The organism is Agromyces sp. NPDC052230 (genome assembly GCF_040679595.1).
In the GTDB taxonomy this organism is placed as follows: domain Bacteria; phylum Actinomycetota; class Actinomycetes; order Actinomycetales; family Microbacteriaceae; genus Agromyces.
On the sequence record NZ_JBFAVC010000007.1, the window covers coordinates 167080 to 280836 of the forward strand.

Annotated in this window: 107 protein-coding genes and 1 pseudogene (2 of these 108 cut by a window edge); 25 read left to right on the forward strand and 83 right to left on the reverse strand. The window is 70.8% G+C overall.

The window, feature by feature from the left end; translation table 11 throughout:
* The 6 genes from AB0K73_RS16115 to AB0K73_RS16140 all read right to left on the reverse strand — a co-directional run.
* A protein-coding gene (locus AB0K73_RS16115) for an SDR family oxidoreductase (protein ID WP_360515038.1) crosses the window boundary here: on the reverse strand, window positions 1-1093 show its 5' portion. It extends 386 nt beyond the left edge of the window; only the first 1093 of its 1479 coding nucleotides appear in the window; the start codon lies at window positions 1091-1093; its stop codon lies off the left edge, out of view.
* 31 nt (window positions 1094-1124) lie between these two features.
* Complete coding sequence (locus AB0K73_RS16120; RefSeq protein WP_360515035.1) at window positions 1125-1322, reverse strand: hypothetical protein; 198 nt, start codon at window positions 1320-1322, stop codon at window positions 1125-1127.
* A 48-nt stretch (window positions 1323-1370) separates the two neighbouring features.
* Entirely contained in the window at window positions 1371-2231 is an 861-nt protein-coding gene (locus AB0K73_RS16125; RefSeq protein ID WP_360515032.1) for an aldehyde dehydrogenase family protein, read from the reverse strand.
* Window positions 2228-3796 (reverse strand): aldehyde dehydrogenase family protein, encoded by a 1569-nt coding sequence (locus AB0K73_RS16130; RefSeq protein WP_360515029.1) that lies wholly within the window; start codon window positions 3794-3796, stop codon window positions 2228-2230. The genes AB0K73_RS16125 and AB0K73_RS16130 overlap by 4 nt, the downstream gene beginning before the upstream one ends.
* 81 nt (window positions 3797-3877) lie before the next feature.
* A complete protein-coding gene (deoC, locus tag AB0K73_RS16135) occupies window positions 3878-4885 on the reverse strand; it encodes a deoxyribose-phosphate aldolase (protein WP_360515026.1) in 1008 nt (335 codons plus the stop codon).
* A 50-nt stretch (window positions 4886-4935) separates the two neighbouring features.
* Window positions 4936-5886, reverse strand: a complete 951-nt coding sequence (locus tag AB0K73_RS16140) for a sugar-binding domain-containing protein (protein WP_360515022.1) — start codon at window positions 5884-5886, stop codon at window positions 4936-4938.
* Between the two features lie 113 nt (window positions 5887-5999).
* On the opposite strand from AB0K73_RS16140, the gene AB0K73_RS16145 reads away from it, so the two are divergent.
* Window positions 6000-6932, forward strand: coding sequence for an ROK family protein (locus AB0K73_RS16145; protein WP_360515019.1), 933 nt, complete (start codon window positions 6000-6002; stop codon window positions 6930-6932).
* Between the two features lie 10 nt (window positions 6933-6942).
* On the opposite strand, the gene AB0K73_RS16150 is transcribed toward AB0K73_RS16145, so the two are convergent.
* Complete coding sequence (locus AB0K73_RS16150) at window positions 6943-8160, reverse strand: MFS transporter (RefSeq protein WP_360515016.1); 1218 nt, start codon at window positions 8158-8160, stop codon at window positions 6943-6945.
* A gap of 23 nt (window positions 8161-8183) precedes the next feature.
* On the opposite strand from AB0K73_RS16150, the gene AB0K73_RS16155 reads away from it, so the two are divergent.
* Window positions 8184-8849, forward strand: a complete 666-nt coding sequence (locus AB0K73_RS16155) for a hypothetical protein (protein WP_360515013.1) — start codon at window positions 8184-8186, stop codon at window positions 8847-8849.
* A gap of 9 nt (window positions 8850-8858) precedes the next feature.
* Here the strand turns inward: AB0K73_RS16155 and AB0K73_RS16160 are convergent, their stop codons facing one another.
* Genes AB0K73_RS16160 through truB form a run of 4 tightly spaced genes read right to left on the reverse strand, consistent with a single transcriptional unit; the run spans window position 8859 to window position 11556 of the window.
* Complete coding sequence (locus AB0K73_RS16160; RefSeq protein WP_360515010.1) at window positions 8859-9791, reverse strand: bifunctional riboflavin kinase/FAD synthetase; 933 nt, start codon at window positions 9789-9791, stop codon at window positions 8859-8861.
* Entirely contained in the window at window positions 9788-10252 is a 465-nt protein-coding gene (locus AB0K73_RS16165) for a hypothetical protein (RefSeq protein ID WP_360515007.1), read from the reverse strand. Before AB0K73_RS16165 ends, AB0K73_RS16160 begins: the two co-directional genes overlap by 4 nt.
* A gap of 24 nt (window positions 10253-10276) precedes the next feature.
* On the reverse strand, window positions 10277-10645 hold the full coding sequence (locus AB0K73_RS16170) for a hypothetical protein (RefSeq protein WP_360515004.1): 369 nt from the start codon (window positions 10643-10645) through the stop codon (window positions 10277-10279).
* Window positions 10642-11556, reverse strand: coding sequence for a tRNA pseudouridine(55) synthase TruB (gene truB / locus AB0K73_RS16175; RefSeq protein WP_360515503.1), 915 nt, complete (start codon window positions 11554-11556; stop codon window positions 10642-10644). The genes AB0K73_RS16170 and truB overlap by 4 nt, the downstream gene beginning before the upstream one ends.
* Window positions 11557-11609: 53 nt before the next feature.
* On the opposite strand from truB, the gene AB0K73_RS16180 reads away from it, so the two are divergent.
* Window positions 11610-12602 carry a 2-dehydropantoate 2-reductase gene (locus AB0K73_RS16180; protein WP_360515001.1) on the forward strand — a complete coding sequence of 331 codons (993 nt, stop codon included), beginning with the start codon at window positions 11610-11612 and terminating at the stop codon, window positions 12600-12602.
* A 19-nt stretch (window positions 12603-12621) separates the two neighbouring features.
* Here the strand turns inward: AB0K73_RS16180 and AB0K73_RS16185 are convergent, their stop codons facing one another.
* On the reverse strand, window positions 12622-13224 hold the full coding sequence (locus tag AB0K73_RS16185; RefSeq protein WP_360514998.1) for a hypothetical protein: 603 nt from the start codon (window positions 13222-13224) through the stop codon (window positions 12622-12624).
* Between the two features lie 61 nt (window positions 13225-13285).
* Between AB0K73_RS16185 and AB0K73_RS16190 the strand changes: the two genes are divergently transcribed.
* Both AB0K73_RS16190 and AB0K73_RS16195 read left to right on the forward strand, forming a co-directional pair.
* Entirely contained in the window at window positions 13286-14176 is an 891-nt protein-coding gene (locus AB0K73_RS16190; protein WP_360514995.1) for an A/G-specific adenine glycosylase, read from the forward strand.
* A 54-nt stretch (window positions 14177-14230) separates the two neighbouring features.
* Complete coding sequence (locus AB0K73_RS16195) at window positions 14231-15292, forward strand: LysR family transcriptional regulator (RefSeq protein ID WP_360514992.1); 1062 nt, start codon at window positions 14231-14233, stop codon at window positions 15290-15292.
* On the opposite strand, the gene rbfA is transcribed toward AB0K73_RS16195, so the two are convergent.
* From rbfA to nusA, 4 genes are all read right to left on the reverse strand, one after another.
* The gene (rbfA, locus tag AB0K73_RS16200; RefSeq protein WP_360514989.1) at window positions 15220-15693 is read right to left on the reverse strand and encodes a 30S ribosome-binding factor RbfA; all 474 of its coding nucleotides are present in this window, start codon (window positions 15691-15693) and stop codon (window positions 15220-15222) included. The two genes, AB0K73_RS16195 and rbfA, sit on opposite strands and share 73 nt — an antisense overlap.
* 145 nt (window positions 15694-15838) lie before the next feature.
* Complete coding sequence (gene infB, locus AB0K73_RS16205) at window positions 15839-18664, reverse strand: translation initiation factor IF-2 (protein WP_360514986.1); 2826 nt, start codon at window positions 18662-18664, stop codon at window positions 15839-15841.
* A gap of 87 nt (window positions 18665-18751) precedes the next feature.
* Entirely contained in the window at window positions 18752-18997 is a 246-nt protein-coding gene (locus tag AB0K73_RS16210; protein ID WP_360514983.1) for a YlxR family protein, read from the reverse strand.
* Window positions 18998-19041: 44 nt separating this feature from the next.
* Window positions 19042-20040 (reverse strand): transcription termination factor NusA, encoded by a 999-nt coding sequence (gene nusA, locus AB0K73_RS16215; RefSeq protein ID WP_360514979.1) that lies wholly within the window; start codon window positions 20038-20040, stop codon window positions 19042-19044.
* Between the two features lie 151 nt (window positions 20041-20191).
* Here nusA and AB0K73_RS16220 point away from each other — a divergent pair, with 151 nt between their 5' ends.
* Window positions 20192-20803, forward strand: coding sequence for a TetR/AcrR family transcriptional regulator (locus AB0K73_RS16220; protein WP_360514976.1), 612 nt, complete (start codon window positions 20192-20194; stop codon window positions 20801-20803).
* A 16-nt stretch (window positions 20804-20819) separates the two neighbouring features.
* The gene (locus tag AB0K73_RS16225) at window positions 20820-21947 is read left to right on the forward strand and encodes a nucleotide disphospho-sugar-binding domain-containing protein (RefSeq protein ID WP_360514973.1); all 1128 of its coding nucleotides are present in this window, start codon (window positions 20820-20822) and stop codon (window positions 21945-21947) included.
* 60 nt (window positions 21948-22007) lie between these two features.
* Here AB0K73_RS16225 and AB0K73_RS16230 read toward each other — a convergent pair whose 3' ends face one another.
* Complete coding sequence (locus AB0K73_RS16230) at window positions 22008-22166, reverse strand: hypothetical protein (protein WP_360514970.1); 159 nt, start codon at window positions 22164-22166, stop codon at window positions 22008-22010.
* Window positions 22167-22356: 190 nt separating this feature from the next.
* On the opposite strand from AB0K73_RS16230, the gene AB0K73_RS16235 reads away from it, so the two are divergent.
* A complete protein-coding gene (locus AB0K73_RS16235) occupies window positions 22357-23166 on the forward strand; it encodes a DUF1206 domain-containing protein (protein WP_360514967.1) in 810 nt (269 codons plus the stop codon).
* Between the two features lie 21 nt (window positions 23167-23187).
* Here AB0K73_RS16235 and AB0K73_RS16240 read toward each other — a convergent pair whose 3' ends face one another.
* Window positions 23188-24990, reverse strand: a complete 1803-nt coding sequence (locus AB0K73_RS16240; RefSeq protein ID WP_360514964.1) for a proline--tRNA ligase — start codon at window positions 24988-24990, stop codon at window positions 23188-23190.
* Window positions 24991-25029: 39 nt separating this feature from the next.
* Between AB0K73_RS16240 and AB0K73_RS16245 the strand changes: the two genes are divergently transcribed.
* A complete protein-coding gene (locus tag AB0K73_RS16245) occupies window positions 25030-26463 on the forward strand; it encodes an RNB domain-containing ribonuclease (RefSeq protein ID WP_360514961.1) in 1434 nt (477 codons plus the stop codon).
* Between the two features lie 8 nt (window positions 26464-26471).
* On the opposite strand, the gene AB0K73_RS16250 is transcribed toward AB0K73_RS16245, so the two are convergent.
* Window positions 26472-26684 (reverse strand): hypothetical protein, encoded by a 213-nt coding sequence (locus AB0K73_RS16250; RefSeq protein WP_360514958.1) that lies wholly within the window; start codon window positions 26682-26684, stop codon window positions 26472-26474.
* Window positions 26685-26849: 165 nt separating this feature from the next.
* On the opposite strand from AB0K73_RS16250, the gene AB0K73_RS16255 reads away from it, so the two are divergent.
* Window positions 26850-26999: a hypothetical protein gene (locus AB0K73_RS16255; RefSeq protein WP_360514955.1), complete on the forward strand. Its 150-nt coding sequence runs from the start codon at window positions 26850-26852 to the stop codon at window positions 26997-26999.
* A 26-nt stretch (window positions 27000-27025) separates the two neighbouring features.
* Here AB0K73_RS16255 and AB0K73_RS16260 read toward each other — a convergent pair whose 3' ends face one another.
* The 16 genes from AB0K73_RS16260 to AB0K73_RS16335 form a co-directional block, all read right to left on the reverse strand.
* Window positions 27026-28153: a nucleotide disphospho-sugar-binding domain-containing protein gene (locus AB0K73_RS16260; protein WP_360514952.1), complete on the reverse strand. Its 1128-nt coding sequence runs from the start codon at window positions 28151-28153 to the stop codon at window positions 27026-27028.
* An 11-nt stretch (window positions 28154-28164) separates the two neighbouring features.
* A complete protein-coding gene (ispG, locus tag AB0K73_RS16265; protein WP_360515500.1) occupies window positions 28165-29295 on the reverse strand; it encodes a flavodoxin-dependent (E)-4-hydroxy-3-methylbut-2-enyl-diphosphate synthase in 1131 nt (376 codons plus the stop codon).
* Between the two features lie 104 nt (window positions 29296-29399).
* Window positions 29400-30122: a hypothetical protein gene (locus AB0K73_RS16270; protein WP_360514949.1), complete on the reverse strand. Its 723-nt coding sequence runs from the start codon at window positions 30120-30122 to the stop codon at window positions 29400-29402.
* A gap of 111 nt (window positions 30123-30233) precedes the next feature.
* Window positions 30234-31361, reverse strand: a complete 1128-nt coding sequence (locus AB0K73_RS16275) for a YihY/virulence factor BrkB family protein (RefSeq protein WP_360514946.1) — start codon at window positions 31359-31361, stop codon at window positions 30234-30236.
* Window positions 31362-31486: 125 nt separating this feature from the next.
* Window positions 31487-32554: an alpha/beta hydrolase gene (locus tag AB0K73_RS16280; protein ID WP_360514943.1), complete on the reverse strand. Its 1068-nt coding sequence runs from the start codon at window positions 32552-32554 to the stop codon at window positions 31487-31489.
* Window positions 32555-32595: 41 nt separating this feature from the next.
* Window positions 32596-33237, reverse strand: coding sequence for a CoA transferase subunit B (locus AB0K73_RS16285; RefSeq protein ID WP_360514940.1), 642 nt, complete (start codon window positions 33235-33237; stop codon window positions 32596-32598).
* A 5-nt stretch (window positions 33238-33242) separates the two neighbouring features.
* The gene (locus AB0K73_RS16290; RefSeq protein WP_360514937.1) at window positions 33243-34046 is read right to left on the reverse strand and encodes a CoA transferase subunit A; all 804 of its coding nucleotides are present in this window, start codon (window positions 34044-34046) and stop codon (window positions 33243-33245) included.
* Window positions 34043-34942, reverse strand: a complete 900-nt coding sequence (locus AB0K73_RS16295; RefSeq protein ID WP_360514934.1) for an alpha/beta hydrolase — start codon at window positions 34940-34942, stop codon at window positions 34043-34045. Before AB0K73_RS16295 ends, AB0K73_RS16290 begins: the two co-directional genes overlap by 4 nt.
* Window positions 34939-35685: a 3-hydroxybutyrate dehydrogenase gene (locus tag AB0K73_RS16300; RefSeq protein WP_360514931.1), complete on the reverse strand. Its 747-nt coding sequence runs from the start codon at window positions 35683-35685 to the stop codon at window positions 34939-34941. Before AB0K73_RS16300 ends, AB0K73_RS16295 begins: the two co-directional genes overlap by 4 nt.
* On the reverse strand, window positions 35682-36365 hold the full coding sequence (locus tag AB0K73_RS16305; protein ID WP_360514928.1) for a TetR/AcrR family transcriptional regulator: 684 nt from the start codon (window positions 36363-36365) through the stop codon (window positions 35682-35684). The genes AB0K73_RS16300 and AB0K73_RS16305 overlap by 4 nt, the downstream gene beginning before the upstream one ends.
* Window positions 36362-37942, reverse strand: a complete 1581-nt coding sequence (locus tag AB0K73_RS16310; protein WP_360514925.1) for an AMP-binding protein — start codon at window positions 37940-37942, stop codon at window positions 36362-36364. The genes AB0K73_RS16305 and AB0K73_RS16310 overlap by 4 nt, the downstream gene beginning before the upstream one ends.
* Complete coding sequence (locus AB0K73_RS16315; RefSeq protein ID WP_360514922.1) at window positions 37935-39089, reverse strand: branched-chain amino acid ABC transporter permease; 1155 nt, start codon at window positions 39087-39089, stop codon at window positions 37935-37937. Before AB0K73_RS16315 ends, AB0K73_RS16310 begins: the two co-directional genes overlap by 8 nt.
* On the reverse strand, window positions 39086-39961 hold the full coding sequence (locus AB0K73_RS16320; protein ID WP_360514919.1) for a branched-chain amino acid ABC transporter permease: 876 nt from the start codon (window positions 39959-39961) through the stop codon (window positions 39086-39088). Before AB0K73_RS16320 ends, AB0K73_RS16315 begins: the two co-directional genes overlap by 4 nt.
* Window positions 39958-40695, reverse strand: a complete 738-nt coding sequence (locus AB0K73_RS16325) for an ABC transporter ATP-binding protein (RefSeq protein WP_360514916.1) — start codon at window positions 40693-40695, stop codon at window positions 39958-39960. Before AB0K73_RS16325 ends, AB0K73_RS16320 begins: the two co-directional genes overlap by 4 nt.
* On the reverse strand, window positions 40692-41447 hold the full coding sequence (locus tag AB0K73_RS16330) for an ABC transporter ATP-binding protein (protein WP_360514913.1): 756 nt from the start codon (window positions 41445-41447) through the stop codon (window positions 40692-40694). Before AB0K73_RS16330 ends, AB0K73_RS16325 begins: the two co-directional genes overlap by 4 nt.
* Before the next feature lie 80 nt (window positions 41448-41527).
* Entirely contained in the window at window positions 41528-42733 is a 1206-nt protein-coding gene (locus tag AB0K73_RS16335) for a substrate-binding domain-containing protein (RefSeq protein ID WP_360514910.1), read from the reverse strand.
* A gap of 128 nt (window positions 42734-42861) precedes the next feature.
* On the opposite strand from AB0K73_RS16335, the gene AB0K73_RS16340 reads away from it, so the two are divergent.
* Both AB0K73_RS16340 and AB0K73_RS16345 read left to right on the forward strand, forming a co-directional pair.
* Window positions 42862-44046 carry an acetyl-CoA C-acetyltransferase gene (locus AB0K73_RS16340; RefSeq protein WP_360514907.1) on the forward strand — a complete coding sequence of 395 codons (1185 nt, stop codon included), beginning with the start codon at window positions 42862-42864 and terminating at the stop codon, window positions 44044-44046.
* Window positions 44047-44222: 176 nt separating this feature from the next.
* Window positions 44223-45473, forward strand: a complete 1251-nt coding sequence (locus AB0K73_RS16345; RefSeq protein WP_360514904.1) for a low temperature requirement protein A — start codon at window positions 44223-44225, stop codon at window positions 45471-45473.
* 282 nt (window positions 45474-45755) lie between these two features.
* Here AB0K73_RS16345 and AB0K73_RS16350 read toward each other — a convergent pair whose 3' ends face one another.
* From AB0K73_RS16350 to AB0K73_RS16375, 6 genes are all read right to left on the reverse strand, one after another.
* Entirely contained in the window at window positions 45756-46064 is a 309-nt protein-coding gene (locus tag AB0K73_RS16350) for a hypothetical protein (RefSeq protein ID WP_360514901.1), read from the reverse strand.
* Between the two features lie 131 nt (window positions 46065-46195).
* A complete protein-coding gene (locus AB0K73_RS16355; protein ID WP_360514898.1) occupies window positions 46196-46873 on the reverse strand; it encodes a response regulator transcription factor in 678 nt (225 codons plus the stop codon).
* Window positions 46870-48054 carry a sensor histidine kinase gene (locus AB0K73_RS16360; protein ID WP_360514895.1) on the reverse strand — a complete coding sequence of 395 codons (1185 nt, stop codon included), beginning with the start codon at window positions 48052-48054 and terminating at the stop codon, window positions 46870-46872. Before AB0K73_RS16360 ends, AB0K73_RS16355 begins: the two co-directional genes overlap by 4 nt.
* Window positions 48055-48188: 134 nt before the next feature.
* Entirely contained in the window at window positions 48189-49514 is a 1326-nt protein-coding gene (locus AB0K73_RS16365; protein WP_360514891.1) for a site-2 protease family protein, read from the reverse strand.
* A gap of 91 nt (window positions 49515-49605) precedes the next feature.
* Window positions 49606-50703: a 1-deoxy-D-xylulose-5-phosphate reductoisomerase gene (gene dxr, locus AB0K73_RS16370; protein ID WP_360514888.1), complete on the reverse strand. Its 1098-nt coding sequence runs from the start codon at window positions 50701-50703 to the stop codon at window positions 49606-49608.
* Between the two features lie 32 nt (window positions 50704-50735).
* Window positions 50736-51374 (reverse strand): 4'-phosphopantetheinyl transferase superfamily protein, encoded by a 639-nt coding sequence (locus tag AB0K73_RS16375; protein ID WP_360514885.1) that lies wholly within the window; start codon window positions 51372-51374, stop codon window positions 50736-50738.
* A 94-nt stretch (window positions 51375-51468) separates the two neighbouring features.
* On the opposite strand from AB0K73_RS16375, the gene AB0K73_RS16380 reads away from it, so the two are divergent.
* Complete coding sequence (locus tag AB0K73_RS16380) at window positions 51469-52233, forward strand: lysophospholipid acyltransferase family protein (protein WP_360514882.1); 765 nt, start codon at window positions 51469-51471, stop codon at window positions 52231-52233.
* 46 nt (window positions 52234-52279) lie between these two features.
* Complete coding sequence (locus AB0K73_RS16385) at window positions 52280-53188, forward strand: hypothetical protein (protein WP_360514879.1); 909 nt, start codon at window positions 52280-52282, stop codon at window positions 53186-53188.
* Between the two features lie 25 nt (window positions 53189-53213).
* Here the strand turns inward: AB0K73_RS16385 and AB0K73_RS16390 are convergent, their stop codons facing one another.
* Window positions 53214-53705, reverse strand: a complete 492-nt coding sequence (locus AB0K73_RS16390; protein WP_360514876.1) for an OsmC family protein — start codon at window positions 53703-53705, stop codon at window positions 53214-53216.
* A gap of 104 nt (window positions 53706-53809) precedes the next feature.
* Between AB0K73_RS16390 and gabT the strand changes: the two genes are divergently transcribed.
* Entirely contained in the window at window positions 53810-55186 is a 1377-nt protein-coding gene (gene gabT, locus AB0K73_RS16395; protein WP_360514873.1) for a 4-aminobutyrate--2-oxoglutarate transaminase, read from the forward strand.
* A 5-nt stretch (window positions 55187-55191) separates the two neighbouring features.
* A complete protein-coding gene (locus tag AB0K73_RS16400; protein ID WP_360515497.1) occupies window positions 55192-56181 on the forward strand; it encodes an asparaginase in 990 nt (329 codons plus the stop codon).
* 120 nt (window positions 56182-56301) lie between these two features.
* Here AB0K73_RS16400 and AB0K73_RS16405 read toward each other — a convergent pair whose 3' ends face one another.
* The 14 genes and pseudogenes from AB0K73_RS16405 to AB0K73_RS16470 all read right to left on the reverse strand — a co-directional run.
* The gene (locus AB0K73_RS16405) at window positions 56302-57102 is read right to left on the reverse strand and encodes an ABC transporter permease (RefSeq protein ID WP_360515494.1); all 801 of its coding nucleotides are present in this window, start codon (window positions 57100-57102) and stop codon (window positions 56302-56304) included.
* Window positions 57103-57197: 95 nt separating this feature from the next.
* Window positions 57198-58109, reverse strand: a complete 912-nt coding sequence (locus AB0K73_RS16410; RefSeq protein ID WP_360514869.1) for an ABC transporter permease — start codon at window positions 58107-58109, stop codon at window positions 57198-57200.
* Between the two features lie 2 nt (window positions 58110-58111).
* The gene (locus AB0K73_RS16415; protein WP_360514866.1) at window positions 58112-59311 is read right to left on the reverse strand and encodes an ABC transporter ATP-binding protein; all 1200 of its coding nucleotides are present in this window, start codon (window positions 59309-59311) and stop codon (window positions 58112-58114) included.
* Window positions 59312-59313: 2 nt separating this feature from the next.
* Entirely contained in the window at window positions 59314-60498 is a 1185-nt protein-coding gene (locus AB0K73_RS16420; protein WP_360514863.1) for a spermidine/putrescine ABC transporter substrate-binding protein, read from the reverse strand.
* 161 nt (window positions 60499-60659) lie between these two features.
* On the reverse strand, window positions 60660-63578 hold the full coding sequence (locus AB0K73_RS16425; protein WP_360514861.1) for an FtsK/SpoIIIE domain-containing protein: 2919 nt from the start codon (window positions 63576-63578) through the stop codon (window positions 60660-60662).
* 108 nt (window positions 63579-63686) lie between these two features.
* Window positions 63687-64262: a hypothetical protein gene (locus AB0K73_RS16430; RefSeq protein WP_360514858.1), complete on the reverse strand. Its 576-nt coding sequence runs from the start codon at window positions 64260-64262 to the stop codon at window positions 63687-63689.
* Window positions 64259-66559 (reverse strand): transglutaminaseTgpA domain-containing protein, encoded by a 2301-nt coding sequence (locus tag AB0K73_RS16435; RefSeq protein ID WP_360514855.1) that lies wholly within the window; start codon window positions 66557-66559, stop codon window positions 64259-64261. Before AB0K73_RS16435 ends, AB0K73_RS16430 begins: the two co-directional genes overlap by 4 nt.
* The gene (locus tag AB0K73_RS16440; RefSeq protein WP_360514852.1) at window positions 66556-67878 is read right to left on the reverse strand and encodes a DUF58 domain-containing protein; all 1323 of its coding nucleotides are present in this window, start codon (window positions 67876-67878) and stop codon (window positions 66556-66558) included. Before AB0K73_RS16440 ends, AB0K73_RS16435 begins: the two co-directional genes overlap by 4 nt.
* Complete coding sequence (locus AB0K73_RS16445) at window positions 67875-68846, reverse strand: MoxR family ATPase (protein ID WP_360514849.1); 972 nt, start codon at window positions 68844-68846, stop codon at window positions 67875-67877. The genes AB0K73_RS16440 and AB0K73_RS16445 overlap by 4 nt, the downstream gene beginning before the upstream one ends.
* A gap of 13 nt (window positions 68847-68859) precedes the next feature.
* On the reverse strand, window positions 68860-74724 hold the full coding sequence (locus tag AB0K73_RS16450; protein ID WP_360514846.1) for an Ig-like domain-containing protein: 5865 nt from the start codon (window positions 74722-74724) through the stop codon (window positions 68860-68862).
* Window positions 74725-74729: 5 nt separating this feature from the next.
* The gene (locus AB0K73_RS16455; RefSeq protein WP_360514842.1) at window positions 74730-76148 is read right to left on the reverse strand and encodes a serine/threonine-protein kinase; all 1419 of its coding nucleotides are present in this window, start codon (window positions 76146-76148) and stop codon (window positions 74730-74732) included.
* Window positions 76149-76314: 166 nt separating this feature from the next.
* On the reverse strand, window positions 76315-77139 hold the full coding sequence (locus AB0K73_RS16460) for a protein phosphatase 2C domain-containing protein (RefSeq protein ID WP_360514839.1): 825 nt from the start codon (window positions 77137-77139) through the stop codon (window positions 76315-76317).
* Entirely contained in the window at window positions 77136-78302 is a 1167-nt protein-coding gene (locus AB0K73_RS16465; protein ID WP_360514836.1) for an FHA domain-containing protein, read from the reverse strand. The genes AB0K73_RS16460 and AB0K73_RS16465 overlap by 4 nt, the downstream gene beginning before the upstream one ends.
* A 32-nt stretch (window positions 78303-78334) precedes the next feature.
* Window positions 78335-79073 (reverse strand): annotated as a pseudogene (locus AB0K73_RS16470) (aldehyde dehydrogenase family protein); the annotation flags it as partial.
* 164 nt (window positions 79074-79237) lie between these two features.
* Between AB0K73_RS16470 and AB0K73_RS16475 the strand changes: the two are divergent.
* The 3 genes from AB0K73_RS16475 to AB0K73_RS16485 are packed head-to-tail and all read left to right on the forward strand — an operon-like array spanning window position 79238 to window position 82669.
* Window positions 79238-79720: an Lrp/AsnC family transcriptional regulator gene (locus AB0K73_RS16475; protein ID WP_360514833.1), complete on the forward strand. Its 483-nt coding sequence runs from the start codon at window positions 79238-79240 to the stop codon at window positions 79718-79720.
* A 25-nt stretch (window positions 79721-79745) separates the two neighbouring features.
* Window positions 79746-81218, forward strand: coding sequence for an aspartate aminotransferase family protein (locus AB0K73_RS16480; RefSeq protein WP_360514830.1), 1473 nt, complete (start codon window positions 79746-79748; stop codon window positions 81216-81218).
* 8 nt (window positions 81219-81226) lie between these two features.
* On the forward strand, window positions 81227-82669 hold the full coding sequence (locus AB0K73_RS16485; protein WP_360514827.1) for an FAD-binding oxidoreductase: 1443 nt from the start codon (window positions 81227-81229) through the stop codon (window positions 82667-82669).
* On the opposite strand, the gene AB0K73_RS16490 is transcribed toward AB0K73_RS16485, so the two are convergent.
* On the reverse strand, window positions 82656-83873 hold the full coding sequence (locus AB0K73_RS16490; RefSeq protein WP_360514824.1) for a DUF4192 family protein: 1218 nt from the start codon (window positions 83871-83873) through the stop codon (window positions 82656-82658). The genes AB0K73_RS16485 and AB0K73_RS16490 overlap by 14 nt on opposite strands.
* A gap of 91 nt (window positions 83874-83964) precedes the next feature.
* On the reverse strand, window positions 83965-84933 hold the full coding sequence (locus AB0K73_RS16495; protein WP_360514821.1) for an aldo/keto reductase: 969 nt from the start codon (window positions 84931-84933) through the stop codon (window positions 83965-83967).
* A 142-nt stretch (window positions 84934-85075) separates the two neighbouring features.
* On the opposite strand from AB0K73_RS16495, the gene AB0K73_RS16500 reads away from it, so the two are divergent.
* A complete protein-coding gene (locus AB0K73_RS16500; protein ID WP_360514818.1) occupies window positions 85076-85567 on the forward strand; it encodes a methylated-DNA--[protein]-cysteine S-methyltransferase in 492 nt (163 codons plus the stop codon).
* The gene (locus tag AB0K73_RS16505) at window positions 85564-86175 is read left to right on the forward strand and encodes a DNA-3-methyladenine glycosylase I (protein WP_360514815.1); all 612 of its coding nucleotides are present in this window, start codon (window positions 85564-85566) and stop codon (window positions 86173-86175) included. Before AB0K73_RS16500 ends, AB0K73_RS16505 begins: the two co-directional genes overlap by 4 nt.
* A 26-nt stretch (window positions 86176-86201) precedes the next feature.
* On the opposite strand, the gene AB0K73_RS16510 is transcribed toward AB0K73_RS16505, so the two are convergent.
* From AB0K73_RS16510 to AB0K73_RS16570, 13 genes are all read right to left on the reverse strand, one after another.
* Window positions 86202-86963 (reverse strand): peroxide stress protein YaaA, encoded by a 762-nt coding sequence (locus AB0K73_RS16510; RefSeq protein ID WP_360514812.1) that lies wholly within the window; start codon window positions 86961-86963, stop codon window positions 86202-86204.
* A complete protein-coding gene (locus AB0K73_RS16515) occupies window positions 86964-87536 on the reverse strand; it encodes an ATP-binding protein (protein ID WP_360514809.1) in 573 nt (190 codons plus the stop codon).
* A gap of 10 nt (window positions 87537-87546) precedes the next feature.
* Window positions 87547-87807, reverse strand: a complete 261-nt coding sequence (locus AB0K73_RS16520) for a F0F1 ATP synthase subunit epsilon (protein WP_360514806.1) — start codon at window positions 87805-87807, stop codon at window positions 87547-87549.
* A 2-nt stretch (window positions 87808-87809) separates the two neighbouring features.
* Window positions 87810-89270, reverse strand: a complete 1461-nt coding sequence (gene atpD / locus AB0K73_RS16525; RefSeq protein WP_360514803.1) for a F0F1 ATP synthase subunit beta — start codon at window positions 89268-89270, stop codon at window positions 87810-87812.
* 20 nt (window positions 89271-89290) lie between these two features.
* On the reverse strand, window positions 89291-90187 hold the full coding sequence (locus AB0K73_RS16530; protein WP_360514800.1) for a F0F1 ATP synthase subunit gamma: 897 nt from the start codon (window positions 90185-90187) through the stop codon (window positions 89291-89293).
* A 43-nt stretch (window positions 90188-90230) separates the two neighbouring features.
* Window positions 90231-91871 (reverse strand): F0F1 ATP synthase subunit alpha, encoded by a 1641-nt coding sequence (gene atpA, locus AB0K73_RS16535; protein ID WP_360514797.1) that lies wholly within the window; start codon window positions 91869-91871, stop codon window positions 90231-90233.
* A gap of 97 nt (window positions 91872-91968) precedes the next feature.
* Window positions 91969-92763 (reverse strand): F0F1 ATP synthase subunit delta, encoded by a 795-nt coding sequence (locus AB0K73_RS16540; protein WP_360514794.1) that lies wholly within the window; start codon window positions 92761-92763, stop codon window positions 91969-91971.
* Window positions 92764-92766: 3 nt separating this feature from the next.
* Complete coding sequence (locus AB0K73_RS16545; protein WP_360514791.1) at window positions 92767-93327, reverse strand: F0F1 ATP synthase subunit B; 561 nt, start codon at window positions 93325-93327, stop codon at window positions 92767-92769.
* A 28-nt stretch (window positions 93328-93355) separates the two neighbouring features.
* Window positions 93356-93592: an ATP synthase F0 subunit C gene (atpE, locus tag AB0K73_RS16550; RefSeq protein ID WP_360514788.1), complete on the reverse strand. Its 237-nt coding sequence runs from the start codon at window positions 93590-93592 to the stop codon at window positions 93356-93358.
* 45 nt (window positions 93593-93637) lie between these two features.
* Window positions 93638-94417: a F0F1 ATP synthase subunit A gene (gene atpB / locus AB0K73_RS16555; protein WP_360514785.1), complete on the reverse strand. Its 780-nt coding sequence runs from the start codon at window positions 94415-94417 to the stop codon at window positions 93638-93640.
* A 203-nt stretch (window positions 94418-94620) separates the two neighbouring features.
* Complete coding sequence (locus tag AB0K73_RS16560; protein WP_360514782.1) at window positions 94621-95097, reverse strand: hypothetical protein; 477 nt, start codon at window positions 95095-95097, stop codon at window positions 94621-94623.
* Window positions 95078-96403 carry an MraY family glycosyltransferase gene (locus tag AB0K73_RS16565; RefSeq protein ID WP_360514779.1) on the reverse strand — a complete coding sequence of 442 codons (1326 nt, stop codon included), beginning with the start codon at window positions 96401-96403 and terminating at the stop codon, window positions 95078-95080. Before AB0K73_RS16565 ends, AB0K73_RS16560 begins: the two co-directional genes overlap by 20 nt.
* A complete protein-coding gene (locus tag AB0K73_RS16570) occupies window positions 96400-97197 on the reverse strand; it encodes an L-threonylcarbamoyladenylate synthase (RefSeq protein WP_360514776.1) in 798 nt (265 codons plus the stop codon). Before AB0K73_RS16570 ends, AB0K73_RS16565 begins: the two co-directional genes overlap by 4 nt.
* Before the next feature lie 42 nt (window positions 97198-97239).
* Between AB0K73_RS16570 and AB0K73_RS16575 the strand changes: the two genes are divergently transcribed.
* Window positions 97240-97878 (forward strand): HAD-IA family hydrolase, encoded by a 639-nt coding sequence (locus AB0K73_RS16575; protein ID WP_360514773.1) that lies wholly within the window; start codon window positions 97240-97242, stop codon window positions 97876-97878.
* Between the two features lie 64 nt (window positions 97879-97942).
* Here the strand turns inward: AB0K73_RS16575 and AB0K73_RS16580 are convergent, their stop codons facing one another.
* On the reverse strand, window positions 97943-98773 hold the full coding sequence (locus tag AB0K73_RS16580; protein WP_360514770.1) for an ABC transporter permease: 831 nt from the start codon (window positions 98771-98773) through the stop codon (window positions 97943-97945).
* Between the two features lie 5 nt (window positions 98774-98778).
* Complete coding sequence (locus AB0K73_RS16585) at window positions 98779-99690, reverse strand: ATP-binding cassette domain-containing protein (protein ID WP_360514767.1); 912 nt, start codon at window positions 99688-99690, stop codon at window positions 98779-98781.
* A 118-nt stretch (window positions 99691-99808) separates the two neighbouring features.
* Here AB0K73_RS16585 and AB0K73_RS16590 point away from each other — a divergent pair, with 118 nt between their 5' ends.
* The gene (locus tag AB0K73_RS16590; RefSeq protein WP_360514764.1) at window positions 99809-100798 is read left to right on the forward strand and encodes a TetR/AcrR family transcriptional regulator C-terminal domain-containing protein; all 990 of its coding nucleotides are present in this window, start codon (window positions 99809-99811) and stop codon (window positions 100796-100798) included.
* 13 nt (window positions 100799-100811) lie between these two features.
* On the opposite strand, the gene prmC is transcribed toward AB0K73_RS16590, so the two are convergent.
* On the reverse strand, window positions 100812-101696 hold the full coding sequence (gene prmC, locus AB0K73_RS16595) for a peptide chain release factor N(5)-glutamine methyltransferase (RefSeq protein ID WP_360514761.1): 885 nt from the start codon (window positions 101694-101696) through the stop codon (window positions 100812-100814).
* Between the two features lie 104 nt (window positions 101697-101800).
* Between prmC and cysK the strand changes: the two genes are divergently transcribed.
* Both cysK and epsC read left to right on the forward strand, forming a co-directional pair.
* Window positions 101801-102736, forward strand: coding sequence for a cysteine synthase A (gene cysK / locus AB0K73_RS16600; protein ID WP_360514758.1), 936 nt, complete (start codon window positions 101801-101803; stop codon window positions 102734-102736).
* Between the two features lie 4 nt (window positions 102737-102740).
* Entirely contained in the window at window positions 102741-103319 is a 579-nt protein-coding gene (gene epsC / locus AB0K73_RS16605; protein ID WP_360514755.1) for a serine O-acetyltransferase EpsC, read from the forward strand.
* Window positions 103320-103537: 218 nt separating this feature from the next.
* On the opposite strand, the gene AB0K73_RS16610 is transcribed toward epsC, so the two are convergent.
* The 9 genes from AB0K73_RS16610 to AB0K73_RS16650 form a co-directional block, all read right to left on the reverse strand.
* Complete coding sequence (locus AB0K73_RS16610) at window positions 103538-104035, reverse strand: GNAT family N-acetyltransferase (protein ID WP_360514752.1); 498 nt, start codon at window positions 104033-104035, stop codon at window positions 103538-103540.
* Entirely contained in the window at window positions 104032-105108 is a 1077-nt protein-coding gene (gene prfA / locus AB0K73_RS16615; protein WP_360514749.1) for a peptide chain release factor 1, read from the reverse strand. The genes AB0K73_RS16610 and prfA overlap by 4 nt, the downstream gene beginning before the upstream one ends.
* Entirely contained in the window at window positions 105109-107337 is a 2229-nt protein-coding gene (rho, locus tag AB0K73_RS16620; RefSeq protein WP_360514746.1) for a transcription termination factor Rho, read from the reverse strand.
* 292 nt (window positions 107338-107629) lie between these two features.
* Complete coding sequence (thrB, locus tag AB0K73_RS16625) at window positions 107630-108592, reverse strand: homoserine kinase (protein ID WP_360514743.1); 963 nt, start codon at window positions 108590-108592, stop codon at window positions 107630-107632.
* Window positions 108589-109686 (reverse strand): threonine synthase, encoded by a 1098-nt coding sequence (thrC, locus tag AB0K73_RS16630; RefSeq protein WP_360514740.1) that lies wholly within the window; start codon window positions 109684-109686, stop codon window positions 108589-108591. Before thrC ends, thrB begins: the two co-directional genes overlap by 4 nt.
* Complete coding sequence (locus tag AB0K73_RS16635; RefSeq protein WP_360514737.1) at window positions 109683-110993, reverse strand: homoserine dehydrogenase; 1311 nt, start codon at window positions 110991-110993, stop codon at window positions 109683-109685. Before AB0K73_RS16635 ends, thrC begins: the two co-directional genes overlap by 4 nt.
* Window positions 110990-112462 (reverse strand): diaminopimelate decarboxylase, encoded by a 1473-nt coding sequence (gene lysA / locus AB0K73_RS16640; protein WP_360514734.1) that lies wholly within the window; start codon window positions 112460-112462, stop codon window positions 110990-110992. Before lysA ends, AB0K73_RS16635 begins: the two co-directional genes overlap by 4 nt.
* A gap of 201 nt (window positions 112463-112663) precedes the next feature.
* Window positions 112664-113422: a DUF2993 domain-containing protein gene (locus AB0K73_RS16645; RefSeq protein ID WP_360514731.1), complete on the reverse strand. Its 759-nt coding sequence runs from the start codon at window positions 113420-113422 to the stop codon at window positions 112664-112666.
* On the reverse strand, window positions 113422-113757 hold the 3' portion of the coding sequence (locus tag AB0K73_RS16650) for an arginine--tRNA ligase (protein WP_360514728.1). It continues 1338 nt past the right edge of the window; the window shows 336 of its 1674 coding nt (coding positions 1339-1674); its start codon lies off the right edge, out of view; the stop codon is at window positions 113422-113424. Before AB0K73_RS16650 ends, AB0K73_RS16645 begins: the two co-directional genes overlap by 1 nt.

The following is a 113757-nucleotide window of genomic DNA, read 5'->3' on the forward strand; positions in this document are numbered from 1 at the left end:
AGTACCAGCCGTTCTCGCCGCCCACGCCCTCGATGACCCGCCAGAGGGCGGCCGCTGAAGCCGCCGAGCGACGGACGCGTTCATCGACGTGGACGGTGTGGCCCGCCCACTCGGGGTCGCTCGGCAGGGGGTCGCTCGGCGCGCCGGCGACCTCGGCATTGCGCCAGCTCGTCTCGACGTCGCCCGCCCGCTCGCGATCGAGCGCGAGCCGCACGGCGGCGCGGTACGGCAGGAGCCCCCCGGCGGGCGGCGGGATGACCCCGTCGATGTCATGGTCGTGCACCACGCAGTCGAACTGCAGCGACTCGATGATGGGTACGGCGAGCCGGCGCGGGATCGGCGTGACGAGGTTCACCCACTGGCCCGCGAGCCACGGGGTGAGCACCGGCAGCGCGGCGATCGGGCGTTGCCGGAGCCCGGCCTCGACGGCGTAGCCGTTCATGAGCTGTCCGTACCGGTGCACGTCGGGCCCACCGATGTCGAAGGCGCGGTTCACCTCGGCGGGGAGGTCGGCAGCATGCACGAGGTAGTGCAGCACGTCGCGCACGGCGATCGGCTGGATGAAGTTGCGCACCCAACGCGGGGCCGGCATGTACGGAAGGACCTCGGTGAGGTGGCGGATCATCTCGAACGACGTCGAACCCGACCCGATGATGACCCCGGCCTGCAGCACGACGGTGGGCACCCCCGACGCGAGGAGGATCTCGCCGACCTTCGCCCGGGAACGCAGGTGCCGAGACAGCTGCGCACCCTCGGGGTGCAGCCCGCCGAGATACACGATGCGACGGGCGCCATGACGCCGCGCCGCCCCGGCGACGTTGCGCGCGATGGCGAGCTCCATCGACTCGAAGTCGCCGCGCCCGCCCATGGAGTGCACGAGGTAGTAGACGACCTCGATCCCCGCCATCGCGCCGTCGACGGATGCCGCGTGCGCGAGATCGCCTTCGACGATCTCGACCTCCCCCGCCCACGGCACGTCTCGCAGGCGTTCGGGCCGGCGTACCAGGACGCGCACGTCGTGGCCCGTCTCGATGAGGCGCGGAACCAGCCGCCCGCCGATGTAGCCGGTCGCACCCGTCACGAGCACCCGCACGCCGCACCCCCTCGACCGACGGCCGCCTGCGTCAGGACCGTTCGTTCCCTCGACGATAATTGCCGCTGGCGCGCGCGAGGAGGTGTTGCACCTGTGAATCGTCCGCGCGTTGCAGCGTCGCGACGAGTCTCGCCGCGGTGTGCCCGCCGATGGTCATCACCGTGCGTCCGCCGCGCGAGACGATGAGCCCGCCCTGCTTGGTGACGCGATAGTCGAACGGGTCCGACACCAATCGTCCCCGCTCGTCCGAGGCCCCGTTGCGTCCGGACATGCGGCCCTACCGCAGGCTCTTCGTGTGCCAGACCGTCTTGGTCTCGGTGAACGCGCCGATGCGGTCGAGTGTCGGTGCTGCGGCATCCGGTCCCTGCTCGGGCCGGAGCACCCGCTTCAGGGTGTCGGCCGCATCGACCTCGAGCGAGATCCAGTCGAGGTCGCCGGCGCCCACGAGATCGAGCGCGTTCACGTCGGCGTGACTCGCGAGCCACGGCGCGATCTCGGCGGGCGAGCCCGTGAGCACGTTGACCACGCCCTTGGGAACGTCGCTCGTGGCGAGCACCTCGGCGAGGCTGATGGCCGAGAGCGGGAAGCGCTCGCTCGCGACTGCGACCACCGCGTTGCCTGCGACGAGCGCCGGAGCGACCGCCGAGACGAAGCCCAGGAGCGACGAGTCCTGCGGCACGATGACGGCGACGACGCCCGTGGGCTCGGGCACCGAGATGTTGAAGTACGGACCGGCGACGGGGTTGGCGTTGCCGGCGACCTGCGCGAACTTGTCGGCCCAGCCCGCATACCAGACCCAGCGGTCGATCGCCTCGTCGACCTGGGCGGTCGCGACGGCGCGGGTGACGCCCTCGGCTTCCTCGATCTCGGCGATGAACTGCGCCCGACGCCCCTCGAGGAGCTCGGCGATGCGGTAGAGCACCTGGCCGCGGTTGTAGGCGGTCGCGCCGCCCCAGCCCGCGACGGCCGCGCGCGCGGCCACCACGGCGTCGCGGGCATCCTTGCGCGACGCCTTCGCGGCGTTCGCGAGGAACGCTCCTGACGCCGAGACGACCTCGTAGGTACGTCCGGACTCGCTGCGCGGGAAGGCCCCGCCGATGTAGAGCTTGTACGTCTTCGGTACGACGAGGCGGCTCACTTCGCGGCTCCCTTCCTCTTGATGCGCGGTGATCGAGCCGGCCGCTTCGCGGGCGCCTCGGCATCGGTGGATGCACCGGCCGCACCGGCCTCGAGACGACGTTGCGTCACTCCCCGACCGGCGACGGCGGTCGCCGGCTTCAGGTAGGCGGCCAGCCCGTGTCGGCCGCCCTCGCGGCCGTAGCCCGACTCCTTGTAGCCGCCGAACGGGCTCGACGGGTCGAAGCGGTTGAACGTGTTGGCCCAGACGACGCCCGCGCGCAACTGGTCGGCGACGGCGAGGATGCGGCTGCCCTTGTCGGTCCAGATGCCGGCCGAGAGGCCGTACGGCGTGTTGTTCGCCTTCGCGATCGCCTCGGCCGGAGTGCGGAAGGTCAGCACCGAGAGCACGGGGCCGAAGATCTCGTCGCGCGCGATGCGGCTCGAGGTCTGCACGTTGGTGAAGATCGTCGGCGCGTACCAGAACCCGTTCTCGGGGATCTCGCACGGCGCGCTCCAGCGGTCGGCCCCCTCGGCCACGCCGATCTCGGAGAGCTCGTGGATGCGCTCGAGCTGCTCCTTCGAGTTGATCGCACCGATGTCGGTGTTCTTGTCGAGCGGGTCACCGAGTCGCAGGGTCGAGAGACGTAGCTTCAGGCGCTCGACGACCTCGTCATGGATGTTCTCCTGAACGAGCAGGCGCGAGCCCGCGCAGCACACGTGCCCCTGGTTGAAGAAGATGCCGTTGACGATGCCCTCGATCGCCTGGTCGATGGGTGCGTCGTCGAACACGATGTTCGCGGCCTTGCCACCGAGTTCGAGCGTGACCTTCTTGTTCGTGCCGGCCACCTGCCTGGCGATCGCCCGCCCCACGGCGGTGGATCCCGTGAAGGCCACCTTGTCGACACCCTCATGGGCGACGAGCGCGGCCCCGGTGTCGCCGGCGCCCGTGATGATGTTCACGACGCCCGGGGGCAGGTCGGCCTGCTGCAGGATCTCGGCGAAGATGAGCGCGCTGAGCGGGGTCGTCTCGGCCGGCTTCAGCACCACGGTGTTGCCGGCGGCGAGTGCCGGTGCGATCTTCCAGGCGAGCATGAGCAGCGGGAAGTTCCACGGGATCACCTGGGCCGCGACGCCGAGCGCCCGCGGGTCGGCGCCGAGGCCCGCGTGGTCGAGCTTGTCGGCCCAGCCCGCGTAGTAGAAGAACCAGGCCGCCACGAGCGGCACGTCGACGTCGCGCGACTCCTTGATGGGCTTGCCGTTGTCGAGCGACTCGGCCACCGCGAGCTCGCGGGCGCGCTCCTGCACGAGCCGGGCGATGCGGAAGAGGTACTTGCCGCGGTCGCGGCCCGGCATCCGGGACCACACATTGGCGTAGGCCCGGCGTGCGGCGGCGACCGCGTCATCGACGTCGGCGGCGTTCGCGTTCGCGATGGTCGCGAGGTGCTCCTCGGTCGCGGGTGAGATGGTCTGGAACGGCGTGCCCCGGCCGTCGACGAACTCGCCGTCGATGAAGAGTCCGTAGTGGTCTCGCAGCGACAGGATCGCCCGCGACTCGGGGGCCGGTGCGTATTCGAGGAAGCTCATGATGCCTGGAACCTTTCGGTTCGATGTTCGATTGGATGCGTGTGGTTCGGTGATCGAGTAGGCCGAAGGCCGTACCGAGATTCAGTCGATCGTCACGTAGTCGGCGCCGGAGTAATGCCCCGACGTGAGCTTCTGGCGTTGCAGCAGCACGTCGTTGAGCAGGCTCGACGCGCCGAACCGGAACAGGTGCGGCTGGAGCCATTCCTCGCCGGCCGTCTCGGCGACGGTGACGAGGTACTTGATGGCGTCCTTCGAGGCGCGGATGCCGCCAGCGGGCTTCACGCCGATGCGCTGGCCGGTCAACAGGTGCCAGTCGCGCACGACCTCGAGCATGAGGAGCGTCACGGGAAGCGTGGCCGCGGGCTGCACCTTGCCGGTGGAGGTCTTGATGAAGTCGCCGCCCGCGAGGATCGAGAGCCACGACGCCCGCCGCACGTTGTCGTACGTCACGAGCTCGCCGGTCTCGAGGATCACCTTGAGCGACGCGCTCGTGCCGTCCGACCGGCGGCAGGCCTCCTTCACGGCGGCGATCTGGTCGAACACCAGGCCGTACCGCCCGGCCAGGAAGGCGCCACGGTCGATGACCATGTCGATCTCGTCGGCCCCCGCCGCAACGGCCTCGGCCGTGTCGGCGAGCTTGATGTCGAGTGACGCCCGCCCCGACGGGAACGCCGTGGCGACCGCCGCCACCGCGATGCCGCCGTCGTCGGGGTCGCCGTGCGCGGCTCCCAGCGCGTCGATGGCCGAGGGCACCATGTCGCCGTACACGCAGACGGCCGCGACGCGCGGCGTCGTGGCATCCGCCGGATCGGGATTCAGGGCCTTCGCGACGAGCGACCGCACCTTGCCCGGCGTATCGGCGCCCTCGAGCGTCGTGAGGTCGATGAGCGAGATGATGCGGTCGAGCGCCCACTGCTTCGAGGTCGTCTTGATCGAGCGGGTGCCGAGCGCGGCGGCTCGCTGCTCGAGCCCCACGGCGTCGACGCCGGCGATGCCGTGCAGGTAGCGCCGGAGCGTGGCGTCGTCGGGTTCACCCCCGAGCACGGCGAGCGCGCGCTCCCGGGCGGTGACGAGGGAGGTGCCTGACATGGTGGGTGACCTGGCTTTCCGTGTTGTGCTGGCGCGCCGTTGCGGCGCGTTCAGCCGTCGAGGAGGTGGAGGGCGGTGGCCTCGTCGGTGACGAGCACCGAGCAGAGGCGGCTGCGCACGACCGCGTCGGCGACGGCGTGCTTGGCGGTGCCGGCGACGACCGCGATGCCGAGCGGCGCGGCGCGCAACTCGTCGAGCGTGAGTCCAACGGTGCGTGCGTCGAGCGCCGGGTCGACGATGTTGCCGTCGGAGTCGATGTACCGGCCGACGACGTCGCCGACGGCACCCTTCTGCACGAGCACGTCGACGTCGGCCGTCGAGAGGTAGCCGCTCTCGACGTGCACCGAGTTGTGGTCTGCGGCGCCGGCGCTGAACAGGTAGGCGTCGGACGATCGGGCGAGTTCGATGACGCCCGCGACGACGCGGTCGGACTCGATGGCCTCCTTGGTGGCGAGCTGTTCGAGGATGGCCGGGCTCGGCAGGAGCGTGGCGCTGCCGCCGCCCTTCTGCGCGATGCCCACCGCGGTCGCGGCCGCGGTTCCCGGTCGCCGGTTCAGGCTCACCCCGCCGTTGATCTGCACGACGTTGACGCCCGTGGCCCAGCCGTTGCGGAGGTGCTGGGAGATCTCGAAGAGGGTGCGGCCCCAGCTGACGCCGAGCGTGCGCGGCACCGGCCGCAGCGCAGTGAGGTAGTCGGCGGCGGCCTGCGCCGTTCGCTCCTGCAGCTCCTCGGGCGACTGCACTCCCGCGTGGGAGACCACGATCGCATCGTCGAGCCCGCGCTCCTCACGGAGACGCCGCTCGATGGGCAGCCGCCGGGCGCGTGGGTGCAGGATCTCGATGCGGATGAATCCGCGCTGCTTCGCCTGTGCGAGGAGACGACCGACCTTCCACCGGGTGAGGCGGAGTGCCTGCCCGATCTCGTCCTGCGTCTTGTTCTCCTCGTAGTAGAGCTCGGCCGCCCGAATCGAGAGCAGCTCGTCGACCTCGTCCACACGCATCCTTCCGCTCGCTCACCAGCGTAGGCAGCGCGGTGCGCATCGGCAACACACGCGGGCAGTGCTGCTCATATGAGCAGACCGGGCACGGATGCCGCGCGCCTATGCTGGTGCCCATGCAACGGGCACTCGCGCTCGCGGTCGACTTCGGTGGCACCAAGGTCGAGGCCGCACTCGTCGACGATCGCGGTCAACTCCTCGCCGGCTCCCGACACCGCCGGCCGACCGGTGCCTCCGCCTCGAGCATCGACCTCGGTGCCGCCGTGCGCGAGGTCGTCGCCCACGCGCTGAAGTCCGTGCCCGACGACGCCCCGCTCACGGGGGTCGGCATCGGTGCCGCCGGTCCCGTCGACGCCGAGCACGGACTCGTGTCGCCGCTCAACGTGCCGGCGTGGCGCGATCACCCGCTCGCGGCATCCGTCGCCGAACTCGTCCCAGAGGCGCCCGTGACCCTCCGCATCGACGGGCTCTGCATCGCGCTCGCCGAGCACTGGGTGGGCGCCGGGCAGGGTGTCTCCAACCTCCTCGGCATGATCGTGTCGACGGGCGTCGGCGGCGGTCTCGTGCTCGGCGGTCGCGCCGCCTCGAGCCCGACGGGCAACGGCGGCCACATCGGCCACGTCGAGGTGGGCGGCTTCGACGACGCCTGCGCGTGCGGTGGGCGCGGATGCCTCGAGGCCGTCGCCTCGGGGCCGCGCACCGTGGCGTGGGCGAGGACGCAGGGCTTCACCGGCGAGACCGGCGAGGAGCTCGCCGACGCCCACGCCGCGGGCGATCCCACCGCCGTGGCGGCCGTCGCCAGGGCCGGCACCGCCATCGGCCACGCCATCGCGTCGGCCGCGAACCTGCTCGACCTCGATGTCGTCGCGATCGGCGGCGGGTTCTCGCGCGTCTCCCCCGCGCTCTTCGAGCATGCCCGTGCGGCCGTCGCCGAGCGTGCGGCGTTCCCCTTCGTGTCTCGCGTGCAGATCGTGCCGTCGGGCCTGTCCGACGAGGGGCCGCTCATCGGCGCCGCGGCGCTCGTGCATCGGCCCGAGTTCCTCACCTGACGCCGCCCGTTCAGGCCTCGGCGAATTCGTCCTCGAGGTACCGTGGCCGCGATGCGACGAGGCCGGCGATCGCGGCCGGCACCGCCGAGCCCAGGAGGAACAGGAGCGGCCAGAGCCATCCGCCGGTCGCATCGTGCAGCAGGCCCACGGCGAGCGGACCGACCGCGACCATCAGGTAGCCGACCGACTGCACGAACCCAGAGAGCGCCACCGAGCCCTCATGGGTGCGCGTGCGCAGGTTGATGAGCACGAGTGAGAGCGGGAACAGCAGCGGACCGATGCCCACGATCGCCACCCAGAGCCACGTCGCGAAGGTCGGGGCGATGATGAGGCCCGCATAGCCAACCACGAGCGTCACCGACGCGATGCCCACGAGGAGCCGGACGCGCCCGTGGCGCGCCGCGATGATCGGCACCACCAGGCCGGCCGGAAGGCCCATGGCCGCGAACAGCGACAGCAACGCGCCCGACTCGGCGGGTGACGTGCCCGCGATGTCGCCCAGAATCGACGGCAGCCAGGCGAACAGGGCGTACGCGTTGAAGCCCGACACCATGAACAGGATCGTGACCGCCCACGCGAGCGGCGAACGCAGTGCGAAGCGCAGCAGGCCGGGCGCGACGCCTTCGAGCAGCACGTCGGCGGCCTGCCGGCGCGGATGCACGAGGAGCGCGAGCCACGGCAGCAGCGCGGCGGCGGCCACGACCGCCCAGAGGCCGAGCGAGACGCGCCAGCCCGCGGCATCCGCCACCGGCACCGCGATGAGCGGGGGCATGAACGAGCTCACCGACATGGCGGTGACGTAGAGCGTGGTCACGAGGCCGATACGGTCGGGGAAGTAGCGCTTGACGAGCGGCGGCAGCAGCACGTTGCCGACGCCGAGCGCCGCGAACGTGAGCGCGCTGGCGGCCACGAGCCACAGGGCGTCGCCCGCGAACCCGCGTCCAGCGAGGCCGACGGCGAGCGCCGCGAGCGAACCGATGAGCGCGATCTCGAGACCCGCACGCTTCGCGATCGCCGGCGTGACGATGCCGAAGACGGCGAAGCAGAGCGGCGGCAGCATGCCGAGCAGGCCCACGACCACCGGCGAGAGCGGGACATCCCGCTCGAGCTGCACGATGATCGGCGAGAGCGAGGCCACGGCCGTGCGGAGGTTGAATGCGACGAGCACGATGCCGATCAGGGCGAGCGTGCGCCCAGCCCACAGGGGTCGGGGCTGGTTCTGGTGCATCACCACGAGTCTAGGCTGGTGGCGTGGCCGACTTCGCCCGCTACCTTCCGCTCAGCCAGGGGCCGCGCGCCGACGAGCGCGGCGTGACGAGCGATCGCCGGGCCCCGACGGCGGCGGTCCTCCGCGAGATCGCGGGGGCGCTGCGCGCGGGCGGCGACATCGGGTGGAACGCGCCGACCGATGACGGCGGCACGGCGGCGACCACGGTGACGCGCCTGATCGCGGGCTTCGGCCGGCCGCCCTCGCGCCGCGCGCTCGACTCGGCACAGCGCGTGCTCGGCATGCAGCTCGGCTCGAGTGCGGCCGCTCCTGCTCCCAGCGGGGCGACGGATGCCGCGGCCGCGCTCGAGACCCGAGCGGTGCTCCTCTCCGAACGCCGGCAGCCCACGCCCCTCGTCGAACTCGACGACGCCGTCGTCGCCGCGATCCTCGTCGGCGATGCCCTCGGCGTGCGCCCCGCCCTGCCGCCGATCGCCACCGGCGCAGTCGCGCTTCGGCGCGCCGCCGCGGCACCCACGCCGATCAAGGCCGTCATCGCTGGACACAGCCTGCACGCGACCGACGCCGGCTGGACGATCGGGCACGGGCCGACGCTCGTCGGCACGGCGCATGAGCTCATCCGCTTCCTCGCGGGCATCGGCAGCGAGGCGCCGCGGCGCGCTCGCGAAGGCGAGGTCGGCGACGGCTGACGCGTCGACTCAGTCGACGAGCAGGGTGCGCGCCCGGTCGACGTCGCCGCGCATGGTCTCGACGAGGTCGGGGATGTTCGTGAAGGCCACCATGCCGCGCAACCGCTCGACGAACTCGACGTCGACGACGTGGTCGTAGAGATCGAGTTCGCGATCGAGGACATACGCCTCGACCTGCTTCTTCGCCACACCCTCGAACGTCGGGTTGTCGCCCACTGAGATCGCCGCCGGATACCGGGTGCCCGCGTCGGTGAGCCACCCGGCGTACACGCCGTCGGCGGGGATCAGGCCCTCGGACTCGGGGCTCAGGTTCGCGGTCGGGAATCCGAGCTCACGCCCGCGCTTCGCGCCATGCACCACGAGCCCGGTGACCGTCGGCGCGTGCCCGAGGAGCTCGGTCGCGTGCCGTACGTCGCCCTCGGCGAGGAGCTCGCGGATCCACGTCGACGAGACCCGCCGCCCTGACTCGGGACGCACGTCGTCGACGACCTCGACCCGGAAGCCGAACGTCGCCCCCAGCTCCTCGAGGAGGTGAACGTCGCCGGCCCCGCGTGCGCCGTACCGGAAGTCGCTGCCCACCAGCACGGCCTTCGCGTGCAGGGCATCCACGAGCACGCGTTCGACGAACTCCGTCGCCGGCACCGAGGCGAGCGCTCGGTCGAACGGCAGCAGCAGCGTCGCGTCCACGCCCGTCGAGCCGAGGAGCTCCAGCTTCTGCCGCACGCTCACGAGCGACTCGGGGCACTTCTCGGGGGCGAGGAGCTCGAGCGGGTTGCGGTCGAAGGTCACCACCACCGATCGCAGGTCCTCGGCGGCGGCGATGTCGTGCACGCGGTCGATCACCGCACGGTGTCCCATGTGCACCCCGTCGAACTTGCCGATCGTCACGACGCTGGGCCCGAAGCCCGGGGGAACGGCGCCGAGTCCCTTGAACGTTCTCACGCGGCATCCGCCCCGCTCGCCGGGGTCTGCCCGGCCTGCGCCGACGGACGATGCTTCGCGAGCCACCACATGCCGAGCACGGGCAGCACGAGCGGGATGAACAGGTACCCCCGCCCGAACCAGGACCACACCGTGTCGTGCGGGAACAGGGCCGGGAACACGACGCTCAGGATTCCGACGACGATGACGCCCGTGAACTCGAAGGCGATGGTCGCCCATGCCACCCGGTACCAACCGCGACCGGAGCGCACAAGGGCGATGGTCGCGACCACGTACACGACCGCGGCGAGCGCCGACAGTGAATACGCGAGCGGTGCCTCATCGAACTTCGCGACGATCTGCACGAAGGAACGGCCGAGCGCCGCGAGCGCGAGCACCCCGTAGACGGCCACGAGCACGCGCCCGATGCCGCTCATCCGGGGCTTGCGATCGGTCGCGGGCCGGGCATTCTGCACAGTCATGTCGTTCGATTCTCTCAGACGTGGCTAGGCCTGCTGCACGGTCCAGATCTGCAGCATGCGGTACACCATGACCCCGACGGCGAGCGCGGCGACCCCGAGCACCACGGTCGACCAGCGACTGCGCTCGAGGAGGCCCCAGAAGATCGCGGCCGGCGGCAGCAGCAGCGCGCCGACGAGGTACGTGTAGAACTCGAGGAGGCTGCCGGTGGCCTCGTTCCCGAACGCGGGCGCGGCGATGGCGACGACGAGCTGCACGACGAGCAGCACCTCGACGAGCACGAGCGCGCCGTTCGCGATGTCGTTCGGGGCGCGTCCGGCGAAGCCGAGCACGAGGCAGAGAAGGCCGGCCGCCACGGCGACGGCCAGCTGCACCCACGTGAACCACTCGATCATGCTCGGGCCTCCTCGGCGGGGAATCCCGTGACCACCTTCAGCGTGTCGCCGCGCCGCTCGACGATGGCGACGAGCCGTTCGTCGGGTCCGATCGCGGCGATGGCCTCGCCGGGTGCGACGGCGGGGGCTCCGGATGCCTCGACGCGCTTGCCGTGGCCGAGGTCGACGGCCTGCTGGGCGGTGAGGTGCACGGCGGGCAGTGCCCGGCTCGCGGCATCCGCCGGGCTCATGAGCGTGGCCGCGACGTCCATGCCGTCGAGCTGGGCGGCCTCGTCGATGTCGAAGGCGCCGATCCTGGTGCGACGCAGCGCGGTGAGATGACCGCCGGTGCCGAGGTGCTCGCCGAGGTCGCGCGCGAGGGCTCGCACGTACGTGCCCGACGAGCACTCGACGCGCACATCGACATCGATGAATCCGTCGCCGGAACGCCGCGCGAGCGTCTCGAACGCTGAGACCGTCACCGTGCGGGCGGCGAGCTCGACCGTCTCGCCGTCGCGCACGCGCTGGTAGGCGCGCTTTCCGGCAACCTTGACCGCGCTCACGGCACTCGGCACCTGCTCGATCACGCCCGTCAACGTGCGCATCCCGGTCGCGATGGCCTCGTCGGTCGCCGCCTCGAGCCGGTCGGCGGATGCCGCGGGCAGGGGTTCGCCCTCGGCGTCGTCGGTCGTCGTGCCCCAGCCGAGGCGGATGGTCGCGACGTACGTCTTGTCGAGGCCGACGAGGTGGTGGAGGAGCCTCGTCGCGTGGTTGACGCCGAGGAGGAGCAGGCCGGTGGCCATGGGATCGAGGGTGCCGGCGTGGCCGACCTTGCGGGTTCCGGCGAGGCGGCGCGTGCGTGCCACGACGTCGTGGCTCGTGATCCCCTGCGGCTTGTCGACGAGGAGGATGCCGCTGTTCACGCCGTACAGGCTAACAGTCCGGGGGGCCCGGCCCGGTGCCACGCAGACCCTACGCTGGGATGGTGAGAATCGGGATCATCGGCGCCGGCGCGCTCGGCGGCACGTTCGCGGCGCTGCTCACCCGCGCCGGACACGAGGTGGAGGTCACCGCCCGCGGCGCGGGGCTCGAGGCGATCCGGGCCGACGGCATCCGGCTCTCGGGCGGCTATGGCGACGCCCATGCGCGGGTCGCCGCGGCGGAGGTGCTCACCGTGCGGCCCGACCTCCTGCTCGTGTGCACCAAGGCGCAGGATGCCGCGGCCGCGCTCGAAGCGAACGCCGCCGTGGTCGACGGGGCGCCCGTCGTCGTGGTGCAGAACGGCCTCGAAGGCGTCGCCACCGCGGAGCGGCTGCTCCCCCACTCGTCGTGCATGGGACTCCTGTCGATCATCGCCGCGAACTACACCGAGCCCGGGGTCGTGCGGGTGACGACGCCCGCCACCAGCTATCTCGGCCGTGGCGACGGCCAACCCGACGAGGAGAGCCGGCGTACCGCCGCCCTCCTCTCCGAGGCCGTTCCCGTCGTCGCGATCGCCGGGTTCCGTGGCGCGCAGTGGACGAAGCTCATCGTGAACATGCTGAACGCCGTTCCGGCGATCGTCGGCCGCAGCGTGCAGGACGTCGTCGACGACCGCCGGCTCCGCCGCGTCGTCGCCGCGTCGATGCGCGAGGCCGTGCGAATCGGCATCGCACGGGGCATCCGCTTCGGATCGCTGCAGGGCCTCGGCGACCGGCGGCTGCGGCTCTTCGCCCGCCTCCCGCTCGGGCTCGGGCAGTTCCTGCCGTGGCTCATGCGCGTGCGGATGGGCAACGTGCCGAACCTCGGATCGACCCAGCAGAGCCTGCGCCGCGGCCAGCCGACCGAGGTCGACTACCTCAACGGCGCCGTCGTGCGCGAGGCGGCCGCCGCCGGCCTTGCGGCGCCCGTGAACGCGGCGCTGACGGCCCTCGTGCACGACGTGGAGGCGAGCGGGCACCTGCCGGCTGCGCGCGTGGTCGCCGCCGTACCCGTGTGACGACGGCGCCGTCGCCTCGTCAGCAGCTGTCGAAGAAGCGCCGCTTCGGGTGCTCGGGATCGCGGTCGTCGACGACCGCCTGGGCCACCAGCCGCGGGTCGCTGTCGGCGTAGGCGAGCCGGTCGGCTGGGTCCTCGGGCTCGCCGTCGAGGGCGATGCGGAAGTCCCACAGATCGGTGAGCCGAGGCCGCAGCACGAATCGCCCGTCGATGACGAGCAGCGCGTCGGCGGGTCCCGTGAGCCATTTCGGTTCCACCCAGGCGTCGCGTGCCGGGTCGAACACGCTCGTCACGAACGCCGTCGACCCGCCCATCCGGAACGGCTCGGTGAGCACGCGGCGCAGGGCCGACTCGTCGAAGCCGTAGTGGTAGTAGCGGGCGGGCGTGTCGGTGCCGAAGTCGCCTTGCGCCTCACGCGACCGGTGGAAGCCCTCCATGCTGGCCCGGAACACCCGGTGCCCCGGCTCGCGGAGCACCGCGGCGAGGTCGTCGGCGAACCGCGTCTTGCCGCTCTGGAGCGGACCGTCGATCGCGACGATCATTCGCCCGTGCCCGTAGTGCTGCAGGATCTCGTCGGCGAGCCCCCTGAGGAAGGTGACGCGCGGGGTCGTGACGAGCTCCATGGCGACGAGCCTAGCTGCGCCGCATCCGGGTCGACAGAGTGAGTCGACATAGGCTGAGGGGATGCCGCGTTCCGTTGCCGCCGACCTCCCCGCCGCGCTGAACGCGTGGTTCGCGGATGCCGCCCGGCCGCTCCCGTGGCGCGCCGCCGAGGCATCGCCGTGGGCGGTGCTCGTGAGCGAGTTCATGCTGCAGCAGACGCAGGTGGCGCGCGTCGTGCCGCGCTGGGAAGCATGGATCGCCCGGTGGCCCACGCCCGCCGCGCTCGCCGCCGAGCCCCCGGCCGAGGCCGTGCGGGCGTGGGACCGGCTCGGCTACCCGCGGCGTGCGCTGTGGCTGCATCGGGCCGCCATCGAGATCGTGGAACGCCACGGCGGCCGGGTGCCCGAGGGGCTCGATGACCTCCTCGCGTTGCCCGGTGTCGGCCCGTACACCGCGCGGGCGGTGGCCGCGTTCGCGTTCGGGTCGCGACATCCGGTCGTCGACACCAACACCCGGCGGGTCCTCGCGCGCGCCGTGCTCGGGCAGGCACAGCCCGGGCCGCCGTCGACGGCGCGCGACCTCGCCGAGATGGCGGCGCTCCTGCCCGAAGCGGATGCCCCGGCGCGGGTGTTCAACGCCGCCGCCATGGAGCTCGGTGCAACGGTGTGCACGGCGCGTTCCCCGCGCTGCGAGGTGTGTCCCATCGCCGGCTCGTGCGCGTGGCGGGAAGCGGGGTATCCGGCCGACGACGGGTCCCGGAAGGCCGCGCAGTCGCGCTTCGAGGGCTCGGATCGGCAGGTGCGCGGCCTCGTGATGCGTGAACTTCGCGCGGCGCACCGTCCGGTTGTGCGCGGCGAACTCGAGGGGCTGTGGTCGGATGCCGCACAGCTCGAGCGGGCCATCGCCGGCCTCGTGGCCGACGGTCTGGCGGTGGTCGGCGACGACGGCTCACTCACGCTGCCCGACGCCTGAGCGGCCGCCGTCGCTGCCCGCGGCCCGGTCCCCCGTCTATGGGAGTATGCAGTGATGTCCGTGACGCCGCTTCCGGGGCGCCGACCGAGCCCCGACGATCTGCTCGTGCTGCTCGCCGTCGCGCGCGCCGGGCGCTATACGGCCGCCGCCGCCGAGCTCGGCCTCAACCACACGACGATCGCACGCCGCATCGGCGCGCTCGAGGACGCCCTCGGCGGACGCGTGCTCGCCCGCGGGGCTTCGGGCTGGGTGCTGACCCCGCTCGGCGAGCACGCGATCGCGGCCGCCGAGGAGGTCGAGCGCGCCCTCGAGGCACTCGCCCCCGAAGGCCCGAAGCTGTCGGGGGTGGTGCGCCTGTCGGCGACCGACGGATTCAGCGGCTTCATCGCCTCCCCCGCCATCGTGGCGATGCAGCGCGCCCACCCCGACGTGACGCTGGAGATCGTGGCCGCGACCCGGCGTGCGACCCAGCAGCGGGTCGGGGTGGACCTCGAGGTCGTCGTGGGGCGTCCCCACGTGCAGCGAGCCGAGGCCATCCGGCTCGCGGAGTACGCCCTCGGACTCTATGCGAGCCGCGCGTTCCTCGAACGGCACGGCACGCCGTCGTCGCCGGCCGAGCTCGACGGTGCGCCGCTCGTGTACTTCATCGAGTCGATGCTGCAGGTCGATGCGCTCGACGAGGCGCGCCGCTCCACTCGGGGCATGCTGGACTCGGTATCGAGCACGAACGTGTACGTGCACGTCGACGCGACACGCGCGGGCGCCGGCTTCGGTCTGCTGCCCGCGTTCCTCGCCGACCCGCATGACGATCTGGTGCGACTGTTCCCCAACGACATCGACGAGCGCCTGCCGTATTGGCTCGTCTGCCGGCCAGAGGCGCTGCGCCAGCCCATCGTGCTCGCCTTCATCGAGGCACTGCACGCCCGGGCAGCGGCCGTGGAGTCCGAGCTGCTCGGCACGCGGCAGGCCGCTGAAGGCGTCGCCGGATGGACGGAAGTCCTCGGCTCCGCGAACGGGTCGCCGCGGCATCGGGAGCCTGCGGCTCAGCGGGTGCCGAGCTCCTCGTCGTCGAAGTCGACCTCGTCGTCGTCGTCGAGGTCGCGCGGCTTGACGTAGGGGTCGGGTTCGCCCGCATACGCGGCCGTGGCGGCGATCACCGAGGTCTCGGCGTCGCGCGTGCGCGCTTCGCGGAGGAGCGCCTCGATGTGCTCGGCGTTCTCGGGGATCGCGTCGGGGATGAACTCGAGCGAAGGTGTGAGCCTCGCCGTGATGTTACGGCCGACCTCCGTGCGGAGCATCCCAGTGGCCGACTTGAGGGCGAGCGCAGAGTCGCGGCGCTCCTCGTCGGAGCCGTACACCGTGTAGAAGATGCTCGCGTGCTGGAGGTCTCCCGTGACGCGAACGTCGGTGATCGTCACGAAGCCGAGCCGCGGGTCGCGCAGCCCCTTGTCGAGGCGTTTCGCGACGATCTCCTTGATGCGGTCGGCCATCTTCCTGGCCCGTGCCGGATCAGCCATTCCTCTACCCCTCTCTCCCAACGATCGAAATGCGCGTGAGGCGGCATCCGCTCGGAGGGGCCTCCGGTTCTTCTTCAGAGTGAATCGGGGTGTAGGGGCCCCCGCTCTTCACTCTGAAGAAGAACCGGAGGCCCCGCCACCACGATCAGACGCGCGGCTTCTCGCGCATTTCGATCGTCTCGATCTCGTCGCCGACCTGGATGTCGTTGAACTTGCCGAGGCCGATACCCGCCTCGAAGTCCGTGCGGACCTCGGTGACGTCGTCCTTGAACCGGCGCAACGACTCGATGGCGAGGTTGTCGCCGACCACGACGCCGTCGCGGATGACGCGGGCCTTGGCGTTTCGCGTGATCGTTCCCGACCGCACGATGACACCGGCGATGTTGCCGAACTTCGAGGAGCGGAACACCTCGCGGATCTCGGCGACACCCGACTGCACCTCTTCGAACTCGGGCTTGAGCATGCCCTTGAGCGAGTTCTCGATGTCGTCGATCGCGTTGTAGATGACGTTGTAGAAGCGCACGTCGACACCCTCGCGGGCGGCGCGCTCGCGCGCCTTGACGTCGGGCCGCACGTTGAACCCGATGACGATCGCGTTGTCGATCGTCGCCAGGTCGATGTCGCTCTCGGTGACGGCACCCACACCGCGGTGGAGGATGCGCAGCTGCACCGAGTCGTCGACCTCGATCTTCATGAGCGACTCCTCGAGCGCCTCGACGGCACCCGACACGTCGCCCTTGATGATGAGGTTGAGCGCCTCGACCTTGCCCTCCTCGAGGGCACGCGTGAAGTCCTCGAGCGAGATGCGCTTGCGGGCCTTCGCCAGCTGGGCGTTGCGCTCGGCGGCCTCGCGCTTCTCGGCGATCTGGCGGGCGGTGCGGTCCTCCTCGGTCACGAGGAAGGTGTCACCGGCTCGCGGAACGCTCGAGAGACCCTGCACCTGCACGGGACGCGACGGCGTCGCGGCGAGCACGGGGTCGCCGTTCTCGTCGGCCATGGCACGCACGCGTCCGTAGGCCGTGCCCGCGACGATCGCGTCGCCGACCCGGAGTGTGCCCGACTGGATGAGCACGGTCGCCACGGCGCCGCGTCCCTTGTCGAGCTTCGCCTCGATGGCGACACCTCGCGCGTCCTTGTCGGGGTTCGCCCGCAGGTCGAGTCCGGCGTCGGCGGTGAGGAGCACTGCATCGAGCAGCTCCTGGATGCCGATGTTCTCGCGCGCCGAAACGTCGACGAACATGACGTCGCCGCCGTACTCCTCGGCCACGAGACCGAACTCGGTGAGCTGCTGACGCACCTTGGCGGGGTTCGCGTCTGGCTTGTCGATCTTGTTCACGGCGACCACGACCGGCACGTTCGCCGACTGGGCGTGGTTCAGCGCCTCGATCGTCTGCGGCATGATGCCGTCGTCGGCCGCGACCACGAGGATCGCGATGTCGGTCACCTGTGCACCACGAGCACGCATGGCGGTGAACGCCTCGTGACCCGGGGTGTCGATGAAGGTGATCGCACGCTCGATGCCCTCATGCTCGGTGTGCACCTGGTACGCACCGATGTGCTGCGTGATGCCACCGGCCTCGCCCGCGACGACGTTCGCGTTGCGGATCGCGTCGAGGAGTCGGGTCTTACCGTGGTCGACGTGGCCCATGACGGTGACGACCGGAGGACGCTGCTCGAGGTCCTCGTCGGTCTCGTCCTCGAGCTCCTGGTCGAGGTCGATGTCGAAGCCCTCGAGGAGCTCGCGATCCTCGTCTTCGGGCGAGACGACCTGGATCTTGTAGCCGAGCTCGACGCCGAGCACCTCGAAGGTGGCCTCGTCGAGCGACTCGGTCGCGGTCGCCATCTCACCGAGGTGGAAGAGCACCGTGACGAGCGAGCCGGGGTTGGCGTCGATCTTGTCGGCGAAGTCGGAGATGGAGGCGCCTCGGCGCAGCCGGATGACGGTGTTGCCGTCGCCGCGGGGAACGCTCACGCCGCCGAGCGACGGAGCCTCCCGCATCTCGAATTCCTGCCGCTTCGTGCGCTTCGACTTGCGGGCCTTGCTCTTGCCGCCGCCACGACCGAACGCACCCGCGGTGCCGCCGCCGGGGCCGCGGCCACGACCGCCGCCACCCGCGGGTCGCGGGCCGCCGAAGCCGCCGCCGGGTGCGCCGCCGGGACGCTGGAAGCCACCGGGACCGCCGGGACGGGCGCCCGTGCCGGCACCTGCACCCCCGGGGCGCTGGAAGCCACCGCCAGGACGACCGCCGGGGCCGCCCGGACGAGGGGCGCCGGGGCGAGGCGCGCCGGGACGAGGAGCCTGCGGCCGCGGGATATTGCCCGGGCTCGGACGCTGCCCCATGCCCTGCGAGCTGGAGAACGGGTTGTTCCCGGGACGCGGCTGGGCGGGGCGCGAGCCCATGCCCTGCGAGCTCGAGAAGGGGTTGTTGCCGGGACGCGGCGCGCCGGGCCGTGGCGCGGGGCGCGGGATGGCACCGGCCGGCTTGGGCGTGGCCGACTTGGCGACGTCGCTCGAACCGGCGGGAGTCGCAGGCTCGGCAGCCGGTGCAGCCGGAGCCGTCGTCTCGGTGGCGGCCTTCTCGGCAGCGGCCTGAGCAGCCTTCTCGGCCGCGGCCTGAGCAGCCTTCTCCTCGGCCTGCGCCTGGCGCTCGGCGACGGTCAGCGGCGCCTCGGCCGCAGGTACTTCGAGATCGGGTTCAGTCTCGGGCTTGGGCGCCGGTCGAGGACCGGGCTTCATGCCGGGCTTGGCACCGGCCGTCGCCGCCTTCGCGGGCGCCGCAGACGCGGGTGCCGCCTTCGCGGGGGCACCGGCCGCCTCGAGCGCGGCCTTCAGCCGGCGCGCGACCGGAGGTTCGATACTGGACGAGGGTCCCTTGACGTACTCGCCCATCTCCTTGAGCTTCTCAAGGGCGATCTTGCTGTCGACACCGAGTTCGGATGCGATCTCGTGTACGCGTGGTTTCGCAGCCACTTCTCTCCTGTTCCGGGCCCACCCCGAAACAGGGATGGACCATCAATGACGGACGGGTCTCATTTCGAGCCGCTCATGAGTTGTCCATTAGCCGTTCAGCCTGTTCTCTACATTGCTGGTGTCCACCTCGCCGCGGATGCGGAGTGCGCGTCCGAAGGCGCGTCGCCGCACGGCGAGCCGGTAGCACTCGAGCGTCGGATGAATCCATGCACCCCTGCCCGGAAGCACAGCCGAAGCATCGGCGACGATCTGGGAATTCCGGAGAACGACCCTCAGAAGTGAGGAGCGCGGGGCACGAGAACGGCATCCGATGCACGTTCTGACGGGTTCCATCCTACACCTCCGGGCGGTACGCCCGCCGACGCACCCGTCGGGGCTCAGCTCGACTCGAGGATCGAGTCGGGTTGGATGTCGATCTTCGCGCCCGTCAGCTTGGCGGCGAGGCGCGCATTCTGCCCCTCCTTGCCGATCGCGAGCGACAGCTGGTAGTCGGGAACGAGGGCCCGTACCGCGCGCGTCGACTCGTCGATGACGAATGCCTTGGTGACCTTGGCGGGGCTCAACGCGCTCGCGACGAAGGTCGCGAGGTCGTCGTTCCAGTCGACGATGTCGATCTTCTCGTTGCCGAGCTCGGAGGTCACCGCGCGGACACGCTGCCCGAGTTCGCCGATGCAGGCGCCCTTGGCGTTGACGCCCGGCTGGTTCGCGCGCACGGCGATCTTCGTTCGGTGACCGGCCTCGCGGGCGAGCGACACGATCTCGACGACGCCCGAGGCGATCTCGGGCACCTCGAGCGCGAACAGCTTGCGCACGAGCGCGGGGTGCGTGCGCGAGACCGTGATCGACGGCCCCTTCATGCCCTTCGCGACGCTCGTCACGTAGACGCGGATGCGCTGGCCGTGGGGGTAGTCCTCGCCGGGCACCTGCTCCTCGGGCGGGAGGATGGCCTCGACGGTGCCGAGATCGATGTGCACCATGCGCGGGTTGGGCCCCTGCTGGATGATGCCAGCCACGATGTCGCCCTCGCGACCGCGGAACTCGCCGAGCACGGCATCGTCGGCCAGGTCGCGAAGGCGCTGGTTGATGACCTGCTTGGCGGCGAAGGCGGCGATGCGCCCGAAGTCGCTGGGGCTGTCTTCGGCCTCACCGATGACGTTGCCCTCTTCATCGAGCTCTGGCACGAAGATCGAGACGTGACCCGTCTTGCGGTCGAGGTGGGCGCGAGCGCCGTCGGGGTTCGTGTGCCCGTGCTGGGCGGGGTTGGTGTGCTTCAGGTAGGCCATCAGGATCGCCTGCTCGATGATCTGCACCAGTTCGTCGAACGGGATCTCCTTCTCGCGCTCCATCATTCGGAGCACGCTGAGGTCGATATCCATCTCCGGCCTCCTCTATTCAGCTCTCAGCCGCTTCCCCTCGGAGCGGACACTTCAGATTAGCGGATGCCGCGGGCCCTGACATCCGTCGGCGCCGATTTCGTGAGAGTGGGTATTGACATGAACTTCAATTTCGGCGTTAATGTTGATTGACATGAAAACGACGACGCGGAACTACACCATGCGCACCCGCGCACTGCAGGTCGAGCTCACCCGCGAAAGGATCCTCGACGCGGTGATCGACCTCGTGGCCGAGCGCCCCCTTGCCGCGTGCACCCTGCCCGCGATCGCCGACCGCGCCGACGTCTCGGTGCAGACGATCCTCCGGGCGTTCGTCAGCCGCGACGGCCTCTTCGAAGCCGCCCTCGAGCGTGGCAGCGCTCAGGTCCTCGCAGAGCGACGCGCCGACCCCGACGACGTGGACGGCTCGCTCGAGTCGCTCATCGATCACTACGAGAAGCTCGGCGACAGTGTCGTGCTGCTGCTCGGCCAGGAGAGCTGGGAACCATTCGCGGCAAAGGTGACGACCAACGGCAGGCGGCTGCATCGGGTCTGGGTCGAATCGGTCTTCGCACGGTCGCTCGAGGCCACACCGCGCGCCGCGCGCGAACAGCTCGTGGACGTCCTCGTGGTGGCGACCGATGTCTACGCCTGGAAGCTGCTCCGCCGCGACCGCGGCCTGAGCCGGAACCAGACGGCCGAACGGGTGCGACGCCTGGTCGCATCGGTCTGCGAATCCGCACGGAACCCCGCAGGCGGAACCTGACGAGAGGAGCCTGGCCATGTCCACCATCGCATTCGTCACCGTCGAGGGCGGCGGGAACATCCCGCCCACCCGCGCAATCGCTGCGGCGCTCGCCGCCCGCGGCCATCGGGTGGAGGTGCTCGGCATGGCGCATCAGCGCGCCGGGTTCGAGGCGGACGGATTCGGCTTCACCTCCCTCGATGAGCTCGGCTTCTGGAACCGGGGCGTCCCCACCTCGGTCCCACACGCCGTCAGCGCCGCGGTGCGACTCGCCTCGAGTGCACACCTCGCGGACGAGGTGGAAGGCGAGCTCGCACGTCTCTCCCCCGACGTCGTCGTGGTCGACGGCCTCATGGCGTCCTCGCTGTCGGCCGCCACGCGTGCCGGTCATCGCACGGTCGCCCTCCTCCACACCTTCGACGCCTACTGGCGCGGGAACTACGGTCGCGGCGTGATCGGCCTGCTCGCGCGGCTGAGTGGAACGAGCATCACGTCAGCGTGGGACGCCGCCGCCGCACGCCTGGTCACGAGCGATCGACTGCTGGACCCGGCGGGCGGACGTCCACGCGCCGGCACCGAGTGGGTCGGTGCGACGGAGCGCGGGGTCGCGGCGCAGCCCAGCCCCGACTCCCCGCCGCTCGTGCTGGTCAGCCTCAGCACCACCTGGCTTCCCGGTCAGACGGCCGCGTACCAGAACATCGCAACGGCGCTCGGGTCACTTCCCGTGCGCGGCGTGATCACCACGGGCGGGCTCGCACCCGACCGCGAGCTCGAGCTTCCGCCGAACGTCGAACTCCGAGGCCGGGTGGCGCACGCCGAGATCATGCGGGACGCAGCCCTCGTGATCGGCCACGGCGGGCACTCGACGACCTTCACCGCCCTCGCGCACGGCCTGCCGCTCGTGATCATGCCGATGCATCCGCTGCTCGATCAGCCGATGGTCGGCGCGGCAGTGGCCAAGGCGGGTGCGGGCGTCGTGTTGAAGCGCACCGCCTCGCCCACCACGATCGCCCGGGCGGTCGCAGCCATGCTCGACGACGATGCCCTCCGCGCCCGGTCGACGGCCCTCGGCGAGCGGCTGCGGGCCACGGATCCCGCGGGCGCCGCGGCCGACGCGATCGAACGACTGGCCGCGAGGCACCGGGGTCAGCTGCAGCACGGGTGAACGCCATCGAGGAGTGACGGATGCCGCCGCGGCATCGGTCACCCCTCGGTGCTCGACGAGTCAGCCGCGCCAGACCTGCACGACGCTCGGTCGCGGCGCCGCGACCGTGCCGTCCTCGCCCGGGTGCTGCACGGCGCCATAGACCATGCCCTCGCGGTCGTGGATCACGTGGTCGGCCATCGGGAGCCGTCGCAGGGGGGTCTGGTCGGAGATCGTCACTTCAGCGTCCTCAGGGTCGACGAACGGGTCGAGCCCGAGCGTCGCGGCACCGTGCGATGTGCGAGCACCGCCGAGGTGAACACCGGGGGGCCAGTCGATGAACCCGCAGTGGTCCCCGTCGTCTAGGCACAGAATCGATGCGGTTCGCAAGGGGGAGCAACCCGGAATCGCCCGTCGATAACCTGACCGAATGAACACGGAATCCGGCAAAGCCGTCGCAGACTCAGTCCAGAACTCCCGCGCCTTCCGCACCATGGCCCGCGTGGGCTACGTGGTGCTCGGAATCGTGCACCTCGTCATCGGCGCCATCGCGATCTCGGTCGCGGTCGGTGCAGGCGGCGGCGACGCCGACCAGGGCGGCGCGATGGAGCAGGTCTCGCGGGTGCCGTTCGGCATCTTCGTGTTGTGGGTCATCGCGCTCGGACTGTTCGCGCTCGGCGTGTGGCAGATCGGCGAGGCGATCGTGGAGCGCGAGCCCGACACGAAGAAGAAGTGGGGTTACCGTGTCAAGTACGTCGGTACGGCGATCGCCTACTTCGCGATCGGGGCCACGGCGCTCACGTACGCGCTCGGCGGCCAGTCGGACTCCTCCCAGTCGACCGAGGCCTTGAGTGCGCAGCTGCTCGCGACGCCTGGCGGAGTCGTGCTGCTCGTCATCGTGGGGCTCGTGGTCCTCGGCGTGGGCGTCGCGTTCATCGTGCGCGGCATCAAGAAGTCGTTCGAGAAGCACCTCTCGCTGCCCGCCGGGAAGGTCGGCGACGGCGTGCGCACGCTCGGCATGGTCGGCTACGTGGCAAAGGGCATCGCGATCGGAGTCGTCGGCGTGCTGTTCCTCGTGGCGGCGCTCACCACCGATGCCGAGAAGGCCGGCGGACTCGACGCGGCGCTGAAGAGCCTCGCCGACCTCCCGTTCGGGCAGATCATCCTCTGGCTGGTCGGCGCCGGGCTCATGGTCTACGGCGTGTACTGCTTCGCCCGCGCGAAGTACGCCCGGCTCTGACCGACCGCGTCAGGCGCCGCGTCAGAGCGCCGCATCGGTGACGGGCGCAGCGGATGCCTCCCGCCGGAGCTCCGCCACGACCTCGCCGATCGGCACGGTGACGCGCTCACCCGAGGCGCGGTCCCACACCTCGACGACGCCGTCGGCGACGCCGCGTCCGGCGATCACGATCTTCGGCACCCCGATGAGCTCGGCGTCGCCGAACTTCACGCCGGGCGACACCTTCGGGCGGTCGTCGTACAGCACCTCGTAGCCGGCGCGCTCGAGATCGGCGACGACCTCCTCGGCCGCCTCGAAGACGCGGTCGTCCTTCCCGGTGGCGAGCACGTGCACGTCGAACGGCGCGACCGAGGCGGGCCAGACGAGGCCCTTGTCGTCGTGGTGGCCCTCGGCGATGATCGCGAGGATGCGGGTCACGCCGATGCCGTACGAGCCCATGGTGACGGTGACGAGCTTGCCGTTCTCGTCGAGCACCTTGAGGCCGAGCGCGTCGGCGTACTTGCGACCGAGCTGGAAGACGTGCCCGATCTCCACTCCGCGGGCGAGCTCGACGGGGCCCGAGCCGTCGGGCGCCGGGTCGCCGGGTCGCACGTCGGCCGCCTCGATGACGCCGTCGGCAATGAAGTCGCGCCCCGCGACGAGTCCGAACACGTGCTTCTCGTCGAGGTTCGCGCCCGTGATCCACTCGGTGCCGTCGACGACGCGCGGGTCGACGAAGAAGCGGATGCCGGTCGAGGACTCCGCCCCGAGCACCGCGCCCTCGGGCGACCACGGGCCGATGTAGCCCTTCACGAGCCCCGGATGCTTCGCGAAGTCGGCCTCGGTGGCCGCCTCGACCTCGGCCGGGGCGAAGGCCACCTCGGCGCGCTTCAGCTCGATGTCGCGGTCGCCGGGCAGGGCCACGACGACCAGCTCGCGAGTGCCGTCGAGGTGGGTCAACGCGAGCACGACGTTCTTCAAGGTGTCGGCGGCCGTCCAGGGCCGGCCGTCGGGACGCGGGTACTCGGCGTTCGCCAGGTCGACGAGGGTCGCGATGGTGGGTGTGTTCGGCGAGTCGAGCACGGCCGGCTCGGGGAAACCGTCGAACGGGATCGGCTCGGGCGCGACCGTGCGGTACGCCTCGACGTTCGCGGCGTATCCGCCCGCCGAGCGTACGAAGGTGTCCTCACCGACGGGACTCGGGTGCAGGAACTCCTCGCTCTTCGAGCCGCCCATCGCTCCGGCATCGGCCTGCACGATGACGTAGTCGAGGCCCAGCCGCGAGAAGATGCGCTCGTACGCGTCACGCTGCGCCTGATAGCTCGCGTCGAGGCCCTCGTCACTGGCGTCGAACGAGTACGCGTCCTTCATGGTGAACTCACGGCCGCGCAGGAGCCCGGCACGCGGACGCGCCTCGTCGCGGTACTTGTCCTGGATCTGGTAGATCGAGAGCGGCAGGTCCTTGTACGACGAATAGAGGTCCTTCACGAGCAGCGTGAAGACCTCCTCGTGCGTCGGGGCGAGCAGGTAGTCGGCACCCTTGCGGTCCTGCAGGCGGAAGAGTCCCTCGCCGTACTCCGTCCACCGGTTCGTGACCTCGTACGGCTCGCGGGGCAGCAGCGCCGGGAAGTGCACCTCGTGCGCGCCGGCCGCCGTCATCTCCTCGCGGATGATCTGCTCGATCTTCGCCTTGACCCGCAGGCCGATCGGCAGCCAGGCGAAGACACCCGGCGCCTGACGCCGGATGTAGCCGGCCCGCACGAGCAGGCGGTGGCTCGCCACCTCGGCGTCGGCGGGGTCTTCGCGGAGCGTGCGGAGGAAATAGTTGGTCAGGCGAGTGGGCACCCGACGATTCTAGTTGCGCCGTCCGCCTAGGCTTGGCGCATGCCCGAGCCCCGGTCCCGCATCGACAGCTCCGCGGTCCAGGGCGAGCTCGTGGAGGCGCTCGCCGAGCTCCGGATCGAGCTCGAGCTGCCCGAGTCGTTCCCTCCAGAGGTGCTCGCCGAGGCAGAGGCCGCGGCATCCGCAACGCCCCCGCCCGACGTCGACCGACGCGATCTGCCGTTCGTGACCATCGATCCCGCCGGCTCGATGGACCTCGACCAGGCGCTGCACCTCGAGCGACGGCCCGGCGGCTACGTCGTGCACTATGCGATCGCGGATGTCCCGGGCTTCGTGCGCCCCGGCGGCGCCGTCGATCTCGAGGCCCGCAGGCGCGGACAGACGCTGTACGCCGCCGACGGCCGGGTGCCGCTGCATCCGCCCGTGCTGAGCGAGGACCGCGCCTCCCTCCTGCCGGGCGTCGACCGGAGCGCGTACGTCTGGTCGTTCGAGCTCGACGACGCGGGCACCGTCACGAGTACGCACGTGGAGCGAGCCGTCGTGCGCTCGCGCGAGCAGCTCAGCTATCCCGAGGCGCAGGAGCGCATCGACGCGGATGCCGCCGACCCGCTCGATCTGCTCCGCGAGATCGGACTCGCCCGCATCGAGCAGGAACGCGCCCGAGGCGGCGCGAGCCTGAACGTGCCCGACGAGGAGATCGTGCGCACCGACGACGGGCAGTACGCGCTCCGGCGTCGCCACCTGCTGCCCGTCGAGTCGTGGAACGCGCAGCTCTCGCTGATGACGGGCATGGCGGCCGCTGACCTCATGCTCGAGGCCGAGGTGGGGGTGCTTCGCACCATGCCGAAGCCGACCGCCGAGCGGATCGCGGCATTCCGCACGCAGACGGAGGCACTGGGTCGCCCCTGGTCCGAGACCGTCACCTACGGCGAGTACCTTCGCACCCTCGACCGCGACGACCCGGCCTCGCTCGCGATCATGCAGGCGGCGAGCGGTCTGTTCCGCGGCGCCGGCTACGTGGCGATGGACGGCGAGGCGCCCGCCGACCCCATCCAGTCGGCGCTCGCAAGCCCGTATGCGCACGTCACCGCACCCCTTCGCCGGCTCGTCGACCGCTGGGGACTCGTCGTGTGCGAGGCGCTGATCGCCGGGCGTCCCGTCCCCGGCTGGGCGCGGGACTCGCTGCACGAGCTCCCGTCGCTGATGGGCGCGTCGTCGCAGCGGGCGAGCCGGTTCGCGGCGGCATCCGTCGCCCTGGTGGAGGCCGCCGTCCTGGCCGACCGGGTCGGTGAGCGTTTCACCGCGACGGTGCTCGAGCTCCGCGGCGACGACGCGATCATTCAGCTGGCGGAGCCCGCCGTCACGGCGACGTGCGAGGCGGTGCACGGGCTCCGAGCCGGCGACCGCGTCACGGTCGTGCTCGAGCACGCCGACATCCGCTCGGGGTCGGTCGGCTTCAGGGCCGCATCCGACTGACCGACGGCTCACACGCCTTCGTCGTCGTCTTCCTCGTCCTCCATGGCGAAGTGCTCGAGCTCAGGCTCGTCGGCGTCGGCGTCGGCGTCGCCCACGTCGCCTGCGCCCTCGGCCGTGCGGATGCGCTCCTCGGTGTCGCTCGTGCCCTCGTGCAGGGTTCCCATGCCGTCGGGGTACCCGGCCTCGTCGGGGTACTCGTACCCGGTGCTGTCTCCGCTCATCGCGGCCCCCTTTCGCGAACGGATGCCCGGGACATCCGTGGGGCTCACCCTACTCGCGGGTGGCGAGCGCCGACCAGCGCCGGGCGCATGCACGAGAAGCTGTCAAGCCCCGTGCGCAGGCCTGCGCGGGATGCGACCGTGACGTGGAACGAAGGAGCGACCTCAATGAGCAATCCCGACCCCATCGTCTCGCCCGACGACGGCACCGAGAACGGAGCGGCAACCGATCCCCACCGCCCCCGCAAGGACGGGCTTCCCCGGGATCCCGACGCCACCGAGCACCTCGACGTCGACATCACGGGCGCCGGCGAGTAGCGCGCCGTCGAACGCGGCGCAGCGCATCACGGCCTCGGGGCCGCCGGCAGCCGCTCGAGCACGTCGGCGGTGAGCCGCACTCCAGACGTGGCGCGTAGCCGCTCCCCCGTTCGCCGCGCATGCGCCGCCGTGGCCGAGCTCTCGAGGACGCGCACGATCGCGGCGCGCAGCTCGACCGATTCGGCGTCCTTCCCGACCTGCCCGCCCAGCCCCGCTCGCTCAACCGCCGCGGCGACGAGGTGATGGTCGGCGTGCCGGGTCATCGGCACGATGAGCACCGGGACGCCCGCGGCGAGCGCACGCATCGTCGTGCCGTGTCCGCCGTGACCGATGAGCAGGCGGGCCGACCGCAGCAGTTCTCCGTGGTCGCCGAAGGTGCGCACCTCGATGCCGGGCGCGCTCGGGAGCGTCGCCGGGTCGATGGCCGGCCCCGCCGTGACCACGGCTCGCACGCCGAGGTCGGCGAGGGCCCGGATGACCCGCGAGATCACGTCGACCTGCCCGGGATACGCGATCGTGCTGAAGCTCACGAGGACGTGCTGGTCACCGTCCGCCACATCGGCCGGAGGCGTCTCGGGGATGACCGGTCCGACCTGCGCGATGCGGTCACGTGGGATGCGCCCCGCACCGATCGGGTCGAGCTCGGGGTCGGTCGCGAGCACCAGCGTCTGCGGCATCCGGTCGCGCGAGAGCGGAAGCGTGCCCGTGGCCCGGAGCCAGATCCCCATGGGTGATCGCGCCGACCATTGCGCCTCCCAGTAGCCGAGCATCGTGTGGAGGAGCATGGCCGAGGGGATGCCGCTTCGTCGGGTTGCGTCGAGTGCACCGGGCACCATGCAGTCGACGAGCAGGACATCGGGTCGCTCGCGCGCGATCGCCGCCTCGAGGTCGCGGCCGATCCCCCGGTCGGATGCGAGCGGCAGCCACGCGAGCATGCTCCGCACGCCTGGATCGGCGACGCGCGGATTCCAGGGCCGGGCCCGCTCGAACGTCTCGAGGCGCCCGGCAAGGCCCGCACGCTCGACCTCGGGAAGGAGGCCGGCGTGGCCGAGGATCCGGACGCGGTGTCCGCGGGACTCGAGTTCTTGCGCGATGAGGAGCGTCGGCGGCACGTTCCCGCCGGCAAGCGGCAGCATCGAGAGGAACTGCGTCACCTCAGCCCTGCCTACGGTGTGAGCACCTGTGGCGTGCCGGTCGGGGCATCCGCCCCCATCTCGTCGGCGATGCGGTTCGCCTCCGCGATGAGCGTCGCGACGATCTCGGACTCGGGCACGGTCTTGATGACCTCGCCCTTCACGAAGATCTGGCCCTTGCCGTTCCCGGATGCCACGCCGAGGTCGGCCTCGCGCGCCTCGCCGGGCCCGTTCACGACGCAGCCCATGACGGCGACGCGGAGGGGAACGCTCATGCCCTCGAGCCCGTCTGTGACGTCGTTCGCGAGCTTGTAGACGTCGACCTGCGCGCGCCCGCACGACGGGCACGACACGATCTCGAGCTTGCGCTCTCGCAGGTTCAGCGACTGCAGGATCTGCAGGCCGACCTTGACCTCCTCGACCGGTGGCGCCGACAGCGACACGCGGATGGTGTCGCCGATGCCCTCGCTGAGCAGGATGCCGAACGCCGTCGCGCTCTTGATGGTGCCCTGGAAAGCCGGGCCGGCCTCGGTGACGCCGAGGTGCAGCGGCCAGTCGCCTCGCTCGGCGAGCAGGCGGTAGGCCTTCACCATGACGATCGGGTCGTTGTGCTTCACGGAGATCTTGAAGTCGTGGAAGTCGTGCTCCTCGAAGAGGCTCGCCTCCCAGACGGCCGACTCGACGAGCGCTTCGGGGGTCGCCTTGCCGTACTTCTGGAGGAGGCGCGGGTCGAGGGAGCCCGCGTTCACGCCGATGCGGATCGAGACATCGGCCGCCTTGGCACGGCGTGCGATCTCGGCGACCTGGTCGTCGAACTTGCGGATGTTGCCCGGGTTCACGCGCACGGCGGCACACCCGGCGTCGATCGCCGCGAACACGTAGTTCGGCTGGAAGTGGATGTCGGCGATCACCGGGATCTGGCTCTTCTTCGCGATGATCGGCAGCGCCTCGGCGTCGTCGCGACTCGGCACGGCGACGCGCACGATGTCGCAGCCCGAGGCGGTGAGCTCGGCGATCTGCTGCAGGGTGGCGTTGATGTTCGGCGTGGGCGTCGTGGTCATCGACTGCACGCTGATCTGAGCATCGCCGCCGACGAGCACCTTGCCCACCTTGATCTGGCGGGACTTGCGTCGCGGGGCCAGGACCTCAGGGACTTTGGGCATTCCGAGATTCACTGCAGGCACGGTTCGAGTCTACGTCCGGCCGGGTGAACGCTTCCTCAATCGAACGGATGCCTCCGCGCCCAACGGGGCGGGAACGCCTCGGCTCAGGCGCAACCGTCGGCTTCCAGCTCGGGTGCGCCGATCCACTTCACCTGCGACCCGTCGTCGGTCGGGAGGACGACCACGTTGGCTCGGTCGGGCCCGAGCCATCCGCTCGGCACAGCGACCTCGACGGCTTCGATGGACGTGCCGATGCAGGTCCACACGCCCGAGTCGTACCCCGGATCGGCCTCGGCGTCGGTCCAGGCGTCGCCCGCCTGAAGCCCGCTGGACGACGACAACGTGACGTCGTCGACCGCCGGACCGTCGAAGTACACCGCGAACCGCGGCCAGACCAGCCAGTCGTATCCGTCGGCTTGGCGGCGCGCCTCGTCGTAGTAGCGCTCGTCGAGCACGAATAGGTCCCAGCGGTGGAAGACGCCGGCCGGCCGGTGATTGTTGCCAGGGTACGGTTCGTCGACCGGCGGGGCCCCGAAGACCGCGGTCAATGTCGTCACAGCGTCGGCGGGCGAAGAGAGGTAGTCGAGGGTCGTCACGATGGTTCCGTCGTCGGCGCGGAGCTCGAGCCCTTCCGGTCGGGCGACCAGGCCCACCACGGTTGTGAGTGGGTCCACCGGCTCCGCGGTCGGCGTCGGCTCGGCCGTGGGCGCAAGCGTGGCGTCGGGCGTCGAGGTCGCCGCCGGCACGCCCCCAAGACAACCGGTGAGGGAGAACGCAAGCGCGATCGCTCCTGCGACGAAGAGGCTGGTGCGGCGTGTGGTGGTCATCGGGCTCCTCATCGGGGTCGGCACGCGGTGGGGAACCGTCGATTCAGCATGGCAGCGGCGCGGTAGCCCGAGGTACCGCGCCGCATCACGATTTCGTATCGCCGCCCCCAGTCAGCGCCGCTGGGCTTCCTTCTCGTCGCTTCGGCGACCGGAGTCGCCGTCGTCGCGGCGATCGTGCTCGCCGCCCGAGTCATCCGAGTGCTCGAGCCGGATGCGTCGACCGAGTTCGATGTCCTCCTTCGCCTTCTTCTCCGCCTTGTCCATCTTGCGGGTGTCGCGCGGCGGGAGCTGGAGGCGCTCCTCGGCCTCGATGCCGGCCTGGAGCTCTCGACCCCGTTCCAGCTCGGCGTCGAACTCGGCACCGAAGAGGAGGGCGTTGTTGGCGATCCACAACCACAGGAGGAACACGATGGCGCCGGCGAGTGAACCGTAGGTGCGGTCGTAGTTGGAGAAGTTCGCGACGTAGAGCGCGAACCCGGCCGAGGCGATGGCCAGCACGACAATGGCGAGCAGCGCACCCAGACTGATCCAGCGGAACTTCGGCTGCTTGGCGTTCGGGGTCGCGTGGTAGAGCAGTGCGACGATCAGGATCACGACGAAGGCGAGGACCGGCCACTTCGCGATCTCCCAGATCATGCGCACCGACTCCCCGAGACCGAGGGCCGAGCCGATGGCGTCGGTGATCGGCCCCGACACCACGAGGATCACGGCGACGATGGCGAGCAGCAGGACCGCGGCCACCGTCACCCCGAGCTGCACCGGACGGAGCTTCCAGAAGGGCCGGCCCTCCTCGATCTCGTAGATCCGGTTCATCGCGCGCCCGAAGGCACCCACGTAGCCTGAGGCAGACCAGAGCGCGATCACGAGACCCGTGATGAAGCCGAGGCCCGCGGCCGGCGAGTCGGCGAACTGCTGCAACGGCTCGCTGAGTACCTGCAGCACCTGCGGCGGCGCCACGCCTTCGAGCACGCCGAGCAGCGCGTCGATCGCGCTCCCGCGCTGCCCGATGAGCGCGAGCAGCGAGGTGAGCGCCAACAGGCCCGGGAAGATGGCGAGCACGCCGTAGTAGGTGAGCGCGGCGGCGCTGTCCTGGCATTCGTCGTCGATGAACTCGCGGAGGGTCTTTCGGAAGATGTACTTCCACGACCGCTTCGTGATCTCGGGCGGCGTATCGGGCTTGCGGGAATCCTCGGGATGGGGCGCGTGCCTGTCGTCGTCGCGCTGTCGCGTGTCGGTCATGATCGGCCCTCCATCGGTGTTCGGAAGGACCATCCTCGCCGCCGGGACGCATGGCGGGGAGGGACTTGGCGGGGCGAGCCGCACGACGTACAGTGTGCACCCGCCCCGCCCGAATCCCGTCCGGATCAGGCCACCGCGCGCTTCCCGTCCTCGAGTTGGGCCACGAGTGCCGCCCGGAACTCCTCGGGGTGCTCGAGGTGCGGCGAGTGGCCGCAGTCGGCAAGTTCGAGCTCGGTGAACGCTCCGCCCTGCTCGGCGTACCGCTCGAGCACGGTGCGGGTCTGGGTGATCATCGGCTGCGCCGGAGCGACCTCCGCGCCCGGCCAGCCGGGGATGATGCCGGCCGCGCCGAGCTGGTTGAGGTCGAAGAACGACGCATCGCCGACGATGGCGTCCTGTGCTCCGTGGATCCAGAGGATCGCGGGCTTCGTCTGGAGGTCGACGATGCCGGTCGTGTCGAACACGGTGGGCGCGAGGGAGTTCAGCACGCCGCGACCGCCCGGCGCGAAACCCGGCCAGTTCTCCGACGGCGTCGAGTCGCCCGGGTAGTTGTCGATGCCGGTCTTCGTGGTGAGCATCGACTCGACCCAGATGTCCTCATGAGCGGGCGCGTTGCCCGGGGCCACGTACGTCGAGCGGTAGACCGCCCGGGGTGAACCCGGCTCGTCACTCCGGTCGCCTCGGGCCAGCCTGGCAACGAAATCGGGGTTCGCTCCCCCGCCGCCGGTGCCCGCGGCATCCGCCGTCAGGAGCGTGCCATCGGCCGCGGTGCCGCCGAAGCCGTACGGCGACACCGGCGCGACGAGCGTGAGGCTTGCGACGAGCTCGGGCCGGTCGAGCAGCAACTGCATCGTGACGCCGCCGCCGAGGCTCCAGCCGACGAGGTGCACGGCGCCGAGGTCCAGGGCGTCGATGACGGATGCCACGTCGTCGGAGAAGTCCCGCACACCACGGGTCGCGTCGACTGGGAGCGTCTCGCTGTCGCCGAACCCGCGGAGGTCGACGGCGAGGGCGCGCACGTCGGCGGGCAGGCTGAGCATCATCGGCTGCCAGAACAGCGACGACGAGACGTTGCCGTGCACGAAGACGACCGTCTTCGTCGGGGCATCCGCCGGGCGTTCGAGGACGTTCGCGTCGAGGCGCGGCGTCTGCACCCGGCTCGTGATGATGCCGGGGAAGATGGTGTCGACCATGTGGGTTGCCTTTCGTACGGGTCTCGATACGGCCCTGGGGCCTACTCGACCACCGAGGTGATGAGCGGCGGCTCGGTGGCGGCGACGACCTCGTCGACCGTGACGCCGGGGGCGAGCTCGACCAGCCGGAGGCCCTCGGGAGTGATGTCGATGACCGCGAGATCGGTGATGATGCGATCGACGACGCCCCTGCCGGTGAGCGGCAGTGAGCACTCGTTCACGATCTTCGGCGAGCCGTCCTTCGCGACGTGCTCCATGAGCACGATGCGGCGCTTGGCGCCGTGCACGAGGTCCATCGCACCGCCCGGGCCCTTCACCATCTTTCCCGGGATCATCCAGTTCGCCAGGTCGCCCGTCGCCGACACCTGCATCGCGCCGAGGATGGCCGCGTCGATCTTGCCGCCGCGGATCATGCCGAAGCTCGTGGCCGAGTCGAAGTACGCGGCGCCCGGGAGCACCGTGACGGTCTCCTTGCCGGCGTTGATGAGGTCGGGGTCGACGCCGTCCTCCGTCGGGTACGGCCCGACGCCGAGGATGCCGTTCTCCGACTGCAGCAGGATCGTCGTGCCCTCGGGCACGTAGTTCGGCACGAGCGTGGGCAGGCCGATGCCGAGGTTCACGTAGGAGCCGTCGGGCAGTTCCTTCGCCGCGCGTGCAGCCATCTCGAGACGTGTGAGTGCCATGGTGCTCAGGCTCCTTCCGGCATCTCGCGCGACGCCGCTCGTTCGGGTGAGACGGTTCGACGCTCGATGCGCTTCTCGATGTCGGTGCCGACCACGACGATCCGGTCGACGTAGATGCCGGGCAGGTGCACGGAGTCGGGGTCGAGATCGCCGGGCTCGACGAGCTCTTCGACCTGGGCGATGCACACGCGCCCGGCCATCGCCGCGAGCGGCGAGAAGTTGCGCGCCGACTTCTCGAACACGAGGTTGCCGTAGCGGTCGCCGCGGAGGGCGTGCACGAGTGAGAAGTCGGTGGTGATCGCCTCCTCGAGCACGAATTCGCGCGACTCCCCGGCGACGTCGAACATCTGCACGGGCTTTGCCGGACTCGCCACCGCGATCGACCCGTCGGCGTTGTAGCGGCGCGGCAGCCCGCCCTCGGCGACCTGCGTGCCGACCCCGGTCTGCGTGAAGAATGCGGCGATGCCGCTGCCGCCCGCCCGGAGCTTCTCGGCGAGCGTGCCCTGCGGCGTGAGCTCCAGCTCGAGCTCGCCCGCGAGGTACTGCCGCTCGAACTCCTTGTTCTCGCCGACGTACGACGAGGTCATCTTCGAGATGCGCTTCTCCGCGAGCAGCACGCCGAGGCCCCAGTCGTCGACGCCGCAATTGTTCGAGGCGACCTTCAGGTCGTCGACCCCGGTCTCGAGCAGCGCCTGGATGAGCACCATCGGGATGCCGCACAGGCCGAACCCGCCGACGGCGAGGCTCGCCCCACTTGGGATGTCGGAGACCGCCTCCCGGGCGGACCCGACGACTTTGTCGAGTGTCACGATGCACCTTCCTTCATCTCCACGGCCGCGAGGCGGGTGCGGATCACGGGGACCACGCTCCCGGCACCCTCGGCCGTCATGACGATCGTGTAGTGGTTGACGTCGGGCACGTCGTGCACGACCAGCTGCGGCATCCGCTCGGCCCACTCGGCGACCACCGCTTCAGGGTAGAGCGGCGCGGCGTCGAGCAGCCCGCGCGGCGCGCGGAAGAAGTCGACCGGCTCGGGCAGGCCGGCGAGCGCGGCGGCGTATCCGTCGGAGCCGTCGAGCTGCACGGCGTTCTCGGCGACCGCCTCGGCGCGCGCCGAACTGCGCAGCGTCGGCTCCGTGCCGTCGAGGTCGTACTCGACGTAGGCCTCGATGGCATCGTTCCAGTACGGTCCGAGCGCCGGATGCCGCCGCCAGAAGTCGAGGTACGACGCGCGATCGGGGAACGTCATCGAGAGTCGCTCGAGCGCCGGCCCGAGCAGCACCGCCGGCAGGTCCCCGGGCGCGACTCCAACGGGGTTCGGAACGGGCATGCCGCCATCGATGAGCACGACGCCCGCCACCCGGTCGGGGTGTCGCTCGGCGAAGCGGACGGTCACGAAGGCGCCCATCGAGTGCCCGGCCACGAACGCCCGGTCGACCTCTAAGGCATCGAGCGCCGCGGCGAGGTCGTCGGCGTGACGCTCGAGCCCGTAAGGACCGGGCAGCGTGTTGCTGCGTCCGCGGCCCCGGAGGTCGGCAGCGATCACGCGGCGGCCTTTCAGCGCGTCGGCCACCAGGTCCCACGAGCGGTGGGTGGCGGAGATGCCGTGCACGGCGAGGATCGGCAGGCCCGCGGCATCCGCTCGCCACTGGCCGCCCGCGAGGGCTCCGTCGGCGACCCGGGCGGAGAAGGTCGAGTAGCTCACCTGGCGCTCCATCCGCCGTCCATGGTGTAGCTCGCGCCCGTCACCATGCCGGCGTCGGGGCTCGCGAGCCACAGGGCGAGGCTCGCGACCTCGGCAGGCTCGACGAGCCGCTTGATCGTCGACTCGGTGAGCATGATCTTCGGCAGCACCTCGGATTCGGGGATGCCGTGCACGCGCGCCTGGTCGGCGATCTGCTTCTCGACGAGCGGGGTGCGCACGTAGCCCGGGTTGATGCAGTTGCTCGTCACCCCGTGCGGGCCGCCCTCGAGGGCCGTCACCTTCGAGAGCCCCTCGAGGCCGTGCTTCGCGGCGACGTACGCCGACTTGAACGGCGACGCGCGGATGCCGTGCACGCTCGAGATGTTGATGACGCGCCCGAAACCGCGGGCATACATGCCCGGCAGCGCGGCCCGGATGAGGAGGAACGGCGACTCCAGCATGAGCCGGAGGATGAGCGAGAACCGCTCGGGCTCGAACTCCTCGATCGGCCGCACGTGCTGGATGCCGGCGTTGTTCACGAGGATGTCGGCCTCGAGCTCGAGGTCGGCGAGTGCCGCGGTGTCGCCGAGGTCGACCTGCCAGGCCTCGCCGCCCAGGTCGCCGGCCACCCGATCGGCCGCCTTGCCGTTCAGGTCGGCGATGACCACATGCGCCCCGGCCGCAGCGAAGGCGCGCGCGCAGGCCTCGCCGATGCCGCTCGCTCCGCCGGTGACGACGGCGCGTCGCCCGCTGAGATCGGTCACGATTCCTCCTTCTCCCCCGCGATCGGGCGCGGGCCCTGCGCGAGGTCGGGTCGCCCGAGGGCTCCGCCGACGAAGCGCATCATCTCGTCGAGCACGTGCTCGGGAACGCGGCCGGTGCCGCTGGCCGTCGGGTCGGCGTCGTCGCCGGGAGCCGAGTCGGGGTCGCCCCAGAGCACCCAGCGCATGCCGATCATCTCGCCGACGCCCATGAGTGCCCATGCGGCGACGGTGGGGTCGATGTCCCAGATCTCGCCGTCGGCGGCCGCTTCGCGAAGTCCGTCGATGTACCCCTCGACGATGCGCGTGTAGTGCAGCCGCAGCGCCTCTGGCGACACGAGCTCGGCCTCCCGCACCACCCGGTAGAGCGCGGGATGCTCGGCCGTGAAGCGGAAGAACGCCGCGAAGCCCGCCCGCTCGGCCTCGAGGCGGCTGGTCGCGCCGCGCGCACCCTCGCTCATGGCCTGGCGCACGCGGTGGTTCAGGTCTTCCACGAGCTCGTTGAAGATGTCGAGCTTGGTGTCGAAGTACAGGTAGAAGGTTCCCTGGCCGACACCCGCGCGATCGGTGATGCGCGAGACGGATGCCTCGTGGTAGCCGTGGTCGGCGAAGACGCGCTCGGCGGCCGCGAGGAGCTTCGCCCGGGTCTCGACACCGCGGGCGGTGCGTGGTGCGGCGCTCATCGTGCGTCCTCCTCAGCGTGGGCGTCGGCAGCGGACAGAGCGGCGTCGGCCGCTCGCTCGGCGAGCACCCGACGAAGCACCTTGCCCGCGATGGAGCGCGGCAGTTCAGCGACGAAGTGCACCTCGCGCGGCACCTTGAAGCGTGCAAGCGAGGCCCGTGCGAAGTCCATGAGCTCGGCGGCATCCGTCACCCGTCCGCGACGGACCACGACCCACGCGGCGCCGGCCTCGCCCCAGCGTTCGTCGGGCACGCCGACCACGGCGACGTCGGCGACCGCCGGATGACTCATGAGCACGGCCTCGACCTCGGCGGGCGCGACGCCCTCGCCGCCCGAGATGTAGATGTCCTTGATGCGGTCGACGATGGTGAAGTAGCCGTCGGCATCGCGGCGCACGAGGTCGCCCGTGCGCAGCCAGCCGTCGACGAGGGCTGCCTCCGTGGCGACCGAGTCGCGGAAGTACCCGGCGAAGACCGACGGGCCGTGCACGAGGAGCTCCCCCTCGGCTTCGCCCTCGAGCAGCTCGCCCGTCACCGGGTCGGCGACCGCGACGTCGACGTGCGGATACGGCTTGCCCGCCGACCCGACGCGTGTGCGAGCGTCCTCGTCGGGCAGGCACAGCACGTTCGGCGACGCCTCGGTGAGCCCGTAGCCCTGGGTGAGCGAGACGCCGCGGGCGTGCCACGTGCGCAGCAGCGCCGGCGGCATCGGCGCGCCGCCCACGATGGCGTGCGCGAGGCTCGAGAGGTCGGTTTCGTCGAAGTCGGGATGCTGCGCGAGGAACAGGTAGTTGGCGGGCACGCCCATCATGGTCGTGATGCGCCGCTCCTGGATGAGGTGCAGCACGCGGCCGGGGTCGAACGTGCGCTCGAGCACGACGGTCGCACCCGTCCACCAGGCGAGCAGCGGCGTGATGTTCCAGCCGCCCACGTGGTACTGCGGCATGACCGCGAGCACAATATCTCTGGCCCCCACCTCGGCGATGCGCGAGAACGAGAGGTTCGTCCAGAAGCAGTTCGCGTGCGTGAGCACGGCGCCCTTGGGCGTTGCGGTCGTGCCCGACGTGAAGATCATGAGGAGCGCGTCGTCGTCGTGAACGTCGCCGCGGGTCGTGGGCGCCTCCTCCGCAAGGCCGCGCGCGCGCGGTGCGGGCACCTCGCCCTCGACGCCATGCATGCCGAGCGGCGCGGTCGGGATGCGCCGTGCCAGGCGCGCGAGCGTGGCCTTCGCGAGCGACTCGAACTCCGTCTCGACGAGGAGGATCGCGGGCTCGGCGATCTCGAGCTGCGCCGCCAGCTCGCGCGGTGCGAGACGCCACGACAGCGGCACGAGCACGAGACCGGCCTTGGCGCACGCGAAGAACAGGACGACGTGGTCGGCGCTGTTGCCCGTGATCGTGGCGACGCGGTCGCCGATCGGGTAGCCCGCCGCCCGGAAGCCCGCGGCGAGCCGCTCGGCACGCGCGTCGAGCTCGCGGTACGTCACGACCACGCCGCGGTCGTCGATGGCGACGCGCTCGGGCGTCGCCCGCGCGCGGTCTCGCGTCCAGCGCCCGAGGGTGTGCAGGCCGTCAGGCATCCGTCGCCTCCTCTGCTTCGACCGGATGCTGCTTGCGCCCCGACCGGATGCGCTGCGGGATCCCCGCGATGCCGCCGGGCAGGAACATCACCACGAGGATGAACAGCGTGCCCAAGATGAACAGCGGCTCACTCAGCGGAACCCGGAGCACCGCAGGCAGCCCGGCGATGAAATCCGAGCCCGCGAGCGCCGTGAGCCGCTGGTCGAGCAGTGTGTAGACGATACCGCCGACGATCGCGCCCCAGCGATACCCCACTCCGCCGAGCACCACGATGACGAGGAGCGTCAGCGTGAAATCCGCCGTCGAGATGCGCGGCGAGGCGCCCGACTGGAGCAGCAGGTAGCCCATGCCCGCCACGGCGGCGAGCACCGACGCGACGATGAAGATGAGCAGCTTCACGGAGTACGGGCGGATGCCGATGACGCGCACGCGCAGCTCGTTCTCACGCGCGGCCTCGGCGACGTGGCCGGCCCGGCTCCGTTCGACCCACAACACCACCAGGTAGACGAAGACGAGCACGGCGAGCGCCATCCAGTAGAGGTGCGCGGTGTTCCGCACGCCGATCAGGCCCTCGGGCACGTTCGCGATGTCGAGCGAGAGCCCCTCGTCGCCGCCGGTGGCGGAGCCCGGGTTCCGGCGGATGATCACCGAGCCCGCCTGGGCGAAGGCCAGGGTGACCATCGCGAACGAGATGCCGGTGACCCGCAGCGCGAGCGCGCCGACGGTCGCGGCGAGCACGATGCCGAAGACGAGCGTGATGCCGATCGAGGCGGCGAACACGAGTTCACTCGACCAGTCGACGGGGGCGAACGCATTGAGCGTCATCCCCAGCCCGTAGGCGCCGGCCGCGAAGAACAGCGCATGGCCGAACGAGAGCAGCCCCGCGAGGCCGAACATCATGCGGTAGCTGAGCGCGAGCGCGGCGATGAGCATCGCGTACGCGAGCAGCTGCAGCGTCCCGGGGGTGTACGTCGGCCCGGGCAGCACGCCCGGGATCTCGATCGCGAGCAGCGGCAGGATCGCGAGCGCGACGACGAGTGCGACGCCGCCGAGCACGATGACGAGCGGGCGACGGCGAGCGGATGCCACGGCCGGTGGTGCCGACGGGCGAGCGGGTGCCGGGGCATCCGTGAGCTGCTGGTTCATGCGACCTTCCCCATGAGTCCACGCGGGCGGACGAGCAGGACCGCGGCGAGCGCGACGACGACCACGAGGTCGCCGGTGCCGCCGAGGTAGAAGTTGGCGAACTGCTGCAGCACCGCGACGAGCACTGAGGCGACCGCGGCACCCGTGAGTGAGCCGAGCCCGCCGATGACGGTGACGATGAACGCGAAGATGAGCAGCACCGAGCCGAGGTGCGCCGAGACGTAGCCGTAGTAGACCGAGGCGAGCACGCCGCCGAGTCCGGCCGCGGCGCCGCCGATCGCGAACACGATCGTGAACGAGCGGCGCACGTCGATGCCGAGGGCGGTGACCATCGAACGGTTCTCGACGCCCGCGCGGATGATGAGCCCGTACCTGGTGCGCTGCAGGAACAGCACGATGCCGCCGAGCACGAGGAGTGCACACGCGATGAGCAGGAACCGGTCGTTCGGGATCCTCGCGCCGAGGATCTCGGTGGTCTGCGCCAGCCAGTCGGGCTTCTTCGTGTAGATCGGGTCGGTGCCCCAGATCCCCTCGAAGAGCGCGACGGTCGCAAGCGAAAGACCCACGGTCACGAGGGCCTGCTCGATGTGCCGCTCGTAGAGGCGGCGGATGAGGAAGTACTCGGTGGCCGCCGCGACGATGGCGCCGACGGCGAGGCCGACCATGGCCGACAGCGCGAGGCCCCACCAGGTGCCGTCCGACACACGGCGGCCCACCTCCCAGCCGAGGAACGCGGCGATGGTGAGGAACGAGCCGTGCGCGAAGTTCAGCACGCCCATGAGGCCGTAGATGAGCGAGAGGCCGCTCGCGACGAGGAAGTACAGGGCGCCGAGTCCGAGGCCCGTGATGAGGAGGAGGACGATCGTGTTCATCGGGTGCTCCCCGCGGTGCTGTCGTGCGGATCGGTCGCATCGTGCACGCCGAGGAAGCGCTGGATGCGGTCCTCGTCGTCGAGGAGGTCGGATGCCTCGCCGGTGAACACGACCCGGCCGCCCGAGAGCACGACCACGCGCTCGGCGAGCTTGCGGATGACGTGCAGATTCTGCTCGACGAGGAGGATGGGCACCGTGCGTGCCGCCGCGGCAAGCGCGTCGGCGACCTCGTCGACGATGCGGGGCGCCAGCCCCTTCGTGGGCTCGTCGACGAGCAGGAGACGGTTCTCGTTGACGAGCGCCCGGGCGAGGGAGACCATCTGCTGCTGACCTCCGGAGAGCGTGCCCGCGCGTTGTGCGCGCCGGTCGTGGATGTCGGGGAAGAGCCGCTGGATGAACTCGCGGCGGGGCGTGCCGTCGCGCTCGGCGAGCCGGAGGTTCTCGGCCACGGTGAGCGAGCCGAACACCTCACGGTCCTCGGGCACGTAACCGACGCCGAGCTGCACGATGCGATGCGTCGGCATGCGGTCGATGCGCGTGCCGCCCAGGTGCACCTCGCCCGAGCGGTCGACCAGGCCGAGGATCGACTTGATGGTCGACGTCTTGCCGACGCCGTTGCGGCCGAGGAGGGCCGTGACGCCGGTGGCCGGCACCTCGAAGGAGACGTCCTCGACGACCTGCTGTCCGCCGATGCGGCCGAAGAGGCCTGCGACGCGGAGGATCGGCTCGCTCACACGGCCTCCCCGAGGTAGGCGGACTGCACGGTGGGGTTCGCCATGACGGCCTCCGGGGTGTCGACGGCGAGGAGCTCGCCATGGTGCATGACCGCCACGCGGTCGACGAGCCCGAGCACGACCTCCATGTGGTGCTCGACCATGAGCACGGTGCGTCCGCCACGGTGCAGGCCGCGGATCACCTCGGTGAGGGCTGGCACGTCGGCCGAGCCGACGCCGGCCATGGGCTCGTCGAGGAGGACGACCTTGGGCTCCATGGCGATGAGCATGGCGATCTCGAGCTTGCGCTTCTCGCCGTGCGAGAGTCCGGATGCCGCGGCGTCGGCACGGTGCTCGAGCCCCACCTCGGCGAGGGTCTCGAGCGCACGCGTGGTCGCGGCATCCGTTCGCCGTGGCGTTCGGAAGACGGAGGTCGCACCACCTGCGTGCGCCTGGGCGACGAGCCGCACGTTCTCGACGACGCTGAGCGCCGGGAACAGGCTCGAGGTCTGGAACGTGCGCCCGAGGCCGGCCGCTGCGCGGCGGTGGATGGCCACGCCGGTGACGTCCTGCCCGTCGAGCAGCACTCGGCCCTCGGTGGGGCGGATGACGCCCGAGACGACGTTGAAGAGCGTCGTCTTGCCTGCGCCGTTGGGGCCGATCACGCCGAGCATCTCGCCCGCCGGTACGTCGAGCGACACGTCGTTCAGGATGCGCGCACCGCCGATGCGGAGGCCGACGTGCTCGAGGCTGAGCATCGGGTGGTCGGTCATGGCTGCCTCACTGCGTTGGAAGGTCTGGATCCGAGGGGGCGGGGCCGCCCGCGCCGGGTTGCGCGCGGGCGGCCGTCGCCTCACTTGCCGGCGACCGGCGGTGCGACCGTCTCGGCGTCGATGGTCTCGACGAGTTCGGGCACCCAGCTGCCGCCGTCCTGCACGAGCTTCGCCTGGTACATCGGCTGGATCATCGCGTGGTCCTCGGCGCGGACGGTGATCTCGCCCTTGACGGACTCGAAGGTCCAGCCCTCGAGGGCGTCGATCATGCCGTCGACGGTGTCGCCGCCCTCGCGGATGGCCTGCACGATCATCTGCGCGGCGACGAAGCCGTCGGGCGAGAAGAGGTCGGCCTCGGTGCCCGCGGCCTCGAGGTGCTCGATCATGGCCTTCTCCGCGTCGGTGCCGGATGCCCCGCCGAAGTAGTGGTTGAGGAACGAGATCTTGTCGGATGCATCGCCGTAGGCGCCGTAGGTCGCGACATCGCCGAGGCCCGTGACGACGGGCACGGCGTCGAACACGCCCTGCTGCGCGAGCGCGGTCCACATGGCGCCCGAGGAGGCACCCGCCCACGCCACGAAGACGAGGTCGGGCGAGGCGCCGAGCAGCTGCTGCGCGAACGGGGTGAACTCCGTGGCGTCCTCCGCCACGAGCACGCCCTCGACGGTCGCGCCCTGGCCGCCGAGCACGGCCTGCACGCCGGCGAGGTTGCCCTGACCGAACGCCGTGTCCTGCGCGAACACCACGACCTTCTTGCCCTCGGGGTCGCCGATGAAGGTACCCGCGGTGGCGACGTCCTGGAAGGTCTGGCGGCCGGAGCGGAAGGTGTACTCGTTGACGCCGGTGATCGCGTCGGCGGCCGCGGGGCCCGAGATGTAGAGGATCTGGTTCTGCGCGGCCTGCTCTGCGAGCGCGGTGGCGATGCCGGATGCCGCGGTGCCGGCGAGGATCTCGTAGCCCTGGCCGATGAAGTCCTTCGCCTTCGAGACAGCCGTGTCGGGGTTGCCCTGGTCGTCGGCCCACTCGATCTCGATCTCGCGGCCATCGACCGTGCCGGTGCCCTCGGTCGCGTAGTCGAGGCCGGCTTCGAAGCCCGCGGTGTAGGCCGCGCCGTACGCGGCGAGCGGACCGGTCTGCGAGGTGAGCATCGCCACCTTGACCGGCGCCCCGGTCTCTTCGGCGTCGCCGCCGGCGCCGCCGGCCGCGGTGGTCGGAGCGCACCCGACCAGCGCAAGGGTCGCGGCGGCGATGAACGCCGTCGCGAGGGACTTCTTCGTAACCCGCATGTGAATGCCTCTCGACAGTGAATGGCTGGACGTGGTGCGAACCTGACAGCTGGTTCAGGTCTCAGGAAAGTACAATAGGCTGGAAGTCGAAGCGCACGCAACCTCGGAACGAAGGAGTTCACCGAACCATGACCACCCCCGATGTCGTCATCATCGCCGGAGCCCGCACCCCCTTCGCCCGGATCAGCGGAAACCTCGCCGGCCGCACGGCCGTCGAACTCGGCACCGTCGCGATCCGCGGCGCCCTCGAGAAGGCCGGGGTCTCCCCCGACGACGTCGACGCCGTGATCATGGGCCAGGTGCTCCAGGCGGGCGCGGGCCAGAACCCCGCCAAGCAGTCGGCGGTCGCCGCAGGCATCCCGTGGCGCGTGCCCGCGACCACGGTCAACAAGGTGTGCCTGTCGGGTCTTGTCGCCATCACGGATGCCGCTCGGCTGATTCGCCTCGGCGAGGCATCCGTCGTCGTGGCCGGCGGCCAGGAATCGATGACGCGTGCGCCGCACCTGCTTCCGAACTCGCGGGGAGGCTTCGCGTACGGCGGCGTCGAACTCGTCGACCACGCTGCGTACGACGGCCTGACCGACGCCTTCGACCACGACTCCATGGGCGCGTCGACCGAGCGCTTCAATGCCCGCTACGACATGACGCGGGCCGAGCAGGACGAGATCGCCGCCGCGTCGCACACGCGCGCCGGCCAGGCGCAGTCGTCGGGCGTGTTCGCCGATGAGATCGTGCCCGTCGAAGTCCCGCAACGCAAGGGCGACCCCGTCGTCGTCAGCGAGGATCAGGGTGTGCGCCCCGACTCCACGGTCGAGGTACTCGGCAAGCTCCGCCCGGCGTTCTCCGCCGACGGCAGCATCACGGCGGGCAACTCGTCGCCGCTCTCCGACGGCGCGGCGGCCGTCGTGGTCGCGAGCCGCGAGTGGGCGGAGGAGCGCGGACTCCCGTGGCTCGCTGTCGTCGGCGCGGCCGGGCAGGTCGCCGGCCCCGACAACTCGCTGCACTCGCAGCCCGCCAACGCCATCGCGGCCGCCCTCGAGAAGGAGGGCCTTGCGGCGGGCGACCTCGACCTCGTCGAGATCAACGAGGCGTTCGCCGCGGTCTCGCTGCAGTCGGCCCGCGAACTCGGCATCTCGAACGATCTCGTCAACGTGCACGGCGGTGCGATCGCCGTCGGCCACCCGATCGGGGCCTCCGGCGCGCGGCTCGCGCTGCACGCCGCGCTGGAGTTGTCGCGTCGAGGCAGCGGCCGCGCCGCGGTCGCCCTCTGCGGCGGCGGCGGCCAGGGCGAGGCACTGCTGCTGTCCCGCTGACGCCGGTCCGGGCCCGCCGCCACCGCGCGGCGGGCCCATCCGGTGCGCCGAAACATGCGGCCGCGACCCGCCGGCCGCGAGAACATGCCGCATCGACCTGCTTCCGCCGAGCCGTCATGCATCGGCGACCCCTGACGGGATGTGCGACGCGACCCGGGCGTGCGACGATATGCCGCATGGCACTCGCCCACCCACCGCTCGACCACCGGTTACGGCGTATGACCGGCCGCGATCCCGACGACCCGCACCGCAGTGCAACCCCGCTCGAGCTCTTCTACGACCTGACCCTCGTGGTCGCGTTCAGCCAGGCAGGTTCGCTGACCGCCCACCTGCTGGAGGTGGGTCGTGTCGGCTCGGCGATCCTGGCGTTCTCATTCGCCGTGTTCGCGATCACGTGGGCGTGGATCAACTACTCCTGGCTGGCTTCGGCGTTCGACAACGACGACGTCTTCTTCCGCGTCGCGACCATGCTGCAGATGCTCGGCGTACTTGTGCTCGCGCTCGGCCTGCCCCAGTTCTACCACTCGATCGACGAGGGGCAGCACGTCGACAACAGCGTGATGGTGGCGGGCTACGTCATCATGCGCGTGTCCACCATCGCGCTCTGGCTTCGCGTCGCCCGCCACGATGCCGTGCACCGCCGGGCCGCGCTCACCTACGCCATCATCGTGGCCTTCGCGCAGATCGGGTGGATCGGGCTGATCTTCGTCAACCCGCCGTTGCAGGTCGCCCTCGCCTTCACCGTATTGCTGACGGCGATCGAGTTGACCGGGCCCGTCATCGCCGAGCGGCGGCAGGGCGGTACGCCGTGGAACGCGCACCACATCGCCGAGCGCTACGGGCTCCTCGTGATCATCACGCTCGGCGAGGTCGTGCTCGGCACGATCCTCGCCATCTCGGCGGTGGTCGAGGAGCAGGGCTGGACCGTCGAGACCGTCCTCGTGGCCTTCGGCGGCACGATGCTCGCGTTCGCCCTCTGGTGGGTGTACTTCACGATGCCGTCGGCCAAGGTGCTCAGTCGCTACCGCGAGCGCGGATTCGTCTGGGGCTACGGACACATGGTGATCTTCGGCGCCCTCGCGGCGACCGGCGCCGGACTGCACGTGGCGGCGTACGAGATCGAAGGGGTGGCGCACATCGGTGAGGTCGAGGCGCTCCTCACGGTCGTGATCCCGGTCGGGGTGTTCTCGGTCGTGCTCTTCGCCCTGTACTCGCTGCTGATGCAGACGTTCGATCCGTTCCACATCTGGCTCTTCATCGGCAGCGTCGCGGTACTCGTGCTCGCCGTGGCCGCCGTCGTGGCCGGCGCGAGCATGGGCGTGGGCATCGTGATCACCGCCTGCTCCCCCGTCGTCGTCATCGTGGGCTACGAAACCGTCGGCCACCGCCACCAGGCAGCGGCGCTCGATCGCCTTTTCGGGCGCTGAGCCTCTCGGCGGCCGTGGCGCCCCGGACGAATCGCATCCACTGAAGTGCCGGGGTGCCGAATTGCCGAAGTGCCGGGGTGCCGAAGTGCCGGGGTGCCGAAGTGCCGGGGTGCCGAAGTGCCGGGGTGCCGAAGTGCCGGGGTGCCGAAGTGCCGAAGTGGGCGCCCCGCTCGAGCGGATCATGCCTCGCGTTCGGCACGGCCAGGATCGGAGGGCAAGGAGCCCGCGATAGGGGGCGGATGCCACGCGGCATCCGCCCCCAGGATTGCAGGCCGGCCCGGACTAGGACGCGTTCGGCCGGTTGGCTCGCAGCACCTCGAGGCGTGCGCGGTACTCGGTCTCGTCGATGTCGCCCTTCGCGAACCGCTCGGAGAGCGTCGACTCGGCGCTCGCGCCCCGGACCCACGGCGGACCATAGCCCTCGGGCCCGCCGTTCGCCCACGCGTGCCGGCGACGACTGACGAGGAAGACCACGAGTCCGATGACGAGGATCCAGAAGATGGGGATGAGGAAGAACAGCCATCCGAATCCGGCCCCCCACGGACCGGCGTTGTGCGTGGCCACAGCGGTGGTGGCGAGGGTGGCGAGCATGAGATGTCCCTTGATCGTGCGACCCCGGGATGGGCCGTCGAGACCATGCTCGTGCGGGCGTGGCATCCGCGAATCCGCCCCGCGAAGGCACTTCGGCTGCTCCCCCGGGAGCAGTTCCGAACCGGATGCTGCTACTGCCAGCCCGGCGCCACGAGGCCCGACTCGTAGGCGACCACCACGAGGTGCACCCGATCACGAGCGTGCAGCTTGGACATGATCCGCGAGACGTGCGTCTTCGCCGTGAGTGGGCTCAGCACGAGGCGAGCCGCGATCTCGTCGTTCGTGAGTCCATGCCCGACGAGGCGGAGCACCTCGCGCTCCCGGTCGGTGAGCGCCGCGAGCCGCTCCTCGTCGGGCGCGTCGCGAAGGCCGACCGCCATGCGTTCGAGCAGGCGCTTCGTCACCCCGGGCGAGAGCAGCGCCTCGCCGCCCGCCACCACACGCACGGCGCGGATGAGGTCCTCGGGCTCGGTGTCCTTCACGAGGAATCCGCTCGCACCCGCACGCACGGCCCGGGCGACGTACTCGTCGAGCTCGAACGTCGTGACGATGACGACGTGCACGCCGGCGAGCGCCGGGTCGGCGGCGATCTGCTCCGTCGCCCACAGCCCATCGCCGCCCGGCATGCGGATGTCCATGAGCACCACGTCGACGGGCTCGCGGCGCACGATCTCGAGGAGCTCCTCCCCCGTCGACGCCTCCCCCACGACCTCGAGATCGTCCTCGGCCTGGAGCAGCGCCCGGAAGCCCGCTCGAACGAGGAGCTGGTCGTCGGCCAGTGCGACCCGGATGCTGCGTCCGCCGGTCATGCCGTCGCCCCCCACGGCAGGCGTGCCGTCACGCGCGTGCCCCCGCGCGGCGACGGCGCGATCTCGACCGACCCGCCGAGGAGCGCCGCTCGCTCGCGCATGCCGAGGATGCCGGTGCCCTCCTCGGCGCCGCGGGCACCACGTCCGTCGTCGTCGATCGTGACGAGCAACTCATCGTCGAGCCGTTCGAGCGCGACGACCGCGCGGGTGGCGGCCGCATGCCGCACCACGTTCGTGAGCGCCTCCTGCACGATGCGGTACCCCGCGAACTGCACCGCTCGACCTGGCGGCTCCTCGAGCCGGTCGATGAGCTCGACCTCGAAGCCCGGTGACCGAACGCCCTCGATGAGCCGTGGCAGCTCGGCGAGCTCGGACTGCGGCGCAAGGGGGGCGTCGCCCTCGCTGCGGATGACGCCGAGCACACTGCGCACCTCTTCCAGCGCCGCCTTGGACGTCTCCTTGATGCTGCCGAGCGCCGCGCGCGCCTGCTCGGGATCCCGGTCCATGAGGTGCAGCCCGACGCTCGCCTGCACGTTGATCTGCGAGAGCGAATGACCGATGACGTCGTGCAGTTCGCGGGCGATGCGCATGCGTTCGAGCTCCTCGGCGGAGCGTCGCCGTCGAACGGCGGCGGCGTGGAGCTCGGCGGCCTGGTCGCGCCGCACCCGCACGAACGTGCCGATGCCGAAGCATGCGGCGAGCGCGAGGGTCGCGAAGGCGATGCGGAACGGATGCCAGTCGAGCCCCGCAATCGGCCCGAACACGATCGCCGCCGCCCACGCGACGACCACGGAGACGGCCGCCCAGACGAGGGCGCGACGCGCGACCGCGAGCACGATCGCGAACGCGAGGGCGAGATACGGCGGTCCGCCGTCGGGGACGAGCAGCAGGTCGGCGAGCGCCGCGGCCGCCACGGCCGCGACGGTCGGGCCCGGAAACCGGCGCGAGGCGAGCAGCGCGAGCGGGCCGATCGTGGCAAGCGCGATCTGCAAGAGACCGACGGCGATGCCCGGCCGATGCCAGACGACGCTGCTCGTCGCGGCGGGCACCTGTACGAGGAAGCTGATGACGACCGGCACCCACAGCACGGCGCCGGGTGGCGGCCGGAAGCGCTCGGGTCGTCCGTCCCACCGCTGGTCCCACCGCTGGTCCCAGTGGGGTCGACCATCGGTGCCGCGCATTCCCCGATCGTAGCGCCGGGGCATCCGCTCGGAATCTGCCCGTCGGACGCTCGCCGGCTACTCCCGCGGGAGTACGGAGAACGGAGAACGGACAACCGGGTGCGAGTACGACGCACCGACAGCCACCCGGCGGCTCAGAACAACTGCACCGGCTTCACGAGGTCGGCGTAGATGAGCAGGGCGCTCATGGCACCGAGCACCACCACGACGCCGAGAGTCAGCGGCATGAGCTTGGCGAGGTCGACGGGGCCGGGGTCGGGGCGCCGGAACAGCTTCGCGAAGCCGCGACGGATGGCTTCCCACAGGGCGCCGGCGACATGTCCGCCGTCGAGCGGGAGCAGCGGGATGAGGTTGAACACGAAGAGCGCGATGTTGAGCGAGGCGAGGATGCCGATGAGGCCGGCGGCCTTGGAGGCCAGCGGGATCTGCTCGATGCTCGCGATCTCGCCCGCCACACGGCCCACGCCGACGACCGAGATCGGCCCGTTCGGGTCGCGCTCCCCCGGTCCGAAGGCCGCCTCGGCGACGTCGACCATGCGCTGCGGCAGGTTCAGGATGATGCCGGCGACGCCGGTGATGTTGTCGCCGACCGCGGGCAGCACGGCCGTGACCGGCTGCTGCACCGTCTCGGAGGCGGGGCCGATGCCGACGAATCCCGCCTGCACGGTGACCGGTTCGCCCGCGGCATCCGTCACGGGCTGGCCGTCGTCGCCGATCACGAACCGCTCGCTCAGCATCGGCTCCACCGTGAGTGCGACCTCGTCGCCGTCGCGCTCGACGACCACGTCGAGGGCTTCATTCGGGTGGGCGCGGATGATCTCGGTCGACTGCTCCCACGATTCGATGGGCGTGCCGTCGATCGAGACGAGCCGGTCGCCTGGCCGGATGCCGGCCTCCGCGCCGGGCGCGGCCGGGTCGCCCGTCTCGCAGGTCTGGCGGTCGCTCGTGGCCGGCAGCACGCACTCGTTGACGGTCGCGATCGTGGTCGACAGCTGTGCGACGCCGAAGCCCATGAGCAGCACGCCGAAGAGCACCACCGCGAGCACCAGGTTCATGAACGGGCCGCCGAGCATGACGATGATGCGCTTCCACACCGGCAGCCGGTAGAACGCGCGATGTTCGTCACCAGGCGTGATCGACTCGGTGCTCGAGTCGCGTGCGTCCTGCACGAGGCCGCGGAAGAAGCCCGTGCTGTCGGTGCCCGCCTGTTGGCCCTTCGCGGGCGGGAACATGCCGATCATCGAGATGTAGCCGCCGAGCGGGATGGCCTTCACGCCGTACTCGGTCTCGCCGCGGCGCTTCGACCAGATGGTCGGCCCGAAGCCGATCATGTACTGCGTCACCTTGACGCCGAAGAGCTTCGCCGGCACGAGGTGCCCGATTTCGTGCAGACCGATCGATACGGCGAGGCCGATCACGATGATGACGACGCCGACGATGAAGGCGAGCACGGAATCCACCCGATGAGCGTACTGCGACAGGCTTCACGCCCGCTGTCGTTCGGCTGTGAGAACGGATGCCGCGTGGCGGCCCTATTCGCGCGCGGCGACCCTACCCGACCGACGAGCTGCGCGAGATGCGGGCCTCGGCCGCGCGCCGCGCGCTGCGCTCGGCCTCGGCGAGCGAGGCGACCGTGACCTCGTCACCGGATGCCTCGTGCGCCTCGACGACGGCGCGCACGGTGTCGACGATCTCGGTGAACCCGAGGCGGCGCGCATGGAACGCCGCAACGGCCTCCTCGTTGGCCGCGTTGAAGACGGCGGGATACTCGCCGCCGGCACGGCCGACCTGCTTCGCGAGCGACACCGCGGGGAACGCCTCGGCATCGAGCGGCTCGAAGTTCCAACTGGTGGCGACCGTCCAGTCGATGGGCTTGCCGACGGCGGCCACGCGGTTCGGCCAGTCGAGGCCGAGCGAGATCGGCAGGCGCATGTCGGGCAGCGAGGCCTGCGCGATGGTCGAGCCGTCGATGAACTCGACCATCGAGTGCACGATCGACTGCGGGTGCACGACCACCTCGATGCGGTCGTAGTCGACGTCGAAGAGCAGGTGCGCCTCGATGACCTCGAGGCCCTTGTTGACGAGCGTGGCCGAGTTCGTGGTGATGACGAGCCCCATGTCCCAGGTGGGGTGGGCGAGCGCCTCGGCGGGCGTCACGTGCAGGAGCTGCTCCCGGCTCCGGCCGCGGAACGGCCCGCCCGAGGCGGTGAGCACGAGCCGCCGCACCTCCGTGTGCGTGCCGGCGCGCAGCGCCTGCGCGATCGCCGAGTGCTCCGAGTCGACCGGCACGATCTGCCCGGGCTGCGCGAGCCGCGTCACGAGGTCGCCGCCGACGATGAGCGACTCCTTGTTGGCGAGGGCGAGCGTCATGCCGCGCTCGAGCGCCGCGAGGGTCGGCGCGAGGCCCACCGAGCCGGTGATGCCGTTCAGCACCACGTCGGCGTCGACGTCGCGCACGAGTTGCACGGCCTCGTCGATGCCGACGGCCGTGTGCTCGACGCCGAACCGCTCGGCCTGCTCCTCGAGGAGCGCACGGTTCGACCCGACCGCGAGTCCCACCACTTCGAAGCGGTTGGGGTTGGCACGGATGACGTCGAGCGCCTGGGTGCCGATCGAACCGGATGAGCCGAGGATGATGACGCTGCGCACGGTCCCACTGTACGGGGCGCACCGTCGAGCACTCAGCCGATGACGGCGACGGATGCCGCGCGCTTGCCGGGTACTCGCAGGTCGTGGAACTGCACCTGATGCCAGACGGAGCCGAACTCGGGCACGCTGCGCACGATGCGGCCGACGCCGCCGTCCTCCCCGGGGATCGTGAGTGCGAGTCGCGACGGCTCGATGAAGTCGGTGTGACCGACCGCCCGAAGGAGCGCGGTCTTGCGGGCCCAGAGTGTGGCCCGAACCAGCGCGCGGCGCGACGCGTCGAGCTCGTCGAGCGCAGCGCGTTCGTCGGCGTGGAACGCCGCCTCGTCGATGGCGTCGCCGACGTCGAGCGCGGCCGGCTCCATGCCGATGCCGAGCGGATGCCGCGTGGCCGCCGCCGCGACGACCGCGTCGCCGCACACCGCGACATCCGCGTACCACGGCGCGCCAGACGGCGTCAGCGGGTAGGCCACCGAGACCCGCCCGTGTCGCGCCCCGCAGGTGGGGCAGGCGTGCTCGAGCTCGACGTCCTCGGCAGGAACGCCCGACGAGTTCGCGAGGAGGCCACGGAGCGCGGCGTCGGCCGACGGGGGGCGACGGGAGCCTGCCAACACGAGGACATGCACGCCGGTGCCCTCGAGCTCGACCAGCTCGCCCTCCGTCGTGACGTCCATGCGCCAATCCTCCCGCATCCAACGAGATCACGCCGGATTCCGAGATCGGGCACGCAATATTCCGACTCCGGAATGCCGCGCGACCTAAAGTCGGATGGTGAGCGAGATCGAAGCCGACGCCGTTCCGGCGCCCGCAGCGCGGCAGGGTCCGCTGTACCGCATCGTGCGGGGCATCCTGCGACCGCTCGTTCGGGCGCTGTACCGCCCCACCATCACCGGGGTCGAGCACGTGCCGAAGCACGGCCCGGTCATCCTCGCGAGCAACCACCTCTCGTTCGTCGACAGCATCGTCATCCCCCTGGCGTCACCGCGTCCGGTGCAGTTCCTCGCGAAGTCGCACTACTTCACGGGCACGGGGTTCTCGGGTTGGGTCTCCCGCACGTTCTTCACGGCCATCGGCGCCGTGAGCGTGGAGCGCGGCGCCGGCGCGCAGGCGCAGGAGGCGCTCGACCAGGGCCGGCGCATCCTCGAGTCCGGCGCGGCCTTCGCGCTCTACCCCGAGGGCACGCGATCCCTCGATGGGCGCCTGTACCGGGGCCGCACCGGTGTCGCATGGCTCGCGCTCGAGACGGGGGCGACGGTCGTGCCGGTGGGACTCGTCGGCACCCAGGAGATCCAGCCCGTCGGCGCGAAGCTCCCGCGTATCCGCCCCGTCACCGTGCGCTTCGGAGCGCCGCTCGACCTCAGCCGGCACGGGGCGTCCTCGTCCGGACGGGCGCGACGCGCGGCGACCGACGAGGTCATGGCCGCGATCTACGCACTCACCGGCCAGGAGCTCGCCGGGCACTACAACGAGACGCCGCCGTCGGGCACGCTCGCGAAGATCGTCGACCGCGTCGTGCCGCGCGAGCGGGTCTGACCCGATTCCCAGCGTCCCCCCCCTCGCAGCGGGTATCGTCGGCTCGATGAGGATCGCCGAGGTCGCCGCCCGATGCCTCGCGGTCGCGCTCGTGGCCGTGTCGCTCGCCTCGTGCGCCGCACCCGCCGCCGAGCCCGCACCGGCGCCCGACCTCACGCGGACGAACCTGCCCGAGCCGCCCACCTCCGAGTTCGACCCCGGCTACATCGTGAGCGACGACGCGTTCTACGACAGCGGCGCGATGAGCGACGACGAGATCCAGGCGTTCTTCGAATCCGTGCCCTGCCGTGCCGACGAGGGCGTGAGCTGTCTCGCCGACTTCAGGCAGTCGACGACCACCCAGCCGGCGGTCGGCGGCCGACACTGCGCCGAGTACCGCGGCGGCACGCGCGAGCGGGCGAGCCGCATCGTCGCCAAGGTGGCCGAGGCCTGCGGCGTGAGCCCGCGCGCGCTGCTGGTGCTGCTGCAGAAGGAGCAGTCGCTGCTCACCCGCCCCACGCCGTACGGGTACGAGCGAGCGACGGGCTACGGATGCCCCGACACCGCCGACTGCGATGCCAAGTACTTCGGCTTCTTCAACCAGGTGTACAACGCGGCGTGGCAGTTCCGTCAGTACACGGAGAAGCCCGACCGCGCCTACCGGGTCGGCACGGTCGAGATCGGCTACCACCCCGATGCCGCGTGCGGTGCGGCACACGTCGAGATCCGAAACCAGGCCACCGCGAACCTCTACAACTACACTCCGTACCAGCCGAGCGATGCGACCCTCGCAGATCCCGACGAGGGCGACGCGTGCTCGGCGTTCGGCAACCTGAACTTCTGGCGCATCTGGAACCGCTGGTTCGGCGACCCGCAGGCCGAACGTCTGCCCGCGTACTTCCCGCCGTGCTCGAGGCTCGTCGGCGGACACCCCTGCCCGCCGCAGCCGACACTTCCCGCGCCCGCGCTGCCCTGACGGGTCTCGGTACCCCGCTCCGGGGCTACTCGACCACCGGCACGTCTTCCACGACGATCGTCGGCTCGTGGTGCACCGGGAAGTTGACGGATGCCGCGATGAAGCACTTCTCGGATGCCTCGGCGTGGATCTCACGAGCGACGTCGGTCATCGAGGCATCCGCTACCACCACCCGTGGGCGGAGCACCGCCTCCCTGAAGGCGCCCCCGCCGCGGCTGTCCTCGACCATGGTGCCCGACGGGGCATCCGTGTAGCCGCGCACGACGACGCCGTGTCGGGTCGCGACGTGCAGGTACGAGAGCATGTGGCACTCGCTGAGCGCCGCGAGGAGCAGCTCCTCGGGGTTCCAGCGCTCCCGGTCGCCATGGAACACCCTGTCGCTCGACCCGGCGATCTCGTGCAGCTTCCCGGCCGCTCGCACGACGTGCGCACGGCTGTAGGCGCGGTATTGCGACGTGCCCTCGCCGCGATCGCCCTGCCACTCGAGTTCGAGCGTGTAGTGGTGTTCCCCGAGCATCCCTCGTCCTTCCTGACGACGTTCGTTCCACCGTCGATTCTGCACCCGGGCGGCCACGGTCGCAGCGGGCGGCAGCGGGCGGCGGCGATAGGCTTGGCCACATCATGACTGACACCCAGACTCCCGCAGAGACCGCGACCGCCCCGGTGTATTCCGTGCCCCAGGAGCGTCAGGTCGTGACCGCCATCCCCGGTCCGAAGTCGGAGGAACTGCACGCGAGGCGCGCCAAGGTCGTGTCCGCGGGCGTGTCCTCCGCCCTGCCCGTGTACATCGAACGCGCCAACGGCGCGATCCTCGTCGACGTCGACGGCAACCGCTTCATCGACTTCGGCGCGGGCATCGGCGTCACCACGGTCGGGCACACCGAGGAGCGCGTCGTCGCCGCGGCCGCGCGCCAGTTGCAGGATGTCATCCACACGCTGTTCACCATCACCCCCTACGAGGAGTACGTGCGCGTCGCCGAGCTCCTCGCCGAGCACACGCCCGGCAGCTGGGCCAAGAAGTCCGTGCTCGTGAACTCGGGCGCCGAGGCCGTCGAGAACGGCGTCAAGATCGCCCGCAAGCACACCGGCCGTCGCGCCGTCGCGGTGCTCGACCACGCCTACCACGGCCGCACCAACCTCACGATGGCCATGAACTACAAGGCCCATCCCTATGCGACCGGCTACGGCCCGTTCGCGGGCGACGTGTACCACGCGCCGAGCTCCTACCCCTACCGCGACGGCCTGTCGGGCGACGACGCGGCCGCGCGCACCATCGCGTACCTCGAGAAGGTCGTCGGCGCGAGCGACCTTGCGTGCCTCGTGGTCGAGCCCATCCAGGGCGAGGGCGGCTTCATGGTGCCGGCCGACGGCTACCTGCCCACGCTGCAGGCCTGGTGCACCGAGCACGGCGTCGTCATGATCGCCGACGAGATCCAGAGCGGCATGGCGCGCACCGGCCGCTACTTCGCGAGCGAGCACTTCGGCTGGGAGCCCGACCTCGTGCTCTCTGCGAAGGGCATCGCGGGCGGGCTCCCGCTCGCAGCGGTCACGGGTCGTGCCGAGATCATGGACGCCTCCCACCCCGGCGGTCTCGGTGGCACGTTCGGCGGCAACCCGGTGGCCTGCGCCGCGGCCGTCGCGGTGTTCGAGTCCATCGAGGAGAACCACCTGCTCGGCGAGGCGGAGCGCGTGGAACGCACCCTCAAGGCCGGCCTCGAGCGTCTCAGGGAGCGCTACGACATCATCGGCGACATCCGCGGCAAGGGTGCCATGGTGGCCATCGAGCTCGTGCAGCCAAACACCGCCGAGACCACGAAGCAGCCGAACCCCGAGGCCGTCTCGGCGCTCGTGGCGTACGCAGCCCAGCACGGCGTGCTGTTCCTCAACGCCGGCACCTGGGGCAACGTGCTCCGGTTCCTGCCGAGTCTCGCGGTCACCGACGCGCTGATCGAAGATGGACTCCGCGTGCTCGACGACGGCTTCGCGTCGCTCGGGTGACCCCGGTGACCGGTACCTTCTCCGTCGCAGACGCCGTCGAGCTCGCCGTGGTCGAACGCAGTGGTTTCATCGAGTCCAGGCATGCCGGCTCCGCCGTCGTGCTCTCCCCCGAGGGCGAGACCCTGCGCACCCTGGGGGACACGCGCACGCCCGTCTTCCCGCGGTCGTGCCTGAAGCCGTTCCAGGCCGTCGCGGTGATGACCTCGGGCGTCACGCTCCGCGGTGAGGACGCGGCGATCGCCACCGCGAGCCATTCGGGCACGGCGGCGCAGGTCGCGCTCGTGCGTGGCCTGCTCGATCGCGCCTCGCTGCCGCCCTCGGCCCTCGGCTGCCCGCCGGCCGCGCCCTCGGATCAGGTCGCACGCGACGAGCTGATCCGCAGCGGCGGCGCCCGCGAGCGGATCTATATGAACTGCTCGGGCAAGCACGCCGCCATGCTGCTCTCCTGCGTCGCGAACGAGTGGCCGCTCGACGGGTACCTCGACCCCGGGCATCCACTGCAGAAGCGCGTCCTCGACGTCGTCGAGCGCCTCACCGGCGAACGGCCGGCGGCAACCGCTGTGGACGGCTGCGGTGCCCCGGTGCATGCCATCAGCCTGGGCGCACTCGCGCGCGGCATCCAGAAGATCACGACGGCTGCGGCCTCCTCGCCGTTCGCGCTCTTCCGCGAGGCCGCCGCGCTCACCGAGGCGGTGCGCGAGAACCCGTGGGTTGTCGGAGGCCCCGGCCAACCCGACACCATCGCGGTCGAACGCCTCGGCGTGTTCGCGAAGGTGGGCGCCGAGGGGGTCATGGTGATGACCGCCCCGGATGGCACGACCACGGCGCTGAAGGTGCTCGACGGGTCGTCGCGTGCCTCGACGATCATCGCGCTGCGGCTGCTCGCCGACGCGGGCGCTGTGGAGCATGCCGCGGTCGACGCCGTGCAGACCGAGCTCGACCTCTGGGTCATGGGCGGCGAGCGGCGCGTCGGAGAGATCCGCGCCACGGTCTGAGCGCGGCGGCGCGCTGCCGCGGTGCGCTGCCGCGGTCCGTGCCCTGATCGCTCGGCGCGCCACTTCGAATGACGGATGCCGCGGAGGGACGACCCCGCCGCGCATCCATCGCCCGACTCGTCAGCCGAGCTTCGCGAGCCGCTTCGTGCGCGCCGCGCGGGAGACCTGCGCCCCGACGACGAGCACCAGCGCGAACAGGAAGACCGCCGACGCGATGACGTTCGCCTCGGCCGGGATGCCGCGTGAGGCCGAGATGTACACGTACTTCGGGAACGTGGAGGTGGAACCCGAGTTGAAGTTCGTGATGATGAAGTCGTCGAAGCTCAATGCGAACGACAGGAGCGCCGCCGCGAGGATGCCCGGGGTGAGCAACGGGAACGTGACCCGCCAGAACACCTGCGCGGGCGATGCATAAAGGTCTCGTCCGGCCTCCTCGAGTGCGGGGTCGAGGCTGGCGACGCGCGCCTTCACCGTCACGACGACGAAGCTGATGCAGAACATCGTGTGGGCGAGGATGATGGTCGTCATGTCCTTCGGCACGCCCACCGCGAGGAACTGGGCGGCGAGCCCGGCACCGAGCACGACCTCGGGAGTCGCCATCGGAAGGAACAGCAGGAGGCTGATCGCCGAGCGAGCCCGGAACCGGTAGCGCACGAGGGCGATCGCGATCATGGTGCCGAGCGTCGTGGCGATGACGGTCGCCGTGAGGCCGATGACCACGCTGTTGCCGAACGCCGTGCACACCGCACCGCCCTCGACGTTGCAGACGTTCAGCCATTTGTCGAAGGTGAACCCGCGCCACGAGATATTCGACTTGATGGAGTCGTTGAACGAGAAGACGAACGTGTAGACGATGGGGATCAGGAGGAACACGAACGCGATGATCGCGTAGGCGGGCAGGAGCCAGTCGCCGAGGCCGATGCGACGGCCCCGGGGCCTCGGCGCCGGACGAACCGCCTCCTGCTGCTCGCTCTCGGCGAGTCCGCTCAGCACGGCCCCCGCCTGGACTTCGCCGCTCACAGCAGGTCCTCCGTTCCGGAACGCTTCACGTACATGCCGACGAGTACGAGGATCGCGGCCATGAGGATGATCGACAGCGCTGCGGCCGCCGGGTAGTTCAGCAGCACCAGGAAGTTCGCCTCGATCACGTTGCCCATCATCTGCGTGTCGGGACCCCCGAGGAAGTCGCGGCTCGCGTTCACGAAGTCACCCGCCGCCGGGATGAACGTGAGGAGCGTGCCCGCCACGATGCCCGGCATCGAGAGCGGCACGGTGACCTTGCGGAAGACCGTGAACGGGCCCGCATAGAGGTCGCTGCCCGCTTCGAGGTACCGGATGTCGAGACGCTCGAGCGTCGAGTACAGCGGCAGGGTCATGAACGGGATGAAGTTGTACGTGAGCCCGAAGATGACCGCGAAGTCGGAACCTGTGAAGTGCGCGTCGGGAGCCATGAGCGAGAGCGCCTTCAGCGAGGTGATGATGAACGACTCGTCGGAGAGGATCTGCTTCCAAGCGAGGGTTCGCAGGAGGAAGCTGATGAAGAACGGGGCGATCACCAGCACGAGCATGAGGCTCTGGAGGAGCGGCCATCGCCGGGCCTTCACCCCGATGAAGTACGCCAGCGGGTAGCTGAACAGGAGCGCGAACACCGTGGCCGCGAGCGCGTACCCGAACGACCGACCGATGTGCGGGAGGTAGTCCTGGATGACCGTGATGTAGTTCTGCCAGTTGAAGGCGTAGTCGTACTGCCCGATGTCGCCGAACTCGCTCGGTGCCTGCAGCGAGGTGAGCACGAGCGAGACGAGGGGGGTGAGGAAGAACAGGACGAGGTAGGCGATTCCGGGCAGTAGGAGGAAGAGCGCGATGCGGCTCTTCTTCTTGGGTGCCTGCGGCTGCGCCTCCGTCGTCGCAAATGCTGCGAAGGCCATCGTCAGCTCTCCTCGAGCTCCGAGACGAGCGCCTCGCGGCGCTGCACCGCGATCGATCGTGTTGAGTCGTCGGCGGGGAATCGCCCGACCTCGCCCGGTTCGTCCTCGAGTCCGAATCCGTGCTCGATCTCCCAGCTCAGCCACACCTCATTGCCGAGGTTGGCGATCGGGCCGATGCCCGTGTTCTGGGCGAAGACGACGACGGTGCCGGCGCTCGGCATGTCGACGAGGTACTGCGTGCTGACGCCCGAGAACGAGACGTCGACGATCCGGCCGGGCCCGAGCACGTTGCGATCCGCCGATTCGGCGGGCTCGACGACGTGGAGCGCGACCTTCTCGGGACGGACGCCGACGGTGACCTCGCCCTGGTGGCGCTGTGCGCGCGAAGTGGGCACGACGATGCGACCGCCGGCCGCTGCGACCGTGATGGCCGTATTCGTCGTACCGACGACCTCGCCGGTGAACAGGTTGGACTGGCCGAGGAAGTTCGCGACGAACGACGTGCGCGGCAGCTCGTACAGCTGCTCGGGCGCGCCCATCTGCTCGATCGCGCCCTTGTTCATGACCGCGACCGTGTCGGCCATGGTCATGGCCTCCTCCTGGTCGTGCGTCACGTGCAGGAAGGTGAGGCCGACCTCCTCCTGGATGGTCTTCAACTCCAACTGCATCTGGCGCCGGAGCTTCAGGTCGAGTGCGCCGAGTGGCTCGTCGAGCAGCAGGAGCGCTGGCCGGTTCACGATGGCGCGCGCCAGCGCGACCCGCTGCTGCTGGCCGCCCGAGAGCTGCTGCGGCCTGCGCTGCGCCATGTGGTCGAGCTCGACGAGCCTCAGCGCCTCGTGCGCCTTGCCCATCGGGTCGGCCATTCGGCGTCGCTTCAGCCCGAACGCGACGTTCTCGATGATCGTCATGTGCGGGAAGAGCGCGTAGCTCTGGAAGACCGTGTTGACCGGACGCTCGTGCGACTTCGTGTCGGTGACGTCCTTACCGCCGATGAGGATTCGGCCCTTCGTCGGCTCCTCGAGGCCGGCGACGAGCCGGAGCGTCGTGGTCTTGCCGCATCCCGACGGACCGAGGAGGGCGAAGAACGAACCGGCCGGGATGACGAGGTCGAGCTCCTCGATCGCGGTGAATCCGGGGAACCGCTTCTGGATCCCGACGAGCTCGAGATCGGCGCCGCGTTCGGCGAATTCGCGTACCGACATCGTCACGCGCCCAGCAGGATGCTCTGGAAGTCGGCCTGGTACTTCTGCTCCTCGGCACCCGAGAGCGAGCGGAAGACGAAGGCGTTGGAGAGCGTCTCCTCGTTGGGGAAGATGAGCTGGTTCTCGGCGAGCTCGGGGTCGATGGCCATGGCGGCCTCCTGCGCACCGACGACGGGGGTGATGAAGTTCACCCAGGCCGCGACCTCGGCGGCCACCTCGGGCTCGTAGTAGTAGTTGATGAGCGTCTCGGCGTTCGTCTTGCGCGGCGAGCCGATGGGCACGAGGAAGTTGTCGTTCCACAGCGTGCCGCCTCCGGCGGGGATCAGGAACTCCCACTTGTCGCCGGCCTCGGCGTTGATGACCGTGATGTCGCCCGACCAGCAGATCGCGGCGAGGGTGTCCTCGCTCTTGAGGTCCTCGAGGTAGGAGTTGCCCTTGATGTTGCGGACCTGGCCGTCTTCGACCTGCTTGCGGAGCTGCTCGAGCGCCTCGTTGTACTCCTCGTCGCCCCAGTCGCCGGAGATGTCCACGCCATTCTCGAGCATGAGCAGGCCCATGGTGTCGCGCATCTCGGAGAGCACGCCGACGCGGCCCTTGAACTCTGGGTTCCAGAGGTCGGAGACCGAGGAGAGCCCGCCGGGGATGGCCTCCTTGTTCCAGCAGATGCCGGCGAAGCCGCCCTGCCACGGAACCGACATCTCACGGCCCGGGTCGAAGTCGACGTCTTTGAGCGAGGGGGTCAGGTTCTTGAGGTTCGGGATGTTGCCGTGGTCGAGAGCCTGGGTGTATCCGAAGCGAATCCAGCGCGCGACCATCCAGTCGGTGAGGCAGACGGTGTCGGCGCCGATGTCCTGGCCGAGCGCCAGCTGGTCCTTGACCTTGCCGTAGTAGGTGTTGTTGTCGTCGACGGCGACCTCGTAGTTGACCTTGATGCCCGTCTCCTCCCCGAAGGCGACCAGCGTGGGGTAGTCACCGGCATCGTCCTCGTCGATGTACGCGGCCCAGTTCGCCCAGTTCAGGGTCTTGTCGTCCGCCGACTTGTCGGCGGCCGCATCCGGCTTCGCCTGCCCACCGCCGGTGGAGCACGCGGCCAGGGCGAGCGCGGAGGCACCGGCACCGGCGCCGGCGAGGAGGGTGCGACGATTCAGTTGCGCCTGACGCGCCTGCGCGATCAGGTTGCGGATCATCGGGTCCTGAGGAAAGGGCCGAGCGCTCACGGGAACTCCATTCGGGTGCAGCACGTGCAAGGGGTGGGTTGATAGTGCCACATTGAGCGCTGAGAATCACGCGATCATGTCCGAATCGTTAATTCCTGACGACAGTGCGTTCGGATTCAGTGCCCGATCGGTCATACAGCCAACGTTTTCAGTTGCCGCGGTCGTGGTGGCCACGCCGCGCGCCGCGGTGGGGCACCGGGAGGCGTCACGACGCACTGGGCCACGGGGTCGTCGAGGAGCGGCGGAAGGCCACGGCCTTCCCGGAAGACCCGCTGCTCGCGGGCGCCACCGTGTATGACGAGCGTCGCCTCCTCGCGCACGAGCGCAGCGATCGACCAGTTCGCCGCCCAGGCATCGGCGTCGCCGACGACGACACCCGCCCCCGCCGGGTCATCGCCGGAACCGGCGATCAGCGCCCGCACGGCCACGTCGCCCCCGAGCTCGAGCAGCACCGTTCGAAACCCCGCGTCCTGAAGGGCGGCGAGGTCCGCTCTCGGCGATCCCGAGACCACGGCGAGCAGGCCATCGTCGAGCTCGAGCGGTTCGGGCGCCTGGTGGTCATCGACAGGCAGGTGCGGGGCATCCACGACCTGCGCGCGATGCCCGTTCCACTGGCCCGCCCCGGGCGGCTCGTGGCTTCGCCACAGCGCACCGGCCCCGCCGCCGTGCACGAGGTCGGCCCGGCTCGGGTGGCGTAACAGCAGTTGCCGCCCGAACGCCTCGCGGATCCCGACCCCCAGCCGGTGCGCGAGCCCGGCGCTGGCGGCCACGACGACGCCCGCCCGTCGCCCGTCGCGCAGGATCGTCTCGAGGGCGTCGATCGCCGCATGCCGATGCTCGTCGGGCCAGTCGCGGAAGGCCGCGTCGAGGTCGTCGACGAGGAGCAGCAGGTCGTCTTCGCATCGCGGCCCCTGCACGCGCGCGAGGACGGCGCGCAGGGTGTCCCACCGCCGGCTGCGAGGACCTTCGACTCGTACCACCGATGGCGGTCGAGCCTGACCCGCTGCGGCGCGGGCGACGGCCGCGAGCGCCGTGGTGCGTCCGCTGCCGGGCGCACCGAGGACGAGCAGATGCCCGTCGGCGGCGGGCGTCCACGCGAGCACCTCGTGACGTTGCCGTTCGGGCAGGTCGACGAGGCCGATCGCGAGCGAGCCCGGTTCCAGGCTGACGGATGCCGCGACCCGGTCGAACTCGTCGGACGCGAGGCGCGCCGGCAGCGGGTCCATCCACGGCCGCCTCGACGGTGCGGTGCCGGCATGCGCGGCGCGGAGTCGCGCCAGCGAGCCGGCGTCGACACGAGCGGACTGGAATGCCACACGGGTGCCGTCGCCGACGTCGACGATGCCGCGCCCCGGGGTGTCGGCCCGGATCGTCGCCGCCGCCTCCGTGCCGACCACGGCCATGCTGTCGGCCCGCTGCATGACCCGCAGCGACACCCGGATCGGGCAGTTGGCGCTGATCTGTTCGCGCACCACGCCGTTCGGACGCTGCGACGCGAGCACCAGGTGCACTCCGAGCGAGCGTCCGCGAGCCGCGATGTCGGCGACGACGGAGCCGAGCTCGGGGAATCGCTCGATCATCGCCTGGAATTCGTCGACGACGATCACGAGGCGCGCGAGATCGACGTGGGGACCGAGCTCGATCAGGTCGCGAACCCGCTCGGCGCGCAGGACGGATTCCCGGTGGCGGAGCTCGGCACGAAGGCTGAGCACGGCGCGCTCGGCCTCGGCTTCGTCGAGGTCGGTGACGATGCCGCTCACGTGCGGCAGTCCGCGAATGGGCTCGAAGGCGGCGCCGCCCTTGAAGTCGACGAGAAGGAAGGCGACCCGGTCGGGCGGATGCACGACCGCGAGCGCGGTGAGCCAGGCCAGCAGGAACTCGCTCTTGCCGCTCCCGGTCGTTCCCGCGACGATCGCGTGCGGACCACCCGCGACGAGGTCGAGTTCGAGCGGGCCGTCGTCTCGCAGGCCGACTCGGACACGCAGGCTCGCACGCGAGCCGGGCACGACCGCGGGCTGCTCGAGCTCGTCGAGCCCGACCTCGGTCGCCAGCGCCGTGTCGAGCGAGGATCCGTCGCGCTCGGCGGCCGCGCGCATCCGCTCGGCCCATGCCGCCGCCTCGGCGAGGCCGAGGAGCTCGGGCGCGACGTGCGTCGGCGGTCCCCCGGCACCTCGCCGGTCCACCGTCGCCATGCCGTGACCGGCCACGTGCACGATCGTCGCGAGGCCCGGCGGCAGCGCGGCGGCCACGTTCGCGACGGCGATGGCGGCGTGGGCCCTTCCGGCCCCGCGCGCTCGGCCCGACCGCATCGGCTCGGCCGAGTCGAGGTCGATCACCCGGATCCCGCGTTCGTTTCCCCCGCCGTGATGCGGCAGCCGTCGCGCCCACAGCCATTCGGGCCCGTCGGGCACCTCGATGCCCACGACGTCGGGGCGGCAGCGATACGCCATTTGGAGGAGCACGCCACGGGCCATCGCGCGCGCAAGGGGCGGCGGACCCACGATGCCGATGCCGAGCGCCGCGCGCGCCTGGACGGGCGCGTCCTCGAGTCGAGCCGCGCTGCTCAGAAGGTCGCGGTCCGCGACGTCGCCGACGTTGCCCTCGATGCGCAATCCGCTGGCGACATCGCCGCGCCCGATGACCACGATCCCCGGCGAGGCATCCCGCCAGTCCGCGGCACCGGATGTCGCGGAGAGGCGCCGTGCCGTCGGTGCACGCTGCCACGCGGCCTCCCGCTCGACCGCATGCCGCTGCGTGATCTGGGCTCGCACCTCCTCGAGCTGCCTCGCACGCTGGGCGGCTCCCCGACGACGGACGCGCCGAGCCTGCCGCCGCGCATCGAGGACGGAGGCCACCGCGACGAGCGGCCCGAGTGCGGCGAACGCGAGCGAGACGGCCGAGCCGGTGACCACCCAGAGCACGACGGCCCCGGCCATCGGCGCCACGGTGGCGAGCAGCGGGAACCCGGTCGCGGTCGGCTCGGGTGGATGCGGGGGAAGGATGATCGGCGGGCCGACGAACTCATCGGGTGCCGGGTCGGCTCGGTCCATCGCCTCATCCGATCACGACCGGCGATCGGGATCGCTCGTCTACGCCCGAGGCGGGCGGCCCGCGGCATTCGCTCGACTGTGGAGGACGAGAGCGCGACGTCGGCCGCGTCACTCCACCGTGAAGAACTGCTCCGCGAGCTCGACGCGGCTTCCGCGCGGGACGAGGTACCGGCGGCCCGGCTCGCACCGGAGGGCGCCGTCATCGGGGCGGCGCACGATCGTGCCGTTGCCGGAGAACCGGTCGGCGATCCACAGCATGCCCTCGTGCTCGCCGAACTCGAGGTGCGTCTTCGACACCGAGAGCGTTCGGTCGGCGATCTGCACGAGCTGGTCGAACGATTCGCCGGGTTGCGGCAGCGGCTTGCGCCCGATGAGCCCGGACCCGAACACCGTGCGGGTCTCGCCCGTGCTGAAGGTGAGCACGAAGCGGGGCGACGGGTGGACGGCAGGTCGGCCTTCGCCGACCGCGGCCTCCACGCTGAGGAGCGGCGATCGGAACCCGTCGACCGGGATGCTGATGACGCCGCTGTGTGCGCGGACCGCCGAGCCCTCCATCACGGTGGTGTCGCCGGGGCGAGGGTCGGGTCGTCGGCGCGACTCGGGGGTGGCGGTGGTCGAGCTGCCGCAATCGCCGCAGAACATCGCGCCCTCGGGCAGCACGGCCCCGCAGATCCGGCACGTCACGACCTGGCTCCTCTCCGCGTGACAGCGTACCCGCCGAGCGAGGTGAGGGAGATCGCCGCCCTGAGCCGCTCGCGTCTGGTGCGCGGGGCGCTCAGGCGCTGCTGCAGTTCGTCGACGGTGTCCCAGACGAGCCGGTCGTCGTCATCGAGGGGTCCGTCGGGCGCGAACACCGCGCGGTCGACGACGGAGGCGAGGACGAGCGGCGCGAGCCCGCCGACGGTCGCCGCCTGTTCCGCGCGCGTCGCGTTGGATCGGATCGGATACCCGAAGTCGGCGGCCGTGTCGGCGAACTCCTGCCAGCCGCCCTCGATGCGTTCGACGGGGGTGGCGGCGCGCCGGCGCAGCCGACGCCGCCTGAGCTTCGCCGCGATGATCGCGAGGAACGGGCTGACGAGCACTGCCGCGGCGAGCGTCACGACCCCGGTCACCGTGAGCACCCCGAGCAGCACGGCGAGCCACGGTTCGGAACCCTCGTCGCGGTCGTCGAGCGCGAGCTCGGGGTCGGCGTCGAGGCCGTCCACCGGCGTGCGCTCGGCGGGCGGCGGCAGCGCCGTCTGCGGACGCGAGACGATCGTGGGCTCGTCGGGCTCCTTCTCGGGGATCTCGCGCACCTCGGGATTCGGATCGATGCCGAGCCAGCGTCCGTCGGCGGTCTGCACCTCGATCCACGCCTGCTGCTCGCCGCTGACGAATACGGTCGTGCCGTCGGATGCCTCGTCGTCGGTGTCCGCGCGGTCGGGGAGGAAGCCCACCACGACGCGTGCCGGGAAGCCGATGCGGCGCGCCATGAGCGCCGCGGCCGTCGCGTACTGCTCGCCGTCGCCGATCATCGGCCGCTCGGTGCCGAGTTCCGCCAGCCGGTCGATGGCATGGCCGGACCGGCTCGGTCGCTCGTCCTCCAACCCGTGGCTCACGTAACCCTCGCGGTGGAAGCCCGCGATGAGGGCCTCGAGCCGTTCGCCGGGCTCATCGGATGCCGGTGCCCACTGGTCGAGCAACCGCAGGAGTTCGTCGGGCAACTCCGGCGCCGCCGGCAGCACGCTCGTTCCGGGCTGGAGCTCGCCGAGGCTCTCTGCCACGGGCGGCGCGACGGAGCTCGCGAGGTATCGGTCACCCGTTCGCAGCCCCGGCCGCACCGCGGCCGTGCCCGTCACGTCGTTGTAGAAGAATCCGTCCGCGAGCAACTCGGCACGATCGCCCTCGAACGTGATGCGCTCGAGGCGACCGACGCCCGGCACCCACACGTCGGAGTAGCCGAGCACCGAGACCCCGACCTCCACCTGCCGGCCGTCGGTGTCGGACTGGTCGAGGCGGTAGGGCACGCGAGTGAATCTCCCCGACTCGCCGGAACCGTCCGACCCGCCGACGGAGTACACGATGCCGTCGTACGTGTCGAGCGTCGCGATCCGGATGCCCCAGCCCGCGGGCAGCCCGGTCACGGTGAGCATGGGCTGGTCGGCGATCTCGGGGTCGAACGCCGCACGGAACCCGGCGAGCGGACTCTCGTGCTCCTGCGGCTCGAACGGAGGCTGCAGTTCGGCCCGCACGACGCTGCGGGGCGGGCCCGGCATCGCGAACGCCGCAGCGGTGGCCCCGACGAGCGCCACGGCGACGAGCGCGGAGGCGCCGAGGACGCGTCGCGCATCAGCGAGGGCGGCCTCGACGGGTCGGCCCACGGTGATGGCGCGGCGCCTCGCGATCCCGACGCGAACCAGCCATGCCACGGCCGTCACGAGGAAGACGAGGCCGGTCTCGAGGCCGAGCGCGGAGTGCACCACGCCGAGCGCGATGCCGGCGAGGAGCAGCAGCGCGGGCGGCACGATGGCGGCGGACGGGTGGCGGCTCCGCAGCGCGATGGTGATCGCGATCGTCGAGGCGACGAGCCCGAGCAGGAACGGCGGCACGAGGAGCGCCTGGTACGAGCCGACCGGCACCGCGATCGTGACGAGTTGCTTCCAGGAGAGGGCCGCACCGGCGAGGAGCTCGACGATGCCCTGCGGCGTGGGGAGGACCCCGCCGATCGCACGACCGGGCACCGCGGCGGGTACCCCGAGCACGAGGTAGGCGATGAAGACGGCGACGACCGTGCGCCAGGCCGGCCACCGGAGCCGGGCGCCAACCAATCCGACCGCGGCGCCCGCGATGATCGCGACGGCCGCGGCGACGAGGAACGCCGGGCTCTCGTACACCGGCCACCACGGGACCATCGCCGCGGCGAGCATCGCCACCACGAGCACGACGCTGATGGCGGTCGGCCACGGCCGTTGCACTCCGAGGGGCCGACGGGCGGGACTCATGCGACCGAGGCCGATCTGGCGAACAGGGCGCGAAGGTCCTCGAGATAGCCGATTCCGAACACCGTGAGTCCGCCGATGGTGCGTGCCGACGCCTCGCCCTCGGGAGCGCACCTGACGGCGACCGCCTCGATTCCGGCCGGCAATCGCGACGCGGCGGCGCGCAGTGGTGCGATCCCGCGTGCGGTGCCGGTCACGAGGAAGGCGAGCGAGACGCCCGGCAGCCCCTCCGCCGCGGAGCGGGCGACATCCGGGAGCATGACGGCCTCGTGCTCGCGCTCGACGAGGCAGAGCGCGTCGAGCAGGCGGTCGCGGGAGACGGTGGGCAGCTCACGCCTGCTCCCACCGTGCCCCGCGTTCGCACGGCCCGGCCCCGACACGACGAACGACACCGTGCGCGCGTCGCGGATGGCCCGCGCACCGACGGATGCCGCGGTGCTCACCGCGAGCTCGAACTCGGCGTCGTCGGTGTAGGCGCCCGGTTCGAGGTCGAGCAGCACCATGAGCCGGCTGCGACGCGTCTCCTCGAACTGCCGCACCATGAACGTGCCCGTCTTCGCGGAGCTCTTCCAGTGGATGAATCGGCGATCGTCCCCTGGCACGTACTCCCGCAGCGCGTGGAAGGCGATGTCGCTCGCCGTGAGGTCCCGCGTGGGCGAGCCCTCGAGGTCGCGGATGAAGCCGGTGCTCAGCGCCTCGATGGCGACGGTGCGCGGGTGCACATGCAGCTCCACGACCTGCGACCAGACGATCTCCCGGCGCATGAGGCCGATCGGGTCGGCACGCACGGTGCGCGCCGGGCCGATGCGGACCACCCCGCGACGTTCGGTGGGAACCAGGAACTGCTCGTCCACGGCGCCGCCGCGCGGCAGTCCGGGAAGCACGCGTTCGATGACCTGCTGGCCGACCGGAACCTCGAGCTGGACCCCGCCGAAGCGACGCCGCCCCGGGTTGGCGGCGATGAGCCGGGCCTCCGCCTGTTCGCCCACGACCACCCTGGGATTCGGCAGGACGAGCTCGATGGTCGATGCGCCGCGGCCCACGAGCCAGACGGATGCCACGGCCACGAGCACGGCAAGTCCCCAGCCGATGGCGATGAACTCCACCCAGCCCAGTGCGTAGCCGAGGACGAGGGCTGCGGCAGCGCCGACGACGACCGACCACCCGAGCGGCGTCACGACGCCCTGAACCGCGCGAGCCCACCGCATGACGACGGTCGCCACGACGGCGACCCACCGCACGGCGCGCCCGATGACGACCGCGAGCAGGCCCTGCGTCCTGGCCTCCTCGGGGATCGTCGTGCGGGTCTGGGCGATCGTCACACGGCCTGCCTGCTGGACGGCGGCGGCGTCTCGATGAGCACCTGGGCGATGAGGTTCGACGCCGTGACGCCGTCGAACTCCGCCTCGGGGTCGAGGATCAGGCGGTGCGCGAGCACCGGTTCGGCGAGCGCCTTCACGTCGTCGGGCACCACGTAATGGCGTCCGCGGCCGGCCGCGTGGGTCTTGGCCGCACGGATGAGCGCCAGGGCGCCTCGCACACTGACCCCGAGACGCACCTCACGAGCGGTGCGCGTCGCCTCGACGAGCCGTGACACGTAGTCGTGGATGGTCGGGTCGACGTACACCGTGCGCGCGAGCCGGGCCATCTCGATGACCTCCTCCGCGTCGAGCTGCGGCTCGAGGCGGTGCTCGTGCGCACGTTGGTCGGCGCCCTCGAGGATCCGGATGGTCGACGCGTGGTCGGGGTAGCCGATCGACGTCCGCATGAGGAAACGGTCGAGCTGGGCCTCGGGGAGGCGGTAGGTACCGGCCTGCTCCACCGGGTTCTGGGTGGCGATGACCATGAACGGCCGCCCGACGGGATGACTCCGGCCGTCGACGGTGACCTGGCCCTCCTCCATCACCTCCAGGAGCGCCGACTGGGTCTTCGGGCTCGCGCGGTTGATCTCGTCGGCGAGCACGATGTTGGCGAAGACCGGCCCGGGATGGAACTCGAAGGCGCCACTGCGCTGGTCGTAGACGGTGACGCCCGTGATGTCGCCGGGCAGGAGGTCGGGGGTGAACTGCACCCGGTTGCTCGTGCCGTGGACCGATTGCGCCATCGCCCGGGCGAGCGAGGTCTTGCCCGTTCCGGGAACGTCGTCGAGAAGCAGGTGGCCCTCGCTGAGGAATGCGGTGAACGCAAGCCGTACGACCCGGTTCTTGCCGAGCAGCACCTCTTCGACCGCGCCGACGAGTCGATCGAGGTTCGCCGCGAAGCGCGTGGCCTCCTCGGGGGTCATCGTCATCTCTGCTCCTCGCTCATCGGTTCCAGTACCTGGCCTTCACGCCGGCGATCTCAACATCCAACCAGACCCGATCGCCGGGCTTCGCTTCGGGGATCTGGCACGTCGTCGCCGATTGCGCGGCGCGTCCGCTCTTCTCCCCATCGATGCCGCAGGTGAAGGCGGCGGGCAGTCCGGAGTTCTCGGGAGCCGCCGTCCACGACCAGGTCTTGTCGGCCTCGCTCCACACCCGGCTCGGCAGGGCGAACGTCAGCGAGGGTTGGGCGTCGGTGGGCAGCACCTGCGACCATGGCCCGCAACTCCCCCAGACGGAGCATTCGCGCACCTGGAACCGCGCGACCTCCCCGAACGGACGGCCGAGCAGCGACCGCAGCCATCCAGACCCGCGGAATTCGACGGGCGATCCGAACTGCACGCCGTTCGCGTCGACGGCGACGATCTGGAGCCGGGGTCCGGCGCTCACGTCGGAGATGTAGCGGTCCCAGGTCTCGACGTTCATCCAGTCCATGGCGCTCGAGACGTCGGTGACCGTCCTCGGCGCCGGTCGCACCACGATGCCGGCGACCTCGGTGCTGACGCATCCGGCGCGGTTGTAGCCCCAGACGACGAAGGAGTAGCGGGTCGACTCCGTGGCCGTGCCCGTGAACTGCACGCTCGCGGCATCCGGACCGACCTGCACGACCTCGGCGACGGTGCCGCCGCTCGCGGGCGCGACCACCTCACCGGGCGCGGGACTCGTGACCGAACACGCCTGCGGACCGGTCGGCACCGACGTCTGGCCGTCGGCCAGCCGTTGCACGTAGTAGCCGCCGATCGCATCGCCGTTGCCGGAGAACGGCGACCACGACACCGTGACGGTCCCGGCGGCGGGGTCGCCCGCGACGTCGATCCCGCCCGCCACGGGTGCTCCGAAGGGAATGCCCGTGCCGCCCGCCGACGTCCACACGGTGAGCGCGGGGTACGCCTCGTTGCGCCCGCTGACGGTGAACGGCACCTGGCTGCCGTTGGTGAGCCCGCCGACCTGCGTCGCACACGTCGTCGGCGTGCACGACCCTGCGGCGTCCACCTCGCTGGAGACGCCGCCGACCGTGACCACGTACGAGTGCACCGCGCTGCCGGCGCCCGTGCCGACCGGATCCCACTCGATGCGCAACCCGCCGTCGAGCGGGAGCGCGCGGAGCCCGGTCGGCGGCGATGGGATCACGTCCGACCAGTTGGGTCCGGGTGCGTCGACCGGGTCCGAGAGGCCGATCGCGTTCCTCGCCTGCACGCGCACGGTGACCGCGTTGCCCTGGCCGTTGCCCGGCGTGGCGACGGTGCACGTCGTGGCCGCGCACGTCGAGGTGCCGACGACCTCGCCGCCGGGGGCGACGAGCGAGATGTCGTAGCCGGTGATCGGCGAGTTGTTGAAGCCGCCAGCGCCGAACACGACATCGAGCGTGCCGTCGCCGAAGCCCGTCACCTGCGCGCCCGTCACCGGATCGGGGCGGTCCTGCACCGAGACGGTCACGGTCCCCCACGCATATCGGCTCGGATCGTCGGTGGCGTCGGCGACCTGGTACTGGAGCGTCGTGTTGACGGGCGCGGCCGCCGGCGACACATCGACCGTGAGCGTCGAGCGATCCTCGCTCGGTTCGATGGACACCCCTGCCGGCAGGCTGTCGCCGAGTCCGCGCACCCCCACCACTCGGAGCGGGGTGGCCGGGAAGGGGTTGGTCGCGCGGTCGTTCGCGAGCACGTCGATCGTGGTCGTGCGGCCGCGCGCGGCGACCGCCAGATCGGGGGCGGGCTGGGCGAGCGGGCGCGTCGACGGCACCACGCGGAGCTCGATGCGGCCGGGCTTGCCCTCGCCCTGATCGTCGGCGACCGCGATCGAGACGGACTGACGCGTGCCGGAGGGCGTCGACTCGGCGGTCGTGATCGTCAGCTGCTGCCCGTCGAGCGACACCCCGAAGCCCGGCGGTTCGGGCTGCAGCACCCGGAACGCGAGCTCGTCGAGGGCCTCGGGATACGGATAGTTCGTGAGCTTCACGAGATCGATGGTCTTCGGCTGGCCGGGTTCGAAGTCGATGACCCCGCCGGTGAAGGCCGGTGGCTGGTCGTCGGTGGGCTCCACCACGATCGGAATGACGATCGTGCCCGTGCGGCCCGTCGGATCGGCGGGTGATTCCCCGTCGGTGACCGTGAACGAGAGCGACGCCGGGCCGAAGTACCCCGGCTCGCTGCGGAACCGGATGGTGTCCTCGTCGACCACGAGGTCGGTGCCGTCGCTGTGCGAGGCACGCACGGTCGCGGCGTCGGTGATCCGCACCGGCCGCCCCGATGCTGCGATGACGTACTCCTCGAGCTCGAGCACCACCTCCTCGCCGCTCTGCACGCGAACCTCGGGCGCGTCGCGGCGCAGCTGCGGAAGCGCGTCGTCGCGCCCGGGCACCCAGATGAACGCGTACGACCTGACCTCGGGATCCTCGGGATGGCTGACCGAGAACGGGACGATGCGGCGAGCATCCTCCACCTCGACGCGGATCGACCCGTCGCGGCGAATGTGGGCGCCGCGATCGTAGCCCTCGACGAGGGCGACCTGGAGGTCGGCGGCATCGCCGTCGGCGAGGAAGACGTTGCGCAGCACCGCGACGTCGACGTACTCCTCGCCGAGGATGTCGCTGAGGGTCAGCACGGTGTCGCCGGCCTCGGGCTGGGCGAGGGGCGCGTCGTCGCGCGCCTCCACGCGGAGGAAGGTGGATGCCGCGCCGAGGTGCTCGTTCTCGACCGTGTACATGAAGCCGTAGTCGCCCTCGCCCGGGGGCACCTCCACCCGAATGGTGTCGCCCTCCACCCGTGCGCGGGCGCCCGGCATCGTCGTCTCGACCGAGCGGAGGACGAGTGCTCCGCCGTCGGGGTCGGAGTCGTTCGCGAGCACGCGCACCGAGATCGTGCGGCCGGGGCGCACCGTGATCACGTCCTCGACGGCGATCGGCGCGCGGGCCCCGTCGAGCCGTGGGGCGACGCCGACGCGGACGGAGCCGGTCGCGCGCGCGCCCAGCGCGTCGACCACCGCGTACTGGAAGGTGTCGGTTCCGGCGGAGTACTCGCCGGCCTCGTACTCGAGCCAGTCGCCGCCTCGCGACACGACCGCACCTCGATCGGGGTTCGACTCCTGGCCGAGCAGCTGCACCGAGTCGCCGTCGGGGTCGATCCCGCCGAGGGGGATCGGGATCCGCACCGTGTCGCCGGCGAGCACCCGCGCGGTCACGGTCTGCGGCACCGGCGCGCTGTTCGTCTCGGGGTCGGCTTCGCGCACCGAGATGTGCACGGTCGCGGTCGCGTACTGGCCGTCTGGACCGTCGACGCGATAGGCCGCCTCGAACTCGCCGGCCTCGTCGGGCGCGAAGTAGCGCAGTCGGTCGCCCGCGGTGAAGAGGAGCCCCGCCTCGGGCTTCCGGACGAGCTCGGGCGCGAGCGTGATCGGCAGCGTGTCGGGGTGCTCGTCGTTGTCGAGCACGGCGATGTCGACCACGTCGCCCGTGCGCGCGGAGATCGTGTCGGGCGCCGCGACGGGCGGCTGCGTGCGGCTCGGCTCGGGGACCTCGACGAGCGTGACCTCACCTTCGGCCTCGGCCAACCCGTTGCTCACCCGGTAGCCGAACACGGTCGAGCCGGTCGCCAGCGGCTGCGTGAGGGTGACCCGGAGGATGCGGTGGTCGATGATCTCGACGCGAACGCCCTCGGCCTCGGCCTCCCCCTCCCCGGTCAGGCCGGTGACGATCAGCACGCCGCCGGTCGGGTCGATGTCGGTCGCGAGCACATCCACGTCGACGGGCCGGTCGAGCCTGAGGAACGCGGTGTGCGGCACGGTGATCGGCGTCGTGTCCCGGTCGGGTGGCGCAGACACGTCCACCCGTACGAGCCCCGTCGCCGTCTGGGTGCCGTCGCTCACGGTGTACTCGACGTAGTGCGTTCGCGCGACGACGCTGGCGAACCGGAAGCTGCCGCCGTCGAAGTCGGGCACGAGCTCGACGTCGGGTTTGGCGGGCACGGCGCTGAGACGTGCGTGGCCCGAGCCGCCGCGCACGTGGCGCAGCGGGTCGATGCGGATCTCCTCGCCGGCCGTCGCGAGCGCCACGAAGGGCTCGGCGATGAGCGGGACGTCGCCGGGGGCGCGCACCGCGACGGTGAGCACGCCGGCGCCGTCGTCGCGACCGTCGGAGACCGCGAGGGAGACGCCGCGCGCCGCGCCGCCACCGCCCTGCTCGTCGAACACCACCACGCCATCCGCGGTCGAGGAGACGGCATCGGGCTCCGCCGTCGCCACCTCGCGGAGGAAGAACGGGTCACCGTCGGGATCGACCCAGTCGCCGAGGACCGCCGTGGTGAGTCGACCGCCGCTCTCGACGGACGCCTTCGTCTCGCGCTGCTGCACCGGCGGCGCGTTCTCCTCGGGTTCGCGCACCGTCACGGTCACCGTGGCGTGGGCCGTGCCGCCACGCCCGTCGCCGACGGTGTAGCCGAAGGAGACGATCCCGGATGCCTCGTCGCCGAGCGTGAGCTGGAGCTGCTGGTTGTCCGCTACGCGGTCGATCCGCGCTCCGCCCGGCAGCTCGCCGTCGACGGCGTCGACGACGAGCACGTCGCCGTTCGCGTCGTAGTCGTCGAGCAGTACGGGCAGGAGGGTCGAACGTCCGGGGCGCGCGCCGAACTCGTCGGGGTTCGCCACCGGGGGCACCTGGCTCTTCTCGAGGGTCGGCTTCTGGTCGGGGTCGTTCTGTTCGACCGTCTCCTCGTTGCGCTCGTCGTTGATGAGGGCGTCCCAGTTGTCGATCAGCCCGTAATCGTCGGCGGCGGCCCAGGCCATCCCGCTCCCACGGTCGTTGAGCACGAGCGCCTCGCCGTTGGCGAGGAATGCGAGGTTTCCGGCGCCGGTCGCGCCGTCGAGCTCGACCTGCCGCTCGCCCGAGCCGGGGCAGGAGCGCCACGCCTCGCCGCGCCCCCAGGCCGCGTGGAGGCATCCGTCATGCAGCACCGGCGCCGCCGGCGCTCCCGTGACGTCATCGACGAGCACCTGCGGCTCGCCGAGGTCGAGGCGCACCGTCACGAGGCCGCGTCGATGCGCGATCGCCACCGAGTCGCCGTCGAGTGACGGCGACTGCAGCACCGGGTCGGCGGACTGGTCGAGGACGTCGGTCAGGTCGACCTCGCGGCCGTCGACCCAGAGCGTTCGGGCCTTCACATCGAGCACCGCCCAGCGGCCGTCGACCGACGTGACCTGCACCTCTGGATCTCCGCCCACGGCGGGCACCTGCCACCTGGCCGCGACCGTCTCGGCCTCGGCGGCGTCGACCCGGGCGATCACGCCCGTGGACGGCGTGTAGGCGAACAGCACACCGGCGGGGTCGACACTGGTCACGGCACCCGCGCCGAACGTGAGCAACGGATCGGCTTCGCTGTCGAAGTCGGCGAACTCGGAGACGGGGGTCGACCAGACATCGCCGTCAGCCGCGACGACGACGCGGGCCCCGGCGAGCGCGACGGCGCTCGACTCGGGCGGCACGGCCACGGTCTTGACGACGGTCGACGTGGTCGGGTCGACGACGCCCACGCTCGCGCGCTCGGGGTCGAACACGAGCACCGTCGACCCGTGCTGCACGACCTTCGACGACGACCCTCCCGTCTCGACCACGGAATTCAGCTCGTGCACCGCGGTGTTGGCGCGACCCACGACCTGCAATCCGTCATTCACGACCCACACGGCGGCGTCTCCGAGGTCGACCCGCTGGGCCGCGTATCCGCCGGATGCGACGGCCACGCCCGCAACGAGGGCGACGATCGCGGCGACGGCGCCCGCCGTAGCGAGCGCCGATCGGTGGGCGGTGAGCCGCGGCATCCGCATCAGCCGGCCTCCGCCTCGACGTCGACGCAGCGTTCGGCGCTCGGCGCGCCGGACTTGCCGTCCCGTGTGACGGTGACGCTCGCGCACACGCGCTCGCGCTCGTCGACCGCCACGTCGACGCGCGCGGTGCGCTGCATCGGCCGAGGCTCCCCGTCGACGGTGACGACGTACGCGTCGCCGTTCTGGATTCCGGGGTCGTTCCACGTGAACACGACGGCGGCACCGTCGAACTCCCCCTGCACGTCGGCCACCACCGGGATGGACCTGGATCCCTGCACCACCGTGAGGATGCCCGCGCCGACGACGGAGACGAGAAGCACCGCGGCGAGTGAGATGCCCCACACGAGGCGCTTGGCGGTTGGGGGTGCGACGCGCCCGCGGCTCGTCGACGCCTCTTGCGGGCGGGAGTCGCCGCCGAGCCCCGAACCCGGCCCGCGCACCGTGGAGCGGCGGATGCGCCGGCGCTTGCCGTGACCACTGTCGATCGCATGCTGGCCGTTGATGCGGGTGCGCTCGTCGAGGTCGACGGCGGTCGCGAGCGCCCAATCGTCCATCGCGACCTCGAGCGGCGTCTGCGGGAGCCCGAGCTCCTCCTCCACGGACTGCAGGTCGCGGATGAACTCGAGCGCGCTCGCCTGGCGATCCTTCGGCCGGCGGGACATCGCCCGCGCGAGCACGCGCTCCAGGCTCTCGGGCACGTCGGCGCGACCGGTCGGTGCGAGCTTCGCCTTCTCGATCCGGGACATCAGCGTGATCGAGGAGTTGTCACCGCCGGGAACCTCGAACGGGCTGCGACCGGCGACGAGCGAGTAGACGGTGGCACCGAGCGACCAGACTTCGCTCGCGACCGTGCCGGAGATGTCGTCGTGCAGCACCTCGGGAGCCGACCACGGGATCGACAGGCCGACGGCGTCGGCCATCTCGGCCTCGCCGAGTGTGGCGGCGATGCCGAAATCGCTGAGCACCGGGTGCCCGTAGGCCGTGGTGAGGATGTTCGAGGGCTTGATGTCACGGTGCAGGACGCCCTGCCGGTGCGCCGTCTCGACCGCGCTCGCGATGCGGACGCCGATCGACAGCGCCTCGGCGAGCGGCAGCTGCACCGCGCGATAGCGCTGGCCGAGCGCCGCGGAGCAGTACTCCATGACCATGTACGGTCGGCCGTCGGCGGCGACGGACGCCTGGTAGACGGTGAGGATCGACGGATGCGACGACAGCTGGGCCATGATGTTGGCCTCCGCCTGGAACATCTGGCGCATCTCGTCGTTGACGACCTCGGCGAGCAGCACCTTCACGGCGACGAGCCGGCGCGGCATGTTCTGCTCGTAGAGGAACACGTCGGCGAACCCGCCTGAGCCGAGCACGCGGATGAACGCGAACCCGGGCAGGTTCGGCGGAGTGGACGGCAGACGCCTCGACACGTTCCTCCCTGCACTCCGGTGCCTCGACGCCACCCGTGATCCGGCGGCGACCGGTGCCCCCATTGTAGGTTGGCGACGGATGCCACGACGAAGCGGTCTTCACAGTGATCCTGATCGGCGCGCGGCATCCGTCGGCGACAGCCTCCATCGCTGGTTCGGTGCCCGGTCAGTGCAGGTCGCCGCCCCCGGCGCTGTGCCGGGCCCCCGGCGGACGTACGACCTTCAGGACGTCGAGGACGATGACCGTCACATTGTCGCGACCGCCGTTGCCGAGCGCCGCCTCGAGGAGCTGCCGCGCCGCGGCGTCGGCCTTGCGATTGGCCATCAGGAAGTGCCGGATGCCGTACGAGGTCAGTTCCTTGGTGAGGCCGTCGGAGCAGATGAGCAGGCGCATGCCCTCCTCGATCGCGATGGCTCGGTAGTCGGGGATCGGTGCCTCGTGGAAGCCGACGGCGCGCGTGATCACGTTCGAGTGTGGATGCGTGTCGGCCTCCTCGCGCGTGATCTGGCCCGCGTCGACGAGTTCCTGCACGATCGAGTGGTCGACCGTGAGCTGCTCGAGCACGCCGCCGACGAGGCGGTAGACGCGCGAGTCGCCGATGTTGAAGATGATCCACGCGGGCTCGTCGGAGATCGCACCGAGCGCGGCGCCCGTGACGGTGGTGCCACTGCCCTCATCGGTGACGCCCGCCCCACGGCCCATGTCCTGTACGGCGAGCCGGAGCGACTGGTCGATCTCGGGCGTGCCCATGATCGACTTGCCGCCATGCTCGGCGAGCCTCGTCACCACGGCGGCGCTCGCGAAGTCGCCGGCGGCGTGGCCGCCCATGCCGTCGGCGACGGCGAAGATGGGGGCCTGGGCGACGAAGCTGTCCTCGTTGACCTCACGCCGCATGCCCGTGTCGGTCACCGCGGCCCACGAGATCTCGAGCTCGGTGCCGTCGGGCAGGCCGATGCGATGCCGGACATTGCCGTTGCCAATCTGCGTCACGGGTGCGGCCTGCTGTCTGTCGGGAATCGGGCTGCCGGGACTCCGGGCGCTCCAGGGGCGGGAGCGAGGGAGATCTCGATGATCGTATCGTCTCCGAGGTCGAGGCTGGTGCCCGGGGCGACGACGATGGACTCGCCGGATCGCATCCGCCGGCTCCCCGACACCCCGTGCACGACGGTGCCGTTCGTGGAGCGCAGGTCGGTCGCCACGAGCCGCGTGCCCTCCACGCGCAACTCGAGGTGCGTGCCCGAGACGACCGCGTGCGGCGAGTCCACGGTGACGAGCTCGTGCGCCGCTCCCGAGCCCGCGATACGTGGCGGCAGCGGGCGACGGCCGATGAGCACCGGTGCCGTCACCGGGCGTGCCGCGCCCGTGCCGACGCGGAAGGCCGGCACGAGGAATTCCGGTACGGCAGTGTCCTCAGGGGACGGGGCCGACCCCTCGGGAAGTTGCGAGGTCCCCATGGGCGCTGCCTCCCCGGTTGCAGCGCGGCCGGGAAGCTCCAGGTCGAACGCGGGGATCACGATCGGGGTGGTCGGGACATCCGCCGGCCGCCTCGTCGTGCGGACCGTGTCGGCGTCCGCGTGATGCGGCAACCGGCTGCGCGGCACGAGGATCGTGTCGGCGTCCGCCGCAGATGCGGCCGCGTCGCGGAGTGCCCGCGCCGCGTCGCGAGCAGCGTGCGGGGCCGATTCCCACTCGATCGACGTGGCGCAGAGGCTCGCGCGGGCGTGCGGCACGGGATCGGTCGCACCCCCGAGGCGGTCGAGCGGCGCGTCGGCCGTGGTGATGCGCAGCGCCACCACGTCGGTGAACTCGGCGAGATGCCAGGGGCGGATGCCGCGAGCGTCGAATCGACGGGTGCCGCCGGGCGACGTCAGGTCGACGACGGCATTCCCACGCACGACCGCGGTCACCTCGGTCGGATCTGCGCCCGGCCACCAGACGATCGCGAACGAGTCGACCTGTCCGGCGCCGCCGGTCGGGATGGCTCCGACCAGCGACTCGATCTGCACGCGTTCATCGCCCGCCGCCTCGGCGAGCGCCGTCGAACCTGCGTCGGGAGCGGGCGCGGCGAGCGCGGCGATGAAGCGATCGCCCACGATGAAGTCCCATGCGACCGCACCGGGCACGGCGGCGCTCATGAGGGATCCCGCGACCATGGCGACCAGTCTGGCACCGTCGTGTCCGGTCGTCAGCCGATGGCGCTCATCACGTGCTTGATCCGCGTGTAGTCCTCGAAGCCGTAGTTGGAGAGGTCCTTGCCGTAGCCCGAGTGCTTGAACCCGCCATGCGGCATGACCGACACGAACGGGATGTGGGTGTTGATCCAGACGCAGCCGAAGTCGAGGCGCTTCGCGAAGCGCATCGCCCGCCCGTGGTCGCGCGTCCAGACCGACGAAGCGAGCGCGTAATCGACGCCGTTCGCCATGGCGAGCGCCTCGGTGTCGTCGTGGAAGGTCTGCACGGTGAGCACTGGTCCGAAGATCTCGCGCTGCACGGCCTCGTCGTCCTGCCGCAGCCCCGTGACGATCGTGGCCTCCCAGAAGTAGCCGACATCGCCCTGCCGGCGCCCGCCGAGCGCGCCCACGAGTTCATCGTGCACCGATTCGTGCACGATGACGCGCGACGCCGGCGGGCAGGAACTCGACGGCCACCTTGGCGAGGAGCAGTGTCGAGAGCGGCGTGGTGTCGCTCGGCTTCAGCACCACGGTGTTGCCGGCGGCGATGGCCGGCGCGATCTTCCAGACCGCCATGTTGAGCGGATGGTTCCACGGCGTCACCTGGCCGATGACCCCGATGGGCTCGCGGCGCACGAACGAGGTGTGGTCCTTCAGGTCCTCGCCGGCCGAGCGGCCTTCGAGGAACCGGGCGGCGCCCGCGAAGAATCGCAGCTGGTCGACCGACTGCATGATCTCGTCGGCGACGAGCGTGACCCTGCGTGGGCGCCGCCCTCGGCGCCAGGCCGGCGCCGTGCGCCCATGGTAACCGGGGATTCGTCGCCAAAGCGAGGGAACAGCTGTGGAATCAGTTGTCGAGGGTGTTCGATTCGACGGATTCACTTGCGAGCGGCATCCGTCACTGACACAATCGACGAATGACGAACACAGCCCGCTCGGCTTCGCCGCGCCCGGTGACCCTCGACGACGTGTCGAAGGCGATCATCGAGCAGTTGCAGGCGGACGGGCGCCGGTCGTACGCCGACATCGGCAAGGCGGTCGGGCTGAGCGAGGCGGCCGTGCGCCAGCGAGTGCAGCGGCTCACGGAGTCGGGCGTCATGCAGATCGTGGCGGTGACCGACCCCATGCAGCTGGGCTTCACTCGACAGGCGATGATCGGCGTCCGCGCCGGCGGCGACACCCGCGAACTCGCCGAGCGGCTCGCCGAGATCCCCGAGATCGACTACGTCGTGCTCACGGCGGGCAGCTTCGACCTCCTCGCCGAGGTCGTGTGCGAGAACGACGAGGAGCTCATCGACCTCCTCAACTCGCGCATCCGGAACCTGCCCGGCGTGCTCAGCACCGAGACGTTCGTCTACCTGAAGCTGCAGAAGCAGTTCTACAACTGGGGCACCCGCTGAGCGGCGCCCTCAAAGGAGGACAGAGATGACCACCCTCGACTCGGCGACCACCCCCGGCGCCACCGGCTACGACGACGCCGCGCTGCAGCAGAAGGCCAAGGACCACCTCTGGATGCACTTCGCGCGCCAGTCGACGATGGAGACGTCGGGCGTGCCCATCATCACCCGTGGTGTGGGCCACCACATCTACGACATCGAGGGCCGGGAGTACATCGACGGGCTCTCGGGACTCTTCGTGGTGAACGCCGGCCACGGGCGCCGCCGCCTCGCCGAGGCCGCCGCGAAGCAGGCGGAGCAGCTCGCGTTCTTCCCGATCTGGTCGTACGCGCACCCGTCGGCGATCGAGCTCGCCGACCGGCTGGCCGGCTACGCCCCCGGCGACCTCAACCACGTCTTCTTCTCCACCGGCGGCGGCGAGGCCGTCGAGACGGCCTTCAAGCTCGCCAAGTACTACTGGAAGCTCCAGGGGCGGCCGACGAAGCACAAGGTGATCTCGCGTGCGGTCGCCTATCACGGCACGCCCCAGGGTGCGCTCGCGATCACGGGCATCCCGGCGATGAAGGAGATGTTCGAGCCGGTCACCCCCGGCGGCTTCCGAGTGCCGAACACGAACTTCTACCGCGCCGCCGACGTCGGAGCGCCCGCCGATGACATCGAGGCCTTCGGCGTCTGGGCCGCGAACCGCATCGAGGAGATGATCCTGTTCGAGGGCCCCGAGACGATCGCGGCGGTCTTCCTCGAGCCGGTGCAGAACTCGGGCGGATGCTTCCCGCCGCCCCCCGGCTACTTCCAGCGCGTGCGCGAGATCTGCGACCAGTACGACGTGCTGCTCGTCGCCGACGAGGTCATCACCGGATTCGGCCGCATCGGCAACATGTTCGCGTCGACCACCTACGGGTTCCAGCCCGACATGATCACGTGCGCGAAGGGCATGACGTCGGGGTACTCCCCCATCGGCGCCACGATCATCTCCGACCGGATCTACGAGCCCTTCAAGACCGGCACGACGTCGTTCTACCACGGCTACACCTTCGGCGGGCACCCGGTGTCGGCCGCCGTGGCGCTCGAGAACCTCGACATCTTCGAGGAGGAGGGCCTGAACGAGCGCGTCCGCGAGAACTCGCCGCTGTTCCGTGCCGAGCTCGAGAAGCTCCTCGACATCCCGATCGTCGGCGACGTGCGCGGCGACGGCTACTTCTTCGGCATCGAGCTCGTGAAGGACAGGACGACCCGCGAGACGTTCAACGACGAGGAATCGGAGCACCTGCTGCGCGGCTTCCTGTCGAAGGCGCTCTACGACGCCGGCCTCTACTGCCGCGCCGACGACCGCGGCGACCCCGTGATCCAGCTCGCGCCGCCGCTCACGATCGGCGTCCCCGAGTTCCAGGAGATCGGGCAGATCCTGCGCGACGTGCTCACCGAGGCCACGAACCGCGCGGCCGACTTCAAGGGTCACCGCCACGGCGGTGAACATCTCCTCGTGCCCGCACGCGTCTGATGGCAGGGGTGCGCCGGCCTGCGACCACGGATGCGTCGCAGGCCTCGTACCGTCGATCGAGCTTCTGGCTCGATGACCTGGTGGTCTCGGGGCGCGACGACCTCGCGCCCCGGGCCCCGCTCACCTCCGATGCGCGGTTCGACGTGTGCGTCGTGGGGGGTGGGCTCACCGGACTCTGGACGGCGTACGCGCTGGCGAAGGCCGATCCGACGCTCGGCATCGCCCTGCTCGAGCGGGAGATCGCCGGGTTCGGTGCGTCGGGGCGGAACGGCGGATGGTGCTCGGCGCTGTTCCCGCGGTCGACGGCATCTCTCGAGCGCGAGCACGGATTCGACGCGGCCATCGCGATGCGCCGCGCCATGATCGACACGGTCGACGAGGTCGGCCGCGCCGCGGCGGCGGAGGACATCGACTGCGACTACGAGCGGGGCGGCACGGTGGTGTTCGCCCGCTCCGAGGTGCAGCGCCGTGCGGCCAGGGCCGATGTGGAGGACGCGCGTCAGTTCGAGGTCGACCGTGTCGAATACTTGGACGGGCGCGCGGTCTCGGCGAGGTTCGGCGTGACCGGGCTGGACGACGGCGATCCTGCGGCGACGTTCGACCCCGCCTGCGCCCGGGTGCACCCGGCGAAGCTCGTGCGCGGACTCGCGGACGTCGTGGAGTCGCTCGGCGTCACCATCTTCGAGCGCACCGAGGTCATCGACTGGGCGGCCGGCCGTGTTCGGTTCCGCGGGATCGACGGGGGCGACGAGGGCACGGTGTGGGCCCGGCACGTCATCATCGCGCTGGAAGGCTACGGGTCGCAGCTGCCGAGGGTGCGCCGGCGCATCCTGCCGCTCTACTCCCTCATGATCGCGACCGAGCCCCTGGCCGACGACGTGTGGGACGAGATCGGCATCGAGCACGGCCAGACGTTCAGCGACTACCGTCACCTGCTCGTCTACGGTCAGCGCACCGCCGACAACCGCTTCGCGTTCGGCGGCCGCGGGGCCCGGTATCACTGGGGCAGCAGCGTCGACCCGGCATTCGAACGCGTCGACCGCGTGTTCGAGCACCTGCACCAGACCCTCGGCGACCTCTTCCCCGCCGCCGCGCACGCGCGCATCACGCACCGCTGGGGTGGACCCCTGGGCGTCGCGCGAGACTGGCACGCCACCGCGAGCTACAACCCGAAGACGGGCGTCGGGTTCGCCGGCGGCTACGTCGGCGACGGGCTGTCGACCACGAATCTCGCCGGTCGCACGCTCGCCGACCTCGTGCTCGGCCGCGACACCGAGCTCACCCGGCTGCCCTGGGCGAATCACCGCTCGCCGTTGTGGGAGCCCGAGCCGCTGCGGTTCGCCGGAGCGAACCTCGGAATCCTCGGCATGCAGCTGGCGGATCTCGAGGAGCACCTCACCCTCCGCCCGTCGATGGCCGCCCGCCTGATCGCCCCGCTCACCGGTCACTGACCTCTTCTGCGGGCCCGGCCTCCTCGGCGGAACCCTCGTCGTCGGAGCCTTCCTCGGCGGCGACGAAGGCCCAGTCGGGCAGCGCACCACTGCCGATGAAGGCCGACAACAGGTTGGCCATGGAGTGCGTCGGCTCCGCGTCGACCGCCCGGTCGATCAGCGCGCCGGCCGCAGAACCGCGGCCGAGCGACCAGGCGAGCCAGGCGGCGATGCACAGGATCCCGACGCGCCGGTCGGCCGGCGCGTCGGCGATGAGCTGACCCAGCAGGCCGAGCGCCCGTTCGACCCGTGAGACCTCGGGCCGCGTGGTGGCCTGCCCGAGCAGGAGGCTGCCGAGCGCGCGGCTCACATCACCCTCGGTATCGCGCTCGAACTCGCGCTCGACCAGGTCGTCGACCGTTTCGCCGTTCCGCGCGGCGCGAGCGGCGGTGAGTTCCGTGTCGTCGAGCGCGAGCCGGCCGACGTCGGCGCCGAACGCGAACTGCAGCATCATGGCGTCCCGCATCGGCGGCGAACCCGCGAGGTGCGCGAACCACGCGAGCCGATGGGCGGGATGCCGGGGATGCGCGCCGACCGCCTCCCCTACGAGCGCCTCGACGAGTTCGACGGGATCGGCCTCGGCGCCGAGTCGCTCGAGGCATCCCTCCAGGCGCGCCGGATCGGCGAGCGCGGCGAGTTCGTCGGCGATCGCGGCGGCGGCACTCGGATCGGATTCGGGGAGCTCGCCCGTCACGACGGGGGCGTCCGCTCCTCCTTCGGTCGCCAGTGCCGCCGCCTCGCTCTGCTCGATGTGGGTGAGCGGATGCCCCGAGCTCGGCGTCTCGGGGTCGAGGAACGAGCCCCAGGCATCCGTCGCCCGGCACAGCGCGTCGCGCACGAGGAAGCCGGCCTGTTCTGCGCGGCGCACCACGAGGGAGAGGAGGGCGCGTTCGGGCAGCCCCCGTTCGGCCGCGAACGTGCGGTCGGTGTAGACGATCGGCACCACGCCGTCGACACCGGGCATCCGGCACAGCGTGCCGACGATGGAGGTGACGATCGCGGGGCGGTCACGCGCCCGGCGGGGCAGGTCGTGGCGGAGGACGCCGATCGAGCGGGTGCCTCGAAAGGCGATGCACACGATCGATCGGGTGGGACGGAAGCCGGCCAGCGCCGGGACGAGCGCCAGCAGGTCGTGCGCCGCACCGGCGCGGATGATGGTGGTCATGCCGCAAGCGTGCGCCCGCGGCATCCGTCAGCGAGCCCGTCGGGCCGCGCCGCAGGTGAGTCGCGCGGAAACGGCCGATGTTGGGGAGCAGTCAGCGACCGGCGAAGATCTCCGAGACCTCGGCGACCTCGGCGTCGGTGGGCTGCCACGCCGAGCCCGCCGCGGCGTTCTGGCGGATCTGCTCGGGCCTCGTGGCCCCGGCGATGACGCTCGAGAGGGCGGGCTGGGCGAGCATCCACCCGAAGGTCGCCTCGAGCATGGTGAGGTCGCGCTCCTCGGCGAACGCCCGATAGCGGTCGAGCACGTCCCACGGCGCCTGCTCGACGAGGTACGGCCGCTGGCGCATGATGCGGGTGTCGGCCGGGCGCTCGTCGCGTCGGAACTTCCCGGTCAGCAGGCCGTTCTGCAGCGGAAAGAAGGGCAGGAAGCCGACGCCGAAGTGACGGGCGGCCGGCAGCACCTCGGCCTCGGCGCCGCGCGCCAGCAGGCTGTACTCGTTCTGCGCCGAGACGAACCGCGTGGTGCCGAGCTCGCGGGCGACGAGTTCGGCCTCGGCGAGCTGCCATCCCGACAGGTTGGAGTGCCCGACGTAGCGCACCTTTCCCTCCCGCACGAGGTCGTCGAGGGCGGCGAGCGTCTCATCGATGGGGGTGCCCGGATCGGGCGTGTGCAGCTGGTAGAGGTCGATCCATTCGGTCTGCAGCCGCCGGAGCGAGCCCTCGACGGCGAGCCGGATGTAGCGACGCGATCCGCCGGCGCCCCACGACGGGAGGGCCGAGCGGATGCCGCTGTGCCCGAACTTCGTCGCGATGACGACCTCGTCGCGGCGACCCCTGAGCGCGCGGCCGAGCAGAGCCTCGCTGAGCCCGTAATCGCGGCCGTACACGTCGGCCGTGTCGATGAGGGTGACGCCGGCTTCGAGCGCCGCGGCGACGACCGCGTCGGTGCCCTCCTGGGTCTCGGTGGCGGTGCCCGCCCGACCGAAGTTGTTCCCGCCGAGGCCGACCGCCGAGACGCGGAGGCCGGAGCGGCCGAGGGGACGGTATTCGAGTCCGGTCATCCCCTCAGCCTAGGGGCGGGACTGCGCCGGCGCGGTGCCGTGTGTGGTCCGACTCGTCCTCCACAGACGGCCTCCCCGGGCAGGTTTCCGCGATGTCCGATTCCCGCGAGTCGATGTCGGATGCCGCGGCTACGCTCGAACCATGACCAGCGTGTTCCTCACCCGCCTCGACAGCCCCATCGGGCGTCTCGAGCTCCTCGGCGACGACGTCGCCGTCACCGCACTCAACATCGAGCGCAATGGCGTGCTTCCCCACGACGGGGAGCCCGAGCGCTCGAACCCCGTCCTCGATGCCGCACGTCAGCAGCTCGTCGAGTACTTCGCCGGCACCCGAACCGAGTTCGACGTGCCGGTGCGGCTCGTCGGCACGCCCTTCCAGGAGGCGGTCTGGCACGAGCTCGAGCGACTCCGCTGCGGCGAGGCCACGTCGTACGGCGCCCTGGCGGCTGCCGTCGGCAAACCCGGCTCCGCGCGGGCGATCGGCGGTGCCGTCGGCGCGAACCCCGTGCCGATCATCGTCGGATGCCACCGGGTGCTCGCGTCCGACGGACGAATCACGGGGTACTCCGGCGGCCAGGGCGTACCCACAAAGCTGTGGCTCCTCGGCCACGAGCGCATCGGGTTCGCCGCGTGAGCGTGGTTCCACGCGCCGAGCTCGTGGAGGGCGACGACGGACTGGTTCGATGCGCCTGGGGCGCCGGCGACCCCGAGTACCGCCGCTACCACGACGAGGAATGGGGCACGCCGCAGCACGACCCCGTGCGGTTGTTCGAGAAGGTGTGCCTCGAGGGGTTCCAGGCGGGCCTCTCGTGGATCACGATCCTGCGGCGACGCCCGGCGTTCCGTGAGGTCTTCCACGGGTTCGATGCCTCGCTCGTCGCGGCGATGACGGAGGCCGACGTCGAGCGTCTGCTCACCGACGCGCGAATCATCCGCCATCGCGGCAAGATCGAGGCGACCATACAGAACGCCCGGGCGACCCTCGCACTGGAGGAGCCGCTCACCGAGTTGCTGTGGAGCTTCGCACCGGCGCCTCGCGAGACCTCGCCCGGCTCGTTCGCCGAGGTGCCCGCAGTGACGCCCGAGTCGACGGCGATGAGCAAGGAGCTTCGGAAGCGAGGCTTTCGCTTCGTCGGTCCCACCACGATGTACGCCCTCATGCAGGCCGCGGGCATGGTCGACGACCACCTCGCCGGCTGTCACCGGGCGCGATCGGGAGCGGCGGTCGTCGCTTCGGGCTGAAGCTCGGAGCTCAGCATTCGTCCGGCTCAGGCGACGAGATCGAGTTCGCGGGGCGCGTCGCGCGAGGGCGACCGACCCAGCTCGAGCGCGAAACCGACGGTGGCAGCCCAGTCGATGAGGTCATCGACCGAGCTGAGCTCCGGCCGTGACTGGAGGAGGGCTCGCGTGAAGCGGCCCTTCGCCTGCTTGTTGAAGTGATTCAACGCGCGCCGGCGGCCGTCGGCGTCCTCGGCGACGACCCGGACGAACACGCTGTTCCCTCGGACAGGCGCAGGCCCGAGGTCGACGTAGCCCTCGGAGCGCAGGTCCACGATGAGGCCGTCGGCATCGGCGAGACATGCCGCGATCGATCGCCGCCAGTGCCGGCGGAGTGGCAGCCCCGGAAGGCGGGAGCCGTGCGAGAGCCGGTACGCGGGGATCGCGTCGAGCGCGCCGACAAGACCGAACAGCGCCGAGTGCACCACGAGCGTGCTCGCCGCGAACGACCTCGATGACGCATCGAGTGAGCCGGCATCCAGCGCGTCGAACAGGACGCCCGTGTACCGATCGATCGCGGGCATGGTCGCCGACGTGCGGAGGGTCTGATTCCGCTCCACCTCGAAGGCGAGTCGCGGACCGAGTTTCAGGACACGCATCATGGCGTCCGCGTCGGCGGCGAGCCGAACGACGCGTTCGATGATCTCGCCGCGGGGTTCGGTCAGTTCGGGGAACGAGAGCGTCGAGACGTCGAGGCGCGCGCCTTCACCGCCGTCGCGCTTCGTCTCCGACGGGGGCAGCAGAACGAGCATCTACGCCGCGATGAACGCGAGCGCGGAGTCGACGTTCGCTCCGAGGGAACCGACGCTGTCGATCGTGACACGCGGCAGTGCCGAGCTCGGACCCGTCCACGCCGCATACCCCTCGAGGCTCTGCTCCACTGCGCGCCACGTCGTCTCGTCGAGGTGCGGCAGACGACGTTCCCGCTTCTCGAGCCGTTCGCGATGCAGCCGCTCGTCAGAGCAGACCACCTCGATGACACGGAGACGCACTTCGGTGCGGTCGGCCAGGTCCCGCCACTGCAGTCGAGCGGCCTCCGCGGCGTTCACCGCATCGACGATCACGGTGCGACCCGACTCGAGTTCCTTCTCCGCGATCTGCTCGGCGACAAGGTACGCCGCGAGCCCGGTCGGCTGGTCGGCGTCGATCCCGGCGCGCAGGATCGCCGACTCGATGGGATCGACCGACACGACGGTCGCACCGAGGCGGGCGCCGACGATCTCTGCGATCGTCGACTTGCCCGCGCCCGGCAGTCCCGCCATGACGACGAGCTGGGTGACGCTCAGGTCACCGAATTGGCGATCGATCGGCTGGTCCCCCTGCATCCGAGCCTCCTCAGGCGAGTTCGGCGCGGGAGGCGACCACCTGCACCGCGTCAGCATGCACCGACAGGAAGCCGTCCTCGGCGTTGGCGGTGATCTTCTCACCACCGGGCAGGGTGACCCGCACCTCTCCGCCCGCGAGGTTCGCGAGCATCGGCTCATGGCCGGGCAGTATGCCGATCTCGCCCTCCACGGTGCGGGCGACCACCATGGTCGCCTCGCCCGACCAGACTTCGCGGTCGGCCGAGACGACGCTCACGTTGAGAGCGGCCATGATCAGCCGTTCTCCTTCTGGATCTTCGCCCACTTCTCTTCGACGTCGGAGATGGGTCCGACGTTGAAGAAGGCCTGCTCGGCCACGTGGTCGAAGTCGCCGCGAGCGATGGCGTCGAACGACTCGATCGTGTCCTTCAGCGGCACGGTCGAACCCTCGACGTTCGTGAACTTCTTCGCCATGTAGGTGTTCTGCGACAGGAACTGCTGGATGCGGCGCGCACGCGACACCGTGATCTTGTCCTCCTCGGAGAGCTCGTCGACACCGAGGATGGCGATGATCTCCTGCAGTTCCTTGTTCTTCTGGAGGATCTGCTTGACCGTCGTGGCGACGCGGTAGTGATCCTCACCCAGGTACCGGGGGTCGAGGATTCGCGACGTCGAGGTCAGCGGGTCCACGGCCGGGTAGAGACCCTTCGATGCGATCTCACGCGAGAGCTCGGTCGTCGCGTCGAGGTGCGCGAACGTCGTGGCCGGCGCGGGGTCGGTGTAGTCGTCGGCGGGAACATAGATGGCCTGCAGCGACGTGATCGAGTGACCGCGAGTCGAGGTGATGCGCTCCTGCAGGATGCCCATCTCGTCGGCGAGGTTCGGCTGGTAGCCGACCGCGGACGGCATACGGCCGAGCAGCGTCGACACCTCGGAGCCCGCCTGCGTGAACCGGAAGATGTTGTCGATGAAGAGCAGCACGTCCTGCTTCTGCACGTCGCGGAAATACTCCGCCATCGTGAGCGCCGAGAGCGCGACGCGAAGACGCGTGCCGGGCGGCTCGTCCATCTGGCCGAACACGAGGGCCGTCTTGTCGAAGACGCCCGCCTCCTCCATCTCGTGGATGAGGTCGTTGCCCTCACGGGTGCGCTCGCCGACGCCCGCGAACACCGACACACCGCCGTGGTTCTGCGCGACGCGCTGGATCATCTCCTGGATGAGGACGGTCTTGCCGACGCCCGCACCACCGAAGAGGCCGATCTTTCCACCGAGCACGTACGGCGTCAGCAGGTCGATGACCTTGATGCCGGTCTCGAACAGCTGCGTCTTCGACTCGAGCTGGTCGAAGGCCGGGGGCTTGCGGTGGATGGGCCACCGCTCGGTGATCTCGATGTGCTCGCCCGGCTCAGCGTTCAGCACCTCGCCGATGACGTTGAAGACCTTGCCCTTGGTGACGTCGCCGACCGGCACCGAGATGGCGGCACCGGTGTCGCGGACCTCCTGGCCGCGCACGAGCCCGTCGGTGGGCTTCAGCGCGATGGCTCGGACGAGGTCGTCTCCGAGGTGCTGGGCGACCTCGAGGGTCAGGACGAGGGTCTCGTCGCCGAGCGTGATCTCCGTCTTGAGCGCGTTGTAGATCTCGGGGATCGAGTCGTGCGGGAACTCGATGTCGACGACGGGGCCCGTCACGCGGGCGATGCGGCCGACGGCGCCGGCGGTCGGCTCAGCGACCGGCGCGGTTGCAGTGTCAGTCATTCTGCTCTCTCTTTTCTGGATTACTTGGCGACGACGAGCGCGTCGGCGCCGCCCACGATCTCGGAGATCTGCTGCGTGATCTCGGCCTGGCGCGCGTTGTTGGCGAGGCGCGTGTAGTCGGTGATGAGCTTGTCGGCGTTGTCGCTCGCGGACTTCATCGCCTTCTGCGTCGCCGCGTGCTTGGCCGCGGCCGACTGGAGGAGCGCGTTGAAGATGCGGCTCTCGATGTACACCGGAAGGAGCGAGTCGAGCACGGTGCCGACATCGGGCTCGAACTCGTAGAGCGGCTGCACCGTGGCATCGGGCTCCTCGACGCCCTCGACGACCTCGAGCGGCAGCAGTCGCACAACCTCGGGGGTCTGCGTCATCATGCTCACGAACCGGTTGTAGACGATGTGGATCTCGTCGACTCCGCCGTCGGACGCGTCACGCAGGAACGCCTCGAGCACGGCGTCGGAGATGTCCTTCGCCAGCTCGAACTCGGGGTTCTCGGAGCTGCCGGTCCACTGCTGCTCGGATGCCCGCCGGCGGAACTGGAAGTACCCCACCGCCTTGCGACCGACGAGGAAGTACACGACCTCCTTGCCCTGCGAGCGAAGCAGCTCACTGAGCTCCTCCGCCTCGCGCAGCACCTGCGAGTTGAACGCACCCGCGAGTCCGCGATCCGAGGTGAGGATCACCACGGCGGCACGCTCGATCGTCTCGGGCTCAGTCGTGAGCACGTGGGCGACGTTCGAGTACGTCGCGACCGCCGAGACGGCGCGCGTGATGGCGCGCGAGTACGGCGTCGAAGCCTTCACACGCGCCTGCGCCTTCTGGATGCGCGAGGCGGCGATGAGCTCCATCGCCTTGGTGATCTTCTTCGTCGTCTGGGCAGACTTGATCTTCTGCCGGTAGACCCGAAGTTGCGCTCCCATGTCTCTCCTGTATTCCTAGAGTCCGATCGACGGTCGACGTCGCCTAGCGGCGAGACTTGACGATCTTCTCCTGGTTGACGTCCTCGACGGCGATCGCCTCGAACTGCTCGGACCCGACCGACGCGAGGGGCTTGCCCTCACCTGTCTGGAACTCCAGCTTGAACTTGTCGACCTCGGACTCGAGCGTGTCGACGTTCTCGTCGGACAGCACGTTGGTGTCGCGAAGCTCACCGAGCACTGTCGTGTTCCGGCCGAGGTAATCGAGGAACTCGCGCTCGAAGCGCAGGATGTCCTCGACGGGAACCTCGTCGAGCTTGCCGTTGGTGCCGGCCCAGATCGAGACGACCTGCTCCTCGACGGGGTACGGCGAGTACTGCGGCTGCTTGAGCAGCTCGGTCAGGCGTGCACCACGCGCGAGCTGACGACGGCTCGCCGCGTCGAGGTCGGACGCGAACATCGCGAACGCCTCGAGCGAGCGGTACTGGGCGAGCTCGAGCTTCAGCGTGCCGGAGACCTTCTTGATCGACTTCACCTGCGCGTCGCCGCCGACTCGGGAGACCGAGATGCCGACGTCGACCGCGGGGCGCTGGTTGGCGTTGAAGAGGTCGGACTGGAGGAAGATCTGGCCGTCGGTGATCGAGATCACGTTGGTCGGGATGTACGCCGAGACGTCGTTGGCCTTCGTCTCGATGATCGGCAGTCCGGTCATCGAGCCCGCGCCGAGTTCGTCGGAGAGCTTCGCGCAACGCTCGAGCAGTCGCGAGTGCAGGTAGAAGACGTCACCGGGGTACGCCTCGCGGCCCGGCGGGCGACGGAGGAGGAGCGACACGGCACGGTAGGCCTCGGCCTGCTTCGACAGGTCATCGAAGATGATGAGGACGTGCTTGCCGGCGTACATCCAGTGCTGGCCGATGGCCGAGCCCGTGTACGGGGCCAGGTACTTGAAGCCGGCAGGGTCGGACGCGGGGGCCGCGACGATGGTGGTGTACTCCATGGCGCCGGCGTCTTCGAGGGCGCCCTTCACACCGGCGATCGTCGAGCCCTTCTGGCCGATCGCGACGTAGATGCATCGAACCTGCTTGTCGGGGTCACCCGACTCCCAGTTGGCCTTCTGGTTGATGATCGTGTCGATCGCGATGGCGGTCTTGCCCGTCTGGCGGTCGCCGATGATGAGCTGGCGCTGGCCGCGGCCGATCGGGATCATCGCGTCGATGGCCTTGATGCCGGTCTGCAGGGGCTGGTGCACCGACTTGCGCTGCATGACGCCGGGGGCCTGCAGCTCGAGCGCACGACGGCCCTCGAGTCCGGTGATCTCGCCGAGGCCGTCGATGGGGGTGCCGAGCGGGTCGACCACACGGCCGAGGTATCCCTCACCCACGGGGACCGAGAGGACCTCGCCCGTGCGGGTCACCTCCAGGCCCTCCTCGATACCGGTGAACTCGCCGAGCACGACGACGCCGATCTGGTCTTCCTCGAGGTTCAGCGCGAGGCCGAGCGTGCCGTCGGCGAAGCGCACGAGCTCGTTCGCCATGACCGAGGGCAGTCCCTCGACGTGGGCGATGCCGTCGGCCGCATCGGTGACGTACCCGACCTCGGTCTTCTGGGCCGCGCCCGGCTCATAGTCCCGGGCGAACTCCGAGAGAGCCGAACGGATCTCGTCGGGGCTGATGGAGAGTTCTGCCATTGCCATTTCCTTCTCTGCGGGCCAGGCCCATTTCTGTACTGGTTGTACAGCTACTGGTGTGTCGCGGCGCGAACGCCGGTCGTGTGTGGGGCCGGCGTCAGCCGGCGAGCTTCTGCCTCAACGTGCCGAGGCGGCTGGCGACGGAGCCGTCGATGACATCGTCGCCGATCTGCACGCGAACCCCGCCGAGGAGGGCGGGATCGACGATGGTGTCGAATCGGATGCGGCGACCGGCCTGTGCCGAGAGCCCCTGCTCGAGTCGTGCGAGCTGGGCCTCGGTCAGCGGCACGGCGGTCGTGACCGTGGCGACGTCGAAGCCGCGCTGGTCGGCCACGATGGAGGCCGCGTTGCGGAGCATGTCGCCGATGCGACGTCCCCGCGGATCCTGCACGAGGTGCCGCACGATCGCGAGCGTGGCGGGCGATGCCGTGCCGGCGAGAAGCCGGTCGACCACCTTGGCCTTGGCATCGGGCGAGCCGAGCTTCGACCCGAGCGCGAGCTCGAGCTCCGAGTCGGAGGCGACCGTGCGCTCGAAGGAGAAGAGCTCGGCGTCGATGTCGACGCCCTCCCCCGCGGTGTCGGCGGCGAGCCGGAACCCGAGTTCCTCGACTCCGGCGAGGAAGTCGGACGCGCTCGACCAGCGACTCGACGCGGCGCTCACCAGGAGCGTCGCCGCCTCGGGTGAGATCCTGCGCCCGAAGACCGCCTCGACGAGCGCTCGCTTCTGGGCGACATCCGCCTCGGTATCGGTGAGGGCGGTACGCAGTTGCGATGTCGACCCGATGACCCGGCCCGCGGCGAGGAGGTCCTCCGCGACCGGCAGCGCCGGACGGCCGAGCGACGCGAGCGCCGCCCGGGTCTCGGCCAGGGCCTCTCTCGTAGCGCTACCCATGGGCTACTTCGTCCCTCCGGCGGTGGCCTCGGATGCCTCGAGGTCGGCGAGGAAGCGGTCGACGACGGCCTTGGCACGCTGGTCGTCGGAGAGCGACTCCCCGATCACACCCGCGGCCAGGTCGATCGCGATGGTACCCACTTCGGACCGCAGCGACACGAGCGCCGACTGACGTTCCGCCTCGATCTGCGCCTGCGCGCTCGCGGTGACGCGGGCTGCCTCGCTCACGGCCTGGTCCTTCGCCTCGGCGACGATCTTCTTGCCGTCTTCGCGGGCGGTCTCGCGGATGCGACCCGCTTCGGCGCGCGCGTCGGCGAGCTGGGCGGTGTACTCCTCGAGTGCCGCCTCGGCCTTGCGCTGCGCCTCGTCGGCCTTCGCGATGTTGCCCTCGATCGCCTCGGCGCGCTCGTCGAGCAGCTTCTGGAGACGGGGCAGCACGTAGCGCCAGAAGAACAGGAGCAGCACCACGAAGATGACCGCCGACCAGATGATGTCGTAGTCGGCCGGCAACAGCGGGTTGGGCGACTCCCCCTCGGTTGCAGCACTCACGAGTGCATGAAGCACAGTTGCCTCCTCGATTGGAGCGGTCGGATCAGAAGCCGAAGATGAAGCCGGTCGCGATGCCGACGAACGCGAGCGCCTCGGTGAAGGCGATGCCGATCCACATCAGGACCTGCAGGCGGCCGGCGAGCTCGGGCTGGCGGGCGACACCCTCGATCGTCTTTCCGACGACGATGCCCACGCCGATGGCCGGGCCGATCGCGGCGAGGCCGTAGCCGACCGTCGCGATGCTGCCGTTGATCTCCGCGAGAACGGTGGTTGCGTCCACGTTGGTGTTTCCTTTCTTAGGGAGTGAAGTGGGCGAGTGCCCGGCTCAGTGCTCCTCAGCGACCGCGAGCTGGATGTAGACCGCGGTGAGGAGCGTGAAGACGTACGCCTGCAGGAGGGCGACGAGGATCTCGAACAGCGTGAAGGCGAACCCGAAGGCGAGGCTCCCCGCGGCCAGGGCCGTCCACCCCCCGCCGAGCGTGAAGAGGAAGAAGTGGGTCGCCGAGAAGAACAGCACGAGCAGCAGGTGCCCGACGATCATGTTCATCAGGAGTCGCAGGGTGAGCGTGACGGGCCGCAGGATGAACGTCGAGATGAGCTCGATGAGCGCCACGATCGGGAGCACGAAGATCGGCACGCCCGGGGGGAACAGGGCGTTCTTGAAGAAGCCGCCTGGGCTCTTCTTGATGCCCGCGTAGATGAATGTGACGTACGAGACGACCGCCAGGACCAGCGGCACGCCGATGACGGAGGTGCCGGCGATGTTCAGCCCGGGGATGATGCCCGTCAGGTTCATGAACAGGATCATGAAGAACATCGTCATGAGGATCGGCAGGAACCGCTTGCCGTCCTTCTTGCCGAGCAGGTCTTCGGCGATGTTCACTCGCACGAAGTCGAGACCCATCTCGACCAGGCTCTGGAAGCGGCCGGGCACGACCCGCATGCGGCGCGTACCGAGCCAGAAGATGAGCAGCAGCGCGGCGACCGCGATGAAGCGGACGATCATGATGCGGTTGATCGCGAAGGGCGTGCCTTCGAAGAACACGACCTCGGGGAAGAACTCCAGGATCGACGGAGAGTGGAAGCCACCATCGTCGGTCGACATCGGTACCAGCAGGTTGAGGGCGTTAGCTAGCAGCGCTATCTCCTGTTTCGGGGCGTGGAGCTCGGCTCTCGCGACGACGAACAACGGAACGGAATCCGCACATGCCGGAACAGGGCGGGAAACCGTGGGGGATCCCCATCACTCTAGCAAGAACTTCTACGAGCGGACGAATTCGCAGGGCACCTCTTCGTCTCGCGGAAAACCTATTCGTCGTGCGGAGCCTTCGGCAGTCGCACGTCGCTCGCGTAGGGCATGCGCGACTTCGTGACGACCAGCACGTCGACCACGAGCGAGGCGATGACGCCGGCGACGAGGCTGAGGAAGAGCACGGTCGGGTTCAGCCAGTCGGCGCCGCGCAGGAGAACGACGAGCACGATGAAGACGATGAACTTCAGGAGCCATCCGCCGAGCACGATGCCGAAGAACGCGCCGACGAAGACGTCGCTCGACGCGAACCGGTTCGCGAACAGGATGCTCGCCGCCGTGATGCCCATGAACACGGCCGCCATGAGCGTGCCGATGAGCGCGCTCACGAGGCCCTCGGTGCCGGCGAAGACCAGGCCGAGGATGCCGCTCACGACGAGCACGACCGCGGCGAGCGCAGCGCCCCAGAGGAGCGCCCGGCGAAGCACGGGGTTGGACGTGGGCGTGCGGTCGGACTCAGGGCGCGGGTCGGTCATGGTGCTCCAATTCGGGGTCTCCCGATTCTACCGGCCGGTTCCGGGCGACCACCGGACCCCCCGATACGGGCTGGTCGAAGAGATCGATGTGATGCACGGGGATGGGCCCCGTCTCGAGCTCGTCGTACACCGAGACATCCGCCGCCACCGGCTTCGCCTCGGCCGCCACGGTCAGCCGCTTCCGGCGTCCGAGGGGCGCGAGCGTGAAGATCGCACTGACGACGAAGCCCACGCCCAGGAACACGAAGCCCCAGATCGCATCGATGCCGAAGTAGAGGGGGAAGACGTAGGTGAGGAGGCATCCGATCGACGCCACCGCCGTCCATGCGTAGAAGATCAGCACCGCGTTCAGGTGCGAGTGGCCCATGTCGAGCAGGCGGTGGTGGAGGTGCTTGCGATCGGCCGCGAACGGCGACTTGCCGGCGCGCAGGCGGCGGATGACGGCGAGCCCGAAGTCGAGCAGCGGGATGATGAGCACCGCGAACGGGAGGAGGATCGGGATGAACGCGGCGAACAGCTCCTCGAGGCCGACCGAGCCGGGGTTGATCTGACCGGTCACCGAGATGGCGGAGGTGGCCATGAGGAGGCCGACGAGGAGCGCCCCGGCGTCGCCCATGAACAGCTTCGCCGGATGCCAGTTCAGCGGCAGGAAGCCGATGAGCGCCCCGACCAGGACGACCGCGATGAGCGACGCGAGGTTGAAGTAGTTGAGCGGCGACGTCTGCTGCACCAGCAGGTAGGTGTAGAGGAAGAACACGCCGTTCGCGATGAGGGCGACGCCGGCCACGAGTCCGTCGAGGCCGTCGATGAAGTTGATCGCGTTCATCACCAGCACGATCGCGAAGACCGTGATCGTGGCGCTCATCCACGACGAGCCGACCGTGATGCCGCCGATCGGGAGCGACACGATCGACACGCCCTGCCAGGCGATGAGGCCGGCCGCGATGAACTGGCCGGCGAGCTTCGTCGTCCAGTCGAGGTCCCAGATGTCGTCGGCGACGCCGATGAGCACGATGAGGAGCGCGGCGCCGAGGATCGAAAGCACCTGCCCGGGATTCTGGAAGATGATCGCGATGTTCGAGAACCTCGTGGATCCGAGCGACGAGATGAACGCCGCCGCCGCGAAGGCCGCGAGGATGCCGACGAATATCGCGATCCCGCCGAGGCGTGGCGTGGGCCGGGTGTGCACGTCGCGCTCGCGGATCTTCGGGTACAGCCGGTACTTGAGGCTGAGCTTCCACACCAGCACCGAACCACCGAAGCTGACGAGCGCGGCCACGAGGGCGAGCAGGAGGAAGAGGGTCATGAGGCGGCGGCATCCGCTTCGTCGGATGTCTCGGCCGCGGCCTCGTCGACCGGCGCGGCCTCGTCGACCGACGCCGCCGCGTCGACCGACGCCGCCGCGTCGACCGGCGCCAGCAGTTCCTCGCCCACGACGGCCGCGATGCGCTCGCGCGAGATGACGCCCGCACGCACGATGCGCAGCACTCCCCCGTCGGCGTCGAGGTCCGTCGCGTCGACGATCGTCGACGAGGTGTCGCCGGGACGCTCGCCGATCGACTCGTATGCGGTGCCCGCGGGGCCGCCGTCGAGGTACACGGTCACGGCGTCGCCGAGCATCCCCTCGGCGTCGGCGGCCGTGGTGGCCGATGGCTCACCCGATCGGTTGGCGCTCGACACGGCGAGCGGGCCGGTCTCGGAGAGGAGTTCGAGGGCGATGGGGTTCGACGGCATCCGGAGCGCCACCGTGCCGCGCGTCTCGCCGAGGTCCCACTGCAACGACGGCTGCGCGTGCAGGATGACCGTGAGGCCGCCGGGCCAGAACTCGGCGACGAGCCGGCGCACGGGCTCGGGCACCTCGCTCGCGAGCGCATCGAGGGTGGGGATGCCGGGGATGAGCACGGGCGGCGGCGACGTGCGCTCGCGCCCCTTCGCCTCGAGCAGCCGAGCGACCGCGGTGGGCGAGAATGCGTCGGCGGCGACGCCGTAGACCGTGTCGGTGGGGATCACCACGAGGTCACCGCGCCCGATGGCGGCGCGGGCGAGCCGCATTCCGGTGAGCAGTTGGGAGGCGACCGAACAGTCGTAGATGGCAGTCATGACCGCTCGATTCTAGACCCCGCCCCTTGTCATACTCGGGGCATGGCCTCCGCGCTGCTGTTCCTGTTCGATTTCGACAAGACGCTCTACGCGTACGACTTCCGCAGGCGGCTGCCGCGACTAGCGGAGCTCACGGGCGTGAGCCAGTACGCCCTCGCGAAGCGGTGGTGGGAGGAGGGCTTCGAGGCCTCCGCCGAGGCAGGCGAGTATCCCTCCACCGAGGAGTACCTTGCCGCGTTCAACGAGGTCACCGGCGGCCGGCTCACCGCCGAAGGATGGCGCGAGGCCCGGCGCGCGGCGATGACGCCGATCCCCGAGTCGATCGCGGCGCTCCGTCGTGCCGCAGAGCTCGGCACCGTCTCGCTGCTCTCGAACAACCCGATCATCTTCCGCGATTCCCTGCCCGAGCTCGCGCCCGAGGTGGCGGACCTGCTCGGCGAGAACGACCTCGTCTCGGCGGTACTCGGCGCCCGCAAGCCCGAGACGCGCAGCTACACCCGAGCGCTGAGCCGCTACGGCATCCCGCCCGAGGACACGATGTTCATCGACGACTCCGGCGCGAACGTGCGCGGCGCCGCGGAGGTGGGCATCACCGCGTTCCAGCTCTTCGAGGTCGACGGCGGTTACAACACGGATGCCCTCGTCGAGGCGATCGAGGCGTTCGCCGCCGAGCGCGACTGAGCATGACGGATGCCGCGAGCCCGTGCGGCCCGCGGCATCCGTCGTCGTCGGTGCCCAGGTCGACTCAGCGGCGTCCGGCCTTGCGGCGGAAGAGCCACGCGCCCCAGACCACCGACACGGCGATGATGCCGACGCACCAGCCGAGCGCCCACCAGGCGGAGTCGCCGAGCGGCGTGTCCATGAGCAGCGCCCGGATGGTCTCGATGACCGGGGTGATGGGCTGGTGCTCGGCGATCCACTGCAGCCAGTCGGGCATCGTCGCAATGGGCACGAAGGCGCTCGACAGGTAGGGCAGGAACAGCAGGATGAAGCCGTACCCGCTCGCCGCCTCGGGCGTCGACGCGGCGAGGCCGATGGCCGCGAACAGGTAGGTGATGGCGAGGATGTACAGCGCGACCACGCCGAGCACGCCCGCCCACTCGAGTGGCGTCGCGACGGGACGGAAGCCCACGAGCAGCGCGACCGCGATCACGACGCCGGTCGCGACGAGGTTCCGCACCAGGCTCGCCACGACGTGGCCGGTGAGCACGGCGCCGCTGCGGATCGGCATGGTGCGGAACCGGTCGATGATGCCCGTGGTCATGTCGCGCGACACGGCGATGGCGGTCGACGAGGCGCCGAAGCCGGCGCAGAGCAGGATGATGCCGGGCACCACGTAGTCGACGTAGCCGCCGGAGGGGTCGATCGCGTTGCCGAAGATCCACGTGAACATCAACATGAGCATCGTCGGCAGCACGACGGCCATGAGCATGGCCTCGACGTCGCGCACGGAGTGGAGGAAGCTGCGGGCGATGAACGTCGACTCGGCGGTCAGGGCCCCGAGGCGGGGGCGGATGCCGGGGCCGGTCGCGGGGGTCGGCGTGGCGGTGGGGCGGGGGTGGGTGATGGCGGTCATGTTCGTCACTTCGTCTCGAGGAGTTCACGGGAATCGGATGCCGCTCCGCGGGCCGTGATCGCGAGGAACACGTCGTCGAGGCTCGGCCGGCGGATGGCGACGGACGCGCCGTCGGCGGCCGCGGCGGGGCTGCGGTCGAGTTCGTCCACGGCCGCACGGAGTCCGTGCACGGTGCCGTCGGTCGGAAGCTCCACGATCAGCTCGCCGTCGGCGCTGCGGAGCTCGACGACGTCGCCGCCGATGCGCGCCTTCAGCTCGTCGGCGGTGCCCTCGGCGGCGATTCGGCCGCGGTCGAGCACCGCGATGCGGTCGGCGAGACGGTCGGCCTCCTCGAGGTACTGCGTGGTGAGGAAGACGGTGCTGCCGTCGTCGGCGAGCGAGCGGATGACGCGCCAGAGCTCCTGGCGGCTCCGCGTGTCGAGCCCGGTGGTGGGCTCGTCGAGGAAGAGCACGGGCACGGGCACGATGAGGCTGAGTGCGAGGTCGAGGCGACGGAACATGCCGCCCGAGAAGGTGCCGACCCGGCGGCCGGCGGCATCCACCAGCCCGAACCGCTCGAGCAGCTCGGCGGCCCGCATGTGGGCCTCCCGCCGACCGAGGCCCGAGAGACGGCCCATCATCACGAGGTTCTCCGTGCCCGTGAGCACCTCGTCGACGGCCGCCGACTGGCCCGTGAGCGCGATGCGGCGCTGCACCTCGAGCGGCTCGGCGACGACGTCATGGCCCGCGACGCGCGCCGCACCCGCGTCGGGCCGCACGAGGGTGGTCAGGATGTTGATGGTCGTCGTCTTGCCGGAACCATTCGGCCCCAGCAGGGCGAAGACGGTGCCGGCCGGCACGGCGAGATCGAGACCGGTGAGGACGTCGGTGCGGCCGAAGCGCTTGCGGAGACCGCGGGCTTCGATGGCGAGGGACATTGTTGCTCCTATCGTCGGATGTTCTGCGTATGAGCAAAACTGTTTATGTGGTCCGCTGTTGTTTCAGTAATACACAGTTCTAGACTGGTCGTCAATACCGCCGCGAGAACGGGAGCCGATGCCGAACCCGACGCCATCCGACCGCGATCGGCCCGAGCGGCCCGACCCCGAACTTCCTCGCGGCGTCGCCCTCACCTGGGGCATCGCGGCGAACCCCCAGCGCGGTCCGAAGCGGGAGCTCTCGATCGAGCGCATCGTGGACGCCGCGATCGAGATCGCGGATACCGATGGCCTGGCCGCGGTGTCGATGAGCCGCGTGGCCGCCTCGTTCGGGTTCACCACGATGTCGCTCTATCGGTACGTGACGAGCAAGGACGACCTCATGCTGCTCATGCAGGAGGCGGCGAGCGCCGTGTCGGTGCCCGACGATTCCGTCGAGCGCACCTGGCGCGAGGGCCTCACGGCGTGGGTGCTGGCCCTCCGAGGCGCCTACCTGGAGCATCCGTGGCTCGTCGACATCCCCATCTCGGGTGCGCCGATCACGCCGAACAGCCTCACGATCGTCGACTGGGCCCTCCGCGAGATGCGCGACCTCCCGCTGAGCGACGGCGAGAAGATGTCGGCCCTGCTCCTCCTCACGAGCTACACGCGGGCCACGAGCGCACAGGCGCGCGACCTCGGCGTCGCCGCCGCGGCATCCGACCCTGCGGATGTCTCGGGCGAGAACTTCTTCGAAGCGCTCAGCGAGCTCGTCACCCCCGAACGATTCCCCTACCTCAGTCCGTTGCTCATGGCCGGTGGGTACGTCGCCGAGCCTGGGCAGGGGTCGGTCGACACCGACGACGACTTCGAGTTCGGGCTGCAGCGCATCCTCGACGGACTCCAGCACCACGTCGAACGGGTCGAGTCGCACGCCGCACCGCTCGATCGCGCCCCGCTGCCGCCGCACCTCGAACTGCCGCGTGACCCGCGCGTCCGCGAGGCGGCGAAGGCCCGGCGCGAGGCCGAGAAGGCGCTCCGCGAGGCGCAGAAACGAGAGCGCGAGGCCATCAAGGCGGTGCTCGAGCGCGAACGGAACGCGCGGGCGCGGGCCGAGCGTCAGAAGTAGCGGATGCCGCGCGTCAGCGGCGTGCCGTCGTCGCCCGATCCCGCCCGGTGAGGTCGCGGTGGTGCACGACCCCACGCCAGCCGTCGGCGGCGAGGATCGCGGCGATCGCCGCCGACTGCGTCTCGGCGTGCTCGATCACGAGCGCACCGCCCGGATGCAGCAGCTCCACCGCCCGGGTCGACAGCACGCGGATGACGTCGAGCCCGTCGGGGCCGCCGTAGAGGGCCTCCTCGGGATCGTGCACGTGCACTTCGGGATCCCGCGGCAGCTCGGCGGCGGGCACGTACGGCGGGTTCGAGACCACCACCGCAGCGCGGCCGTCGAGCTCGCGCAGCGCCGTCGCGAGGTCGCCGAAGACGAGCTCGAGGTTCGTCGCGCCGACCTCGTCGACGTTCCGACGGGTCCACGGGAACGCCTCGGGCGAGTTCTCCACCGCCCAGATCCGCGCGTGCGGCACCTCCGTCGCGAGCGCGATCGCGATCGCGCCGCTGCCGCTGGCGAGGTCGATGGCGATCGGCTCGGGTTCCGCCGCGGTGCGCAGCGCATCGATCGCGAGCTGGGCGACCTGCTCGGTCTCGGGCCGCGGCACGAACACGCCCGGCCCGACGGCGAGTTCCAGCGAGCGGAAGGGCGCGCGGCCGGTGAGGTGCTGGAGCGGCTCCCGCCGCTCGCGGCGCGCGACGAGCGACTCGAGCGACTCGGCATCCGCTGCCGAGAGCTGCCCGCCCATCACGAGCCGCGCCTGCACCCCGCCCCGCGTGAGGCCGAGGACGTGCCCGATGAGCAGCTCCGCGTCGACGGCAGGGTCGGGAACGCCCGCCGCCTCGAACCGGGCCACGGTCTCGTCGCGCACCAGGCGCAGGTCGTGTGCGCCGGGCGGCGGCATCCGTTCATCCATGAAATGGAATGTAACGCACGGTGCCGCGAAGCACCCGCCACGTAGTCTGGAACCCGGCACCTCGCCGCCGCACGCACCCGAGCATCCACCCGAGAGGAAGCACCATGGCCAAGGTCTTCGACAACATCACGCAGGTCTTCGGAGGCACCCCGCTGGTCCGGCTGAACCGGGTGACCGAGGGAGCGCAGGCCGAGGTGCTCGCGAAGCTCGAGTTCTACAACCCGTCCGCGAGCGTGAAGGACCGCCTCGGCGTGGCCATCGTCGACGCGGCCGAGGCGTCAGGCGAGCTGCAGCCTGGCGGCACGATCGTCGAGGCGACGAGCGGCAACACCGGCATCGCGCTCGCCATGATCGGCGCCGCGCGAGGCTACAAGGTGATCATCGCCATGCCCGAGACCATGAGCCGGGAGCGCCGAGGCCTCCTGCGCGCCTACGGCGCCGAACTGGTGCTCACCCCCGGCGGCGAGGGCATGAAGGGCGCCGTCTCGCGTGCCGAGCAGATCGTGGCCGACACTCCCGGCGCGGTGCTCGCGAAGCAGTTCGACAACCTCGCCAACGTCGAGATCCACCGTCGCACCACGGCCGAGGAGGTCTGGAACGACACCGACGGCGGCGTCGACATCTTCGTCGCCGGCATCGGCACCGGCGGCACCCTCTCGGGCGTCGGCCAGGTGCTCAAGGAGCGCAAGCCCGACGTGCGGATCGTGGGCGTCGAACCCGCCGAGTCCGCGATCCTCACCGGCGGGCAGCCCGGTCCCCACAAGATCCAGGGCATCGGGGCGAACTTCGTGCCGTCGATCCTCGACCGCGACGTCTACGACGAGATCATCGACGTGAACATCGACCAGGCCCTCGCCATGGCGCGCCGGCTCGGCGTCGAAGAGGGCATCCTCGGCGGCATCTCCTCGGGTGCGACGGTGCACGCCGCGGTCGAGCTCGCCAAGCGTCCCGAGAACGCCGGCAAGACCATCGTCGTGATCGTCGCGAGCTTCGGCGAGCGGTACCTCTCGACGATCCTCTATGAGGGTCTGCTTGACTGATCGGGTGCCCATTCTCAGAACGCTCAGGGAAGACCTCGCGACCGCGCGCTCGCACGACCCCGCCGCGCGCAGCGATCTCGAGGTGTTCCTCGCGTACTCGGGGCTGCACGCCATCTGGACGTACCGCCTGACGCACCGGCTGTGGCGTGCCGGGTTCCGGCTGCCGGCCCGGCTGATCTCGCAACTCGTGCGGTTCCTCACGGGCATCGAGATCCACCCCGGGGCGACGATCGGCCGCCGCTTCTTCATCGACCATGGCATGGGCGTCGTCATCGGCGAGACCGCCGTCGTGGGCGACGACGTGATGCTCTACCACGGCGTGACGCTCGGCGGGAAGGCACCGCGGAACACGCCGCCGGGGTCGAAGCGGCATCCGACCCTCGAAGACGGGGTCACCGTCGGTGCGGGCGCGAAGATCCTCGGCGACATCGTCATCGGCGCGTGGAGCGCGGTCGGCGCGAACGCCGTGGTGACCAAGCCCGCTCCCCCGCACTCGCTCCTCGTGGGCGTGCCGGCGGGCGTCAGGCCGCTCCGGCGCTCCACGGTGGATGCGGCGCGGGGCGTGCACGACTGGCACATCTAGCGCGCGTTGCGCCCCGGCCCCACCCGCGGCGGCCGCGCCTCCCCGGCCCTCCCCCGCTCCCGGCACTCCCCCCGCTCCCGGCACTCCCCCCGCCTTGGCACTCCCCCCGCTCTTGGAAACAGGACGACACGCCCTGCCGGTCGCGAGAACAGGGCGCATCGACCTGCACCACTCGCCGGCTCCGGTAATCGTGATCGGGCGGATGCCGCAGCATCCGCTCAGAGCGGCAGGAACATGACGTGCAGGCCGACCCGACCGAAGCGCGGTGAACGGAAGGCGTTCGGCACGGTGCCGATGATCTCCCAGCCGAGCGACGTCCAGAGATGGACCGCCGCCTCGTTCGAGGCGACGACCGCGTTGAACTGGATACCTTCGAAGCCCTGTTGCCGGTGCCAGTCGATGACGTACTCGCCGAGGCTCCGTCCCACGCCGGATCCCCGCGCGGCCTGATCGACCATGAAGGACGCGGTCCCGATGTGGTCGCCATGCCCCGGCCGGTTCGGTCCCATCTTCGCCGTGCCGACGATCACGCCGTCGAGTTCGGCGACCACGGTGAGGCCCGGCGGCTGCTCCATCCAGAGCTCGCGCGCGGCATCCGACGACAGCGACAGCGGGTACGCGTACGTCTCGCCCTCGGTCACGACCTGGTCGAAGATCGGGTGGATCGCATCCCAGTCGGCGTCCATCGCCGGCCGGATCGTGAGCCGCGCGCTCATTCGTCGCCGAGGGCGGCCAGCTGGGCCTCCTCGTCGGCCTGGATGGCCGACTCGATGATCGGCTCGAGCGCGCCGTTCATGACCTGATCGAGGTTGTACGACTTGTAGCCGGTGCGGTGGTCGGCGATCCGGTTCTCGGGGAAGTTGTATGTGCGGATGCGCTCGGAGCGGTCCATCGAGCGGATCTGGGACTTGCGGGCATCGGATGCCGCAGCCGCCTGCTCCTCCTGCTGGCGCGCCAACAGGCGCGCGCGGAGAACCCGCATGGCGGCCTCGCGGTTCTGCAGCTGCGACTTCTCGTTCTGCATCGACACGACGATGCCGGTCGGGAGGTGCGTGATGCGCACCGCCGAGTCGGTGGTGTTCACCGACTGGCCCCCGGGACCCGACGAACGGTACACGTCGATCTTCAGGTCGTTCTGGTTGATGTCGACCTCTTCGGGCTCGTCGACCTCGGGGAACACGAGTACGCCGGTCGTCGACGTGTGAATGCGGCCCTGGGTCTCGGTGGCGGGCACGCGCTGCACGCGATGCACGCCGCCCTCGTACTTGAGGTGAGCCCACACCCCCTGCGCCGGATCGGTGGAGTTCGACTTGATCGCGACCTGCACGTCTTTGTAACCGCCGAGGTCGGATTCGTTCTGGTCGAGGAGCTCGACCTTCCACCCCTTCGACTGCGCGTACTGCATGTACATGCGGAGCAGGTCGCCGGCGAAGAGGGCGCTCTCGGCGCCGCCCTCACCGCCCTTGATCTCCATGATGACGTCGCGGCCGTCGTCGGGGTCGCGCGGGATCAGGAGCCGACGGAGCCGCTCCTCCGCCTGCGCGAGTCCCTCCTCGAGCGAGGGAACCTCCTCGGCGAACGCGGCGTCCTCCTTGGCGAGCTCACGAGCCGCCGCAAGGTCGTCCTGCGCCTCGAGCCACGCCGAGTGCGCGTGCACGATACGGCTGAGCTCGGCGTAGCGCCGATTCACCTTCTTCGCGCGCGCGGCGTCGGCGTGCAGGGATGGGTCCGCGAGCTGCTCCTGCAGTTCGCCGTGCTCGGCGAGCAGGGCCTGGACGGAATCGAACACTTACCGGTGGTCGATCTCGTGGCCATGCGCGTGCGCGGCACCGTTGGCGACGGGCATCGACTTCTGCATGAGCAGCAGGAACTCGGCGTTGGACTGGGTCTCCTTCAGGCGCCCCAGCACGGCCTCGAGTGCCTGCTGCGGCTCCAGGCCCGCGAGTGCGCGACGCAGTTTCCAGGTGATCTTCACCTCGTCGGCCGACAGGAGCATCTCCTCGCGACGCGTCGATGAGGCGTTCACGTCGACGGCGGGGAAGATCCGCTTGTCGGCCAGCTGGCGCGACAGGCGCAGCTCCGAGTTGCCGGTGCCCTTGAACTCCTCGAAGATCACCTCGTCCATCTTCGAGCCGGTCTCCACGAGCGCCGTAGCGAGGATCGTGAGCGATCCGCCGTTCTCGATGTTGCGCGCCGCGCCGAAGAAGCGCTTCGGCGGGTACAGCGCCGACGCGTCGACGCCGCCCGAGAGGATCCGACCGGATGCCGGTGCCGCGAGGTTGTACGCGCGGCCCAACCGGGTGATCGAGTCGAGCAGCACGACGACGTCGTGGCCGAGTTCGACGAGGCGCTTGGCGCGCTCGATCGCGAGTTCGGCGACCGTGGTGTGGTCTTCCGCGGGACGGTCGAAGGTGGAGGCGATGACCTCGCCCTTCACCGTGCGCTGCATGTCGGTGACCTCTTCGGGGCGCTCGTCGACGAGCACGACCATGAGGTGCACCTCAGGGTTGTTCGTCGCGATGGCGTTCGCGATCTGCTGCAGCACGATCGTCTTGCCCGCCTTGGGCGGTGCGACGATGAGGCCGCGCTGGCCCTTGCCGATCGGGGCGACGAGGTCGATGATGCGCTGGGTGAGCTTGGTCGGCTCGGTCTCGAGTCGGAGTCGCTCCTGCGGGTACAGCGGAGTGAGCTTCTGGAACTCGACGCGCGTTGCGGCATCGTCGGTCGACTGCGCGTTGATGGAGTCGACCTTGACGAGCGCGTTGTACTTCTGGCGGCTGTTGGACTCGCCGTCGCGCGGCTGCTTGATGGCGCCGACGACCGCGTCGCCCTTGCGCAGGTTGTACTTCTTCACCTGGCCGAGCGAGACGTAGACGTCGCTCGGGCCGGGGAGGTAACCGGTGGTGCGCACGAAGGCGTAGTTGTCGAGCACGTCGAGGATGCCGGCGATCGGGATGAGCACGTCGTCGTCGTGGATCTCGGGCTCGATCTCGTCGGTGGCGGCGCCCTGGCCGCGACGCTTGCGGTCGCGGTACCGGCTGCGTCGGCCTCCCTCGCCCTCGCCCTGCTGGGCGTCGCGGCTCTCGCGGCTCTCGCGACCCTGGCCGCCATCGCGACCCTGGCCGCGACCCTCGGCCGGCTGCTTGCCGGACTCCGACTCGGCCTGGCGCTCGCGTGCGGGCTTGCCGCCCTCGACCTCGACCGGGCGACCCTGGTCGCTCTGGCGCTCGCCACCCTGGCGCTCGCCACCCTGGCCGTTGCGGCCCTGGCGCTCCTCGCCGGTCTTCTGCTGGTCGTCGCCGCCGCGCTCGCTGCGATCGCCGCCACGGCGACCCCGGTTGCGGTTGCGGCCCTGGCGCGGCTGCTCGGTGGCGGCTTCGCCCTCACCCTCGCCCTCGGTGGGCTGCGCGCTGCGGGTGCCCTCACCCGTCGCTGCGGCGAGCTGCTCGCGCACGGCCGCGCGGGCCGCCTCACGGGCTTCGGCATCGACGTCGGCCGGCACGAGCGAGACGCCCGCACCGCCGTTGTTCACGTGCTGCAGAGCCGACGTCGACGCGGAGGTCACGCGTCGCGACTGGCGACCCTGGCGCACGGGCGGCGCCACGGCCGGGGCTTCGGCCTCGGCGGGCTGCTGCGCGGCCGCGTCGGGCGCCGCCGCCTCGGGCGCGGCTTCCTCGGGAGCACCGGCCTCGGCGGGGGCGGCGGCCGGCTCGGCCAGCGCCTCGACCGCCGACTCGGCGGGGACCTCGGCGGGCACGGTCTCGGTCGCGGCCGCTGTGTCTGCTGCCGGAGCTTCCGTCGTGGGGGCCTCGGCCCCGCTCACCGCGACGGGTGCGTCGACGGCGACGTCCGCGTCCTGGCGAGCGGAGATCAGGTCCACGAGTTCTCCCTTTCGGCGCTTGGAGGCACCCGCGATGCCGAGGGAGACGGCGAGTTCCTGGAGCTCGGCGACCTTGAGGGCGCTCAGGCGGGTGCGGTTCGCCACGCTCACGTCGGCGTGGTCGGTTGCGTTCGTCACTGGGTATGTTCCTTTCCCCTGATCGCGAGAGATGCGACCCAGGAGAGCTGATCGCTGGCACGAGCGATGTCGGTGCGCGGTGGCGCAGACATGCGCGAGAGCGTAGGCAATGAATTGCGGGAAGTGCACGATGCGGCCGGATGATGCGGTACAGATGCGTCGTCCGCCGGGTGCGCCACAATCCTAACACCCAACCGCGGCGGCTTCGTGCGCACGACGCGCCTGACGCGCCCGATGCGACGGATGCAGCTGTTGCGGCGGAGGTCGCCGAGCCCGGCGCTGCGGGCGTGGCTCAGCGGCCGGCGTCGGTCACCGTCGCGCCGAGGAAGTCCACGGCGAGCGGCAGCGCCTGCCATGCGGTGTCGGCGGACTCCTCGACCAGGTGGATGGCGTCGGCCCGTTCGCTCGGGTCGCTCGCGAGCACGAGGATCGAGGGACCGGCCCCCGAGACGACCGCCGGATGCCCCGCCGCCCGCAGCACCCTGATGAGCCGATCGGTCTCGGGCATGGCCTGCGCACGATAGTGCTGGTGCAGCTTGTCCTCGGTGGCGGCGAGCAGGAGTTCGGGGCTCTGGATGAGCGCGGCGATGAGCAGCGCCGATCGCGACACGTTGAACACCGCGTCCTCGTGCGGCACCGATTGGGGCTGCAGCGAGCGCGCGAGCGCCGTCGACATCTCGTGCTCGGGCACGAGGACGAGGGGCGAGACGCCGCGGTGCACGATGAGCTTCTTGTGCCGCGGACCCTCGGGCGTCACCCAAGCGATGGTGAGCCCTCCGAACAGGGCCGGCGCGACATTGTCGGGGTGGCCCTCGAGCTCGGTCGCGAGCTCGAGCAGCTCATCAGGGGTGAACTCGACGACGCCCTCGAGGAGCCCCTTCGCGGCCATGACACCGGCCACGATCGCGGCACCCGAGGAGCCGAGTCCGCGCCCGTGGGGAATCGAGTTGCGGGCGGCGAGGCGGAGCTTCGGCATCGGCACCCCGGCCCGATCGAACGTGTGCGCCATGGCCCGTACGACGAGGTGCGACTCGTCGAGCGGCACCTCGCCCTCGCCGACGCCGTGCACCTCGATGTGGTGCTCCGGAGCGTCGGTCGCCTCGACCTCGAGCTCGTCGTACAGGGCGAGCGCGAGGCCGAGCGTGTCGAAGCCCGGGCCGAGGTTCGCGCTCGTCGCGGGCACCTTCACGTGCACCGTGCGTCCCACGATCGGTTCGGCGAGCGATGACCCCGATGCGGCGGTGGCCGCGGTCATGACGCGAGTCCCAGCACCTGGGCGATGGCGGCCACGTCGACCGGAACGACCGTGGGCTGCACCTCGGAGCCGTCGGGCAGGCGCAGCGCCCACTGCGGATCCTTCAGGCCGTGCCCGGTGACCGTCAGCACGACGCGAGCGCCGGCGGGAACGGCACCCGCGGCCGAGCGCTCGAGCAGGCCAGCGACGGAGATCGCCGACGCCGGCTCGACGAAGATGCCGACCTCGGCCGAGAGGATGCGCTGCGCCTCGAGGATCTTGTCGTCGTCGATCGCGCCGAAGTAGCCGTCGGTCTCGTCGCGGGCCTGCAGGGCGAGCTCCCACGAGGCCGGATTGCCGATGCGGATGGCGCTCGCGATGGTCTCGGGGTTCTTCACGGGTTCGCCGCGCACGATGGGCGCGGAACCGGATGCCTGGAACCCGAACATCCGCGGCATCCGCGTGGCATTGCCCGCCGCGATGTCCTCGCGGTAGCCGCGCGTGTACGCCGTGTAGTTGCCGGCGTTGCCGACGGGGATGAAGTGGAGGTCGGGCGCGTCGCCGAGCACCTCGACGACCTCGAACGCCGCCGTCTTCTGCCCCTCGATGCGGTCGTTGTTCACCGAGTTCACGAGGTGCACGGGGTAGTTCGCCGCGAGGTCGCGAGCGATGTCGAGGCAGTCGTCGAAGTTGCCCTGCACCTGCAGCAGTTGCGCGTCGTGGGCGATGGCCTGGCTCAGCTTGCCCATCGCGATCTTGCCCTCGGGCACCAGCACCGCGGCCTTGATGCCGGCGTGCGTGGCGTAGGCTGCGGCCGACGCCGACGTGTTGCCGGTCGAGGCGCAGATGACGACCTTCGCCCCGTGCTCGACGGCCTTGGTGACGGCCATCGTCATGCCGCGGTCCTTGAAGGAGCCGGTGGGGTTCATGCCCTCGAACTTCACCCAGACGTCGGCGCCCGTGCGGCGCGACAGCGCCGGAGCGGGCAGCAGCGGGGTGCCGCCCTCGCCGAGGGTGACGATGGGCGTGGCGTCCGTCACATCGAGCCGGTCGGCGTATTCGCGGATGACGCCGCGCCACTGGCGGGAGGATGCCTTGGGGGTGGGCTGGTTCACACTGCTCCTTCGACTCGGAGGACGGACGCGACGGATGCGACGACTGGACTCTCGGCGAGGGCGGCGACGGTCTCGGCGAGAGCGGACTCCTTCGCCTCATGCGTCCCGATCACCAGCGTAGCCCGCTCGGCCTCGCCGCTCACCGTCTGCTGGAGTTGCTCGACCGAGACGCCGTGCTGGGCGAAGACGCGGGCGATCTGCTCGAGCACGCCCGGCTCGTCGGCCACCTCGAGGGTGATCGCGTAGCGCGTGGTGATGCGGCCGATGTCGAGCACCGGGAGTTCGGCGTGCGTCGACTCCGCCGTCCCGGGGCCCCCGATGACATGTCTGCGGGCGATCGCGACGAGGTCGCCGAGCACGGCCGACGCGGTCTGCACTCCCCCGGCGCCGGCGCCGTAGAACATGAGCGGGCCGGCCGCGGCGGCCTCGACGAAGACGGCGTTGTTCGCTCCGTGCACGGCGGCGAGCGGATGACTCCGCGGCACGAGCGCGGGATACACACGCGCCGAGACGCCCTCCTCGCCGGTCTCGTCGTCGACCAGTCGTTCGCAGATCGCGAGGAGCTTCACGACGAAGCCGGCGCGCTTCGCGGACTCCACCTGGTCGGCGCTGACGCTCGTGATGCCCTCGCGGTGCACGGCGTCGACGGGCACGCTCGTGTGGAAGGCGAGGCTGGCGAGGATCGCCGCCTTCTGCGCGGCGTCGTACCCACCGATGTCGGCGGTGGGGTCGGCCTCGGCGTAGCCGAGCTCGGTCGCGGTCGCGAGGGCGTCCTCGAGGGAGGCACCCGTCGTGTCCATGCGGTCGAGGATGAAGTTCGTGGTGCCGTTCACGATGCCGAGGATGCGGTCGATGCGATCGCCCGCGAGGCTCTCGCGGAGCGGCCGGATGATCGGGATGGCGCCGCCGACGGCCGCTTCGTACGACAGCTGCGCCCCGACCTGCTCGGCCGCGGCGAAGAGCTCGGGTCCGTGATTGGCGAGGAGGGCCTTGTTGCCCGTGACGACGTCGGCGCCCGACGCGATGGCCTTGAGCACGAGCGTGCGGGCCGGCTCGATGCCGCCCATGAGCTCGATCACGATGTCGCTGCCGAGGATGAGCGCCTCGGCGTCGGTCGTGAGGAGCTCGGCGGGCAGGTCGACATCGCGACGGGCCGCTGGGTCGCGCACGGCGATGCCGACGAGCTCGATACGCGCACCGACCCGCTGCTCGAGCTCTTCGGAGTGCTCGAGGAGCAGCCGCGCGACCTGCGAGCCCACGGACCCGGCGCCGAGCAGGCCCACGCGGATGGTGCGGTACTCGATCATGCGGTGGGCCCTCCTGCGGACTCGGATGCGTCGGTATGGTCGGATGCCGCGGGGGCAGCGGATGCTGCGTCGGCCACGCGCAGGGCCAGGTCGAGCCCGGCGTCGCGCGCGAGCAGGTCGGACTCGGTCTCGCCGCGCACGATGACGCGCGCAACCCCGTCGCGCACCGCGACGACGGGCGGGCGCGGCACGTGGTTGTAGTTGTTCGCGAGCGACCAGCAGTAGGCGCCGGTCGCCGCGACGGCCACCACGTCGCCGGGGGTGACGTCGTGGGGCAGGTAGTCGGCGTCGACCACGATGTCGCCCGACTCGCAGTGCTTGCCGACGATCCGCATCAGCGCGGGCGGGGCATCCGACCCCCGTGACGCGATGCGCGCGGTGTAGTCGGCGCCGTAGAGCGCCGTGCGGAGGTTGTCGCTCATCCCGCCGTCGACCGAGACGTAGTGGCGCCAGCCACCGTCGATGGGCACGGGCTTCACGGTGCCCACGGTGTAGAGCGTGACGCCGGCCGGGCCGATGATCGAACGTCCGGGCTCGAAGGCCAGCTTCGGCACGGGCACGCCGTGCGATCGGCAGGCTGCGGCGACGGCCTCGGCGATGCCGAGCGCGATCTCCTCGATGGGCGTCGGCTCGTCGGCCGAGGTGTAGGCGATGCCGAAGCCTCCGCCGAGGTTCAGCTCGGGCACGGGTGCGGTGCGAGCCAGCTCGGCATGCGCGGCGAGCAACCGTTCGGCGGACTCGGCGAAGCCCGCAGCGTCGAAGATCTGCGAGCCGATGTGGCAGTGCAGGCCGAGGAGGTCGAGCGAGTCGTGGCGTCGGATGCGCTCCCCGAGCTCCACGGCACGCTCGAGCGAGACGCCGAACTTCTGGTCCTCGTGGGCGGTGGCGAGGAACTCGTGCGTCGAGGCGTGCACCCCGCTGTTCACGCGGAGCCGCACGGGCTGGACACGACCGGCGCGGGCCGCGGCATCCGCCACCCGTTCGATCTCGGCCTCGCTGTCGATGATGATCGACCCGACGCCGGCAGCGACACCGCGCTCGATCTCGGCGATCGACTTGTTGTTGCCGTGGAAGCCGATGCGGGCGGGGTCGGCGCCGGCCGCCAGCGCGATCGCGAGCTCGCCTCCCGTGGCGACATCGACGCCGAGGCCCGCCTCGGTCACCCAGTGCACGATCGCCCCGGAGAGGAACGCCTTGCCCGCGTAGTAGACGGTCACGGTCGTGCCGACCGATGCCGAAGCCTGCTCGAACGCGGTGCGGATGCGGGCAGCACGGCCGCGCGCGTCGGCCTCGTCGACGACGTAGAGGGGCGTCCCGTAGCGCGCGACGAGTTCGGTCGCGGGGACGCCGCCGACGACGAGCCGGCCCTGCTCGTCGCGGTGTGCACCCGCAGGCCATACCGCGGACGCGAGCGCGTTCGCGTCATCGGGCACGCGGAGCCACTCGGGTACTGCCTCGGTGGATGACACGGGGATACCTCACGGGAGGGAACGGGTCGACGGATCGCTCGCGGCGAGCGAACCCGGATCGGTTCCTGAAGCCTGATGCGCGCCGCCCTTGTGGAGCGGCCTCCCCGAGTCTACCGAGGCGTGGCGAGCGGGCCGAATCGGGTGACGTCGTGCGCCGCCGCACCGTCACGCGACCTCGGGCGGCGCCGGCGGCCGGGCGGATCAGCCGCAGGTACCGGTGCGGGCGAGGCTCGCCTCGTCGAGCATGAGGTCCTGCGCCCGGAGCTCGACGGTCACGGCGCCGGGAGTGACGACGAGGTCGTGCACATCGACGCCGTCGGGCAGGTACTCGGCGACGCACACGGTGAGCGGGTCGTCGCCGAGGAGGCGGTCGACGAGACCCGAGACGTCGACGGCGTCACCGCCGGCCCCGACATCGGCGCCCTCGGGCTGGAGCAGCACGGAGTCGCCCGCGGCCGTGGGACGGGCGGTCACCGAGTAGTCGACCGCGAGCCCGAGCAGTTCGAGCGTGCCGGCGTAGCCGACGACACCGTCGCCGAGCGTGAACCCGCCCTCGACACCCGCCACGGCGACCAGGCGGTTCAGCGAGGCATCGTCGGCGGTGATCGTGCCGGCGATCCGCGCCACGGGCGCGGCGAGGTCGACCGGCACGCCCTCACCGACCACGTCGACGGCGACGGGCGCACCGTTCACGTTCAGGGCCGGCGCGCTGAGCTCGACGCGATCCATGGTGCCCGAGAGGTATTGCGCGATGACGGAGAGACCCCCGATGGTGACGTCGACCTCCCCGTCGACGCCCTCGGGGAGATTCGCCCGGATCTGCTCGCCGAAACGCGCCTCGGCGATGTTGCGCACGACGATGTCGGCCACCACGAGCAGCGCGGCCAGCACGACGACGAGCACGGCCAGCGTGCCCCACACGCGACCGGCACTGCGGCGCTTCCGCGCGGCGGCGGCCATCACATGCGCTCGGGCGCCGAGACGCCGAGCAGGTCGAGGCCGTTGCGGATGACCTGGCCGGTCGCGTCGTTCAACCAGAGGCGCGTGCGGTGCAGGTCGCCGACGGGTTCGTCGCCGAGGGGCAGCACGCGACAGAGGTCGTACCACCGGTGGTAGAGCCCCGCGAGCTCCTCGATATAGCGCGCGACGCGGTGCGGCTCCCGCAGCTCGGCCGCCTGCGCGACGATGCGCGGGAATTCCTGCAGCCCGCCGAGCAGCGCCGACTCCGTCTCGTGCGTGAGCAGCTCGGGAGCGAACGTCGATCGGTCGACGCCGACGGATGCCGCGTTCCGATC

Coding starts and splice junctions, on each gene's coding strand:
- AB0K73_RS16130 (WP_360515029.1), bottom strand. CDS start 3,796: ATGAGCTTCCTCGAATACGCACCGGCCCCCGAGTCGCGGGCGATCCTG.
- deoC (WP_360515026.1), bottom strand. CDS start 4,885: ATGTCAGGCACCTCCCTCGTCACCGCCCGGGAGCGCGCGCTCGCCGTG.
- AB0K73_RS16140 (WP_360515022.1), bottom strand. CDS start 5,886: ATGCGTGTGGACGAGGTCGACGAGCTGCTCTCGATTCGGGCGGCCGAG.
- AB0K73_RS16145 (WP_360515019.1), top strand. CDS start 6,000: ATGCAACGGGCACTCGCGCTCGCGGTCGACTTCGGTGGCACCAAGGTC.
- AB0K73_RS16150 (WP_360515016.1), bottom strand. CDS start 8,160: ATGCACCAGAACCAGCCCCGACCCCTGTGGGCTGGGCGCACGCTCGCC.
- AB0K73_RS16165 (WP_360515007.1), bottom strand. CDS start 10,252: ATGACTGTGCAGAATGCCCGGCCCGCGACCGATCGCAAGCCCCGGATG.
- AB0K73_RS16170 (WP_360515004.1), bottom strand. CDS start 10,645: ATGATCGAGTGGTTCACGTGGGTGCAGCTGGCCGTCGCCGTGGCGGCC.
- AB0K73_RS16185 (WP_360514998.1), bottom strand. CDS start 13,224: ATGGAGCTCGTCACGACCCCGCGCGTCACCTTCCTCAGGGGGCTCGCC.
- AB0K73_RS16190 (WP_360514995.1), top strand. CDS start 13,286: ATGCCGCGTTCCGTTGCCGCCGACCTCCCCGCCGCGCTGAACGCGTGG.
- AB0K73_RS16195 (WP_360514992.1), top strand. CDS start 14,231: ATGTCCGTGACGCCGCTTCCGGGGCGCCGACCGAGCCCCGACGATCTG.
- rbfA (WP_360514989.1), bottom strand. CDS start 15,693: ATGGCTGATCCGGCACGGGCCAGGAAGATGGCCGACCGCATCAAGGAG.
- AB0K73_RS16210 (WP_360514983.1), bottom strand. CDS start 18,997: ATGGAACCCGTCAGAACGTGCATCGGATGCCGTTCTCGTGCCCCGCGC.
- nusA (WP_360514979.1), bottom strand. CDS start 20,040: ATGGATATCGACCTCAGCGTGCTCCGAATGATGGAGCGCGAGAAGGAG.
- AB0K73_RS16220 (WP_360514976.1), top strand. CDS start 20,192: ATGAAAACGACGACGCGGAACTACACCATGCGCACCCGCGCACTGCAG.
- AB0K73_RS16225 (WP_360514973.1), top strand. CDS start 20,820: ATGTCCACCATCGCATTCGTCACCGTCGAGGGCGGCGGGAACATCCCG.
- AB0K73_RS16235 (WP_360514967.1), top strand. CDS start 22,357: ATGAACACGGAATCCGGCAAAGCCGTCGCAGACTCAGTCCAGAACTCC.
- AB0K73_RS16245 (WP_360514961.1), top strand. CDS start 25,030: ATGCCCGAGCCCCGGTCCCGCATCGACAGCTCCGCGGTCCAGGGCGAG.
- AB0K73_RS16250 (WP_360514958.1), bottom strand. CDS start 26,684: ATGAGCGGAGACAGCACCGGGTACGAGTACCCCGACGAGGCCGGGTAC.
- AB0K73_RS16255 (WP_360514955.1), top strand. CDS start 26,850: ATGAGCAATCCCGACCCCATCGTCTCGCCCGACGACGGCACCGAGAAC.
- ispG (WP_360515500.1), bottom strand. CDS start 29,295: ATGCCCAAAGTCCCTGAGGTCCTGGCCCCGCGACGCAAGTCCCGCCAG.
- AB0K73_RS16270 (WP_360514949.1), bottom strand. CDS start 30,122: ATGACCACCACACGCCGCACCAGCCTCTTCGTCGCAGGAGCGATCGCG.
- AB0K73_RS16275 (WP_360514946.1), bottom strand. CDS start 31,361: ATGACCGACACGCGACAGCGCGACGACGACAGGCACGCGCCCCATCCC.
- AB0K73_RS16280 (WP_360514943.1), bottom strand. CDS start 32,554: ATGGTCGACACCATCTTCCCCGGCATCATCACGAGCCGGGTGCAGACG.
- AB0K73_RS16285 (WP_360514940.1), bottom strand. CDS start 33,237: ATGGCACTCACACGTCTCGAGATGGCTGCACGCGCGGCGAAGGAACTG.
- AB0K73_RS16305 (WP_360514928.1), bottom strand. CDS start 36,365: ATGAGCGCCGCACCACGCACCGCCCGCGGTGTCGAGACCCGGGCGAAG.
- AB0K73_RS16310 (WP_360514925.1), bottom strand. CDS start 37,942: ATGCCTGACGGCCTGCACACCCTCGGGCGCTGGACGCGAGACCGCGCG.
- AB0K73_RS16315 (WP_360514922.1), bottom strand. CDS start 39,089: ATGAACCAGCAGCTCACGGATGCCCCGGCACCCGCTCGCCCGTCGGCA.
- AB0K73_RS16320 (WP_360514919.1), bottom strand. CDS start 39,961: ATGAACACGATCGTCCTCCTCCTCATCACGGGCCTCGGACTCGGCGCC.
- AB0K73_RS16330 (WP_360514913.1), bottom strand. CDS start 41,447: ATGACCGACCACCCGATGCTCAGCCTCGAGCACGTCGGCCTCCGCATC.
- AB0K73_RS16335 (WP_360514910.1), bottom strand. CDS start 42,733: ATGCGGGTTACGAAGAAGTCCCTCGCGACGGCGTTCATCGCCGCCGCG.
- AB0K73_RS16340 (WP_360514907.1), top strand. CDS start 42,862: ATGACCACCCCCGATGTCGTCATCATCGCCGGAGCCCGCACCCCCTTC.
- AB0K73_RS16345 (WP_360514904.1), top strand. CDS start 44,223: ATGGCACTCGCCCACCCACCGCTCGACCACCGGTTACGGCGTATGACC.
- AB0K73_RS16350 (WP_360514901.1), bottom strand. CDS start 46,064: ATGCTCGCCACCCTCGCCACCACCGCTGTGGCCACGCACAACGCCGGT.
- AB0K73_RS16355 (WP_360514898.1), bottom strand. CDS start 46,873: ATGACCGGCGGACGCAGCATCCGGGTCGCACTGGCCGACGACCAGCTC.
- AB0K73_RS16360 (WP_360514895.1), bottom strand. CDS start 48,054: ATGCGCGGCACCGATGGTCGACCCCACTGGGACCAGCGGTGGGACCAG.
- AB0K73_RS16375 (WP_360514885.1), bottom strand. CDS start 51,374: ATGGACGTCACGACGGAGGGCGAGCTGGTCGAGCTCGAGGGCACCGGC.
- AB0K73_RS16380 (WP_360514882.1), top strand. CDS start 51,469: ATGGTGAGCGAGATCGAAGCCGACGCCGTTCCGGCGCCCGCAGCGCGG.
- AB0K73_RS16385 (WP_360514879.1), top strand. CDS start 52,280: ATGAGGATCGCCGAGGTCGCCGCCCGATGCCTCGCGGTCGCGCTCGTG.
- AB0K73_RS16390 (WP_360514876.1), bottom strand. CDS start 53,705: ATGCTCGGGGAACACCACTACACGCTCGAACTCGAGTGGCAGGGCGAT.
- gabT (WP_360514873.1), top strand. CDS start 53,810: ATGACTGACACCCAGACTCCCGCAGAGACCGCGACCGCCCCGGTGTAT.
- AB0K73_RS16410 (WP_360514869.1), bottom strand. CDS start 58,109: ATGGCCTTCGCAGCATTTGCGACGACGGAGGCGCAGCCGCAGGCACCC.
- AB0K73_RS16415 (WP_360514866.1), bottom strand. CDS start 59,311: ATGTCGGTACGCGAATTCGCCGAACGCGGCGCCGATCTCGAGCTCGTC.
- AB0K73_RS16420 (WP_360514863.1), bottom strand. CDS start 60,498: ATGATCCGCAACCTGATCGCGCAGGCGCGTCAGGCGCAACTGAATCGT.
- AB0K73_RS16425 (WP_360514861.1), bottom strand. CDS start 63,578: ATGGACCGAGCCGACCCGGCACCCGATGAGTTCGTCGGCCCGCCGATC.
- AB0K73_RS16435 (WP_360514855.1), bottom strand. CDS start 66,559: ATGAGTCCCGCCCGTCGGCCCCTCGGAGTGCAACGGCCGTGGCCGACC.
- AB0K73_RS16445 (WP_360514849.1), bottom strand. CDS start 68,846: ATGACGATGACCCCCGAGGAGGCCACGCGCTTCGCGGCGAACCTCGAT.
- AB0K73_RS16450 (WP_360514846.1), bottom strand. CDS start 74,724: ATGCCGCGGCTCACCGCCCACCGATCGGCGCTCGCTACGGCGGGCGCC.
- AB0K73_RS16465 (WP_360514836.1), bottom strand. CDS start 78,302: ATGGTCGCGGGATCCCTCATGAGCGCCGCCGTGCCCGGTGCGGTCGCA.
- AB0K73_RS16475 (WP_360514833.1), top strand. CDS start 79,238: ATGACGAACACAGCCCGCTCGGCTTCGCCGCGCCCGGTGACCCTCGAC.
- AB0K73_RS16480 (WP_360514830.1), top strand. CDS start 79,746: ATGACCACCCTCGACTCGGCGACCACCCCCGGCGCCACCGGCTACGAC.
- AB0K73_RS16490 (WP_360514824.1), bottom strand. CDS start 83,873: ATGACCACCATCATCCGCGCCGGTGCGGCGCACGACCTGCTGGCGCTC.
- AB0K73_RS16495 (WP_360514821.1), bottom strand. CDS start 84,933: ATGACCGGACTCGAATACCGTCCCCTCGGCCGCTCCGGCCTCCGCGTC.
- AB0K73_RS16500 (WP_360514818.1), top strand. CDS start 85,076: ATGACCAGCGTGTTCCTCACCCGCCTCGACAGCCCCATCGGGCGTCTC.
- AB0K73_RS16510 (WP_360514812.1), bottom strand. CDS start 86,963: ATGCTCGTTCTGCTGCCCCCGTCGGAGACGAAGCGCGACGGCGGTGAA.
- AB0K73_RS16515 (WP_360514809.1), bottom strand. CDS start 87,536: ATGCAGGGGGACCAGCCGATCGATCGCCAATTCGGTGACCTGAGCGTC.
- AB0K73_RS16520 (WP_360514806.1), bottom strand. CDS start 87,807: ATGGCCGCTCTCAACGTGAGCGTCGTCTCGGCCGACCGCGAAGTCTGG.
- atpD (WP_360514803.1), bottom strand. CDS start 89,270: ATGACTGACACTGCAACCGCGCCGGTCGCTGAGCCGACCGCCGGCGCC.
- AB0K73_RS16530 (WP_360514800.1), bottom strand. CDS start 90,187: ATGGGAGCGCAACTTCGGGTCTACCGGCAGAAGATCAAGTCTGCCCAG.
- atpA (WP_360514797.1), bottom strand. CDS start 91,871: ATGGCAGAACTCTCCATCAGCCCCGACGAGATCCGTTCGGCTCTCTCG.
- AB0K73_RS16540 (WP_360514794.1), bottom strand. CDS start 92,763: ATGGGTAGCGCTACGAGAGAGGCCCTGGCCGAGACCCGGGCGGCGCTC.
- atpB (WP_360514785.1), bottom strand. CDS start 94,417: ATGTCGACCGACGATGGTGGCTTCCACTCTCCGTCGATCCTGGAGTTC.
- AB0K73_RS16560 (WP_360514782.1), bottom strand. CDS start 95,097: ATGACCGACCCGCGCCCTGAGTCCGACCGCACGCCCACGTCCAACCCC.
- AB0K73_RS16565 (WP_360514779.1), bottom strand. CDS start 96,403: ATGACCCTCTTCCTCCTGCTCGCCCTCGTGGCCGCGCTCGTCAGCTTC.
- AB0K73_RS16570 (WP_360514776.1), bottom strand. CDS start 97,197: ATGACTGCCATCTACGACTGTTCGGTCGCCTCCCAACTGCTCACCGGA.
- AB0K73_RS16575 (WP_360514773.1), top strand. CDS start 97,240: ATGGCCTCCGCGCTGCTGTTCCTGTTCGATTTCGACAAGACGCTCTAC.
- AB0K73_RS16580 (WP_360514770.1), bottom strand. CDS start 98,773: ATGACCGCCATCACCCACCCCCGCCCCACCGCCACGCCGACCCCCGCG.
- AB0K73_RS16585 (WP_360514767.1), bottom strand. CDS start 99,690: ATGTCCCTCGCCATCGAAGCCCGCGGTCTCCGCAAGCGCTTCGGCCGC.
- AB0K73_RS16590 (WP_360514764.1), top strand. CDS start 99,809: ATGCCGAACCCGACGCCATCCGACCGCGATCGGCCCGAGCGGCCCGAC.
- prmC (WP_360514761.1), bottom strand. CDS start 101,696: ATGGATGAACGGATGCCGCCGCCCGGCGCACACGACCTGCGCCTGGTG.
- cysK (WP_360514758.1), top strand. CDS start 101,801: ATGGCCAAGGTCTTCGACAACATCACGCAGGTCTTCGGAGGCACCCCG.
- AB0K73_RS16610 (WP_360514752.1), bottom strand. CDS start 104,035: ATGAGCGCGCGGCTCACGATCCGGCCGGCGATGGACGCCGACTGGGAT.
- thrB (WP_360514743.1), bottom strand. CDS start 108,592: ATGACCGCGGCCACCGCCGCATCGGGGTCATCGCTCGCCGAACCGATC.
- AB0K73_RS16635 (WP_360514737.1), bottom strand. CDS start 110,993: ATGATCGAGTACCGCACCATCCGCGTGGGCCTGCTCGGCGCCGGGTCC.
- AB0K73_RS16645 (WP_360514731.1), bottom strand. CDS start 113,422: ATGGCCGCCGCCGCGCGGAAGCGCCGCAGTGCCGGTCGCGTGTGGGGC.